General features: G+C 39.7%; 119 protein-coding genes (2 of these 119 cut by a window edge). 68 read left to right on the top strand and 51 right to left on the bottom strand.

The annotated features are described in order from the left end of the window. The 3 genes from G7B18_RS09580 to G7B18_RS09570 all read left to right on the top strand — a co-directional run. Window positions 1–1,094, top strand: the 3' portion of a protein-coding gene (locus G7B18_RS09580) for a DUF2264 domain-containing protein (protein WP_164109418.1). Its footprint begins 175 nt before the window's first position; 1,094 of the gene's 1,269 nt are visible here — the last part of the coding sequence; its start codon lies off the left edge, out of view; the stop codon is at window positions 1,092–1,094. Between the two features lie 73 nt (window positions 1,095–1,167). Beyond that, window positions 1,168–2,424, top strand: coding sequence for a glycoside hydrolase family 88 protein (locus G7B18_RS09575; protein ID WP_164109417.1), 1,257 nt, complete (start codon window positions 1,168–1,170; stop codon window positions 2,422–2,424). An 18-nt stretch (window positions 2,425–2,442) separates the two neighbouring features. Next, window positions 2,443–4,635 carry a polysaccharide lyase 8 family protein gene (locus G7B18_RS09570; RefSeq protein ID WP_164109415.1) on the top strand — a complete coding sequence of 731 codons (2,193 nt, stop codon included), beginning with the start codon at window positions 2,443–2,445 and terminating at the stop codon, window positions 4,633–4,635. An 810-nt stretch (window positions 4,636–5,445) separates the two neighbouring features. Here G7B18_RS09570 and G7B18_RS09565 read toward each other — a convergent pair. Continuing rightward, the gene (locus tag G7B18_RS09565) at window positions 5,446–6,354 is read right to left on the bottom strand and encodes a DUF3078 domain-containing protein (protein ID WP_240452820.1); all 909 of its coding nucleotides are present in this window, start codon (window positions 6,352–6,354) and stop codon (window positions 5,446–5,448) included. Window positions 6,355–6,647: 293 nt separating this feature from the next. Here G7B18_RS09565 and rplC point away from each other — a divergent pair, with 293 nt between their 5' ends. The 34 genes from rplC to G7B18_RS09395 all read left to right on the top strand — a co-directional run bounded on the left by rplC (window position 6,648) and on the right by G7B18_RS09395 (window position 26,770). Next, window positions 6,648–7,265, top strand: a complete 618-nt coding sequence (rplC, locus tag G7B18_RS09560; protein WP_079643261.1) for a 50S ribosomal protein L3 — start codon at window positions 6,648–6,650, stop codon at window positions 7,263–7,265. Between the two features lie 5 nt (window positions 7,266–7,270). Beyond that, the gene (rplD, locus tag G7B18_RS09555; protein WP_079643262.1) at window positions 7,271–7,900 is read left to right on the top strand and encodes a 50S ribosomal protein L4; all 630 of its coding nucleotides are present in this window, start codon (window positions 7,271–7,273) and stop codon (window positions 7,898–7,900) included. Between the two features lies 1 nt (window position 7,901). Further along, window positions 7,902–8,192, top strand: a complete 291-nt coding sequence (gene rplW, locus G7B18_RS09550; protein WP_164109413.1) for a 50S ribosomal protein L23 — start codon at window positions 7,902–7,904, stop codon at window positions 8,190–8,192. A 6-nt stretch (window positions 8,193–8,198) separates the two neighbouring features. Beyond that, window positions 8,199–9,026: a 50S ribosomal protein L2 gene (gene rplB, locus G7B18_RS09545; RefSeq protein WP_079643264.1), complete on the top strand. Its 828-nt coding sequence runs from the start codon at window positions 8,199–8,201 to the stop codon at window positions 9,024–9,026. Next, complete coding sequence (rpsS, locus tag G7B18_RS09540; RefSeq protein ID WP_021071214.1) at window positions 9,026–9,292, top strand: 30S ribosomal protein S19; 267 nt, start codon at window positions 9,026–9,028, stop codon at window positions 9,290–9,292. The genes rplB and rpsS overlap by 1 nt, the downstream gene beginning before the upstream one ends. 6 nt (window positions 9,293–9,298) lie before the next feature. Further along, window positions 9,299–9,730, top strand: a complete 432-nt coding sequence (rplV, locus tag G7B18_RS09535; RefSeq protein ID WP_079643265.1) for a 50S ribosomal protein L22 — start codon at window positions 9,299–9,301, stop codon at window positions 9,728–9,730. Between the two features lie 12 nt (window positions 9,731–9,742). Further along, window positions 9,743–10,555, top strand: coding sequence for a 30S ribosomal protein S3 (gene rpsC / locus G7B18_RS09530; RefSeq protein WP_079643266.1), 813 nt, complete (start codon window positions 9,743–9,745; stop codon window positions 10,553–10,555). A 57-nt stretch (window positions 10,556–10,612) separates the two neighbouring features. Next, window positions 10,613–11,035 (top strand): 50S ribosomal protein L16, encoded by a 423-nt coding sequence (gene rplP / locus G7B18_RS09525; protein WP_079643267.1) that lies wholly within the window; start codon window positions 10,613–10,615, stop codon window positions 11,033–11,035. Window positions 11,036–11,131: 96 nt separating this feature from the next. After that, entirely contained in the window at window positions 11,132–11,350 is a 219-nt protein-coding gene (gene rpmC, locus G7B18_RS09520; RefSeq protein ID WP_021071218.1) for a 50S ribosomal protein L29, read from the top strand. 13 nt (window positions 11,351–11,363) lie between these two features. Next, on the top strand, window positions 11,364–11,618 hold the full coding sequence (gene rpsQ, locus G7B18_RS09515) for a 30S ribosomal protein S17 (RefSeq protein WP_021071219.1): 255 nt from the start codon (window positions 11,364–11,366) through the stop codon (window positions 11,616–11,618). Window position 11,619: 1 nt separating this feature from the next. Then, complete coding sequence (gene rplN / locus G7B18_RS09510) at window positions 11,620–11,988, top strand: 50S ribosomal protein L14 (RefSeq protein ID WP_037498951.1); 369 nt, start codon at window positions 11,620–11,622, stop codon at window positions 11,986–11,988. A 2-nt stretch (window positions 11,989–11,990) separates the two neighbouring features. Further along, window positions 11,991–12,335, top strand: a complete 345-nt coding sequence (rplX, locus tag G7B18_RS09505) for a 50S ribosomal protein L24 (protein ID WP_164109408.1) — start codon at window positions 11,991–11,993, stop codon at window positions 12,333–12,335. Further along, window positions 12,335–12,904: a 50S ribosomal protein L5 gene (gene rplE / locus G7B18_RS09500; RefSeq protein WP_164109406.1), complete on the top strand. Its 570-nt coding sequence runs from the start codon at window positions 12,335–12,337 to the stop codon at window positions 12,902–12,904. Before rplX ends, rplE begins: the two co-directional genes overlap by 1 nt. After that, window positions 12,897–13,166 (top strand): 30S ribosomal protein S14, encoded by a 270-nt coding sequence (gene rpsN, locus G7B18_RS09495; RefSeq protein WP_079643270.1) that lies wholly within the window; start codon window positions 12,897–12,899, stop codon window positions 13,164–13,166. Before rplE ends, rpsN begins: the two co-directional genes overlap by 8 nt. Window positions 13,167–13,307: 141 nt before the next feature. Next, entirely contained in the window at window positions 13,308–13,709 is a 402-nt protein-coding gene (gene rpsH / locus G7B18_RS09490; protein WP_235049518.1) for a 30S ribosomal protein S8, read from the top strand. 23 nt (window positions 13,710–13,732) lie between these two features. Next, entirely contained in the window at window positions 13,733–14,287 is a 555-nt protein-coding gene (gene rplF, locus G7B18_RS09485) for a 50S ribosomal protein L6 (RefSeq protein WP_164109404.1), read from the top strand. A 5-nt stretch (window positions 14,288–14,292) separates the two neighbouring features. Next, complete coding sequence (rplR, locus tag G7B18_RS09480) at window positions 14,293–14,646, top strand: 50S ribosomal protein L18 (RefSeq protein ID WP_164109403.1); 354 nt, start codon at window positions 14,293–14,295, stop codon at window positions 14,644–14,646. Window positions 14,647–14,658: 12 nt separating this feature from the next. Further along, window positions 14,659–15,177, top strand: a complete 519-nt coding sequence (gene rpsE / locus G7B18_RS09475; RefSeq protein ID WP_079643273.1) for a 30S ribosomal protein S5 — start codon at window positions 14,659–14,661, stop codon at window positions 15,175–15,177. Between the two features lie 5 nt (window positions 15,178–15,182). Then, a complete protein-coding gene (gene rpmD / locus G7B18_RS09470) occupies window positions 15,183–15,362 on the top strand; it encodes a 50S ribosomal protein L30 (protein ID WP_021071227.1) in 180 nt (59 codons plus the stop codon). A 113-nt stretch (window positions 15,363–15,475) separates the two neighbouring features. Further along, on the top strand, window positions 15,476–15,922 hold the full coding sequence (gene rplO / locus G7B18_RS09465; protein ID WP_133585688.1) for a 50S ribosomal protein L15: 447 nt from the start codon (window positions 15,476–15,478) through the stop codon (window positions 15,920–15,922). A 3-nt stretch (window positions 15,923–15,925) separates the two neighbouring features. Then, a complete protein-coding gene (gene secY, locus G7B18_RS09460; RefSeq protein WP_164109400.1) occupies window positions 15,926–17,263 on the top strand; it encodes a preprotein translocase subunit SecY in 1,338 nt (445 codons plus the stop codon). 9 nt (window positions 17,264–17,272) lie between these two features. After that, on the top strand, window positions 17,273–18,055 hold the full coding sequence (gene map / locus G7B18_RS09455) for a type I methionyl aminopeptidase (protein ID WP_164109398.1): 783 nt from the start codon (window positions 17,273–17,275) through the stop codon (window positions 18,053–18,055). 76 nt (window positions 18,056–18,131) lie between these two features. Beyond that, window positions 18,132–18,350 (top strand): translation initiation factor IF-1, encoded by a 219-nt coding sequence (gene infA, locus G7B18_RS09450; protein WP_079643278.1) that lies wholly within the window; start codon window positions 18,132–18,134, stop codon window positions 18,348–18,350. Window positions 18,351–18,386: 36 nt separating this feature from the next. After that, a complete protein-coding gene (gene ykgO, locus G7B18_RS09445; RefSeq protein WP_021071232.1) occupies window positions 18,387–18,503 on the top strand; it encodes a type B 50S ribosomal protein L36 in 117 nt (38 codons plus the stop codon). 29 nt (window positions 18,504–18,532) lie between these two features. Then, a complete protein-coding gene (rpsM, locus tag G7B18_RS09440; RefSeq protein ID WP_021071233.1) occupies window positions 18,533–18,910 on the top strand; it encodes a 30S ribosomal protein S13 in 378 nt (125 codons plus the stop codon). Between the two features lie 10 nt (window positions 18,911–18,920). Further along, entirely contained in the window at window positions 18,921–19,310 is a 390-nt protein-coding gene (rpsK, locus tag G7B18_RS09435) for a 30S ribosomal protein S11 (protein WP_079643279.1), read from the top strand. 67 nt (window positions 19,311–19,377) lie between these two features. After that, window positions 19,378–19,986: a 30S ribosomal protein S4 gene (rpsD, locus tag G7B18_RS09430; protein ID WP_164122440.1), complete on the top strand. Its 609-nt coding sequence runs from the start codon at window positions 19,378–19,380 to the stop codon at window positions 19,984–19,986. Between the two features lie 88 nt (window positions 19,987–20,074). Next, window positions 20,075–21,067 (top strand): DNA-directed RNA polymerase subunit alpha, encoded by a 993-nt coding sequence (locus tag G7B18_RS09425; RefSeq protein ID WP_079643281.1) that lies wholly within the window; start codon window positions 20,075–20,077, stop codon window positions 21,065–21,067. Between the two features lie 125 nt (window positions 21,068–21,192). Next, on the top strand, window positions 21,193–21,720 hold the full coding sequence (gene rplQ, locus G7B18_RS09420; protein WP_079643282.1) for a 50S ribosomal protein L17: 528 nt from the start codon (window positions 21,193–21,195) through the stop codon (window positions 21,718–21,720). Between the two features lie 168 nt (window positions 21,721–21,888). After that, on the top strand, window positions 21,889–23,022 hold the full coding sequence (locus G7B18_RS09415; RefSeq protein WP_164122439.1) for an aspartate aminotransferase family protein: 1,134 nt from the start codon (window positions 21,889–21,891) through the stop codon (window positions 23,020–23,022). A 56-nt stretch (window positions 23,023–23,078) separates the two neighbouring features. Then, window positions 23,079–24,050, top strand: a complete 972-nt coding sequence (locus G7B18_RS09410; protein WP_164122437.1) for an acetylornithine carbamoyltransferase — start codon at window positions 23,079–23,081, stop codon at window positions 24,048–24,050. Between the two features lie 38 nt (window positions 24,051–24,088). Further along, entirely contained in the window at window positions 24,089–24,886 is a 798-nt protein-coding gene (argB, locus tag G7B18_RS09405) for an acetylglutamate kinase (protein WP_164109390.1), read from the top strand. A gap of 17 nt (window positions 24,887–24,903) precedes the next feature. Further along, window positions 24,904–25,704, top strand: coding sequence for a pyrroline-5-carboxylate reductase (gene proC / locus G7B18_RS09400; protein WP_164109388.1), 801 nt, complete (start codon window positions 24,904–24,906; stop codon window positions 25,702–25,704). Next, window positions 25,697–26,770 carry a M20 family metallo-hydrolase gene (locus G7B18_RS09395; RefSeq protein ID WP_164109386.1) on the top strand — a complete coding sequence of 358 codons (1,074 nt, stop codon included), beginning with the start codon at window positions 25,697–25,699 and terminating at the stop codon, window positions 26,768–26,770. Before proC ends, G7B18_RS09395 begins: the two co-directional genes overlap by 8 nt. Window positions 26,771–26,863: 93 nt before the next feature. Here the strand turns inward: G7B18_RS09395 and G7B18_RS09390 are convergent, their stop codons facing one another. The 4 genes from G7B18_RS09390 to G7B18_RS09375 are packed head-to-tail and all read right to left on the bottom strand — an operon-like array spanning window position 26,864 to window position 31,207. Continuing rightward, complete coding sequence (locus G7B18_RS09390; RefSeq protein ID WP_164109384.1) at window positions 26,864–28,333, bottom strand: glycine--tRNA ligase; 1,470 nt, start codon at window positions 28,331–28,333, stop codon at window positions 26,864–26,866. Between the two features lie 29 nt (window positions 28,334–28,362). After that, window positions 28,363–28,821 (bottom strand): thioredoxin-dependent thiol peroxidase, encoded by a 459-nt coding sequence (gene bcp, locus G7B18_RS09385; RefSeq protein ID WP_164109382.1) that lies wholly within the window; start codon window positions 28,819–28,821, stop codon window positions 28,363–28,365. Between the two features lie 42 nt (window positions 28,822–28,863). After that, the gene (locus tag G7B18_RS09380; protein ID WP_164122435.1) at window positions 28,864–30,591 is read right to left on the bottom strand and encodes a M23 family metallopeptidase; all 1,728 of its coding nucleotides are present in this window, start codon (window positions 30,589–30,591) and stop codon (window positions 28,864–28,866) included. A 4-nt stretch (window positions 30,592–30,595) separates the two neighbouring features. Next, window positions 30,596–31,207 (bottom strand): fumarylacetoacetate hydrolase family protein, encoded by a 612-nt coding sequence (locus G7B18_RS09375; protein ID WP_164109378.1) that lies wholly within the window; start codon window positions 31,205–31,207, stop codon window positions 30,596–30,598. 221 nt (window positions 31,208–31,428) lie between these two features. Here G7B18_RS09375 and G7B18_RS09370 point away from each other — a divergent pair, with 221 nt between their 5' ends. The 3 genes from G7B18_RS09370 (at window position 31,429) to G7B18_RS09360 (ending at window position 34,365) form a co-directional block, all read left to right on the top strand. Then, window positions 31,429–32,097: an HAD family hydrolase gene (locus G7B18_RS09370; protein ID WP_164109376.1), complete on the top strand. Its 669-nt coding sequence runs from the start codon at window positions 31,429–31,431 to the stop codon at window positions 32,095–32,097. Window positions 32,098–32,166: 69 nt separating this feature from the next. Beyond that, a complete protein-coding gene (locus G7B18_RS09365) occupies window positions 32,167–32,643 on the top strand; it encodes a gluconate 2-dehydrogenase subunit 3 family protein (RefSeq protein ID WP_164109373.1) in 477 nt (158 codons plus the stop codon). Window positions 32,644–32,649: 6 nt separating this feature from the next. After that, window positions 32,650–34,365 carry a GMC oxidoreductase gene (locus tag G7B18_RS09360; RefSeq protein WP_164109371.1) on the top strand — a complete coding sequence of 572 codons (1,716 nt, stop codon included), beginning with the start codon at window positions 32,650–32,652 and terminating at the stop codon, window positions 34,363–34,365. A 60-nt stretch (window positions 34,366–34,425) separates the two neighbouring features. On the opposite strand, the gene G7B18_RS09355 is transcribed toward G7B18_RS09360, so the two are convergent. From G7B18_RS09355 to G7B18_RS09335, 5 genes are all read right to left on the bottom strand, one after another. Beyond that, entirely contained in the window at window positions 34,426–36,237 is a 1,812-nt protein-coding gene (locus tag G7B18_RS09355; protein ID WP_164109369.1) for a M60 family metallopeptidase, read from the bottom strand. Window positions 36,238–36,597: 360 nt separating this feature from the next. Further along, complete coding sequence (gene nrdF, locus G7B18_RS09350) at window positions 36,598–37,584, bottom strand: class 1b ribonucleoside-diphosphate reductase subunit beta (protein WP_164109367.1); 987 nt, start codon at window positions 37,582–37,584, stop codon at window positions 36,598–36,600. 128 nt (window positions 37,585–37,712) lie between these two features. Further along, the gene (gene nrdE, locus G7B18_RS09345) at window positions 37,713–39,818 is read right to left on the bottom strand and encodes a class 1b ribonucleoside-diphosphate reductase subunit alpha (protein ID WP_164109365.1); all 2,106 of its coding nucleotides are present in this window, start codon (window positions 39,816–39,818) and stop codon (window positions 37,713–37,715) included. Next, complete coding sequence (nrdI, locus tag G7B18_RS09340; RefSeq protein ID WP_205600181.1) at window positions 39,778–40,185, bottom strand: class Ib ribonucleoside-diphosphate reductase assembly flavoprotein NrdI; 408 nt, start codon at window positions 40,183–40,185, stop codon at window positions 39,778–39,780. The genes nrdE and nrdI overlap by 41 nt, the downstream gene beginning before the upstream one ends. A 27-nt stretch (window positions 40,186–40,212) precedes the next feature. Then, window positions 40,213–40,449, bottom strand: coding sequence for a glutaredoxin family protein (locus G7B18_RS09335; RefSeq protein ID WP_079643298.1), 237 nt, complete (start codon window positions 40,447–40,449; stop codon window positions 40,213–40,215). A gap of 414 nt (window positions 40,450–40,863) precedes the next feature. Between G7B18_RS09335 and G7B18_RS09330 the strand changes: the two genes are divergently transcribed. After that, window positions 40,864–43,278 (top strand): prolyl oligopeptidase family serine peptidase, encoded by a 2,415-nt coding sequence (locus tag G7B18_RS09330; protein WP_164109363.1) that lies wholly within the window; start codon window positions 40,864–40,866, stop codon window positions 43,276–43,278. A 39-nt stretch (window positions 43,279–43,317) separates the two neighbouring features. On the opposite strand, the gene ilvA is transcribed toward G7B18_RS09330, so the two are convergent. From ilvA to G7B18_RS09230, 20 genes are all read right to left on the bottom strand, one after another. Beyond that, window positions 43,318–44,571: a threonine ammonia-lyase IlvA gene (gene ilvA / locus G7B18_RS09325; protein WP_164109361.1), complete on the bottom strand. Its 1,254-nt coding sequence runs from the start codon at window positions 44,569–44,571 to the stop codon at window positions 43,318–43,320. Then, window positions 44,561–45,244 carry a hypothetical protein gene (locus G7B18_RS09320; RefSeq protein ID WP_164122433.1) on the bottom strand — a complete coding sequence of 228 codons (684 nt, stop codon included), beginning with the start codon at window positions 45,242–45,244 and terminating at the stop codon, window positions 44,561–44,563. The genes ilvA and G7B18_RS09320 overlap by 11 nt, the downstream gene beginning before the upstream one ends. An 82-nt stretch (window positions 45,245–45,326) precedes the next feature. After that, a complete protein-coding gene (locus tag G7B18_RS09315; RefSeq protein ID WP_164109356.1) occupies window positions 45,327–46,481 on the bottom strand; it encodes a 2-isopropylmalate synthase in 1,155 nt (384 codons plus the stop codon). 97 nt (window positions 46,482–46,578) lie between these two features. Beyond that, window positions 46,579–47,652 carry a 3-isopropylmalate dehydrogenase gene (gene leuB / locus G7B18_RS09310; RefSeq protein ID WP_164109354.1) on the bottom strand — a complete coding sequence of 358 codons (1,074 nt, stop codon included), beginning with the start codon at window positions 47,650–47,652 and terminating at the stop codon, window positions 46,579–46,581. 21 nt (window positions 47,653–47,673) lie between these two features. Next, window positions 47,674–49,119, bottom strand: coding sequence for an ATP-binding cassette domain-containing protein (locus G7B18_RS09305; RefSeq protein ID WP_164122431.1), 1,446 nt, complete (start codon window positions 49,117–49,119; stop codon window positions 47,674–47,676). A gap of 7 nt (window positions 49,120–49,126) precedes the next feature. Further along, window positions 49,127–49,726, bottom strand: coding sequence for a 3-isopropylmalate dehydratase small subunit (gene leuD / locus G7B18_RS09300; protein WP_164109349.1), 600 nt, complete (start codon window positions 49,724–49,726; stop codon window positions 49,127–49,129). Continuing rightward, on the bottom strand, window positions 49,723–50,553 hold the full coding sequence (locus tag G7B18_RS09295) for a class I SAM-dependent methyltransferase (RefSeq protein ID WP_164109347.1): 831 nt from the start codon (window positions 50,551–50,553) through the stop codon (window positions 49,723–49,725). The genes leuD and G7B18_RS09295 overlap by 4 nt, the downstream gene beginning before the upstream one ends. A 22-nt stretch (window positions 50,554–50,575) precedes the next feature. After that, window positions 50,576–51,973 (bottom strand): 3-isopropylmalate dehydratase large subunit, encoded by a 1,398-nt coding sequence (gene leuC / locus G7B18_RS09290; RefSeq protein ID WP_164109345.1) that lies wholly within the window; start codon window positions 51,971–51,973, stop codon window positions 50,576–50,578. Between the two features lie 110 nt (window positions 51,974–52,083). Next, window positions 52,084–53,565: a ketol-acid reductoisomerase gene (ilvC, locus tag G7B18_RS09285; RefSeq protein ID WP_164109343.1), complete on the bottom strand. Its 1,482-nt coding sequence runs from the start codon at window positions 53,563–53,565 to the stop codon at window positions 52,084–52,086. 39 nt (window positions 53,566–53,604) lie between these two features. Further along, window positions 53,605–54,075: a DinB family protein gene (locus G7B18_RS09280; protein WP_164109341.1), complete on the bottom strand. Its 471-nt coding sequence runs from the start codon at window positions 54,073–54,075 to the stop codon at window positions 53,605–53,607. Window positions 54,076–54,187: 112 nt separating this feature from the next. Further along, entirely contained in the window at window positions 54,188–54,778 is a 591-nt protein-coding gene (gene ilvN / locus G7B18_RS09275; RefSeq protein ID WP_164109338.1) for an acetolactate synthase small subunit, read from the bottom strand. Between the two features lies 1 nt (window position 54,779). Then, entirely contained in the window at window positions 54,780–56,522 is a 1,743-nt protein-coding gene (ilvB, locus tag G7B18_RS09270) for a biosynthetic-type acetolactate synthase large subunit (RefSeq protein ID WP_164109336.1), read from the bottom strand. Between the two features lie 70 nt (window positions 56,523–56,592). Beyond that, window positions 56,593–58,293: a dihydroxy-acid dehydratase gene (gene ilvD, locus G7B18_RS09265; protein ID WP_164109334.1), complete on the bottom strand. Its 1,701-nt coding sequence runs from the start codon at window positions 58,291–58,293 to the stop codon at window positions 56,593–56,595. Beyond that, window positions 58,277–59,167, bottom strand: a complete 891-nt coding sequence (locus tag G7B18_RS09260) for a branched-chain amino acid transaminase (protein WP_164109332.1) — start codon at window positions 59,165–59,167, stop codon at window positions 58,277–58,279. The genes ilvD and G7B18_RS09260 overlap by 17 nt, the downstream gene beginning before the upstream one ends. Before the next feature lie 340 nt (window positions 59,168–59,507). Then, entirely contained in the window at window positions 59,508–59,759 is a 252-nt protein-coding gene (gene atpC / locus G7B18_RS09255) for an ATP synthase F1 subunit epsilon (protein WP_164109330.1), read from the bottom strand. A 108-nt stretch (window positions 59,760–59,867) separates the two neighbouring features. After that, complete coding sequence (gene atpD / locus G7B18_RS09250; RefSeq protein ID WP_079643312.1) at window positions 59,868–61,370, bottom strand: F0F1 ATP synthase subunit beta; 1,503 nt, start codon at window positions 61,368–61,370, stop codon at window positions 59,868–59,870. 136 nt (window positions 61,371–61,506) lie between these two features. Continuing rightward, a complete protein-coding gene (locus tag G7B18_RS09245; protein WP_164109328.1) occupies window positions 61,507–62,100 on the bottom strand; it encodes a hypothetical protein in 594 nt (197 codons plus the stop codon). A 227-nt stretch (window positions 62,101–62,327) separates the two neighbouring features. Then, window positions 62,328–62,906: a DUF4136 domain-containing protein gene (locus tag G7B18_RS09240; RefSeq protein ID WP_164109325.1), complete on the bottom strand. Its 579-nt coding sequence runs from the start codon at window positions 62,904–62,906 to the stop codon at window positions 62,328–62,330. Window positions 62,907–63,050: 144 nt separating this feature from the next. Then, window positions 63,051–64,691: an NAD+ synthase gene (locus G7B18_RS09235; RefSeq protein WP_164122429.1), complete on the bottom strand. Its 1,641-nt coding sequence runs from the start codon at window positions 64,689–64,691 to the stop codon at window positions 63,051–63,053. A 41-nt stretch (window positions 64,692–64,732) separates the two neighbouring features. Further along, window positions 64,733–65,395, bottom strand: coding sequence for a porin family protein (locus tag G7B18_RS09230; protein WP_164122427.1), 663 nt, complete (start codon window positions 65,393–65,395; stop codon window positions 64,733–64,735). Window positions 65,396–65,445: 50 nt separating this feature from the next. On the opposite strand from G7B18_RS09230, the gene G7B18_RS09225 reads away from it, so the two are divergent. After that, window positions 65,446–66,498, top strand: a complete 1,053-nt coding sequence (locus G7B18_RS09225) for a gliding motility lipoprotein GldB (protein ID WP_240452819.1) — start codon at window positions 65,446–65,448, stop codon at window positions 66,496–66,498. Between the two features lie 20 nt (window positions 66,499–66,518). Here G7B18_RS09225 and G7B18_RS09220 read toward each other — a convergent pair whose 3' ends face one another. From G7B18_RS09220 to panC, 8 genes are all read right to left on the bottom strand, one after another. Next, window positions 66,519–67,166 (bottom strand): DUF6266 family protein, encoded by a 648-nt coding sequence (locus G7B18_RS09220; protein ID WP_164122425.1) that lies wholly within the window; start codon window positions 67,164–67,166, stop codon window positions 66,519–66,521. Window positions 67,167–67,498: 332 nt separating this feature from the next. Beyond that, complete coding sequence (locus G7B18_RS09215; protein ID WP_164109316.1) at window positions 67,499–68,098, bottom strand: FKBP-type peptidyl-prolyl cis-trans isomerase; 600 nt, start codon at window positions 68,096–68,098, stop codon at window positions 67,499–67,501. 82 nt (window positions 68,099–68,180) lie between these two features. Further along, entirely contained in the window at window positions 68,181–68,864 is a 684-nt protein-coding gene (locus G7B18_RS09210) for an FKBP-type peptidyl-prolyl cis-trans isomerase (RefSeq protein WP_164109314.1), read from the bottom strand. Window positions 68,865–69,080: 216 nt separating this feature from the next. Then, a complete protein-coding gene (locus G7B18_RS19215) occupies window positions 69,081–69,566 on the bottom strand; it encodes a TlpA family protein disulfide reductase (RefSeq protein WP_164124244.1) in 486 nt (161 codons plus the stop codon). A gap of 20 nt (window positions 69,567–69,586) precedes the next feature. Next, complete coding sequence (locus G7B18_RS09200) at window positions 69,587–71,827, bottom strand: TonB-dependent receptor (protein ID WP_164122423.1); 2,241 nt, start codon at window positions 71,825–71,827, stop codon at window positions 69,587–69,589. Window positions 71,828–72,188: 361 nt separating this feature from the next. Continuing rightward, a complete protein-coding gene (locus G7B18_RS09195) occupies window positions 72,189–72,554 on the bottom strand; it encodes a hypothetical protein (RefSeq protein WP_240452817.1) in 366 nt (121 codons plus the stop codon). Window positions 72,555–72,560: 6 nt separating this feature from the next. Then, window positions 72,561–72,911 carry an aspartate 1-decarboxylase gene (gene panD / locus G7B18_RS09190; RefSeq protein ID WP_164109308.1) on the bottom strand — a complete coding sequence of 117 codons (351 nt, stop codon included), beginning with the start codon at window positions 72,909–72,911 and terminating at the stop codon, window positions 72,561–72,563. 60 nt (window positions 72,912–72,971) lie between these two features. After that, the gene (gene panC, locus G7B18_RS09185) at window positions 72,972–73,817 is read right to left on the bottom strand and encodes a pantoate--beta-alanine ligase (protein ID WP_164109306.1); all 846 of its coding nucleotides are present in this window, start codon (window positions 73,815–73,817) and stop codon (window positions 72,972–72,974) included. 147 nt (window positions 73,818–73,964) lie between these two features. Between panC and G7B18_RS09180 the strand changes: the two genes are divergently transcribed. After that, the gene (locus G7B18_RS09180; RefSeq protein ID WP_164109304.1) at window positions 73,965–74,795 is read left to right on the top strand and encodes a glycogen/starch synthase; all 831 of its coding nucleotides are present in this window, start codon (window positions 73,965–73,967) and stop codon (window positions 74,793–74,795) included. Between the two features lie 41 nt (window positions 74,796–74,836). Here G7B18_RS09180 and G7B18_RS09175 read toward each other — a convergent pair whose 3' ends face one another. Both G7B18_RS09175 and G7B18_RS09170 read right to left on the bottom strand, forming a co-directional pair. Beyond that, window positions 74,837–75,157 carry a DUF493 domain-containing protein gene (locus G7B18_RS09175; RefSeq protein ID WP_164109302.1) on the bottom strand — a complete coding sequence of 107 codons (321 nt, stop codon included), beginning with the start codon at window positions 75,155–75,157 and terminating at the stop codon, window positions 74,837–74,839. A gap of 131 nt (window positions 75,158–75,288) precedes the next feature. Continuing rightward, entirely contained in the window at window positions 75,289–77,550 is a 2,262-nt protein-coding gene (locus G7B18_RS09170) for a GH92 family glycosyl hydrolase (protein ID WP_164109300.1), read from the bottom strand. Window positions 77,551–77,657: 107 nt separating this feature from the next. On the opposite strand from G7B18_RS09170, the gene G7B18_RS09165 reads away from it, so the two are divergent. The 17 genes from G7B18_RS09165 to G7B18_RS09085 all read left to right on the top strand — a co-directional run bounded on the left by G7B18_RS09165 (window position 77,658) and on the right by G7B18_RS09085 (window position 96,221). Next, complete coding sequence (locus tag G7B18_RS09165) at window positions 77,658–78,644, top strand: LacI family DNA-binding transcriptional regulator (RefSeq protein ID WP_164109298.1); 987 nt, start codon at window positions 77,658–77,660, stop codon at window positions 78,642–78,644. Between the two features lie 465 nt (window positions 78,645–79,109). Further along, window positions 79,110–80,396 (top strand): cytochrome c3 family protein, encoded by a 1,287-nt coding sequence (locus tag G7B18_RS09160; protein ID WP_164109296.1) that lies wholly within the window; start codon window positions 79,110–79,112, stop codon window positions 80,394–80,396. A gap of 38 nt (window positions 80,397–80,434) precedes the next feature. Continuing rightward, window positions 80,435–83,440 carry a TAT-variant-translocated molybdopterin oxidoreductase gene (locus G7B18_RS09155; RefSeq protein ID WP_164122421.1) on the top strand — a complete coding sequence of 1,002 codons (3,006 nt, stop codon included), beginning with the start codon at window positions 80,435–80,437 and terminating at the stop codon, window positions 83,438–83,440. Between the two features lie 29 nt (window positions 83,441–83,469). After that, window positions 83,470–84,951 (top strand): NrfD/PsrC family molybdoenzyme membrane anchor subunit, encoded by a 1,482-nt coding sequence (gene nrfD, locus G7B18_RS09150; protein WP_164109292.1) that lies wholly within the window; start codon window positions 83,470–83,472, stop codon window positions 84,949–84,951. Between the two features lie 5 nt (window positions 84,952–84,956). Next, the gene (locus tag G7B18_RS09145; RefSeq protein ID WP_079643333.1) at window positions 84,957–85,493 is read left to right on the top strand and encodes a DUF3341 domain-containing protein; all 537 of its coding nucleotides are present in this window, start codon (window positions 84,957–84,959) and stop codon (window positions 85,491–85,493) included. Continuing rightward, window positions 85,486–86,121, top strand: coding sequence for a c-type cytochrome (locus G7B18_RS09140; protein WP_370659330.1), 636 nt, complete (start codon window positions 85,486–85,488; stop codon window positions 86,119–86,121). The genes G7B18_RS09145 and G7B18_RS09140 overlap by 8 nt, the downstream gene beginning before the upstream one ends. A gap of 19 nt (window positions 86,122–86,140) precedes the next feature. Further along, entirely contained in the window at window positions 86,141–87,376 is a 1,236-nt protein-coding gene (locus G7B18_RS09135; RefSeq protein ID WP_164109288.1) for a quinol:cytochrome C oxidoreductase, read from the top strand. Window positions 87,377–87,416: 40 nt separating this feature from the next. Then, window positions 87,417–88,736 (top strand): cytochrome c oxidase subunit II, encoded by a 1,320-nt coding sequence (locus tag G7B18_RS09130; RefSeq protein ID WP_164109286.1) that lies wholly within the window; start codon window positions 87,417–87,419, stop codon window positions 88,734–88,736. Between the two features lie 25 nt (window positions 88,737–88,761). Then, window positions 88,762–90,636, top strand: coding sequence for a cbb3-type cytochrome c oxidase subunit I (locus tag G7B18_RS09125; protein WP_205600180.1), 1,875 nt, complete (start codon window positions 88,762–88,764; stop codon window positions 90,634–90,636). Window positions 90,637–90,682: 46 nt separating this feature from the next. Further along, window positions 90,683–91,726 carry a COX15/CtaA family protein gene (locus G7B18_RS09120; RefSeq protein ID WP_164122417.1) on the top strand — a complete coding sequence of 348 codons (1,044 nt, stop codon included), beginning with the start codon at window positions 90,683–90,685 and terminating at the stop codon, window positions 91,724–91,726. Window positions 91,727–91,782: 56 nt separating this feature from the next. After that, window positions 91,783–92,691 (top strand): heme o synthase, encoded by a 909-nt coding sequence (gene cyoE / locus G7B18_RS09115; protein WP_164109282.1) that lies wholly within the window; start codon window positions 91,783–91,785, stop codon window positions 92,689–92,691. A gap of 2 nt (window positions 92,692–92,693) precedes the next feature. Next, window positions 92,694–93,278: a heme-copper oxidase subunit III gene (locus tag G7B18_RS09110; RefSeq protein ID WP_164109280.1), complete on the top strand. Its 585-nt coding sequence runs from the start codon at window positions 92,694–92,696 to the stop codon at window positions 93,276–93,278. Window positions 93,279–93,287: 9 nt separating this feature from the next. After that, the gene (locus G7B18_RS09105; protein ID WP_164109278.1) at window positions 93,288–94,025 is read left to right on the top strand and encodes a cytochrome c oxidase subunit 3; all 738 of its coding nucleotides are present in this window, start codon (window positions 93,288–93,290) and stop codon (window positions 94,023–94,025) included. A gap of 28 nt (window positions 94,026–94,053) precedes the next feature. Further along, the gene (locus G7B18_RS09100; protein ID WP_164109276.1) at window positions 94,054–94,431 is read left to right on the top strand and encodes a cytochrome C oxidase subunit IV family protein; all 378 of its coding nucleotides are present in this window, start codon (window positions 94,054–94,056) and stop codon (window positions 94,429–94,431) included. A 2-nt stretch (window positions 94,432–94,433) separates the two neighbouring features. Then, window positions 94,434–95,153 (top strand): SCO family protein, encoded by a 720-nt coding sequence (locus G7B18_RS09095; protein ID WP_164122415.1) that lies wholly within the window; start codon window positions 94,434–94,436, stop codon window positions 95,151–95,153. Window positions 95,154–95,155: 2 nt separating this feature from the next. Further along, window positions 95,156–95,698, top strand: coding sequence for a DUF420 domain-containing protein (locus G7B18_RS09090; protein ID WP_164109273.1), 543 nt, complete (start codon window positions 95,156–95,158; stop codon window positions 95,696–95,698). Between the two features lie 67 nt (window positions 95,699–95,765). Then, window positions 95,766–96,221, top strand: coding sequence for an ABC transporter ATPase (locus tag G7B18_RS09085; RefSeq protein WP_164109271.1), 456 nt, complete (start codon window positions 95,766–95,768; stop codon window positions 96,219–96,221). A gap of 36 nt (window positions 96,222–96,257) precedes the next feature. Here G7B18_RS09085 and pckA read toward each other — a convergent pair whose 3' ends face one another. The 3 genes from pckA to G7B18_RS09070 form a co-directional block, all read right to left on the bottom strand. Further along, window positions 96,258–97,871, bottom strand: coding sequence for a phosphoenolpyruvate carboxykinase (ATP) (gene pckA / locus G7B18_RS09080; RefSeq protein ID WP_164109269.1), 1,614 nt, complete (start codon window positions 97,869–97,871; stop codon window positions 96,258–96,260). A 240-nt stretch (window positions 97,872–98,111) separates the two neighbouring features. Continuing rightward, window positions 98,112–98,513 (bottom strand): DoxX family protein, encoded by a 402-nt coding sequence (locus G7B18_RS09075; protein WP_164109267.1) that lies wholly within the window; start codon window positions 98,511–98,513, stop codon window positions 98,112–98,114. Further along, complete coding sequence (locus G7B18_RS09070; RefSeq protein ID WP_164122413.1) at window positions 98,510–99,418, bottom strand: LD-carboxypeptidase; 909 nt, start codon at window positions 99,416–99,418, stop codon at window positions 98,510–98,512. Before G7B18_RS09070 ends, G7B18_RS09075 begins: the two co-directional genes overlap by 4 nt. 167 nt (window positions 99,419–99,585) lie before the next feature. Here G7B18_RS09070 and metG point away from each other — a divergent pair, with 167 nt between their 5' ends. After that, complete coding sequence (gene metG, locus G7B18_RS09065) at window positions 99,586–101,655, top strand: methionine--tRNA ligase (protein ID WP_164122411.1); 2,070 nt, start codon at window positions 99,586–99,588, stop codon at window positions 101,653–101,655. 31 nt (window positions 101,656–101,686) lie between these two features. Here metG and brnQ read toward each other — a convergent pair whose 3' ends face one another. From brnQ to G7B18_RS09040, 5 genes are all read right to left on the bottom strand, one after another. Continuing rightward, window positions 101,687–102,994, bottom strand: coding sequence for a branched-chain amino acid transport system II carrier protein (gene brnQ / locus G7B18_RS09060; protein ID WP_164109261.1), 1,308 nt, complete (start codon window positions 102,992–102,994; stop codon window positions 101,687–101,689). Window positions 102,995–102,996: 2 nt separating this feature from the next. Further along, window positions 102,997–103,842, bottom strand: coding sequence for a dihydropteroate synthase (gene folP / locus G7B18_RS09055; RefSeq protein WP_164109258.1), 846 nt, complete (start codon window positions 103,840–103,842; stop codon window positions 102,997–102,999). Between the two features lie 74 nt (window positions 103,843–103,916). Continuing rightward, window positions 103,917–104,318: a DUF4920 domain-containing protein gene (locus G7B18_RS09050; RefSeq protein ID WP_164109256.1), complete on the bottom strand. Its 402-nt coding sequence runs from the start codon at window positions 104,316–104,318 to the stop codon at window positions 103,917–103,919. A gap of 75 nt (window positions 104,319–104,393) precedes the next feature. Beyond that, window positions 104,394–104,975: an L-threonylcarbamoyladenylate synthase gene (locus G7B18_RS09045; protein WP_164109254.1), complete on the bottom strand. Its 582-nt coding sequence runs from the start codon at window positions 104,973–104,975 to the stop codon at window positions 104,394–104,396. 3 nt (window positions 104,976–104,978) lie between these two features. Then, window positions 104,979–105,794, bottom strand: coding sequence for a 2,3,4,5-tetrahydropyridine-2,6-dicarboxylate N-succinyltransferase (locus G7B18_RS09040; RefSeq protein WP_164109251.1), 816 nt, complete (start codon window positions 105,792–105,794; stop codon window positions 104,979–104,981). 228 nt (window positions 105,795–106,022) lie between these two features. Here G7B18_RS09040 and G7B18_RS09035 point away from each other — a divergent pair, with 228 nt between their 5' ends. Then, on the top strand, window positions 106,023–106,436 hold the full coding sequence (locus G7B18_RS09035) for an RNA-binding S4 domain-containing protein (protein ID WP_164110117.1): 414 nt from the start codon (window positions 106,023–106,025) through the stop codon (window positions 106,434–106,436). A gap of 37 nt (window positions 106,437–106,473) precedes the next feature. On the opposite strand, the gene G7B18_RS09030 is transcribed toward G7B18_RS09035, so the two are convergent. Then, complete coding sequence (locus G7B18_RS09030) at window positions 106,474–107,760, bottom strand: citrate synthase (protein WP_164122409.1); 1,287 nt, start codon at window positions 107,758–107,760, stop codon at window positions 106,474–106,476. A gap of 257 nt (window positions 107,761–108,017) precedes the next feature. On the opposite strand from G7B18_RS09030, the gene G7B18_RS09025 reads away from it, so the two are divergent. The 4 genes from G7B18_RS09025 to G7B18_RS09010 are packed head-to-tail and all read left to right on the top strand — an operon-like array spanning window position 108,018 to window position 111,071. Continuing rightward, on the top strand, window positions 108,018–108,386 hold the full coding sequence (locus G7B18_RS09025; protein WP_240452816.1) for a BlaI/MecI/CopY family transcriptional regulator: 369 nt from the start codon (window positions 108,018–108,020) through the stop codon (window positions 108,384–108,386). A gap of 4 nt (window positions 108,387–108,390) precedes the next feature. Beyond that, window positions 108,391–109,044 carry a hypothetical protein gene (locus G7B18_RS09020; RefSeq protein WP_164122407.1) on the top strand — a complete coding sequence of 218 codons (654 nt, stop codon included), beginning with the start codon at window positions 108,391–108,393 and terminating at the stop codon, window positions 109,042–109,044. 2 nt (window positions 109,045–109,046) lie between these two features. Further along, on the top strand, window positions 109,047–110,798 hold the full coding sequence (locus tag G7B18_RS09015; protein ID WP_164122405.1) for a TonB-dependent receptor plug domain-containing protein: 1,752 nt from the start codon (window positions 109,047–109,049) through the stop codon (window positions 110,796–110,798). Beyond that, entirely contained in the window at window positions 110,799–111,071 is a 273-nt protein-coding gene (locus tag G7B18_RS09010) for an energy transducer TonB (protein ID WP_164110113.1), read from the top strand. A 32-nt stretch (window positions 111,072–111,103) separates the two neighbouring features. Here the strand turns inward: G7B18_RS09010 and pth are convergent, their stop codons facing one another. Together pth and G7B18_RS09000 are read right to left on the bottom strand one after the other, a co-directional pair. Next, window positions 111,104–111,667, bottom strand: a complete 564-nt coding sequence (pth, locus tag G7B18_RS09005) for an aminoacyl-tRNA hydrolase (RefSeq protein ID WP_164109241.1) — start codon at window positions 111,665–111,667, stop codon at window positions 111,104–111,106. Window positions 111,668–111,764: 97 nt separating this feature from the next. Further along, the gene (locus G7B18_RS09000; RefSeq protein ID WP_164109239.1) at window positions 111,765–112,364 is read right to left on the bottom strand and encodes a 50S ribosomal protein L25/general stress protein Ctc; all 600 of its coding nucleotides are present in this window, start codon (window positions 112,362–112,364) and stop codon (window positions 111,765–111,767) included. Window positions 112,365–112,559: 195 nt separating this feature from the next. Between G7B18_RS09000 and G7B18_RS08995 the strand changes: the two genes are divergently transcribed. Then, window positions 112,560–113,825 carry a Gfo/Idh/MocA family oxidoreductase gene (locus G7B18_RS08995; RefSeq protein WP_164109237.1) on the top strand — a complete coding sequence of 422 codons (1,266 nt, stop codon included), beginning with the start codon at window positions 112,560–112,562 and terminating at the stop codon, window positions 113,823–113,825. Window positions 113,826–113,839: 14 nt separating this feature from the next. Next, window positions 113,840–115,343 carry the beginning of a family 16 glycoside hydrolase gene (locus G7B18_RS08990; protein WP_164109235.1) on the top strand. It continues 1,892 nt past the right edge of the window, so the window shows 1,504 of its 3,396 coding nt (coding positions 1–1,504); its start codon is at window positions 113,840–113,842; its stop codon lies beyond the right edge, outside the window.

The raw sequence follows: 115,343 nt of genomic DNA, 5'->3' as shown, positions 1-115,343 counted from the left end.
AGAATATAAGTAAGCAAGAGTTTCGCAAGAATATGCCGATGGAAGTCAGCCCTACTTTTGATAAGCGGGATTCTGGAGTAGGTTATTTGGAGGCATTCGGTCGGTTATTGGCAGGTATGGCTCCGTGGCTGGCATTGCCAGATGATAATTCCAAAGAAGGGGCTATTCGTAAAACATTTCGTGAGCAGGCGCTTTTGGGGATTCAATACGGGGTCGATCCCAATTCACCAGATTATTTTACCTGGCGGGGACCTTCGTCACAAACTCTTGTGGATGCAGCCCACCTTGCTCTCGCATTTTTAAGGGCACCAGATGCTTTGTGGAAGCCTCTTTCTGATCTTACCAAGAAACGGGTGATCGAGGAATTTAAATTATTAAGGAAGATTAAGCCAAATGAAAGTAATTGGCTGTTGTTTGCTGCAATGACAGAAACATTTCTTTATAGTGTAGGTGAAGAATGCGCACGTGAGAAGATCGATTATGCGATCAATAAATTTGACCAAGAATGGTATGTGGGCGATGGTTGGTACAGTGACGGAGCACGGTTTAGCTTTGATCACTACAATGGTTATGTGATCCATTGTATGCAGGTCGAATCGTTGCGGCACAATATTTCGGCGGGCGGGAAATACAAAGAAATGTATGACAGAGCCTATAAAAGGATGCAGCGCTACGCTCACCATTTAGAAAGGATGATTTCTCCAGAAGGTTATCCGCTTGTTGTCGGCCGTTCTTCAACCTATAGAAATGCCGCATTTCAACCGCTTGCAGCCGTGGTATTGGATAATAAATTGCCGGAAGATATCAGCAAGGGGCAGGTGCGTGCTGCGTTGACAGCCGTTTTGAAGCATATCTATACCGATAAGACCATTGGAAAATCAGGGTGGTTGACCATGGGTGTCGTTGGTGATCAACAGACGAACCTCGCTGATTATTATACTAATGCCGGATCGATGTATGTGGCTTCTTTGTCCTTCCTGCCATTAGGGCTTCCCGCCACGGACGAATTCTGGACTTGTAAATCGGAAAAATGGACCTCACAGAAGATATTTGCAGGAGAGGTTTTTCCGAAGGACTATTACGTAACTTATTAATAAACTTAAAAAAGATAGTACGGCTATGAATCTATATTTTTTGTAACATAGTCGTACAGGATAGGAGAACAAAATGTTTAGATTATTTACTTGTATTCTAGGTATAGGAGTATTAGCATCATGTGGTACTCAAAAACAAACTACCAACAAATTGACTTTGGAGAAGCAATTTGTTCAGGACGAATTGATGGATGCTGCAAAGCAGATTAAGTATTTAGCTTCCTCGGTGAAAGAAAGCGATATCCCTACCACATTTTCTAATGGTAAGCATGTAAACTGGGGTACAAGTTGGTGGTGCTCTGGTTTTTATCCAGGCACAGTGCTTTATTTGTATGAATATACCAAAGACCCAGAGTTGTTGAGCGAAGCCAAACGAAAACTGAAATATTTGGAAAAGGAAAAAAACAATACAACGACACACGATCTAGGCTTTATGTTGTACTGTAGTTTTGGGAATGCTCTTCGTATTACAGGAGATTCAACAGCGTACAAAAATATCTTGATCAAGGGTGCTGAGTCATTGTCTACCCGTTACAAAGATGTGACTAAGACCATCCGCTCCTGGGATGGAGGAAAGAATTGGGATGGTCAACCTTGGACATACCCTGTTATTATAGATAATATGATGAATCTCGAGTTTTTGACGCAAGCGTCGAAAATAAGTGGGAACAAGAAATTCTACGACATAGCGGTGACTCACGCGAACACAACGATAAAAAATCATTTTAGAAAAGATTATAGCTCTTATCACGTAGTCGATTATAACGACAAGACGGGAGGCATCATTGGTAAAAAGACGGCACAAGGAGCCTTTGATGAATCAGCTTGGTCAAGAGGACAATCTTGGGCTTTATACGGATACTTGACAATGTATCGTGATACGAATGATAAAAAATATTTAGAGTTGGCGCGTAATATAGCCCAGTTTTATATTAATCATCCTAATCTTCCTGGCGACTTGATACCTTATTGGGATATGGATCAAAATAAACTGACACAAGATAGTAAATATTATAGCCAGAGAGATTTGAGGGATGTATCTACGGCTTCAATAATGGCGTCTGCATTCTTGGAGTTATCATTATATGTAAATAAAAAAGAAAGTCATTTTTATATTGCTAAAGCAGAAAAGATGTTACAAAGTCTGTCTTCAAAACCTTACAAGGCCGATTATAAAGAAGCAGGAGGTTATATCTTAAAACATAGTGTGGGTTCTATCCCCCATAAGACAGAGGTCGATGTTCCCCTTACTTACGCGGATTATTATTACGTAGAGGCCTTGATTCGCTATATGCGCATGCTCGATGGGGAAGACGTCATCAAACAGTAAATTCAGATTTCAGCTTGCATGAAAAGAATTCCCCTTCTATTGCTTTTGATCGGGCTATTGGTAAGTTCGTTGTCTGTTTTAGGTGCTGTGTCTGTATTGAGTCAAGGACAGCTTATTATGATGAAGTCGTCTGAAAATCGCGAGACTGCGGTTTATGACAAAATCATGTATAATGTCCAGGAGATGCTCTATGCCGAAGCCGACAACTTGGAAACGATAAGCAGTAATGCTCGGCATTATTTAGATCAGATCCGTAAAGATGGCTCTTGGAGCGATTTAATCTATACCGGGGATGTAGCTACCACGCATTTGGATCGATTAAAGACTATGGTCTTGGCTTATACCCATAACAAAAGTTCAATGTATGGGGGTGGCGCATTGCATGTTGCTATTGTTGATGCGTTAGCTTACTGGTATATTCAGGAACCGGATCACAGCAATTGGTTTTATGATCAGATTGCTTATCCGCAACGCATAGGGGAGATTTTGATATTGTTGCGTAACGGTAAGGAAAAGGTACCTGCGGTCTTGGAGTTTAAAACTATTTCGCGGATGGAACAGGTGGGTGGAGCGCCCGATCAGCGCGGCTCTCCAGGCACAGGGGCTAATAAGATGAATATAGCGATGCATTGGATTTATAGAGCTTGTCTGACCAGAGATAAAGCTGTGTTGGATAAAGGGGTGCAGCAGGCTTTTTATCCTTTAGCTTTAACGGTAGGCGAAGGCCTGCAACGGGATTACTCTTATTTGCAACATGGCCAACAAGTATATATCGGCGGGTATGGTTGGGATATTGTCAACGTAGCGACAAGGGTTGCCTTGTATATAGCAGATACACCTTATGGTCAAGGTGAGGATAATTTTAATAATCTGAGTCTATTTTTACGACAGACTTATTTGCGGGTTATACGTGGGCAATACTTTATGTTCAATGCGTTTGGTCGCGGTATTTCTCGACCTAATGGCGACAATCAGTCGGGCTTTGTTACATTGCTCAAAAGGATGAAAGTAATCGATAAAGCCAATTACATTATCTACGACGAGGCTATAGCTCGCTTGAACAACAGCCAGCCGGCCAGCTACGGTGTGCCGTCTGCCCACACTCATTTTTACCGCGCAGATTATACGTTGCACAGTAAACCCAGATATACATTTGAGTTGCGTATGGTATCGACCCGCACTTTGCGCAATGAAAATGGTAATGGTGAAAATATAAAAGGATACTTTCTCGCAGATGGAGCGACATCCATAGCGGTGAAGGGAACGGAATATCATACTATTTTTCCGACCTGGGATTGGTCTATGATACCCGGTACCAGCACACGAAGGGGGACAATGATAACGCCACAGCAGTGGGGGACACCAGGTACGACTACATTTGTAGGCGGAGTCTCGGATACACTACATGGTATAAGTGTATATGATCAGGATAGTAATGATACGAGAGCAAAGAAGGCCTGGTTCTTTTTTGGGAAGGAAATCGTTTGTCTAGGTGCTGAGATTCATACGACTGCGGGAGCAGAAGAAGTCGTGACTACGCTCAATCAAAGTTTATTGCAGAGCGATGTAATTACTTCGGAGAAGGGGCTTATCTGCAAGTACGGCGGTAACAATATTGAGTTGACTAATGTTGATAATCTGGATTGGGTGCTGCACGGCGATATAGGTTATGTATTGCCCGATGGTGGCAAGGTCGGACTTACTGCCAAGCCCCAGACGGGGACTTGGTCTTCCATTAATAAAGGGGGATCGGTGGATAGTGTGACCAACGACGTTTTTACACTTTGGTTGAACCACGGTGTATCGCCAAGTAATGCCTGTTATGCGTATATCGTTGTGCCCGGGATTAAGGGGGAGGCTCAGATGAAAAGCTACGTGGGCAAAGGGAATATCGAGATACTGAAAAATGAAGCCACGATACAGGCAGTGAGGCATAAAGAGTCGGGTGTTTATGGATTTGTTTTTCACGATGCAGCTACGCATTTTACGAATGACACGATTCGTGTTGCGGTAAGCGATCCTTGTTTAATAATGGTTCAACCGCTAGCTAATGGAAAACTGAAATTGAATATTGCAGATCCGACTAAGGCGCTTTCACAACTTACTGTAAAAGTGCTTTGGCCAGGTTTAGCAGGTGACAAAGAGATAACTCTGCCTCTGCCTACTACAGCAGAGTCCGCAGGGAAATCGATTGTTTCTTTCCTAAATTAGGAGCTGTATAAGACTAGGGGGCCATAGTAAAAAAGGCTGCGGCGTACATGCTACGTCGCTTCATGCCTGTAGTAAATCTTAAAGTTGTACACCATTGTACCTTTGTTGTACAAGTATCTACTCCTGTTCCATAGCGTCTTGCTGTAGGAATAGCATTTTGACGTTTTATGTACCAAGTAACCCTTAGCTCTGTACGATTGATTCTTAATGTGTTACCGGTTTTTCACAAACTCATACAAGTAAAGGTTTAAGTCTATATAGCTTGTGCTTTCGCTACGTAACATGCGTTTAGAGAAACACAAATCAACCACAAACGATAACTAGTGCGCTTTATAGTTAATTGTGTGTGTCGCAAACTGTATACAGTTCCCTCCGTATTTATATGCGTACGGGACAAAGGAGGAGTAGTTTTTGGTCTATTTAGATCTTTTTATCAAGGAAGTGTGGTTTGTTGTCAATTTGCCACGTAGCGAGTGTATATTCTGGTCCGAGTACGGTAAATAGCTATGCTAGATTGCGACAAAATTGTAGCAGATTGATTTTTATTGTAGTCAGTTTCTCACATTCATGAATGACTTTATCTCACACTAGGACAAGAACACATTCATGTTACGTAGCATGGGTTTGCTATGTTGATCCAAATAGAGGTTGCAATCAAAAGGGAAGTAGTAAAGCAAAACGTTATTCCTTAAGCTATTGCAGCTAATTAAGTATAAGCGATAGCTACAAAATCAGAACAGCGCCTGAGAAATTGGGCGCTGTTCTGATTTTATAAAAACATAAGATATTTCTTTGTTCGTACTTATTATATTAAAACTTATAAGTAATACCAGCGCCTAAGATCTGTTTTACTTGAAGTCTAGCTCCAGTCCCAACTTCTACATTGTTTTCAAAAATTGGGATTTTCGTATTATCATCATAGACTAATTGGACACCCGCATTGACAGTGATGAATTTGTTAACCTTCATAAAAAGATTAGCCGTATAGTCGACATCAACATTTTGTGGTTTTTCCTTATAGTTCGAGTAAAGTTTAAATATGTTTTCAAACGATATATTTTCCATCAGATCTACTTTATAGTATGCATCTAAGGACGCACCGAATTCGAATCTCGATTTTTTGCCCTCCTCAAGACCATATGAGGTTTCGTCTATATCTTTGTTGGTCACAAAAACCAAACGTGCAGCAGCAGGAGAAACGTTTATTTTAAAGTTGTTCGATTCTTTAAATGCAATACCCGGACCAAAACTCAAGAAGGCTGGAGCAAATCCTGCAGACAAAAGTTTATCTGTACCATCGGTGTTGTACTTGTATCCTTTGGCAAACTGTGTATTAAAGTTTGTGAAGAAGGTATACAGTAATTTTTCACTGATTTGACGGCCAACTAAAGAACTGTAAACAAAGCGATCGTCATTCTTCCTCCAATCGGTTTCCTTTTGGAAAGTTTGACCGTAAGCTGCCAATACTTTATTATCCCAGCTCCATTTGTCTTTTTTGTAGTTGAGGTCGTAATTAAGTACAATATTTCCTGCAAACGAGTTTACTCCTCCGGCAGCCCAGTTCGAAAATGTACTTTGATTAATTAGAAAAGTGTTTTCGCCTTTGATTGTCCAGTTTTTTGTAGAGTCAGTTTGGGCCATTGCACAACTGAGGCTTAAAATCATTAGTGTTGTTGAAAGGAAAAAAGTTTTTTCATATGTGTATAATTTGATTTTCATCTGTTTAAATTATTTCATGATCCGCCAGCTGGCGAATCGGTTTGTCTTTCATAAAGTCTATTTTTTGTTAATAACAAAAATAGTTGAGTTTTGTTCGGTCTGTGACGGCAGGCATTCCCTTTTTTTAAAACGAAAGAAATAATAGGGGTCTGATCTTCAAAATAAAAAAAATAATACATTAACTATTTGATAGTTATAAAAAACTTTTTACCTTTGCAATCCCTTATTGGGGAAAGTATGTCTTGAGCGAAGCCCTACTGCTTCGATGGACTTTAATTAATTTAATATAAAAAATGTCAGGAATTATTGGTAAAAAAGTAGGAATGACCAGCCTGTTCAACGCTGATGGGAAGAATATCCCATGTACAGTAATCGAGGCTGGGCCGTGCGTGGTAACGCAGATACGTACGGTAGAGAAGGACGGTTATTCGGCAGTTCAGCTTGGCTATGATGATGCTAAGGAAAAGAACACGACGGCCCCTTTAAAAGGACACTTTGCAAAAGCAGGAGTGGCTCCTAAGCGTAAACTAGTTGAATTCAAAACTTTCGAGGATGAGAAGGGACTAGGAGACATCGTTGATGTAACTTTATTTGAAGAAGGAGAGTACGTAGATGTAGTCGGTACTTCTAAAGGTAAAGGTTTTCAAGGTGTAATGAAGCGTCATGGATTTGGTGGTGTAGGTGGTGCGACTCACGGTCAGCACAACAGATTGCGTGCCCCAGGTTCAATTGGTGCGGCTTCATGGCCTTCACGTGTATTCAAAGGAATGCGCATGGCAGGTCGTACAGGTGGTGACAGAGTGAAAGTTCAAAACTTACAGGTTTTGAAAGTTTACGCTGAGCAAAACCTAATCGTTGTTAGTGGTTCCATTCCAGGAGCTAAAGGTTCATATGTAATCGTAGACAAATAGTAGAGATGGAAGTTAACGTATTAAATTTATCAGGTAAAGAAACAGGTGCCAAGGTGCAACTTCCTGAATCGGTATTTGGTGTAACGCCAAACGACCATGCGATCTACTTAGATGTTAAGCAATACCTAGCGAATCAACGTCAAGGAACGCACAAGTCAAAACAACGTAATGAAATCGCGGGTTCTACGCGTAAATTACACAAACAAAAAGGTACTGGTGGTGCCCGTGCGGGTTCTATCAAATCTCCATTGTTTAATGGTGGTGGTCGTGTATTCGGTCCTCAACCTCGTGACTATAGCTTTAAATTGAATAAAAAATTGAAGCAACTAGCACGTAAATCAGCGTTGTCGTACAAAGCGCAAGAAAACAATGTTGTTGTTTTAGATGCAGTTAGTTTCGATACAATCAAAACTAAAAACTATGTGTCTTTAGTAAACGCATTAAATGTAGCTGACGAAAAAACACTTTTAGTGTTGCCAGCTTACGATAACAATGTTTATTTATCAAGCAGAAACTTGAAAAAAGCAAAAGTTGTAGTAGCTTCTGATTTAAATACATATGATGTATTAAATGCTACTAAATTATTGTTGACAGCAGATTCTGTTAAAACTTTGGAGGAAGCATTAGCTAAGTAATATGGAGATTATTAAAAAACCTATCTTAACTGAGAAAGCTTCATTGTTAACGGAAAAATTAAACCGTTATGCTTTCAAAGTAGATCATAGAGCAAACAAAATCCAGATTAAATCTGCTATCGAAGAGATGTTTGGTGTGACTGTAGTTGCAGTAAATACTTCTGTTGTAGCTGGAAAAGCAAAAAGCCGTTATACTAAAGCTGGCTTTGTATCTGGAAGAGCTCCTAAATATAAAAAGGCCGTCATTACAATTAAGGATGGTGAAACTATTGATTTTTACAGTGTTATATAAGTAAAGATGGCAGTTAAAAGATTCAAACCGGTTACCCCTGGTACTCGTTTCAGAGTAGGTGCTGACTATTCAGACGTTACAACTAACGTTCCTGAGAAATCATTAGTCGTAGGTATCAACAAGAAATCAGGTGGTCGTAATAAGTCCGGTAAAATGACTATGCGTTATCTCGGTGGGGGACATAAAAAAGTATACCGGATTATAGATTTCAAACGCGATAAAAAAGATATCCCTGCAACAGTAGCTACTATCGAGTACGACCCAAATCGTACAGCACGTATTGCTTTATTGCACTACGCAGATGGTGAAAAGCGTTACATTATTGCTCCAACAGGATTACAAGTTGGTCAAGTTATAGTAGCAGGCGAAAAAGTAGCCCCAGAAGTTGGTAATACATTACCATTAGCAAACATTCCATTGGGTTCTATCATCCACAACATCGAATTGAATCCTGGTCAAGGTGGTTCGATCGCTCGTTCGGCTGGTACGTATGCGCAATTGTCTGCTCGTGATGGTAAGTACGCTATTATCAAATTGCCTTCAGGTGAGACTCGTATGATCTTGTTGACTTGTGTTGCTACTATTGGTTCTGTTTCTAACGCAGAGCGTGCAAATCAAGTATTAGGTAAAGCAGGACGTAAGCGTCACTTAGGTCGTCGTCCTCGCGTTCGTGGTGTTGCTATGAACCCTGTCGATCACCCAATGGGTGGTGGTGAAGGCCGTACTTCCGGAGGTCACCCACGCTCACGTACAGGTGTGTTGGCTAAAGGTTACAAAACACGCTACAAGAAGAAAACATCGAATCGTTACATCATTGAAAGAAGGAAAAAATAATGGCTCGTTCAATTAAAAAAGGTCCTTATATCGATCACAACTTAGAAAGAAAAGTTCTTTCTCAGAATGAATCAAACAAAAAGTCAGTAATCAAAACCTGGTCTCGTAGATCAATGATTTCTCCTGATTTTGTTGGCCATACCTTCGCAGTGCACAACGGGAATAAATTTATCCCTGTTTATGTAACAGAAAATATGGTCGGTCATAAGCTTGGTGAATTTGCGCCTACGCGTACATTCAAAGGCCACGCAGAAAAGAAAAAATAATAGGTAATGGAAGCAACAAAAAAACTCAAAAAATCTGTCTTAATTAGACAGCGCAAAGAGCAGGAAAAAGCTCAAGTAGGAGGAGCTTCTACTGCCAAGTTATTGAATTGCCCTACTTCACCTCGTAAGATGCGTTTAGTAGTGGATCTTATCCGTGGCGAAAAAGTGGAGAACGCTCTTTATATTCTTAAGCATACAGGTAAAGAAGCTGCTGCTCGTGTTGAAAAATTGTTATTATCAGCAATTAAAAACTGGGAAGCTGCAAATGAAGGCTCTTCAGTAGCAGACAGCGCTTTGTTTGTGAAAGAAGTATCTGTAGGCGGTGGCCGTCAATTGAAAAGATTGCGTCCAGCTCCACAAGGTCGTGGATATAGAATCCGTAAGCGTTCTAACCATGTAACTTTGGTAGTAGATAGTTTAAATAAAGTTAACAACTAATTTATTATAAGAATGGGACAAAAAGCAAATCCAATAGGTAGCAGATTAGGTATCATCAAAGGATGGGACTCTAACTGGTTCGGCGGAAAAAACTATTCCGATAAATTAGTTGAGGACGAAAAAATCAGAAAGTACCTTTCTGTACGTATCGCTAAAGGCGGCGTAGCAAAAGTAGTTATCGAAAGAACTCTAAAGCGTGTTACGGTTACTATCCACACAGCACGTCCAGGAATCGTTATTGGTAAAGGTGGTCAAGAAGTTGACAAGATCAAAGAAGAGTTGAAAAAACTGACTAAAAAGGATGTTCAAATCAATATTTTCGAGATCAAACGCCCTGAGCTTGATGCTAAACTAGTAGCGGAAGGTGTAGCTAAGCAGTTAGAAGCACGTATTTCATTCCGTCGTGCAATGAAAACTTCTATCGCTTCTACTATGCGTATGGGAGCTGAGGGGATCAAGATCATGTGTTCAGGCCGTTTAGGTGGTGCTGAGATGGCACGTACGGAACAGTATAAAGAAGGAAGAACTCCTCTTCATACTTTACGTGCAGACATCGATTACGCATTAGCTGAAGCATTAACAACTTACGGAAAAATCGGTATCAAAGTATGGATCTGTAAAGGTGAAGTTTACGGTAAACGTGACTTATCTCCTAACATTGGTCAAACTTCGAACGTAAAAACTCGTGGTGGAAATGAAGGTGCTGCAGATCGTCGTGACAACCGTGGTGGTAATAACCGTGGTCCTCGTCGTGATAATAACAACAATCGTGGCGGAAACCGTGGCGGAAATAACCGCGGTGGAGCAGCAGCTAAAAGAGATTAATTAATAACAAGATTTAAAAGTGTCCCGTCGCTGACGGGACTTAAATAAAATACGAACATGTTACAGCCAAAAAGAACGAAGTTCAGAAAGATGCAGAAGGGCCGTATGAAAGGTAACGCTACGCGTGGTGCGGAGTTATCTTTTGGTTCTTTCGGTATCAAATCAATGGAAGAAGCATGGATCACCAGCCGTCAGATTGAGGCAGCTCGTATCGCCGTAACACGTTTCATGAAACGTGAAGGTCAAGTATGGATCCGTATCTTCCCTGATAAACCGGTTACTAAAAAGCCTGCAGAGGTACGTATGGGTAAAGGTAAAGGTGCTCCCGAGTATTGGGTAGCCGTAGTACGCCCAGGACGTATGTTATTCGAAGCTGAAGGTGTGCCTCTAGAGGTGGCAAAAGAAGCATTGCGTTTAGCAGCTCAAAAATTGCCGGTACAAACTAAGTTTGTTATACGTAGAGATTACGTTGAAGCATAAAAATCGTTGGTAATGTCAACCGTTTAAGCCTTGTGGCCGTTACCCACAAGGCTCAATATAAACATCGTTGAAAACCCAACACAACACTGAAAGAAAATGAAGAATTCAGAAATCGTAGAATTAACAACAGAAGCTTTAACAGCTAAACTCGTAGAAGAGAAAGCTGCTTTAAACAAGTTAAAATTTGCACACGCTGTTTCTGCTATTGAGAACCCTAACGTTCTTACTGCAGCTCGCAAAAATATCGCTCGTATCTCCACTGAGATTTCGAAACGTAAAAATGCAGCAAAATCTGAAACAGCCTCTGAGGCGTAAAATTTAAGTCGAAATGGAAAGAAATTTAAGAAAAACAAGAATCGGCTTAGTAGTTAGCGATAAGATGGACAAGTCTATCGTAGTAGCTGTAGAACGTAAAGTAAAACACCCTATCTACGGTAAGTTCGTTAAGAAAACTACTAAATTCAAAGCTCATGACGAAACAAATACCTGCGGTATCGGCGACACGGTATTAATTATGGAAACTCGTCCGCTGAGTAAAACAAAGAACTGGAGATTAGTTGAAATTTTAGAAAGAGCTAAATAACATGGTACAACAGGAATCAAGACTAAATGTAGCTGACAATAGCGGTGCTAAAGAAGTTTTAGTAATCCGTGTGTTGGGCGGTACGCGTAAGCGTTATGCATCAATCGGTGATAAAATTGTTGTTACCGTAAAAAGCGCTATCCCTTCAGGAAACGTTAAAAAAGGATCAGTATCTAAAGCTGTTGTCGTACGTACAAAAAAAGAAATCCGTCGTAAAGATGGTTCTTACATTCGTTTCGATGATAATGCGGCAGTATTGTTGAATAATAACGATGAACCACGTGGAACACGTATTTTCGGCCCAGTAGCTCGTGAATTACGTGAGAAGCAGTTTATGAAAATTGTATCACTAGCACCGGAGGTTTTATAATTATGGCTATTAAAAAAACAAAAACAACTCACAAAATCAAAATCAAAAAAGGTGATTTAGTGAAAGTTATCGCTGGTAACTCTAAAGGTGTTCAAGGAAAAGTATTGTCTATTTTAGTGGACGCTAATAGAGCTGTCGTTGAAGGCGCTAACATCGTTAAAAAACACACTAAACCAAGTGCAGCTAATCCTCAAGGTGGTATCATTGAGAAAGAAGCTGCTATCACTATCTCAAACTTAGCGTTGATCGACCCAAAAACTGGTAAGACTACTCGCGTAGGACGTAGAGTGAATGAAGATGGTAAAATAGTTCGTTACGCTAAAAAATCAGGGGAGGAAATTAAATAATGACTTACGTACCAAGATTAAAAGCAAAATATGCGGAAGAGATCCGCACTACGCTTAAAGAAAAATTCCAGTATAAGAGCGTTATGCAAGTTCCGAAGCTAGAGAAGATAGTAGTATCACAAGGTGTAGGAGCTGCTACAGCAGACAAGAAATTAATCGATAGCGCTATTGCTGAGTTATCAATGATAACTGGACAGCAAGCTGTTCCTACGAAATCGAAAAAAGATATATCAAACTTCAAACTTCGTAAAGGAATGCCTGTTGGTGCTCGCGTTACATTACGTGACAACAACATGTACGAATTCTTAGATCGTTTGATCGCTGTTTCTTTGCCACGTATCCGTGACTTCCGTGGAATCAATGATAAAGGATTTGACGGTAGAGGTAACTACAATTTAGGAGTAACAGAGCAGATCATCTTCCCTGAGATCAACATTGATAAAATCAACAAGATTACAGGTATGGATATCACTTTTGTGACTTCAGCTCAAAATGATATTGAAGCATTGGAGTTATTAAAACAATTCGGTTTACCATTCAAAAATCAAAACTCGAACAACAATGGCTAAGGAAGGATTAAAAGCACGCGAAGTAAAGCGTCAAAAATTGGTAGCTAAGTATGCAGCAAAACGTGCGGCTTTGAAAGAAGCTGGTGATTATGCTGGATTAGATAAATTACCAAAGAATGCTTCACCAGTTAGATTACACAATCGTTGTAAATTAACAGGACGTCCTAAAGGATATATGCGTCAGTTCGGCATCTCTCGTGTTACATTTCGCGAGATGGCTTTAGACGGAAAAATCCCGGGAGTTACAAAAGCTTCTTGGTAAGGTTTAAAAAAATACTTACTTTTGCCCGGATAAATCCTTTTTAAGGATTTATCGGGTTTTTTGTATTGCAAATTTTATTTACAGATAGTAGGTCGTCTCCCGAAAGTCGGGATTTGAAACCATTATCACAATTTATATTACATAATGAATACAGATCCAATAGCGGATTACCTTACACGAGTAAGGAATGCCATTAAGGCCAACCATAGGGTTGTTGAAATTCCTGCATCGAACCTTAAAAAAGAAATTACTAAAGTTCTTTTTGACAAAGGTTACATTGCTAATTACAAATTCGTAGAAGAAGGACCTCAGGGTTCTATCAAAATTGCGTTGAAGTATAACCCAATTAGCAAAGTACCGGCTATTCGCACATTGACACGTGTGAGTAAACCTGGTTTAAGAAAGTATGCAAGTGTTGAAAACATGCCTCGCGTTTTGAACGGTTTGGGTATTGCTGTCTTGTCAACTTCTAAAGGAGTAATGACAGATAAAGAAGCCCGCTTACAGAATGTTGGTGGTGAAGTTTTATGTTACGTTTATTAATCTAGGAAAAAACACACAAAGACATGTCAAGAATTGGAAAAGCACCTATCGCTATTCCTTCGGGAGTATCGATTTCTGTATCAGATAAGAATCTGGTAACAGTAAAAGGTCCTAAAGGTGAATTAACTCAGAAAGTAGATAGCGACATCTCTGTTAAGGAAGAAGATGGAAACATCGTCGTATCTCGCCCTACTGAGCAGAAAAAACACAAAGCATTACACGGGTTATACCGCGCATTAATCCAGAATATGGTTGTGGGTGTAACAGAAGGTTATAAAACTACACAAGAATTAGTCGGTGTTGGTTACCGTGCTTCAAGCAATGGTAACACATTGGAGTTGACTTTAGGTTTCTCTCACCCGATTGTTTTCGTATTGCCACAGGAAGTTAAAGTTACAACAACTGCTGAAAAGGGTAAAAACCCTACTATCACTTTGGAATCGACAGACAAACAATTAATCGGACAAATTGCTGCAAAAATCCGTGGCTTCCGTAAACCAGAACCGTACAAAGGTAAAGGTGTTAAGTTTGTAGGTGAAGTATTAAGAAGAAAAGCAGGTAAATCAGCTAAAAAATAATAACCATGGCAGGAATTAAAACATCTCGCAGAGAGCGAATTAAAAAAGGAATAAGAAAACACCTGACTGGATCTACTGAACGTCCTCGTTTGTCTGTTTTCAGATCGAATAAAGGTATTTATGCACAAGTTATCGATGATACTACAGGTAAAACTTTGGTGTCAGCTTCAAGCTTAGCAAAAGACTTTGTAGCTTCTGGAAATAAAGTAGAGCAATCTAAAGCTGTTGGTAAATTGGTAGCTGAGAAAGCTGTGGCAGCAGGTATTAGTAAAGTAGTTTTTGACCGTAATGGGTACTTATATCACGGCCGTGTGAAATCATTGGCAGAGGGTGCTCGCGAAGGCGGTTTAGACTTTTAATTGATAGAAAAAATGGCATTAAGCAATATTAAAAGAGTAAAATCAAGCGAGATTGAATTGAAAGATCGCTTAGTAAGCATCCAGCGTGTAGCGAAAGTAACTAAAGGTGGTCGTACTTTCAGTTTTTCTGCTATTGTAGTCGTTGGTGACGAAAACGGTATCGTTGGTTTCGGTTTAGGAAAAGCTAAAGAGGTAACTGAGGCTATCACTAAAGGTATCGATGATGCAAAGAAAAACTTGGTGAAAGTTCCAATTATTAAAGGAACTGTTCCTCATGAGCAATACGGTAAATTTTCAGGTGGTTCAGTATTGATTAAACCAGCTGTAGGTGGTACAGGAGTATTAGCAGGTGGCGCAATGCGTGCTGTATTAGAATCTGCTGGTATCAAAGACGTATTAGCAAAATCTTTAGGATCATCAAACCCGCACAACGTGGTAAAAGCAACAATTGATGCTTTAGCTAATATGCGTGATGCATATACAGTGGCTCAACACCGCGGTGTCGATTTAAATAAAGTATTTAACGGTTAATTATCATGGCAAAAATTAAAATCACCCAGATAAAGAGCGTTATCGACAGAAGCGAGCGCCAGAAGAAAACTATTGAGGCTTTAGGGTTGAAGAAAATCAACCACTCGGTAGAAGTAGAGGCTACACCGGCTATTATCGGTATGGTTCGTAAAGTGAACCACTTAGTGGCTATTGAGACTATCTAAAAACAGTACTATGGAAAGAATTTCGGTTCTTTCCATCAGTTGTTTATAATTTAATTGTTAATCGTTGTGACCTGTTTAGTGAAAGCGAAGGCACAACATAATCTTAGTTTAAAATGAACTTAAGTAATTTAAGACCAGCAGTTGGTTCAACAAAAAGCAGAAAACGTATAGGCCGTGGTCAAGGTTCTGGTCGTGGCGGCACATCTACGCGCGGTCACAAAGGTGCTGGATCTCGTTCTGGTCACTCTACAAAAATCGGTTTTGAAGGTGGTCAGATGCCTTTACAACGCCGTGTGCCTAAGTTTGGATTCAAAAATGCAAACCGTGTTGAATACAATGGTGTAAACTTAGATGTTCTACAAAGTTTAGTAGAAAAATACAACCTTACTGTAGTTGATTTCGATACATTGAAAGAGCATGGTTTAGTTTCTAAAAATGACTTAGTAAAAGTTTTAGGTCGTGGAGAATTTAGTGCTAAAGTCGAGGTTAAAGCACATGCATTTTCAGCTTCAGCTCAGAAAGCTATCGAAGCTGCAGGTGGTTCCATCGTAAAACTTTAATACATGAAGAAACTAATCACAACCTTAACCAATATATGGAAAATTGAAGATTTACGCAATCGTATCGTAAATACGTTGTTATTTCTTCTCATTTATCGTATTGGATGTCACGTGGTATTGCCAGGTGTTAATCCAGATGCATTAGCTACAGGGCAAAAAGAAGGTCTTCTTGGACTTTTAGATATGTTTGCTGGAGGTTCATTCTCTAGATCAGCTATCTTTGCTTTAGGCGTAATGCCTTATATTTCTGCATCAATCGTTGTACAATTATTGGGGATTGCTGTTCCTGCGTTTCAGAAAATGCAAAAAGAAGGTGAGTCTGGACGTAAAAAGATGACTCAGATAACTCGTTATTTGACATTAGCTATCACATTGGTGCAAGCTATCGCTTACGTTAAGACACAAATCGAACCGGCTGCAAAAACTATTGCAGACCCTATGTTCACTATTCTTGCTGCTATTGTTTTGACTGCAGGTACATTGTTTGTGATGTGGTTGGGTGAGAAAATCACCGATAAGGGTATTGGAAATGGTATTTCTTTAATCATTATGGCTGGTATTATCGCGCAGTTGCCAGGCGGTGCCGTGGCTGAGTGGGCTTCGAGAATGAGTCCTAGCGGTGGTGGTATCATCCCTATTTTGATCGAAGCTATTGCGCTATTCTTTATAGTGATCTTTACTATATTGATTGTTCAAGGAGTACGTAAAATACCAGTGCAGTACGCTAAAAAGATAGTTGGGAATAAGCAAGTGGGAGGTGTGCGCCAGTATATACCTTTAAAGGTAAATGCGGCTGGTGTTATGCCAATTATTTTCGCTCAGGCGATTATGTTTTTACCAATGTCCTTAGCACAGTTCTTCCCAAATCTTCAATCCGATTTCTTAACATCGTTGACGAATTTTACATCAGTGGCTTATAATGTGACGTTTGCAGTATTAATTATTGCCTTTACGTTCTTTTATACAGCTATCATGGTAAATCCTCAACAGATGTCTGAGGATATGAAGAAAAATGGAGGTTTTGTACCAGGGATTAAACCGGGATATGATACGAATTTGTTTATAGACAATGTAATCTCTCGTATCACTTTTCCAGGTGCGGTTTTTTTAGCAATCATTGCTATTATGCCAGCTATAGCTAGTGCCGCTGGTGTGAATAATCAATTCGCACATTTTTATGGAGGTACGTCACTTTTGATTTTGGTGGGTGTAGTATTGGATACCCTTCAGCAGATCGAGTCTCATCTATTGATGCGTCATTATGATGGTTTGATGAAAACAGGACGTGTTAAAGGACGTTCGGCTGTAGGTGTTGAAGGATATGATCAATCTGCTATTTAATATCTTTAGATGTCTAAAGTAATTTATAAAACAGAAGAACAAATTGAGCAAGTGCGAGAGTCTGCAAATGTACTCTCGCGCTTACTTGCTGAAATAGCCAAAGTTATCACTCCGGGGATTACTACATTATCCCTTGATAAATTAGCTTATGATTTTATTCACGATAATGGAGGTACTCCAGCTTTCTTGAATTATCATGGTTTTCCTTTTTCTTTATGTATTTCAGTTAATGATCAGATAGTACACGGTTTTCCAAGTGACTATGAGATTAAAGACGGGGACCTAGTTTCCGTAGACGGAGGTGTTAACTTAAACGGTTTCATTTCTGATTCTGCATATACATTTGGAGTGGGCGAAATTTCGCAGGAAGCTCAGCAATTGTTGGACGTTACTAAAGCATCCCTTTATAAAGGGGTAGAGCAGGCAGTTGCGGGTAAAAGAGTAGGAGATATTTCATCAGCGATTCAAGAATATGTTCAACCTTATAATTTTGGAATTGTAAGAGAGTTGGTAGGTCATGGCGTAGGATTACATTTACATGAAAAACCAGAAGTTCCAAATTACGGTAAGCGCGGTTCTGGACCAAAGTTGGAGCCTGGATTAGTGATCTGTATCGAACCAATGATAAATGCCGGTAAAGCTGGTGTTAAATTTTGGGACGATGGATGGACTGTCAGTACCATCGATGGCAAACTTTCTGCTCATTTTGAACAAATGGTAGCTATAAGAAAGGGAGAACCCGATGTGCTATTGAATTTTGATGAAGTAGAGAAAGTTTTGAATAAAAAGTAGTTAGCTTTCAATATTTTTATTTATCTTTGCACTCCTGTTGGTGCAGGCTATACAAACGTTAATTAGTAATTGATATATGGCTAAACAAGCCTCGATAGAACAAGACGGTGTTATCAAAGAAGCATTATCTAATGCGATGTTCAGGGTAGAGTTAGAAAATGGGCATGAAATTATTGCACACATTTCTGGTAAAATGCGTATGCATTACATTAAAATTCTACCTGGAGACAAAGTTAAATTGGAAATGTCTCCTTATGATTTAACTAAAGGAAGGATAACATATCGTTATAAATAAGGTATTGCTCTGTGAAGAGCTTAACAATTTAGTAAAATGAAAGTAAGAGCATCAGTAAAAAAACGTAGTGCGGATTGTAAGATCATCCGTCGTAAAGGAAAGATTTTTGTGATCAACAAAAAGAACCCTAAATTCAAACAACGTCAGGGATAATTAATTAACAAAATCGCTTAAAATATTATATGGCAAGGATATCAGGTATAGATTTACCTAAAAACAAAAGAGGCGTTATTGGCCTTACCTACATTTTTGGTATTGGTAGTGCGACTGCTGCATATATCTTAGATAAAGCAGGAATTAGTCAAGATGTAAAAGTTTCGGAATGGAATGATGATCAATTGGCTGCTATTCGTACGATTATCAATGATGAAATTAAAGTAGAAGGTGCTTTACGTTCAGAGGTTCAATTGAATATCAAACGTTTAATGGATATTGGTTGTTACCGAGGTTTACGTCACCGTAAGCATTTACCAGTTCGTGGTCAGCGTACTAAAAACAACTCACGTACTCGTAAAGGAAAACGTAAGACAGTTGCAAACAAGAAAAAAGCTACTAAATAACAAGTAAGAAATGGCTAAAAGTAAAAAAGTCACAAAAAAACGTATCGTTGTTATCGAGCCTGTAGGTCAAGCTCATATCAATGCTACTTTTAACAACATTATTATTACTTTGACTAATAATTCTGGTCAAACTATTTCATGGTCTTCAGCTGGTAAAATGGGCTTCAGAGGTTCTAAAAAGAATACTCCGTATGCAGCAGGTCAAGCAGCAAACGATTGTGGTAAAGTTGCACATGATTTAGGATTACGCAAAGTAGAGGTTTTCGTTAAAGGACCTGGTGCTGGACGTGAGTCTGCTATCCGTACGTTACAAACCGTAGGAATCGATGTAACAACTATCAAGGATATTACTCCACTTCCTCACAATGGTTGTCGTCCTCCAAAACGCAGAAGAGTTTAATAACAGTATTGTTTAAGATTAAGATTCATCAGCTTTAGGCTGGTAGATACTTCAAACAGAGAAAAAAATGGCAAGATATACAGGACCAAAGTCCAAAATTGCGCGTAAATTCAGAGAGCCAATTTTCGGCCCTGATAAGGCATTAGAAAAAAAGAATTATCCTCCTGGTCAACATGGACCATCAAAAAGAAGAGGAAAACAATCTGAATATGCTATTCAGTTGTTAGAGAAGCAAAAAGCTAAATATACTTACGGAGTTTTAGAACGTCAGTTTGCTAACTTATTTGTAAAAGCTGCTGCAAAGCAAGGTATTACAGGTGAAAACTTCTTGAAATTATTAGAAGCACGTTTAGATAACGTAGTATACCGTTTAGGTATCGCATCGACTCGCGCTGCTGCTCGTCAGTTAGTTTCGCACAAGCATATTACTGTTAACGGTAATGTCGTTAACATTCCATCATATAGCATTCGTCCAGGCGACGTCATCGCTGTTCGTGAGCGCTCACAAGCTTTAGAGGCTATCTCTAATTCTGTAGCAGGAAGAACAATCAACAAATACGGTTGGTTAGAGTGGGACGCAAAAGCATTAACAGGTAAGTTTTTGACTTATCCAGAGCGTGCTGACATTCCTGAGAATATCAAAGAGAACTTAATCGTAGAGTTATACTCTAAATAATAATTAATAACTATGCATAATTCCGATTCTCGGGATTATGCATCTGTTATTAAGATATACATTGTTGAAAAATATTAAAATATTATAAATGGCAATTTTAGCATTTCAAAGACCGGATAAAGTTATCATGCAAAAATCTACAGATTTTGATGGTACTTTCGAATTTCGTCCATTAGAGCCAGGTTTTGGTGTTACTATTGGTAATGCTTTACGCCGTATTTTATTGTCCTCTCTAGAAGGATATGCGATTACGTCGGTAAGATTTTCAGGCGTGTCACACGAATTCTCTACGATCAAAGGTGTAGCAGAAGACGTAACTGAGATCATCTTAAATTTGAAACAAGTTCGTTTTCAAAAGAGTGGTGAACAAGGCGACAGCGAGAAGATTTTTGTAGTTATCAATGGTCAAGAACAGTTTAAAGCAGGCGATATCACTAAGTTTTCTAACAACTTTACGGTATTGAATCCAGACTTCGTAATTTGTAACATGGAAAGCTCTGTAACTATTGAAGTAGAGTTGTCTGTTTCAAAGGGACGTGGTTACGTAAATGCGGAAGAGAATAAGGTAACTGATGGACCTGTAGGTTTAATCGCTATCGATTCTATTTACACTCCGATTAAGAATGTGAAATATACCATTGAAAATTACCGTGTAGAACAGAAAACTGACTACGAGAAATTGTTGTTAGATATATCTACAGACGGATCAATTCACCCAGAGGATGCTTTGAAAGAAGCTGCTCGTATTCTTATTCAGCACTTTATGTTGTTCTCTGATGAGAATATGCTGTTGGAGTCGCAAACGAAAGAGGAAACCAAAGTCGTTGACGAGGAGATCTTACATATGCGTAAGATTTTGAAAACAGAACTAGTAGACTTAGATCTTTCTGTGCGTGCATTGAACTGTTTAAAAGCGGCGGATATTCGCACATTAGCTGAGTTAGTTACTTACGACGTAGCTGATATGTTGAAATTCCGTAATTTCGGAAAGAAATCTTTAAGTGAAATTCAAGAATTGGTAAAATCAAAAGGTTTATCATTCGGAATGAACTTGTCTAAGTTTAAATTGGACGAAGAATAATAAATAAAAATAAAAGCGACCTGTTGCGTAATTCCTCGAACGAAGTGGATTAAGTAAGAGATTAGAACCTTCTCTTATTGACTTCATTTCTTTAAGAACGGTACGCACGAAAAAACACTAAGAAAATGAGACACGGAAAAAAAGTAAATCACTTAGGCCGCACTGACAGTCACCGTAAGGCGATGTTAGCTAATATGGCGACTTCATTAATCAAGCACAAGCGTATTACTACTACTTTAGCAAAAGCTAAAGCTTTACGTACTTATGTTGAGCCATTAATCACGAAATCTAAAAATGATACGACACACTCTCGTCGTACGGTATTTGCTTACTTGAAAGATAAGGACGCAGTAACTATTTTGTTCCGCGAAATATCTGAAAAAGTGGCAACACGCCCAGGTGGTTATACTCGTATTATTAAGTTAGAAAACCGTTTAGGTGATAATGCTGAGATGGCATTTGTTGAGTTGGTAGATTATAACGAAGTTTACGGCAAAGACGCTAAAGCTGAGAAGAAAACTACTCGTCGCCGCGGTGGTGCTAAGAAAAAAGCTGCTGAAGGTACAGAAACAGTAGAAGTTGTTGAAGAAGTAAAAGCTGAAGAAGCTGTTGCAACCGAAGAAGCTCCTGCTACAGAAGAGAAAAAAGACTAATTTTTTCTTTCTTTAGAAATATTAGGCCTATCATCAGCGATGATAGGCTTTTTTTGTAATCTTTTATAAAGCTAGTTATCACAGGTTTTTTCGTTTATTCATAGCGTATTAAGTGCGTCTTAGTTATATTTGTGCATAGTTTTGTTTACACTAATTATTATTTAATTGATGAATTTGTTTGATGTTTACCCCGTTAATCCTATTAACATCGTACGGGCCGCAGGATCCAAACTTTGGGATGCTGCAGGTAATGAGTATTTAGATTTGTATGGTGGCCATGCAGTGATATCTATAGGGCATACACATCCCCACTACGTTAAATCCATTACCGACCAGTTAAATAACATTGGTTTCTATTCTAATTCAATTGAGATCCCTATCCAGAAGCGGTTGGCTACACAACTTGGAGTAATATCCGGGAAAGAGGACTATTCACTTTTTTTGTGTAATTCCGGAGCGGAGGCAAATGAAAATGCGTTGAAATTAGCGTCTTTTCATACCAGAAGAAAGAAAGTTATAGCGTTTTCTAAAGCATTTCACGGTCGTACCTCACTAGCAGTGGCAGCAACAGATAATCCGGCTATAGTAGCGCCGGTGAATCAGACAGATAATGTAGTTTTTTTACCATTCAATGATGAGCAGGCATTGTCAGAGGCTTTTGAAGCCTACGGAAGCGATGTTGCAGCGGTAATTATTGAAGGAATACAAGGGGTAGGTGGGATACGAGAGGCATCTATTACGTTCCTTCGATTGATTCGCAGTCTTTGTGATCAATATGAAACCACTTTTATCGCAGATTCCGTACAGTGTGGTTATGGACGTACGGGATTATTTTATGCCCATGATTACGCTGGAGTTCAGGCAGATATTTATACGATGGCGAAGGGAATGGGAAATGGATTTCCTATAGGAGCAATCAGTATCGCGCCTCAGTTTAAGGCTTCCTATGGTTTATTGGGAACAACATTTGGAGGCAATCATTTGGCGTGCGCAGCGGCCGTGGCTGTGTTGGATGTGATGGAATCGGAAAGTTTGATTCAAAATGCAGGAAGTATCGGCGATTATTTGATTGCCGAATTGAAAAAGCTTGATAGGGTTCAAGAAGTAAGAGGACGGGGACTGATGATAGGTATAGATCTTCCTGAAGAGTTGGCACATGTGAAGAGGGATTTACTAACAATAAATGGTATATTTACTGGAGAGGCTAAACCGAATGTTATCCGTATTCTTCCGGCATTAAACATTGATAAAGCTATAGCTGATAGATTCTTGACAGCTTTAGACGAACGTTTAAAAGCTTAAGATACTATTATTTCAGACGATATATAGACTATTTGTCACAGATAACTTATAATAAGATGAAGAATTTTTTCTCCGTTGCAGATATCGATAATCTGAGTGATCTTGTAGAGGAGGCTCTGGCTATAAAGGCTAACCCAAATACCGAGGAATCTTTAGGTAAACATAAAGTTTTAGGTCTAGTGTTTTTAAATCCGAGTTTACGTACTAGACTTAGTACGCAAAAGGCCGCCATGAATTTAGGAATGAATGTGATGGTCATGAATATGGACAAGGACGGTTGGGCATTAGAAACACAAGACGGAGTCGTGATGAATGGTACGACAGTAGAACATATTCGCGAAGCTGCTGCTGTGATGGGCGAGTACTGTGATATTCTCGGTTTGCGTAGTTTCCCTTCCTTAAAAGATAGGGAAGCAGATTACAGTGAAGACTTGTTTAATAAGTTTATTAAGTTCTGTGGCGTACCTGTTGTTTCTTTGGAAAGTGCAACTAGGCACCCTTTACAAAGTCTAACTGATCTTATAACAATTACAGAGTATAAGAAGGTCGATAGACCTAAAGTGGTTTTGGCATGGGCTCCTCATGTAAAAGCCCTTCCTCAAGCTGTTCCTAATTCCTTTGCCGAATGGATGGGCAAAGCACAGGAACAAAACCTACTCGATTTTACTATCGCACACCCTCCTGGTTATGAACTGGCAGAGGAGTTTACAGCTGGAGTGACTATAACACATGACCTGAAAGATGCTTTATCTGACGCAGACTTTGTATATGTGAAGAATTGGTCCTCATACAAAGAGTATGGCGAGGTCTATCCAGTCTCGGAGAATTGGATGATGGATAATGAGAAGCTTAAGCAAACTAACGACGCCAAAGTTATGCATTGTCTACCTGTCCGTAGGGATTTGGAGTTATCGGCGGAGATTCTAGATGGCCCAAATTCATTAGTTATTAAAGAAGCTAGTAATAGGGTATGGGCTGCGCAGGTTGTTTTGAAGCGTATGCTAGAAAGACTCAATAAGAATATATAAAAGAAATCTCATTTTAGAGGTCAGTTAAAAGTTAAACTATGTCGAATAGTACATTGAATATTATTAAGGTAGGAGGCAACGTAATTGATGATGATATTCAATTAGAAGCATTTTTGGAAAAATTTGCAGCCATCCCCGGTAAGAAGATCTTGGTACATGGAGGAGGGAAAATTGCAACCCGTATCGCTGCTAAGCTGAATATCGAAGCGAAGATGGTTGACGGAAGAAGAGTTACCGATGAATCGATGCTTGATGTGGTCACGATGGTGTATGCTGGATTGACCAATAAGAAGATTGTCGCAAAATTGCAGAAGTATCAATGTGATGCTATTGGGTTGAGCGGTGCTGATGGAAATGTTATTAAATCAGTAAAACGCCCTGCGCGCGAAATTGATTATGGTTTTGTAGGTGATATTTTAGCCGATTCAGTGAATACCTTGGCCATTAAGAAATTTTTGGATGCGGGTTTCACCCCTGTTTTTTCAGCAATCACACACAACGGTGTTGGGCAGTTGTTAAATACAAATGCAGACACTATTGCTTCAGCGCTATCAACTTGTTTATCAAGATTGTATGAGACATCTTTGATTTATTGTTTTGAAAAAAATGGCGTTTTAGCCGATATCTCTGATGATAATTCGGTTATAGAAACCATAACGGCTAAGAAATTTGAAGATTATAAGCAAAAAGGAATTATTAGCGATGGAATGATTCCTAAGTTACAGAATGCTTTTGATGCAATAAATAAAGGTGTGAAATCTGTTTATATTGGGAATGCAGCCAACTTACATTTATTTCAACAGCAGAAGTTCGGTACCTGTCTAGTAAACAAGTAATCAACCTAATACACAATATGAGTAAGCTAACTATAATTGGATCCGGTAATATAGGTCTTTCTTTAGCAAAAGGATTGGTCAAATCGGAGTATTATCAACCGAATGAGATTGTCTTGACAAGACGTTCGCTCGCAGCCTTAGAAGAGGAGAAAGATCTTGGTTTTGAAATCAATATAGATAATAAAGTCGCTATTCAAAACTCCGAAATTGTCATATTGTGTGTCCTTCCGCAACAGATCCGTAAAGTGATGGAAGAAATTGCTAGTAGTTTGAAATTTGATCAACTTATAGTTTCCGTTGCCTCGGGAGTGTCGTGTCAGGATATTAAAGATATCTTAGGAGAAGACCGATTAGTGGTGAGGGCCATGCCAAATACAGCAATTGCAATTGGGCAATCGATGACTTGCATAGCCACCGATAATGCTCCCGATGATGCTGTTTCTAAAGTTGAGCGTATCTTTAATGCTGTAGGCTCTGTCGTGGTGATTAACGAGGACTTGATGACCTCGGCAACGGCATTATGTGCTTGTGGTATTGCTTTTTTTCTGCGCGCTATCCGCGCTGCTTCACAAGGAGGGGTAGAGATAGGTTTCCATGCCCATGATGCTCTGAAGATGGCTATACAGACAGCTAAGGGCGCTGCGGATTTGTTATTGCAGACGAATAGTCACCCTGAAAGTGAGATTGATAAAGTAACATCTCCAAAAGGCTGCACTATTGCGGGATTAAACGAGATGGAGCATAATGGGCTTAGTTCTGCTTTCATAAAGGGGATTAAGCTTTCAGCTTTAAAAGCAGGTGGTCTCTATAATGAATAGTAGTGTTACTTCGTTGATAGAAGATAGTCTTCAGTTACTATCAAATCTCGTTGCTACACCATCTTTTAGTAGAGAGGAAGATGCTACAGCAGATTTATTGGTAAAGTTCTTAGAAGAACACGGGGTCTGTAATGTGGAACGCATTGGAAATAACGTGATAGCTTATAATAAGTTTTTCCAAGTAGAGCGACCTACTATTTTGCTAAACTCACATCATGATACTGTAAAACCAAACTCGGGCTATACAAACGACCCATTTCTACCTGTAAGATCGGGTGGTAAGTTGTATGGATTAGGAAGTAACGACGCCGGTGGATGTTTGGTTTCCTTGATTGCTACTTTTCTCCATTTTTATGAGGTAAGGGAATTAAAATATAATCTGTGCTTAGTTGCTTCTGCTGAGGAAGAAATTTCTGGTAGCAATGGTATAGAACAGGTTTATCAGCATATTGTTCCCTGTGAGTTTGCAATTGTAGGAGAGCCTACCTTGCTAGATTTGGCAATTGCGGAAAAGGGATTAATGGTGTTGGATTGTGTGGCACAAGGACAGTCCGGCCATGCCGCACGTGAAGAAGGGGTTAACGCTATTTATAAAGCCGTCGAAGACATCCGTTGGTTTAATTCCTATCAATTTCCCAAGCAGTCAGAGTACCTTGGGCCAGTAAAGATGTCTGTAACTATGATCGAGGCTGGTACTCAGCATAATGTTGTCCCTTCATCCTGTAAATTTGTGGTCGACGTGCGTACGACTGATGTATATACTAATGAAGAAGTACTCAAACTTATCCGTGAACACGTTCAGTCTGAAGTAACGGCCAGATCGACTAGACTAAATCCGTCTACAATAGCGATAACTCACCCTATCGTTCAGGCTGGATTGAAATTTGGAAAGAAGTTGTATGGCAGTCCCACGATGAGCGACCAGGCACTTTTGCCAATATCTTCACTAAAAGTGGGACCAGGGGATTCCGCGCGTTCACATGCTGCAGATGAGTACATTTATGAGCATGAGGTTGTGGAAGGTATAGCATTTTATATTCAATTGTTGGACGAGATTATACGTTAATTGAGGGAAACCTCAAGCTGAGAGAAAAAAGAACCGCGCTATATCAAATAGATATAGCGCGGTTCTTTTTTTATAGAATTATTACGTATCCGATTATAGAAGTTGAGCCAATAAGTGGTTCCAACTTACTAAATCACCAATAATACTTCTTAATTGGTCAATAGCCACACGCTCTTGCTCCATAGTATCACGGTGACGTATTGTTACCGTATTATCTTCTAGCGTTTGGTGATCTACCGTAATACAGTAAGGCGTTCCGATAGCATCTTGACGACGGTAACGTTTACCGATAGCATCTTTCTCGTCATATTGCATATTGAAGTCCAATTTCAATCTGTTCATGATCTCCCTAGCCTTTTCTGGTAAGCCGTCTTTTTTTGTTAACGGGAAGATTGCGGCTTTAACAGGAGCAATTGCCGGATGGAATTTTAATACCACCCTAGAATCTTGTTTTTCCTCTGTGGACAAATCTTCGTGTACCAGCGAGTTTGCAAATACAGTCAAAAATAGGCGATCTAGTCCTACCGATGTTTCGACGACATAAGGGATATAGTTCTGATTTATTTCCGGATCAAAATATTGCATCTTTTTCTTGGAGAACTCTTGGTGTTGCTTTAGATCGAAGTCGGTACGAGAGTGGATACCCTCTACTTCTTTAAAGCCAAAAGGAAAATCGTACTCGATATCTACGGCGGCATTTGCATAGTGAGCCAACTTAACGTGGTCATGATAGCGGTATTTAGTCGGATCTGAACCGAGAGCTAAGTGCCATTTTAGGCGCGTCTCTTTCCACTTTTCATACCATTCTAATTCTGTGCCTGGACGCACGAAAAACTGAAGTTCCATCTGTTCAAATTCACGCATACGCATGATAAATTGACGTGCAATTACTTCATTACGGAAAGCTTTGCCAATCTGAGCTATACCAAATGGGACTTTCATTCTTCCTGTCTTTTGGACGTTTAGAAAGTTTACAAAAATACCTTGAGCAGTCTCAGGACGTAAATATACTTGTTCAGCACCATCAGCCATAGCTCCCATTTGGGTAGCAAACATCAAGTTGAATTGTCTGACGTCTGTCCAATTCTTAGTGCCTGAAATAGGGCATACGATGTTATGTTCTTCGATGATCGTCTTCAAACGAACTAAATCGTCTGCGTTTAAAGCATCATCCAGATCTTTTTGAAGCTGTGCTGCCTTATCCGACTTACCATCTTTTTCATAACGATCGATTTTATCTTCAATCAGTTGATCCGCGCGATAGCGTTTCTTCGAATCCTTATTGTCAATCATTGGGTCATTAAACCCATCTACGTGTCCCGATGCTTTCCAGATTGTAGGGTGCATGAATATAGCAGAGTCTATACCGACTATGTTTTCATTCAGTTGAACCATGGATTTCCACCAGTAAGTCTTTAGGTTGTTCTTTAGTTCTGAACCTAATTGACCATAATCGTAAACGGCGCTTAAGCCATCATATATTTCACTCGACTGGAATACAAAACCGTATTCTTTGGCATGCGATACTATATTTTTAAATAAATCGTCTGTTTGCTTGCTCATAAGGCGCAAATATATATAAAAGATTAAAACTAATACAAATCAAGAATCTGCTGGGAAGCATTCTTATTATCTACCTTCTTGATGATATGTTCTATATTCCCGTTTTCATCGATTACAAAAGTAGTTCTTGCAGTACCCATATACTTCTTGCCATACATGTTTTTCTCTACCCAAACACCATAGTCATTGACTATTTTTTGATTTTCATCAGCGAGAAGATTGAAGGGGAGTTCAAATTTAGTGATAAACTTTTGATGAGATTGTTCACTATCAATACTGATTCCCAATACTTCGAATCCTTTTTCCAACAATGATTGATAATTGTCCCTAAAGTTGCACGCTTCCGTTGTACAGCCCGGTGTATTATCTTTTGGATAAAAATATAAGATTACTTTTTTCCCAGCGAAGTCCGAAAGATTTACTAGATCTCCGTTTTGGTTTTTCGCTTGAATCGGCGGAGCTTGATCTCCAATTTTCAAATTTGACATATTCGGTTGAATTTATAGGGCAATCTCCTAATTTATGAAATCTTATTTAATAAAGCTAGCTTGGTAGACCTTTTGATTGTCTTTCCAATCCTTTACAATAAGCTTAAAAGTATGTGTCCCCTTAGTTAATGAAGGATCGAAGGTATGCCAAAGATGCCTGTTCTTCGAGTCGTACTCCATAAGTACCCATTTATCATCAATATAACCATCAAAGGATTGAATGCCCGATAGGTTATCGGCTATGGTAAAGTCTATTTTCCGTTGTGCAGAGACATTCTTTCCTGAGCTAAGGTTACGTGGTGTAATTACAGGAGCTATTGTGTCAACAACAATGTAAAAGCTACCGAAATTTCTTGTATTTACACTAACCCAACCGTTCTCAAAAGCCCCACCTTCAGCACCATTTTCGACAGAGGCTAACAATGCCTTCCCTTCGAGGTGAAGAGGGAGCGACGTCGGTTTTATGGCGAGGTTGTACGCTTGAAAAATAGGCGTCAAATTATTATGAATTTTATGTAGCTGTGAATAGGAATTTGCCGGAGCAGAAGCCGCAGAATATTCAAAATCCAAATCATCATAAAGTACCTTTTGTGGGATATTAACTTTAACATCTGACCTTTCAAAGGAATTTGTCTTGTCAAATTTTAACAGTTGCAAGCCTCGGAATTTATGGTCAGTAGTTCTGTTATTGATTTTATTATCAATTTTGAAATTCAACTCACTCGTATTTCCTGCCACATCTTTGACAATATATTTTACATCATATACTTTTTGTTCTTGCAGTTCTATTCCCCTTGTATTGGGCAATGTTTTGAATATTTCTATCGGGTTTCCCGGATCTTTAAAGCTCTTTTGAATTTTTACTTTTGTTTTTTTCCAGTGTGAGTAATCAATATAAGAATGAATTCCTCGCGAGGTATTAAAATCCAACTCTTCAAAAACGACTGTTGATACGGGTTTTTCATCAATCAAAAGTTCAATCGAATATACGCCATTTTGAAACCCTCCACTGCGATGTCTGTCTACCGTATTGATGCCTAGTCCAAAGCGGCCATTGACAGCGATTGGGCTAGCCTGCGCTAATGTATAAATGCCCGTCTGCGAAGCCTTTACACTTAATGATTTTCTAGGGGTGTGCTCGTTGAATAATGGTACGTTCAGGTCATACAGCATTATTCCGTTGATTATAGGCTTGAAATTATCTTTAAACTTTAATCCAAAGAGTTGAGGATTTAGAGGGTGCTGACTTTTGGTATCACGTATCTCAAAGTGGAGATGTGGCCCCCCAGAGCCACCAGAATTGCCTGCGTGGCCGATTAGCATTCCTCTGCTGACGACGACTTGGTTCCGATTTAATATTAAATCAACATCCAAGCGTTGCTGCTTATATTGTTCTGCGCGAATAATGTTAGTAAGTACCTCATTGAAATCATCCATATGCAAGTAAACGGTAGAATAACCATTAGGATGATCGATGTATACCGAGTTACCACCGCCTCCGATCTGAACCCGTACCCGTGATACATAGCCCTCTGCGGCGGCATGTAGTGGTAATCCTACACGCTGCTGTGTTCTATAATCGTCACCGGCGTGAAAGTGCGTCGAACGCAGCTCACCAAATGTGCCAGAAGCATCCATGGCGATTGTTAAAGGATTTCGGAAATATCCCTGCGGATAGTTGCGAGAAGTAATAATCTCCTTCTTTTGACCAATTGACAATGACGACAGCAACAGAAGTAGTAGTACTAAATAGCCTGTTTTTTTGCGCATCCTATTACTTGATATGTGTGGTAAACATTAATTTATCCGCTATAAAGCCTTCTAATTTATCGCCTATAGCAACAGGACCTACACCTACGGGCGTGCCCGTATAAATTAAGTCGCCTTTACGTAGCGTAATATATGCAGAGATAAAACTGATCAAACTATCGATATCAAATATCATGTCCGACGTATTTCCGGATTGGACAGTCTGTCCATTTTTTGTTAGCGAAAAGGGAATTGCGTTGATGTCCGTAAAATTCTCTTTAGGTATAAGTGGGCTTACTACTGCCGAATGGTCAAAGGCTTTGGCTAGTTCCCAAGGTAAGCCCTTGGTTTTAAGTTGACTTTGTAGGTCACGAGCTGTAAAGTCTATACCTAAACCAACAGCATCATAATATTTGTGGGCAAATTTTTTGGACACATGTTTTCCTTCATTACAGATACGCACTACGATCTCACACTCATAATGAATGTCTTTTGAGAACTCAGGAATATAAAAATCTTTATTGTCTTTAAGAACAGCGGTGTCAGGCTTTAGAAAGATGACGGGTTGATCTGGAACTGGATTATTTAATTCTTTCGCATGATTGACATAGTTACGGCCTACAGCTATTATTTTCATATGTATATAACTTGTTTTTTATCTATCATCCGCCCGCGGGCGGAGTCAGGGGTGTTTCAAGGGATGAAGGTTATATTTCCGATGTATTCAGCACGAGTGCATAAATAATAGGTGATATTTTACAAAACCTCCAAGAACAAACTTAACCAAAATTGCTTTTATATCCAATAAGATCATCATGCTTACATCCCAATTTCCAATCGATTTTATATCTTTAAGATATGACAAAGTTTAAAGGTGTACTTTTTGATTTAGATGGTACCTTAATTAATTCGGAGTATTATTATTTTTCCAATTGGCAGCCGATCCTATCCAGAAGTTTTGGTTTAGAAATAACCTTTGATGATTGGCTAACCTATTTTGCGGGACATACCTTGAGAAGGAATGTTGCCTTTCTTAGAGAGAATTGGGGTATAGAGACGGACGAAACATTTATGTGGACGGAGACAAGAGCGAGTTATGCCCAGTCAGATATGACCGTAATTCAATTGATGCCTTTTGCTAAAGAGATATTAGCGTATTTGAAGAAAGCCAAAATTCGCATAGGTCTAGTTACTTCTAGCTATGAGTCTACTGTTCAGACCGTTTTAGGACATCATAAGTTGTTGTCCCATTTCGATTTTTTTGTGACTCGAGAGAATGTTGAAAACCCGAAGCCTAATGCCGAACCTTATCTACAGGGAATAGACAGAATGGAGATGCCGGTATCGTCGATTTTAGCGATAGAAGATACGATCACGGGAGCAACATCAGCCAAAGCCGCAGGCTTGTATTGTATAGGTGTTAGTGCACATGCTGTTGAGCGTTCTCGTTTAGACAAAACCGTTGATCATTTGGTTACGAATCTGGGAGATGTGTTTGATTATGGAAGAAATACATCGTTTTTGTAATTTAAATCATTTTGCTAAAACGTTTTTTTAGAAAATAATCTTAAATTAGATTCCTGAATTATGAATGTAATGAACAGAAGAACAGCGTTAAAACAGCTTTTCATAGTCGCAGGAGGGCTGGTAATAGCTTCATCGTGTACACAAGGAGGAAAAGACGCTTCCATCGTGCTAGAGAACATCAAGTTGTCTGCGGCTGATGAATCACTTATTGGTGATTTGGTGGAGGCTATAATTCCTAAAACAGATACTCCGGGAGCGAAGGAACTAAACTTACACCTTTTTGTGATGAAAATGTTGGATGATTGTCACAGTCCAGAAGATCAACAGGCTTTTTTAGCGGGACTTAAACTTGCAAAGAAAGCTGGATTGAAGACAGATTCTGAACGATTGGCTTACTTGAAAGGGCTTGAAAAAGACGCTTTTTACGAAATTTTGAAAAAGCGTACAATACAAGGATATCTTAATTCAGAATATGTGATGAAGAATAAGTTGGTTTACGAATTGGTACCGGGACGTTATAACGGAGCCGTAAAAGTTAAGGCATAAAAAAGTATGGCAAATCTAAATATAGATTCGGAGAAAGATAGAACTTATGACGCTATTGTAATCGGTTCAGGGATTAGCGGTGGATGGTCTGCCAAAGAGCTTTGTGAACGCGGATTAAAAACTTTGGTTTTAGAACGAGGAAGAGACGTAAAACATATCAAAGATTATCCGACGACCAATATGTTCCCCTGGGAATTTGAGCATCGCAATGAGATGCCCTATCAAGTCAAACAAGATAATCCTATTGTGAGCAAGTGTTATGCATTTCACGAAGATGCAGCTCATTTTTTTGTTAAAGATCAAGAACACCCCTATATACAGGACAAACCGTTTGATTGGATCAGGGGCTATCAAGTAGGCGGTAAATCGCTTTTATGGGCGAGACAGACGCAACGCTGGTCCGATTTTGATTTTGATGGACCCGCTCGGGATGGGTTTGCTGTAGATTGGCCTATACGTTATGCCGATTTAAAGCAATGGTATGATCATGTAGAGCGTTTTGCGGGTATTGCTGGTGATCGAGATGGGTTAGCAGAGCTACCCGATGGTGAGTTTTTACCCGGCTATCCGTTAAATGTTGTTGAAAAGTATTTTAAACAAACGATCGAAGGCACGTATCCGGATCGAAAGGTCATATCAGCCCGTTGTGCTCATATATCCAAACCACAACCGATACATATCCAACAAGGAAGGACACAATGTCAAAATCGTACACTTTGCCAACGGGGCTGCCCATTCGGAGGTTATTTCAGTTCCAACTCGTCTACGTTGCCCTGGGCGGCTAAGACAGGAAATATGACATTAAGACCTGATTCCGTAGTTCATTCAATTTTATACGATGAGAGTAAAGGTAGAGCCATCGGTGTAAAGGTGATCGATCGTAACACAAAAGAAGAAATCGAGTTCTATGCCAAGGTTATTTTTGTGAATGCTGCTGCCATAAACACGAATTTGATACTTCTGAATTCTATATCGAATCGTTTTCCTAATGGACTTGGAAATGACAGTGAGACTTTAGGTAAATACGTTGCCTTTCACAATTATAGTGCACGTATGTATGCCGAATATGAAGGATTATTAGACTTCAAAACTGAGGGACGTAATCCTGCTGGGGGAGGTTATATGCCACGCTTCCGCAATCTACACAAGCAGGAGACTGATTATTTACGGGGATATGCTGCTGGATTTGGAGCATGGCGTTCTACGTCAGCAGATCAATCTGGACTGGGAAAGGATCTGAAGGCATCCTTGTTGAATCCGGAGCTTGGCAATTGGGGAGTAGGATCTCACATGATGGGAGAGACTATTCCAAAGGCTGCTAACTATGTAGCACTCGATACCGATAAAAAGGACAATTGGGGAATCCCGTTATTAAAAATTTCGATTGATTACGATGAGAATGATCATAAGATGAAAAAAGATTATCTCGACACGATGGAGGAAATGTTTAAGATAGCCGGTTTTACGAACATTCGTCGAGATGAAGCCCCACAAGCTCCTGGTCTAGATATTCACGAGATGGGTGGTGTACGTATGGGGCATGATGCCAAGACTTCGATGCTCAACAAATGGAATCAGATGCATGCAGTACCCAATGTGTTTGTGACAGACGGTGCCTGTATGACATCGACCTCTACGCAAAATCCTTCATTGACTTATATGGCATTTTCGGCACGATCGGTTGATTATGCCGTTACCGAGATGAAGAAGGGTAATTTTTAGCCCATCGTAATCAGCTTTTATAAAAAATAAGGGGCTGCACATAGTGCAGCCCCTTATTTTTTATAAAACATCTATACGTTGACCATTCCATCCCACAGCTTTGACCGATGTAAATCCATCCGGTATATGTACAGTGGTCTTACTTGCATCTTCCGACCCTGCACCACGGAATGCTACTTTAATTAAGGTTTCGTCTTTATACGTTTCGAAAGCTACTGCATTAGACCATTTCGTATTGTCAATTATTATTTTTCCCTGTTCCTTTTCGTATCCCACATGCTTACTACCTGCTACAGGTTGCTGTAGTCTGTATATATCTATACTGTTTGCCGTCAAGTAGTGCAATACAGGTGTACTTGGTTTAGGGTATTGCGCCGCATGGGACTTTATTTTAGTGATATCTTCCGTTGTTATTTTCATACGACCGACAGTGTAATCGTCTACGATTAGATCAATAGGAGTCAAAATTCCAGATTTCTCAAAGAAATCCGTTAAATCTAACTTGGCTACCTCGCAAGCATTTTTTACAAATTGCAGTTGATAGTAACTATCTTGTGTAGCATGTCGAACAGTGTCATCTATCGCTTTGACAAAGACATCCCCATAAAAATCCTTATTACCCCAAGCAAATCCTTCACCGACTTTAGCAAAGTAAAGTTGCAATTGCCACAATGGTACGAGTTTTACAAAATGATCTCCACCCCAATCGCGAGGTCTTTCTCGCTGCCAACGATCTGGACCCGCCTGTGTCAACCATTGTTGACCATGTACGAATGCCGACTCCATATAAGATGTGATTCTCCCTCCGACTTTCGCCTCATCATAATCTTTCAGTTTTTCCCGTTCTAATTTGGGTTCTTTTGGATTATACAGGTATTGGGTCCATACCGAATAGATATTATTGGTAACCTCTGTGGTACCTACCCATTTCATATTGGGGCGCACCTGATTGACATGTCCAAATTCATGAGCTACGCCCCAAGAATTTTTACGTAGCTTCGGTATATTGGCTACAGAGGACATGGTATTATCATGAAAGGCCGCACCAATACCATCTGCGTGCATGAAGCCTTTCCATATCACCCGGCCGAACATATGATTTCTTGGTTCTCTATGGTATTTTACTAACCCCATGATTTCATGCTGTATATTGATAATAGAGTCGTATAACTGCATTAAGCCGATGCCATTTTCCGGGTTTTCTTTTTTCAATGAACTTACGGCATAAGCAAGATGAACTTTGTGCCCAACTAAGTCTAGGATAGGTCCCTGGGCAGTATTGAGAAGTTGCTGATATTTCTTGTTATCGTCTTTACGGAGGTCAAATACACCATTAACCTTACCCGAAAGAATATGAATATCAATAGGGGTACCTGATTTGTTATCATTTCTGAAATACTCGATATAGGAATTTCCTTTATTCTGAATTATAAAGGTATTTATCCCTTCTTTCAGTTTATATTTACTTTGTTTGAAATGTTCATCATCCCAGTTGACCACGACCAGGTTAAGTACTTGTCCTTTGGTTTTTCCGACCCAGATCACAGCTTCTTCTTCTTCTGTGAAATAAATCCCAGTTGGGTTTTCGTATTGTGAGTATGAGCTGGTTTTTAATTGTTCAGCAAGAATTTTAGGCTCAAGGTAAGCGAGATACGTTTTGTGTCTATCTTTGAGGGGATAGGTTTTATCCAGCAGCTGTAATGCGGTATTTCTTAAGCTGGGTGAAGTGATCTGAGCTAGTTGGGCAGCTGTATTTCCTTTCTTTATGGCGGTAAAATTTTCCTTCGAAAAGAATTTGAGATCATTATCCGTTTGTGCGAAGCCTAGGAAAAGGCAAGTCGATAGTAGTAGTGATAATGCTATTTTTTTCATCTGTTTATATTTGCTTTTCATTTGTGATGAAGCTATCAGATTTATTCATCGAGAATATGTTTAAGCGGCATTCGTGATCTCACCTCGTTCGGTTATTCATTCCCTTGTGTGATTATTCATTCATTCATAGCTTGTTTCCTTAGCTGTATTCATGAACTCGTTTCACTCGTTTTGAATAAATCATGATGGTTTCATAATTAATGTTTCAGGTTTATTAATGAAGATACATATATAGTTCGAATACTTCGGACGGACAGATTATAGCAAACGATTGTGTAATACGTGTTTTACAAAGAATGCCAAAACAAAACCCCCTTTTCGTTTTCGAAAAGGGGGAGAATGACTGTGTCTGGGAATTAATTAAATATCGACTGTTGCATCCATTTCAAAATCTTCATGTTTTAGATGAACAATTTCCATAGACTTTTCGTAGTTCGTAGACTTTTTAGAGAAAAAGTCGTGTTGTGTCGTTTCTGTATTTAGACCGTTCAAAACTATTGGATTCACCTGCTTTACTTCAAAGATGGGATCAAATCCGAGATTCATCAATGCCTTATTGCCATTGTAGCGAACATATTCTTTTACCTCAGAGGTTAATCCTACCACAGTGTAGAGTTCTTCCGTGTACTTGATTTCGTTTTCATAAAGCTCGTTAAGAAGATTTAAGAAACGTTGTTTTACTTCTTCTTTATTAGGTAGTTTAGCAAACACTTCTTGTGCGATCAATCCTACAAATACACCGTGTATGGATTCATCTGCTACGATTTTTTTGATGATATCTGCCGATGCCACCATCTGTCCTTGACCACATAACCATAAAGGCAAGAAAAATCCAGAGTAGAATAAGAAAGATTCTAGAAGCACGGAAGAGGCTAATGCCATAAACAATTCCTCATCAGTGGGGTTTTGCTTATCTATACCGCGGTAATATTTGTCAATTGTATTAGCCTTAAACTGCAAAAACTTGTTTTGCGAAACCCAACCAAATACATCGTTAATCTCATTGGTTGTGGATACCGTAGTAAATATAGTAGAGTATGATTTAGCATGAATAGCTTCCATCATACACATATAGGATAGTACAGCCTTATTTTGGAGCGAGTCGATATGGTCTATAATTTTAGGCATACCCGTATGACTCTGTAATGTATCTAACAAAGTCAATCCACCTAATGCCTTTTTGTAACATTCTTTCATGTCCCAGCTTAGGCCCTTCCAGCTATCGATGTCTTTAGATGGAATATATTCGGTGTCAATCCAGAATTGTTTGATATTTTGCTCCCAAAACATCAGGGCATAATCGTTATCGGGAGTATTCCAGTTGACGGCTGTAAATTGTTTGTTCATGTCCTAATTAAAAAATAAAAATTATCAACGATGAGCTCGCTGAAGCTCGTTTAAAAAGTGAAAATCAGGAGAAGTCTTGTTCAAAAATTCTCCTGATTTAGTCTGTATTATTTCAAATCTGATGTCTATTAAGCTGAACAGGAGATACACTCTTCGATCGTTGATTTCCTTGTACGTGTGTAGTACAGGGATTTCAAGCCCAACTTATGTGCATAGATATAATATTTTGCCAGATCACGCGTACTATCTTTTGAGTTCGTGTGCAGGATCGTAGATACACCTTGGTCTATGTGACGTTGAATTACCGAGATCAACTTCAAAACCTTCATCTGATCCATGTCATATGCCGATTTGAAATAGAAGTAATTATCATTTGTCAAGTAAGGCATTGGATAGTATGTCGTACTGTCTCCGTATTCACGTACTTCGATAATGTCTACAATAGGCATCACAGAGGCAGTCGCATTCATGATATAAGACGTTGACTGATTTGGAGCTATTGCCAAACGGTAAGCATGGTAGATACCATGTTCAGCCACCTGCGCTTTAAGATTTTCCCAATCTTCAATTGTAGGAATGTGGATACCATCAAATAGTTCTTTAACCTTATCTGTTTTTGGAAGGTAATCTCTATTCAGATATTTGTCAAAGTATGTTCCGTCGGCATAAGCGGACTTTTCAAAACCTACAAATGTTCTACCACGTTCTTTCGCGATCTCCATAGAAGCCTCTAAGGAGTAATAATTCATTGTCATGAAGAATGTATTCGCAAAATCCAAAGCCTCATGTGACTCATACATAATGAAGCTCTTTGCTAAGAACCCATGTAAATTCATGGCACCTAAACCTACAGAATGTAATTCGCGGTTTGCTTTTGCAATAGACGGCACCATCTCAATATCTGTTACATCAGTAACTACAGTCAAAGCCCGCATTGCCGTTTTTACGGTTTCCTTAATACGTTTGTTATCCATTACGGTAGCGATGTTTAAAGAACCTAAGTTACACGATATACCGTAGCGGATAGTATCTTCTTTACCGTAGATATTGATATCAGACACTTCTGATATTTGCATAATTTCTGTACACAGATTGGAGAATTTTACTTTACCCAGACCATTCAGCGCATGCTCTTTGTTGGTGTTCTCTTTGAAGAATATGTATGGATAACCAGATTCTTTTTGCGTCTGTGCGATTTTCACCAACAAGTGGCGAGCATTTATTTTCTTTTTCTTGACGTTCGGATTGGTAATCAATTCATCGTACATCGCGTCCATATCCATTTCATCCAGGTATTGGCCATATTCCTGCATGACTGTATGCGGATAGATTAGATAGGCAGGCTCATCTTTTTCTGCCAGTTCCATGAATTTGTCTGGCACAATAATACCGATCGATAATGATTTGATACGGACTTTTTCGTCCACATTGATTTTCTTACAATCTAAGAACTCTTCGATATCCGAGTGGAATATATTAAGATATACAGCACCTGCGCCTGGACGTTGTCCCAATTGATTCGCATAAGAGAATGTATCTTCCATGATCTTCATAATTGGCAATACACCTCCTGCACGACCATCTACACCTTTGATAGCTTCACTACGACCGCGGATTTTGGATATATTAAATGATACACCTCCACCTATAGAAGACAATTTCATTGCCGAATCAACAGCATAACCGATACCGTTTAAATTGTCCCCGATTTCATCCAAGAAACAAGAGACCAATTCTCCAGAACGTTTTTTTCCAGCATTCAAGAACGTCGGGGTAGCAGGCTGATATTCTTGACTGATCATGATTTCGGCGTATTCAATAGCTTTCTGAAAGCCCTCTTCACGAGCTAGAAATAAAGAAACAGCCACAACACGATCTTCATAGCGCTCTAAGAACTTCTCACCCGAATCATCTCTCAAAGCATAGCTCTGAAAGAATTTGAAGGCAGCCATAAAGGATTCAAAGCGGAATTTCTTAGCATATACATAGTTGAATACCTGCTCCATTTCTTCGAATGTAAACCACTGATAGAAATTGATGTAGTAGTTATGCTCCACTAAATAATCTATTTTCTCTTTTAGGTTATAAAAGAAAACAGTATTCTTATTTACATATTCTAGGAAATAAGCGCGCACAGCCTCTTTATCTTTGTGAAGGCTATACTCGTCATCATGTTTGATCATGATTTCGTTATTAAGCAATATCCAGTTTTTTGCTACCTCGTTTGCTATCATAGTATTGATTCTTAATTATTTCTATAAATTGATTTATATCTTCCATTGTGCCCGATAGCTCAAATTTAAATGCTAGCGGGATATCATGCATTTCCGAAGCCTTGTCAGCCGCTACGGCGAAGTTTCTGCCCCAATTGCGATTCCCACTTGACGTCACAGAAAATAACTTGCTGCTGTTGTTCGTCAAAAACTCTTCCGTTAAAGGCGGAATCTTTCCAAAATTTGTCGTAAACGTAACTAAATGTCCAGATTCTTCGACAATCATGTCCTTTTGTATCTTGCTTGCCTGCCATCCTGTTATCTGTACCACTTTATCGATAAAGCGTTGTACGTTTCCAGTCTTGCTATCAAAATATAAATGTATCATAATCTTGGCTTTTTATGAATACCTTCCTTATTGAGCAATAGCTTCTTCTAGTTCTTGTGGCTTAAAACCTATAATTCGGTGTTTTATTTCTTCACCATCCAAAACAATTACAGTAGGAACCGTACGCACTTTAAACCTTACAGCTAATTCAGGGGAATCAAACGGATTAACTCTCTCGTACGAAATACCCTTGTTGTCTAAGTAAGTCGACACTTGATCGCATGGTACGCAATCGTTTTTCTCGAATTTGATGATTCTTGCCATGTTGTGTTAAGTTTGATTGTAAACTGTCCTCTTCATAGGGTGAATAGTTTACTAAAGTGTATAAAAAAACGCTGATTGCAGAGACAGTGACAGTCTCAACAAGAACAAATATCTAATATTTTCATTCGGAGCGTTAGTCATACTTTTCCACACTCTTCTAGCGAAGTCGTCCAAAATGCGCGTGGTAGCGGTGGGTTTTGGGTAAATACTTGAAAAACAAGACTTAATCTATGTTGATAACTTTAAAAAAGCTTTTGTCAACTTATTTCTATAACTTGAAAACAACTATTTTTTAAGTATTTTTAGTGTCAAAAAAAAGATATTCTTTGCTTGAATATGAAGAAGAATATGTATATTATATGTCGAATTTGTGCCTGTAAAATAAAACATAATAAATTTATAAACCAATACGCAATGAAGATAATTAACTTGTTTTTGTTTAATTTGATCGTACTATTCTTGGGATTAAGTCTGAGGGCGAGCGCACAAGAAAATATTACATTTCAACACCCCTCCTCAGAAATTATGGCACTTGCCGATTACGAGCGCCCACCCGGTATTAAATTGAGTCCAGACAAGATGTGGGTTCTATTTCTATATCGACCCACTTATAAGACGCTGGAAGAATTGGGACAAGAGGAGTTACGGTTGGCTGGATTAAGGATCAATGCTAAAGCCAGAATAGCAAGTACAGAGACTTACTTTAACAATCTCCGATTAAAATCTATAGATGTTGGTCAGGAATATGCGATAAAGGGATTGCCAGAAAATGCATTAATCGCCAATATTGAGTATTCCCCAGATAGTAAGTATGTTACTTTTACCAATACAAATGATAGCGGATTATCTTTATGGATTATTGATTTAACTACACAGACAGCTAAGCAATTGACAGCGTATGATCTGAACGCAGTGCTTGATGCACCCTACAAATGGATGCGTAATAGCGACCGTTTGTTAATCAGTAAACGACCTGTTGTGGCCAAAGATCTTATTGATCATAGTAAAGATCTGCCTACGGGTCCTGTGGTATCTACGAGCGATGGCAAGGTTTCTCAGTTGCGTACTTATCAGGATTTATTAAAAAATCCACAGGATGAGCAGGATTTTGAGACCCTTGCTACCTCTGAGCTATTTTGGTTGGACCTGACAGGTGCACAGGAAAAGTTTTTACCAGCAGGCATGTACACGCAAAGCTCTTTATCTCCTGATGGTAAGTATGTCCTTGTATCTTCGCTCAAAAAGCCCTTTTCTTACATAGTAGGGTATAGTTCATTTCCTCAGGAATCCTCCGTATATCATATTGATGGTACAATAATCAAAAAGGTAAATGAGACTCCATTGTTGGAAATAGTACCCAAAGGTTTTTCTTCGACGCGCGTAGGTAAGCGGTCAATGGCATGGCGACTTGACAAGGCCGCTACTTTGTTTTTTGTCGAGGCATTAGATGGAGGTGATGCAAATAAGCAAGCCGAGTTTAGAGACGAACTTTTTGTTTGGGATCTGCCTTTCGATCAAGAACCAAAATCATTAATGAAGCTACAGGATCGTTTTGCCGGGGTGATTTGGGGTAATGCTAATTACGCTTTAGTTTCTTCTCAATGGTACGACACTCGCAATGTCAAAACATTTTTGTTAAATCCGGTTTCAGGATATAACCAAGTGATTACCGATCGAAACAGTCAGGATGTCTATTCAAATCCTGGCAACGTCTTTCGGGATAAAAATGAGTTTGGTGTCTATACCATGTATATCAATAAAGACAAGGTTTATTTTATAGGCGACGGTTTTACAAAGGCAGGTGAGTTTCCGTTTATAGATGAGTTGAATCTAAAGTCGTTTAAGAAGAACCGGATGTATGTGGCAAAGGAGTCCGATCTACAGGAGCGCATAGCACAAGTTATCGATATTACAAAAGGAGAGATTTTAATCTCGTTACAGTCGGCTACGCAATATCCTAATTTTTACCGTAAGAATATCAAGACCGGTAAACAGATCGCGGTTACGAATATTGAAAATCCATTCAAATCTTTGGAAAAGGTACATAAGGAAGTTTTAAATTATACCCGGAATGACGGAGTTGCCTTGTCGGGAACGCTGTATCTCCCCGCTGATTATGATAAGAAAGAAAAGCTTCCATTATTGATTTGGGCTTATCCTCGTGAGTATAAAGACAAGAACACAGCAGGACAAAGTACTGCCAATCCTAAAGAGTTTACCTTTCCCGGGTATGGATCGTTTATCTATTGGGTCTCGAAAGGTTATGCGGTCCTAGATAACGCTGCTTTTCCGATAGTAGGGGAGGGTAATCAAGAGCCGAATGATACTTTTATAGCACAGCTTGTGGCCAATGCCGAGGCGGCTATAAATGCCGTAGATAAACTTGGTTATATTGACCGTAAGAAGGTAGCAGTAGGTGGACATTCGTACGGAGCGTTTATGACAGCTCACCTTTTATCTAATTCTAATCTTTTTGCAGCTGGTATTGCCCGTTCTGGAGCATACAACAGGACACTTACACCTTTTGGGTTTCAGAGCGAGCAAAGAAATTTTTGGGATAATCCGCAGCTTTATATGACAATGTCACCGTTTATGAGTGCTGATCGTATGAAAACACCAATGCTATTGGTACACGGCGCTGCCGACAACAACCCAGGGACATTTACCTTACAGACTGAGCGTTACTTTCAGGCACTGAAAAATTTAGGAGCACCGGTAAGGATGGTTATTTTGCCAAGAGAGTCCCATGGTTATGTTGCCAAAGAAAATATCTTTCATCTCCTATGGGAACAGGATCAATTTCTGGAGAAATACCTGAAAGCAAAGTAATATTTGATAACAAAGGCTGCCCTCGGGCAGCCTTTGTTATTAAACCAGATACTCGAAAAGAGTCTGATCTTTATTTATTTCTATAAAGTCGAATTTATAGGCTTTTAATCTTTCAATGAATGTCTTGTAATCATTCGGATCATTAAGCTCGATTCCAATTAATGCTGGGCCGCGTTCACGTTCTGTTTTTTTGATGTATTCAAAACGCGTGATATCATCTTTAGGACCTAACACTTCAGTCACGAGTAGGCGTAAAGCTCCAGGGCGTTGTGGGAAGCGAACGATAAAGTAATGTTTGAATCCTTCATATAATAAAGACATTTCCTTGATCTCACTCATCCGGTCAATGTCGTTGTTGCCGCCAGAGACGACACAGACCACTTTTTTACCTTTAATTTCTTCTTTGTGAAATTCCAGCGCAGCGATAGACAGTGCACCTGCTGGTTCGACGACAATGGCATCTTTATTATAGAGTTCCAGGATGGTAGTGCATACTTTACCTTCGGGAATAGATTTGATACTATCAAGAACCTGACTGCTGATTTCATAATTCAGAGTACCTACCTTTTTTACAGCAGCACCATCTACAAACTTGTTGATATGTTCCAGTTCAATGGGACCTCCATTTTGAATCGCAGCCTGCATCGAGGGAGCTCCTTCTGGTTCTACACCATATACTTTGGTATGAGGGGTATTCTTTTTGATGTGATATCCGACTCCGGAAGAGAGCCCACCACCACCAATAGGTAAGATGATCGCATCGAGATCAGGTAGATCTTCCAGGATTTCCACCGCTACAGTTCCCTGCCCTTCAATGATTTTAAGATCATCAAAAGGAGGTATAAAAGTCATGTTATGCACTTTGGTATATTCCAGAGCTCCCTTTTGACAATCGTCAAATGTATCGCCGACGAGAATGATTTCGATATTCCCATTTCCCCACATTTCCGTTTGTGTGATTTTTTGGCGTGGGGTAGGTCCCGGCATGAATATGACACCTTTAATATCTAGTCGTTTACAGGAGAAAGCAACCCCTTGAGCATGATTGCCTGCACTGGCACACACAACTCCGCGCGCACGTTCTTCATCGGTAAGACTGCTGATTTTATTGAATGCGCCACGCAATTTGTAGGATCGAACGACTTGAAGGTCTTCTCGTTTTAAGTAAATATCTGCACCATATTTTTCAGATAGATGCAAATTATATTGCAAGGGTGTGCGTATTACCACATCCTTTAAGCGGGCTTTCGCCTGCAGGCAATTTATAGGTAAGGTAGCTAAATCAAAGCTCATTGTTTTGTTGTCTAGTTTGTTTGGGGTGAAGTTTGTTTTCGATATAGTATTTAATTTGATTTCGAACCGTAAAGGTTATGGGATCATGATCTCTTTTTGAAAATAGAGGTATACTTTTGATATTGGAATTAATGCCGATATAATTTAATAATTTCTTATTTTGATCATAGAAGACGAATAAATAGGTAGGTTGTATTAGAAAAAGGCTAGGAGGGAAATCTCTTGTCCAACCTGTGGCGTATCCTGCTGAAAATTCGTTGTTGTTTTTATTCGTTTGTATAAATCCGAGATAGTCTTTATAATGTATTTCTGCAAATTTATAGGCATTCTCTGCATTAGCACTATTTAATAAAATATCCGATAGCTCTATTATGTTATTTTCATTTAATGTAATAGAATCTGAAGCCGTTTTAATCCAAGTATTGACTAACGTATCATATGAGAAAGGAAAGGGGACCTCTTTTGGTAAATTTTTAAGTGTAATGCAACTGTAGAGCTTTGTAAAGCTGCTGTTTACAAAAGGAGGTTTCGTTAATCTATCTTCATATTTAATATAAACCCGTTCAAGATATTCTTCTTCAAAATCAGTCAACTTTTTTCTTTCTTGTCCATAAGCTTGCGTCCTTATAATTATAAGTAGGTAAGAAAGAGCTATGGTAAGTTTTAAATTCATTTTAAATGAAGGTACTGTCTAAAAAATCAAACTTATCGTTGTTGGGTAACGATAGATCAACTTTTTTAGACAGTTTTTGTAATTATTTAATCAATGAAAGCAAGTCTTCGTCGTTGATGTCTTTTTTGGCATCTGCCAGCGTTAAAAAGCGTTCATATGTACTCGCAAGACTTTCTTTGTCTAGGTGATGACCTAGACGCTCTAGGTGATGCTTTAAGGCATGACGTCCCGAGCGTGCTGTTAAGATGATATCAGCTTCTTCTAGACCGACATCTTCCGGACGGATGATTTCATAGTTTTCACGATGCTTTAAGAAGCCATCCTGATGGATACCCGAGCTGTGTGCAAATGCATTTCGGCCCACAATAGCCTTATTCGGTTGGACAGGCATATTCATCATCTCCGAAACTTTTCTAGAAAGGGAGGTAAACATCTTACTGTTAATATTCGATGTCAACCCTCCGAATGTTTGGTTATGGACTTTTAAGATCATTGCAACTTCCTCCAGTGAAGTATTCCCTGCACGTTCGCCTATGCCGTTAATGGTACATTCAACTTGACGAGCGCCATTTTGGATAGCAGCAATAGAATTTGCCGTTGCTAGCCCAAGGTCATTATGACAATGTGCCGAGATAATAGCTTGATCAATGTTGCTCACATGTTCTGTTAGGTATTTAATCTTGGCCCCATATTGGTCTGGTAAGCAATAACCATTTGTATCGGGTATATTTACTACGGTAGCACCTGCTCTGATGACAGCCTCCACCATTTTCGCCAAAAATTCCAAATCAGCACGTCCGGCATCTTCCGCATAAAATTCTACATCTTCTACATAAGATTTAGCATGTTTTACAGCTGTAACAGCTCTTTCCAGGATTTCTTCTCGCGTACTATTGAATTTATACTTGATATGCATATCCGAAGAGCCTATCCCCGTATGGATACGTGGACGCTTAGCAAATTTTAAGGCTTCAGCGGCGACATCTATATCATTTTTATTGGCGCGGGTCAAAGCACAGATGATGACATCATTTACAGCTTTGGAAAGCTCTACCACCGATTGAAAATCTCCTGGGCTAGACACCGGAAATCCAGCCTCAATAATATCGACGCCTAGATTTTCTAGATCTTTCGCTATTTCGATTTTTTCCGTAGTGGTCAATTGACATCCTGGAACCTGCTCGCCATCACGTAATGTCGTGTCGAAGATGTATAAGTGATTAGGATCGTGTAACATAATTTTTTAATTTAAAAGTTAAAATCAAAAGCTAAAATCGCTTCCATAAGCGGTCCTTGAGCTTTTTTAATCGACTATGTTTATACTTTGGTTATTTCTACTTTAAAAATTCAAGTACTTTTTGTCCCATTTCGTTTGTTCCTAAGATCATATCTTTAGGCGTATTGTTGTTGGCAATGTCACCTGTTCTCCATCCCGCTTTCAAGGTATCTGCAACTGCTGATGTTACTGATTTCGCTTCTTCTTGTAAGCCAAATGCGATATCCAACATTAGAGCAGCCGAAAGAATAGAGGCCAATGGATTAGCTTTATTCTGACCGGCGATATCGTGAGCAGAGCCGTGTATAGGTTCAAAAAAACCTGTTCCGTCCCCAATAGATGCAGAAGCTAACATACCCATAGAACCAGCAATCTGTGACGCCTCATCCGTCAGGATATCGCCGAAGAGGTTTGCCGTAAGAACTACGTCAAATTTTTTCGGATTTTTAACTAGTTGCATCGCCGCATTGTCAATAAACATGTGTTCTGTCTCAACATCTGGATACTCAGCGGAGATTTCTTGAACGACTTCTCTCCAAAGACGAGACGTCTCTAGAACATTCGCTTTGTCCACCGAGCATAATTTTTTACTGCGTGTACGAGCCGCTTCGTAAGCTTTTCGTGCAATACGTTCCACCTCATAACGGTGATAATTCATTAAGTCGGACGCGAAGGTATTATCTTCATTACGCTTTTTTTCGCCGAAATAGACATCTCCAGTCAGTTCACGGAAGAATAAAATGTCCGTTCCACGTAACACTTCAGGCTTTAAACTTGAAGCATCCAATAGCTCATCAAATAGTAAGATGGGGCGTAAGTTGGCATACAAACCCAGTTCCTTACGTATTTTAAGGAGTCCTTGCTCTGGGCGTACCTTCGCTGAAGGATCATTGTCATATTTAGCATGTCCTATGGCGCCAAAAAGAATCGCATCAGAAGACTTTGCTTTTTCCAGCGTTTCGTCAGGAAGCGGATTGCCTGTAGCTTCGATGGCGGTATGTCCCATGATAGCTTCGTCAAAAACAAATTCATGATTATTTTTTTGAGCAATAGTTTCTAAGACTTGCTTTCCCCATGTAGTGACTTCTTGTCCAATTCCATCACCTGGAATAATTAGAATATTTTTCTTCATTATATTTTCTTTACGCTCGTTTTACAATATTGCGCTTTCTTTTTCTAAAGCGCTTTTTTGTTTTATATTATATGTTGTGGTCTTCACTTCTCCTCTTTCCAATACCAATTTATGATCAATACAGCTCGGTAACTGACTTTCGTAATGCCCTACATAAATAAGGGTTGTGCCGTGTTGAGCGAGCTCATCGACGACAGCATTAAAGTAACTTGTCTGCGCAGCATCTAACCCCTGACAGGGCTCATCCAATACCAGCAGTGGCGGATTCTTAATGATCGTACGGGCCAATAATGCTAGGCGCTGTTGACCGAGAGGGAGGTGTTGTAGTTTTTGATTTTTGAAAGCTGTCAATCCAAAGAATTCTAAGAGTTCTTCGATCTGTTGTCTCTCCTGAAATTTAACATCGATAAACCAACCGATGCTATCATAAAAGCCTGAGGCAAGTGTATGCCATACGGTGGCGTTTTGGTCAAAGTACCAGTGCATCTCCGGCGAGATGATACCGATTTTCTTTTTGATATCCCAGATACTTTCACCTGTACCCCGCCTTTGGCCAAAAAGATGAATGTCTAGCCCGTAAGACTGTGGATGATCCCCGTTGATCAGGCTCAATAGGGTGGATTTGCCCGACCCATTAGGCCCCTGCAAGAGCCATTTCTCACCTGTCTTTACCTCCCAGGATATATTCTTCAAAATTTCTTTTTCTCCATATCGGATAGAGACGTTATGGAGCTGGGCTATATAACGATAATCATGTTGAGGTGATGAAGCTAAGAATCCAGGGAAATTCATCACTTCTCTTTCTGGATTTTTGGACAATAGCTCGGGAGTATCCACCTGTTCTATTTTACCCTCTACGATATGAACAAAGCGATTTATAGCGCGTGGTAACTGCCTATCATTACTGATTAACATAAGCTGTACACCTACTTTAGCAAGATCGTCCAGCCAATTGTTCAGCGTGATTCGGGATTGCGCATCCAGTCCGGTATAAGGCTCATCGATAATCAATAATTCCGGCTTAGACCATAGCCCTTTGATAAGCTGAAGTTTCTTGTGTTCTCCGCTAGATAGCTCAATAAGCTGTGATTGCAACATGTCCTTAAACCCGAAATCCACAATTCGCTCCTGTATATCAGAGAGGTTGAGATTTTCTTTTTGGGCATGATGTTCCAGTTCAGCTAATACTGTTAAGGTATCATGTCCCTGATGTCTATTATAGCGTTGCTGATAATAGAAATTGCGGTCTCCCTCTAAATTGGTAAACTGGTACCAATTGGAAATGTATAATGCTTTTGCAGGATTAGCCGCTGCAAAAGCCTTCGCTAGCGTCGTCTTACCAGAGCCACTTTCGCCTCCTAAAAGATAATGTTCACCTTTGTTTAATACCCAAGTCAGATCATTCAATACTTTTTTATCTTGGTATTGAATAGTTAAATCTTGAATGTACACAAAAGGCTCTGTCATCTATCTCTTAATAAAAGGAAAAGGGTCTTGTTTGTTCAAATACTTCTACTTCTTTTGAGTGACTTAAAATGAAATCGATATCATCATAGCCATTTATTAAGCAGGATTTTTTGTAAGGGTTTATTTCAAACTCAAAGGTATCACCTGTAGCCAATAGCGTCACGGTTTGTTTTTCCAGATCCACCTCGATTTCAGTCGCAGGATCAGCGAATACTGTAGCGAATACTTTTTCTAAAAACTCTTCGGGTACAGTGATTGGCAATACACCATTGTTGAGGGCATTACCTTTGAAGATATCTGCAAAAAATGAGCTGATTACGACATTGAAGCCATAATCTTCTATAGCCCATGCGGCGTGTTCGCGCGAGGATCCGCAACCAAAGTTCTTTCCAGCAACCAGTACTTTGCCGGTAAAAGTGGGGTCATTTAATACGAAATCTGCCTTAGGCTGATCATTCCCATCAAATCGCCAATCCCGGAATAAGTTATTTCCGAAACCTTCACGTGTCGTTGCTTTCAAGAAACGAGCAGGAATGATTTGATCGGTATCAATATTTTCAATAGGTAATGGAACTACCTTTGAAGTTAGTTTTTCAAATTTTTTCATCTGTATATATTTAATACGGCTCTTACTTCTCTAAGTTTTAATGTCATACTTTGGGCTTCGTTGTCCGCCCAGTTATTGTAGTCCTCAATTGCTTCTAAACGATTCTCGTTGCTGAGGTACCCTTCATCGACCATCTGTCTTGAGCTGGCTAAATTGGACCAGATTTTGATTTTTGATTTGTGCGACGGAATGCTGCTCTCGTAATGTTCATCCGCATTGAAAACCTCTATCTGATCAAAGCCATGCTCTTCAAGGATATCTGCCATATCAAATCCGATCCTATTGTTCATCCCCGCATCTTTACGCCACATCAAGAACATATTATAGAAATTTTGCATGCTTTTGGGGATTTTTGGTGTCCAATCGATCATTTCATGATTATAATCAAGAATCGAAACTACGCCATTAGGCTTTAGCAGCGTCTTGATCTTATCAATGGCTTGTCCTATTGTCGAAATCCATTGAAAAGTTCGCGCTGATACAATTAAATCAAATTTTTCCTCCGAATCAAAATCAAGCACATCGCAATGGAGCAATTCTAAGTTTTGAACCTCGGCATATAAGTTCTGACCTTCCGTTATAAAGGATGCGGTATTGTCGATACCAACAACATAGCCAGTCGGACCAACACTATTAGCAATATCTCTGGTGATAGCTCCTGTTCCGCATCCGATATCTAGAACGCGGAGACCTGGCTTTAGGGCAGACATCAACGTACGATAATCTTGCCCCAAGGATCTTTGGTTAAAAATACTATTGGCAGACTGGGATTCCCGATGGATCACCTTATTTTGAGATACTTCTACTGTTTGGCAAATATGACACATTTCTTCTTCCGTCCTCCTCGATCTATATTAATTCTCTTACATCCACAACTTTTCCTGCAATAGCTGCCGCTGCTGCTGTCAATGGGCTCACCAACATCGTACGTGCATTAGGCCCTTGACGCCCTTCAAAGTTGCGGTTTGATGTTGATACACAGTATTTCCCTGCAGGGATTTTATCCTCATTCATACCCAGACATGCCGAACATCCCGGTTCACGCAATTGAAAACCAGCCGCTTCAAATATTTTATCAATACCTTCTGCTTTCGCTTGTGCTTCGACTTGTTTCGATCCCGGTACGATCCATACCTCCACGCTATCCGCTTTCTGTTTGCCTTTTATAAATTCCGCTACCTGACGTAAGTCTTCGATGCGAGAGTTTGTACAGCTACCTATAAACACGTAGTCCACCGGTTTATTCAAAACCTGCTCGCCATCATGAAAGCCCATATAATCAAGTGCTTTTTGGTACGAAGGACGTTCATTATCCGGTTGAGATACCGTAGTTGGAATTGTTTCAGTAACACCTATTCCCATTCCAGGGTTTGTACCATAGGTAATCATAGGTTGGATATCAGCCGCATCAAAAGTTAATACCGCATCAAAGTTCGCGTCTTCATCCGAATATAGGGTCGACCAGTAAGATACCGCTTTATCCCAATCCTCACCTTTTGGAGCAAATTCACGCCCCCTTATATAATCAAAAGTAGTTTGATCGGGAGCGATCAGACCACCTCGTGCACCCATCTCAATACTCATATTACACACTGTCATACGACCTTCCATGCTTAATGAGCGGATCGCAGAACCTGTAAATTCTACAAAGTAACCCGTACCACCGGCAGCAGTAGTTTTTGAAATGACATATAATATAATATCCTTGGCACTTACACCTTTACCCAGTTGTCCATTAATTTCGATTTTCATGGTCTTAGGTTTTTGCAACAGCAGGCATTGTGTAGCAAAAACCTGCTCTACCTGAGACGTACCTATACCAAACGCAATAGCACCAAAAGCACCATGTGTAGAGGTATGACTATCACCACATACCATGGTTTTTCCGGGTAGTGTGATGCCTAGTTCAGGCCCGATAACATGTACAATACCTTGATAAGGATGTCCTAATCCATATAATTCTATCCCAAATTCCTTACAGTTTTTGGTCAGCATATCCACCTGATAGCGTGATAATTCTTCTTTAATTGGCAGGTGTTGATTTAAAGTTGGGACATTGTGATCAGCCGTAGCCACGGTTTGTTTCGGACGAAACACTGGAAGGCCTCTCTTGCGTAACCCGTCAAATGCCTGAGGTGACGTCACCTCATGGATAAGATGGGTGTCTATATACAATATATCAGGGAACCCTTCTTGCTGCTTGACGACATGTGCATCCCAAATTTTTTCTACTAATGTTTTTCCCATTTTCTCTCTTTTTTGTTAAAGTTACGAAGGTTATGGGAGTTATGAAAGTGATGATACTTTCTTAATCCCATAACCTCTATAACTTTTGTAACCTTCCTAACTACCCTAATCTATATTGTTTTAATAGCTTTCATTGCAGTCATTGCTTTGCGCAATTCACGTCCTACTATCTCAACAGGATGGTTACGTAATACTTCATTGATTTGAACCAATCTCACATTATCTACAGCCGCATCTTTTCCACTGTTAAAATCTTTTCCGACTACATCTGTATCGATTTTTGCCATGAAGTCATTCAGTAATGGCTTACAAGCTTGGTCAAATAGGTAACAGCCATATTCTGCTGTATCCGAGATGACACGATTCATTTCAAATAATTTTTTACGAGCGATTGTATTCGCTATCAATGGTGTTTCGTGCAGGGATTCGTAGTATGCCGACTCTGGTTTGATACCCGCTTCAACCATCGTTTCAAAAGCCAACTCCACACCGGCCCTTACAAAAGCAACCATCAATAGGTAGTTGTCAAAGTACTCTTGCTCTGCAATTTTTACATCACCGGCAGGGGTTTTTTCAAAGGCAGTTTCTCCCGTTTCAGCTCTCCATTTCAATAGATTCGCATCGCCATTAGCCCAGTCTTCCATCATGGTCTTACTGAATTCGCCAGACATGATGTCATCTTGGTGCTTTTGGAATAGAGGACGCATTATGTCTTTCAATTCCTCAGAAAGCTCAAACGCTTTCACTTTTGCAGGATTACTCAAACGGTCCAACATACCGCTTACTCCACCATGCTTTAAAGCCTCAGTGATTACCTCTACACCATATTGTACCAGTTTAGAAGCATAACCAGCATCGATACCTTTTTCGATCATTTTATCGAAAGATAGGATAGAGCCTGTCTGTAATAAGCCACAAAGGATTGTCTGTTCGCCCATAAGATCAGATTTTACCTCAGCTACGAAAGAAGATTTTAATACACCTGCACGGTGTCCACCTGTACCTACACAGTAAGCTTTAGCTTCAGCCCATCCCTTGCCTTGTGGATCATTTTCAGGGTGTACAGCGATGAGTGTTGGCACCCCAAAACCTCTCAGGTATTCCGCGCGCACTTCCGAACCTGGACACTTAGGCGCCACCATGATGACAGTGATATCTTTACGGATCTGCATACCTTCTTCCACAATATTAAATCCATGTGAGTAAGAAAGTGTAGCGCCTTGTTTCATCAATGGCATTACTGTATTCACTACGGAAGTATGTTGTTTATCGGGAGTTAGATTGATGACAAGGTCTGCTGTCGGAATCAACTCTTCATAAGTACCTACAGTAAAATTATTATCTGTTGCATTTTTCCAAGAGTCTCTTTTTTGTTCAATAGCTTCTTTGCGTAAAGCGTAAGATACATCAAGTCCACTATCTCTAAGATTTAATCCTTGGTTTAAACCTTGTGCACCTGCACCTACGATAACGATTTTTTTACCTTTTAAAGCTTCCACACCGTCCGCAAACTCGGACGAATTCATGAATTCTGCAATACCCAATTGGTTCAATTGCTCTCTAAGAGGTAAGGTGTTGAAATAATTTGCCATTGTTTTTACTATTTAAAGTTTTTCTCTGTTTAGATTTAGTTATTTATTGTTGATTATTCGGTTTTGCGCTATCGCGTATCCATAATGTAGATTATCATGCCCCGCAGACAGTTGGATTATTTCCTCGATAGCGGACAACGTTTCTTTGTAGGTGTCAGTAGCGAATGGTATGATTTCCTTAAATACCCCCGCGTTGTAATCTTTTCTTATTTGCTCAATAGTCGTTATTGCTAACCTTTTTAAGTCGTCTACTTCTTCTTGCGTAACTGTATAAGTCGGCTTTGAGCCCTTAACATAGGACTTGAGGTATTTTACCATAGCGGTGTCCGTACTTACTCCGCTTCTTAAATAACATAAAGCCGGCGTGACTACGACGATATGGCCAAAATTCCAGATGATATTGTTGTTGAAACCCGTTGGTATCTCATTAAGTTGTTCTATGGTCAAACTGTCTATCAATTGAATGAAAGCCCTACGTGTCTGTATTATGAATTTAAATGTATTTTCCATGTTGTTGTTATCAAGTTACGTCGTTAAGAAGTTATGTAGTTACGAAGCTATGTAGTTATCGAGTTATAAGGTTGTAACCTTATAACCTCATAAGCCCTGTAACCTTGTAGTCTTACATCGTAAATACTTGATCCTGTTGGTCTAAGAATTCGTTCTCTACAATCTCTGGAGCAGGCTCTTCACGTTCAAACTGTTTTAGTTTCGTATGGAATCCCGCACTATCTTTGATAATTGCGATTCGCGCTCCTCTGACAAATTCGATTAAGCCGTATTTTGTTAGCTCTCGTGTTAGTCGATCGATTTCTTCTCGGTGACCAGCAGTCTCAAAGACGATATAATCCGGACGTATAACCACCACATTCGCGCCATATTGACGCAATAAGCGCTCTACGTAGACCTTCTCGTTCACGACATCTGCTGGCACCTTGTATAAAGCCTGCTCTTGCCAGATCAATTCCTCATTCGTATTGAAGTACGCTTTTAGGACTTCCACCTGTTTTTCAATCTGACGACACAGTTTGCGTACCACCTCTTCGCCTTCCGATATTAAGATGGTAAAGCGGTGGATACCTTCAACCTCTGAAGGAGAGGTGTTTAAGCTTTCTATATTGATTTTACGGCGAGAGAATATATTCGATATACGACCGATCATACCGATCGAATTCTCTGTATATATAGTGATGGTAAATTCTTGTTTTTCCATTTTATTTTAATCTTATTTCTGAGACACTCGTCCCTTGTGCAACCATGGGGAAAACATTATTCTCTTTGCCTACCATCACTTCCAATAAGTAGGAGCTATCGTGGTTTAACATCGTTTCCAATGCACCACGAAGGTCTTTGCGTTCAGAGATTCTATTTCCATCGATATAATATCCTTTTGCTACCGCGACGAAGTCAGGGCTTGTAATGTTGACAAAGGAGTAACGTTTGTCATTAAACAATTGTTGCCATTGGCGTACCATACCCAGAAACTGATTGTTCAGGATCAATATCTTTACTTTTGCTCCAAATTGCATGATCGTTCCCAGCTCCTGTAGTGTCATCTGAAAACCACCGTCACCAATAATAGCGATTACATCACGATCTGGTGCACCATACCAAGCTCCGATAGCGGCAGGTAGTCCGAACCCCATAGTTCCCAAACCGCCGGAGGTGACATTTGATTTAGATTGATTGAATTTCGCATAGCGGCAGGCAATCATTTGATGTTGACCGACATCGGTTGCTATGATAGCGTTACCACCTGTCAATTCGTTCAAAACATTGACGACTTCGCCCATGGTTAGTATGTCACCTTTCGGGTTTAGTTCATCTTGGATGACTTCTTTAATTTCCTCTTTCTCCAGCTCGCGAAATTGTTGTAACCATGCAGCATGGTCGCCTTTATTGATCAGTTCAGTCAATAGGGGTAATGTTTCCTTACAGTCGCCCCATACTGGAACAGTAGCTTTTACATTTTTGTCTATTTCAGCAGGATCTATATCCAAGTGCACGACTTTCGCTTGCTTGGCATACTTGTCCAGACGTCCTGTCACCCGGTCATCGAAGCGCATTCCAACAGCAATGATTACATCACACTCGTTGGTCATGACATTGGGTGCGTAATTACCATGCATGCCTAGCATCCCTACGTGTAGGGGATGGTCAGTTTCCAAGGCGCTTAATCCCATGACGGTAGTCGCGGAAGGAAAGCCTCCTTTTTCGATAAACGTCTTGAATTCCTGTTCGGCCTTTCCGAGTATGATTCCCTGTCCAAAAAGAACAAAAGGTTTCTTTGCTGCATTGATTACCTCGGCGGCTTGTTGTATATATTCTTTCCTTACGATAGGAGCAGGACGGTAAGAGCGGATATGAGTACATTTCTCATAACCTAAATAGTCGAATAGCTCTATTTGCGCATTTTTAGTAATATCAATTAAGACGGGACCTGGTCTTCCAGTGTTAGCTATATAAAAAGCTTTAGCTAGTGCTGTAGGGATTTCGGAAGCTTCTGTTACCTGATAGCTCCATTTGGTGACCGGAGAGGTAATGTTGATGACATCTGTTTCCTGAAAAGCGTCTGTACCTAATAGTGACGCAAATACCTGTCCTGTAATGCAGACGATAGGGTTACTATCAATCATAGCATCAGCCAATCCCGTGACCAGATTCGTTGCACCAGGACCACTTGTTGCAAAAGCTACACCTACACGTCCTGACGTACGTGCATACCCCTGTGCAGCATGAATTCCACCTTGTTCATGGCGTACCAAAATATGCTTCAATCGATCATTGTAATCATACAATGCATCATAAATCGGCATAATGGCGCCACCTGGATAGCCAAATACGGTATCCACACCTTCGTGGATTAAAGCCTCCAATACGGCTTGTGAGCCGGTCAATTGGGAGGCTTTCGCAGTGTTTTGGTTTTCCTTTGTTTCGGTTTTTTCCAGTGTACTCATTTTATTAGTTAGTATTTAGATTTTAGTATTGCCTATCAAGATGTCCGTATCGCAATACGCACATCTCTTTTTATAAATCCGTTACACAGCCTTGCGAAGCATTCGCTACTGTTTTAGCATATTTATACAAAACACCTTTACTCACTTTTAGAGGAGGCTGTTTCCATGCCGTACGGCGTTCTGTTATTATTTCATCCGAGACCTTTAGACTTATGGTGTTGTTCACCGCGTCGATTTCTATGGTGTCATCGTCTTGTACGAGTCCTATAAGACCTCCTTCGTATGCTTCAGGGGTAATATGTCCGACAACAAAACCGTGTGTCCCTCCAGAGAATCTGCCATCAGTAATCAATGCTACAGAATTACCAAGACCCGCGCCGATGATTAGTGCCGTTGGTTTGAGCATTTCCGGCATACCTGGAGCTCCTTTGGGGCCTTCGTTTTTAATGACAATCACATCACCTGGTTTAATGCGTCCCGAAGAAACACCGGCAACAAGGTCGTGTTCTCCATCAAAAACACGGGCAGGACCGACAAATTTTTCGCCTTCTTTGCCCGATATCTTAGCGACAGATCCTTGCTCAGCCAGATTGCCATATAATATCTGTAGATGCCCTGTTTGTTTGATCGGCTTGTTTAGTGGCTGTATGATCGGCTGTTCATAGTCTATGATCGATTTGACGCCTTCTAGATTCTCAGCAAGCGTTTTTCCAGTCACGGTCAAGCACTCACCGTGCAATAGCCCCTCATTCAACAAGTATTTTAAGACAGCAGGGACACCACCATAATTGTGTAGATCCTGCATTAAGTATTTCCCTGACGGTTTTAAGTCTGCTAATACAGGCGTCTCGTCTGACATACGTTGGAAGTCATCCGGTGTAATCTCTACACCTACGGCATGTCCCATGGCTATAAAGTGTAATACAGCATTTGTCGAACCACCTAAGATTACGATCGTACGGATAGCATTTTCGAAAGCTTTACGTGTCATGATATCCGAAGGCTTTATATCTCTTTCCAATAGAATACGGATATATTTCCCAGCTTCAAGACATTCTTTTTTCTTTTCTTCAGATACAGCTGGATTGGAAGACGAGTATGGTAAACTCATGCCCAGTGCCTCAATTGCCGACGCCATCGTGTTTGCTGTATACATACCACCGCATGCACCAGCACCGGGACAGGTATGGCGTATCACGCCGTCATAGTCTTCATCAGATATGGTACCTGCAACTTTCTTTCCCAAGGCTTCAAAAGCCGATACAATATTCAATTCTTCACCTTTATAATGGCCAGGAGCTATTGTCCCACCGTATACCATGATAGCTGGGCGGTTTAGTCTACCAATTGCCATGATAGCTCCAGGCATATTTTTATCGCAGCCAGGTATAGCTACTACGCCATCATAGTACTGTCCACCGCAGATTGTCTCAATACTGTCGGCGATAACATCTCTCGATACCAATGAATAACGCATACCATCGGTACCATTGCTCATCCCATCACTGACACCGATAGTACCAAATGTTAACCCCACAAGGTCATTGGCCCATATACCTTTTTTAACAATTTGTGCAAGGTCATTTAAATGCATGTTGCAGGTATTACCATCGTATCCCATACTGGCAATACCGACTTGAGCTTTGCTCATATCAGCATCAGTAAGGCCGATTCCGTACAACATCGCTTTGGCCGCTGGTTGTGTTTCGTCCTGCGTGAATATTCTACTGTACTTGTTTAATACTTTTTCGTTATCAGATGATGACTTCATAATTTTCTTGTTCTAAAACTAAGTTTTTATATTTTCTTTGGATAGATGAACCTATGCTATGTGCCCACTCTTCTTTATAGATGACATGGTCTACTTGTTTGATCCCGATAATTTCAGCAGCAGTTCCGCTTAGAAAGGCAGAGTCTGCGCCATATATATCCTGGATCGTTAATTTTTTTTCAATAATGTCAAATCCTAATTCTTTACAGATATTAATGACGGTCTTACGGGTGATTCCCGGAAATACATTCTCCAAAGGAGGGGTATATATCTTAAAATCTTTTTCTATAAAAATATTCTCGCTCGACGCTTGAGCTACAAATCCTTCTTGATCCAGTAACAGCGCTTCGTCAAAACCATGACGTAAAGCTTCGCTAGTAGCCAGTATCGAGTTTATATATTGTCCAGATGCCTTCGCTTCTATAGGAAAGGATTTTGGATTCGGACGTTCAATAGTAGAGATATTAACCCTAAGCAGATTCTGTCCTAGATAAGGTCCCCATTCCCAGGCTGCGATCATGATGTTAGCCTGTTGCGAAGGAGTGAGATGCATGTTTGATCCCGAAAAGACCAAGGGTCTAATGTATGCCGATCTTAGGTTGTTTGTCTCTAGCAGTTCATAGCTCTTTTCTATGAGCGTACGGTTGTCCCAGTTATAAGGCAATCTTATCGCCTCGCAGGATTTTCTTAAACGTTCGAAGTGCGCTTCTGCTTTAAATATACGGGTTCCATTGTGTGTGTTGTAAGCACGCAGCCCTTCAAAGGCACCATAACCGTAATGCAAGGATTGGCCAAACAGGTCAACTCCAGCTTGATTTGCTTTTACAAATTCGCCGTTAAGATAGACTAATGTACTTTGATTATAGTATTGCATACGCTTACCATTTATTCACTTCCTCAAGTTAGCTCGATTTAAAATTCTATACAATAGGCAAATAGAGTATTTTGAAAAAGTTTATTATTTTATTATGTTTTTATTTTTGTTTTTTTGAAATCTTGAATACTTGTTTTTGCAGAATTTTATTTTGTTTAATATGAACCATAATTAAAATCGGTTCATTTTTTGGGATTTATCATTTTTATAAAATTCTGCCAATTTCTTCCTAAAATCGCAAAATGACACATTATTTTTTTAAAATTGCTGGTTTATAAAGCAAAAAAAAAGCCCTTAAAACTTGAAGTCTTAAGGGCTTTTTTATTATCGTTCTGTTTCTTTATTCTTGCACAATTCCTTCCGCTAAAACGATGATATTGTTGTCCTTTACTTCAACCACACCGCCTTTAATAATAATGACGTGATTGACATTACTAATATCCTTAATAATGACTTTTCCGTCGTCTAGCGTAGACACAATAGCAGCATGGCCTTTCAAAATTTGAAAAGAACCTGCCGATCCCGGTACAGTGACAGCAGTCACGTCGCCTTCGTAAGCTAATTTGTCTGGAGTTATTATTGTTAATTTCATGCTTTGATAGTATTAAGTAGTTAGTACTTAGTATTTAGAATATATTTTTCTAATGGATAGTAAGACAAGATATCTAACTACTATATACTAAATACTATCTACTCTATATTAAACTGCTTCTGCTAATAATTTCTTACCTTTCTCGATAGCGTCTTCAATTGTACCTACCAAGTTGAAAGCTGCTTCTGGGTATTCATCTACTTCACCGTCAATGATCATGTTAAATCCTTTGATGGTGTCTTTGATATCTACTAGACAACCTTTTAAACCTGTAAATTGCTCTGCTACGTGGAATGGTTGCGATAAGAAACGTTGTACACGACGAGCACGGGTTACCGTTAATTTATCTTCTTCTGACAATTCATCCATACCCAAGATCGCAATAATATCTTGAAGTTCTTTATAACGTTGAAGAATTTCTTTTACGCGTTGAGCAGTGTTGTAGTGCTCATCACCTAAGACAGCAGGGGATAAGATACGTGAAGTTGAATCCAATGGATCCACCGCTGGGTAGATACCAAGCTCAGAAATTTTACGAGACAATACTGTAGTCGCATCCAAGTGAGCGAAAGTTGTCGCTGGAGCAGGGTCAGTTAAGTCATCGGCAGGTACGTATACGGCCTGTACGGAAGTGATTGATCCATTTTTAGTTGAAGTAATACGCTCTTGCATCAATCCCATCTCTGTCGCTAATGTAGGTTGGTAACCTACAGCTGAAGGCATACGACCTAATAAAGCAGATACCTCAGAACCAGCTTGTGTAAAACGGAAGATATTATCGATAAAGAATAAGACGTCACGTCCTTGACCTTCGCCATCACCATCGCGGAAGTACTCTGCAATAGTAAGACCTGATAATGCTACACGAGCACGCGCACCCGGAGGCTCATTCATTTGACCGAATACAAATGTACATTTAGAGTCTTTCATTAACTCTGAATCTACTGTATTTAAAGGCCATTCACCTTTTTCCATGCCTTCCATGAAATGCTCTCCGTATTTGATAATACCAGATTCCAACATTTCACGAAGTAAGTCATTTCCTTCACGTGTACGCTCTCCAACACCGGCAAATACGGAAAGACCACCGTGTCCTTTTGCGATATTGTTGATTAATTCTTGAATTAATACTGTTTTACCTACACCAGCACCACCGAATAATCCGATTTTACCACCTTTTGCATAAGGCTCTAAAAGGTCAATTACTTTGATACCTGTGAAAAGAACTTCTGACTCTGTAGAAAGATCGTCAAATTTAGGAGGAGTGTTGTGTATAGACCGTCCGTTTGTTTTGTCCAATTCAGGAAGGCCGTCAATCGGCGAACCGACTACGTTAAATACACGACCTTTGATCTCTTCACCAATAGGCATTTTGATCGGAGCACCCGTATCAACTACTTTCATGCCACGTACCAAACCTTCTGTTGCATCCATCGCAATCGTACGAACACGCTCTTCACCAAGGTGTTGTTGAACTTCTAAAACGACACGTTGTCCATTTTCTTTTTCAATGTACAATGCATCGTAAATCTTAGGAAGATTTTCATTGTCGGCAAAGTTGACGTCAACCACTGGGCCGATAATCTGCGCTATTTTACCAATATTGGGCATATTATAGGGACTAAAATTTATTAATCTATTTATAAACAGCTATTTTCATAGCTGTATTTTGGAATGCAAAAATAAGGTATATCTATTTAAAAGCAAAACATATAAAAAAATAAATAGGAAGTTTTTTTGAAGCTATTTACGAATCCCTTTTTAACTGCTCGTCCAGTAGTTGTCTTTTTAATAATTGCTCTTTTTCCATAGCCTTCTTTTTGTACTGTGCAAACTCATTTTGAGCCTCTTCAGCCGTTTTTTTATGTTCTACGGTGTCTACTTTGGCTTTACGGAAAGAAATAAGCATCGTAAAGAAGCCAATACCCAATACGGCAATGATTACCCATACTAAAGTGTGGTATGCGCCTTTGGCGAAATCTATTCCGAGAAAAGAGATGCTGTCTGTTTTTTGTTTTTCGGTTTGTAGTTCGGTTTGGACTGAACCCAACGAGTCTCTTAAGCCTTTTACCGTAGCGACTGACGAAGAAGAGTTGTTTTTAAGAGACGCGATTTCTTTTGTGTATTTAGAGATGGAGTCACTTACATTTTTCTGTATGATTTCTATATTAGATTTTCTTATTATTTTAAAATCAGCATCTTGAGATCTGGACTGAGCCAACAGAACTTGAAATTGTGTGGTTAGGTTTAAGTTAGACTGTAATTTTTGCTGTAAGGTCAATTGTGCGAAGCTGTGGGATACTAAGAATAGAAAAACTAAAGATAAAATAGACTTATGCATAGTTAGAAATAGATAAATGATGTTAAATACATCATAAATGTCCTAAATATAATGAAGGAATACAAGAAAAATTAAACTTTCATGATTCAATTGAATCATGAAAGTTCTTGATGGCCTTTGAAAACGGACACTTTCAGAATAAAAACAATAAATGAATAAAACCGTTAGATCGTAAAATAAAGTAACGATCTAACGGTTTTATTCATTTAACTATTATTCTGATATTATTATTTTAGTATCGGCAAAGGGTATTCTTTCATGATGCCGGAGACTACTTTAGGTAGTTCGTTTATTGCTTTTTCCGGTTCATTAACCTCTGACGTACCTCTAGCTTGCCAGATAACATTATTTGTTTTGCGATCGATGGCCTCAAAGATAATGTGACCGTATCTCACTCTTTCTTTAGCAACCGGATAAGAACCACCATAATAGCCGCCCCAGCCCCAGTATCCACCCCATCCCCAAGGGCCACCCCATCCCCAGCCTCCATAATAAGGGGTGCTGTATATCATTCTGCTTTTATTGTTGACAATGGCAATATAGCGGAACAAAATATCCGGGTTATCTTTCGAATAGGTTAGACCACGAGCTTCAATTTCTTTGTTGGCTGTAGTCATAATATTACCCTTTGCAATATCATTGTTGTAATAGTCTTTGGATAGGGAATCCAAAGGCGGTAACCAGCCATAAGTCTTGAATTGACTGAAGTCGAGATTTTGAACACGCGTTGTATGGTATTTGTGCGAAGAACAAGATGCAAACGCTAAAAGTACAAATGCTGTTATAAATAGTGCTAAATTTTTCATATTTGCTTAATTTGATTTTAACCTGCAATATGGAATATCCCAACGAAGTTTATTCGTGATATGACGGACCGTGCTACATGGATATTTCATAACCAAACCTAATTATATACGGTATGACTGCTTGGAATTCAAAAGGTTTAACGTTTAGAAAGAAAATTTTGCAACTAACGGCATTTGTCTCCCTGAACCAAAAGCTTTTGGGCTTACTCTCAATATGGGGGGGGCCTGAAATCGTTTGAACTCAGCGTTATTTACCAATTTCGTAACTCGCCTGACTAGCTGCTCTTCAAAACCTAAGTGTATGATTTCAGACCCGGATTTTTCCAGTTCAATCAATTGGTAGAGGATAGCGTCTAGTATGGCGTAATCCGGCAGTGAATCCGAATCTTTTTGATCAGGCCTCAGTTCGGCAGAGGGAGGTTTTACGATCGTATTGATAGGGATGATTTCCCGCTCTCTGTTGATATATTTAGCCAATTCATAAGCTTGAGTTTTATACACATCGCCAATTACACTTAATGACCCCGCCATGTCACCATATAGGGTGCCATAACCAACAGCTGCTTCGCTTTTGTTGGAGGTATTAAGAAGGATGTGACCAAACTTGTTGGAAATAGCCATTAATAAGGTGCCCCGGGTGCGGGCTTGTATATTCTCTTCTGTCGTGTCTGCCGATAAGCCCTTGAAGGCATCACTTAAAGTTTCTTCAAAAGATTGAGCGATCTCTTTTATGGGTAACACGAGGTGTTGACAACTTGTATTGTTTACCAGATCCAATGCATCTTTAAGAGAATGCTCGGTAGAATAGACCGAAGGCATTAATACGGCCAATACATTATCTGCACCTAAGGCTTCGACGGCTAGAGCTGCTACGATAGCAGAGTCTAATCCGCCCGATAGACCTAATACGGCTTTTTTAAACCCCGATTTGGAGAAATAGTCCTTCATACCCAAGATCAAAGCTTGATGTATACGGGCAGTTTCTGTTAGCTCTTCGGGTCTAAAATCAATATTAGGCTGTAGATCGCCCCTTTCTAAGGTAACATATTGCAGATCCTCTTCGAAGGCCTGGAGTTCAGCAATGATGGATGCACTTTTAGTCATAGCGAGTGAACGGCCGTCGAAAATGATATCCGTGTGAGCACCAACTTGATTGACATATATTAAAGGCGCATTAGCCTTCAAAGCATTTGCGCTCAGTACTGCTATGCGTTTTTCGTAATGTACGTATGAAAATGGAGACGCTGCAATATTAATGATGAGATCCGGCTTTTCCTGGGCCAATTCCAGCATCAGATCGCCTTTATAAGAATTGTCTTGGTCATTGTCCCATAAATCTTCACAAACAGTGAGTGCGATTTTGAGGTCAGATAGTTCAATACAGTGTAGATCGCGGTTTGGTTCAAAATACCGGTATTCATCAAATACATCGTAGTCCGGGAGTAAGGATTTTTTGTAGCTATTTTGTACTTTACCTTTAGACAGAACTACCGCTGCATTGGACAAGGCTTTTCCTTCTTCCCTGCCATTACGTATAGGAGCACCTATAATACAGTCGATAGTATCACAGCGCGTTGCGATCCGGGATAAGGACTGTTGACATTGATCCAGGAAAACAGCGTTACGCAGAAGATCTTTTGCCGGATAGCCCCCTATTGCCAGCTCAGCAAATACGATAAGATTTGCGTTTGCTTGTTTGGCCAGGTCAATGGCTTTAAGTATTTTTTCTTCGTTTTGTTCAAAATTACCAATATGATAATTAAGCTGGGCTAATGCTATCTTCATACCTGTTTTAACTTGTTTTCCGCTTTGTTAGATTCTTTTGTTTAAAAAAGCAAGCCTATATTTACTGCTGCATAAGATGATCTTGGCTTGCCGTCTTTTATAGCTCTCGTAAAGCCATTATTGAATGTCAAACCGGTCATAAATCCCATATCATTGCCCAGTCTCCATTCCGCACCGCCACCAATCTGAAGACCTAGGCGGAATAAATCTGCGCCGCTCATAGACCGTTTGTCATCACCCTCATACTTTTCTTTCGCCGATACTTTTACACCCGCCGTAAAACCAAACTGTCCATAGAATCTGCCGAGCTCATTTTCTGTGCTTTTTAGTTTGATTGTCAACGGTACTTCTACGTATTTCAGCGAAATGTCTTTATAGTCAGGGATAGCAAAGTCATTTTGATCAATATTTAGGAATACAGGCTCTGTGCGGCTGTTAATGGAGTTGATTAATAGCCCCGTAGAGAAATAGTAATTTTTTGCGAAACCAAGGTCGGCAATTAGACCGTAAGAAAAACCGAGTTTAGGACTAGACTCCTGATCGTTCTCGTAACGCAACCAGCCAAGATTCGGATTTACACTAAGACCTAAACGTATATTTTTTTCTCTACCGCTGTAGTAGCTCTGTGCGTAAGCTTCCTGTGCTGAAATAAAGATGCTACATATAAAAATGAAAGAAAAGAAAGCCTTTGTAATATGGACCATAGTTTTTAATTGTTATATAAATTATATTTTTGTGTTTTAAGTTGATAGCTATGTATCTGAAACTATTGCAAAAATATTCCTTTTTTTTAATTATTACTCTTTTCCACGTCACAATAAGTTCCTGTAGTCAGGAAGACGCCATAAAAAGGCCGGACGTCTCCAAGATAGATCTCGCTGTTAAGATCGAGCGCTTCGATCAGCGGTTTAATACATTGAAAGACCCGGATATCATGCTTAAAAATAAGGAATGGCAGCAAGAATATCCTTATTTCTATTCGGACTACCTGAATCAAATGCTAGAAGTAGGCGATCCGAAAGATAGTTTGATACTGGCGGATCATTTACGCGAAATCCTGAAGAAAAAAGATTTTATAGATCTGGCTTATGAAGTTGCGCACAAATTCCCGAATTTGGATAAGCAGGAAAAAGAATTGACGAAGGCATTCAAGTATATTAAGTATTATTTCCCCGCATATAAGATACCTCGGTTTATCGCTTTTATGGGAGGTTTCTCCTTTCAGACTCCGATTGGAGAAGATTATGTTGGAATAGGATTGGATATGTTTTTAGGTGCCGATTCCAAATTTTATCCAGCGTTGGTGCGTTCTATTCCACTGTATATGTCGCGACGGTTTACCCCCGAAAACATAACACCACGTGTGGTAGAGACCGTACTGCGTGAAGAAATCCTTCAGCAAGATAATGTCAATCAGAATACGTTGCAGCACATGCTGTACAACGGGAAGATATTGTATGCGATGGATGTGTTGTTGGAGGAGACTTCCGATGAGACAAAAATAGGCTATACGCCGGAGCAGCTTGCATGGACAAAGAAATATCAGCAAGATATCTGGGCCTGGTTTCTCCAAGAGGGGCTTTTGTACGATACGGATTACCTAAAGACGCAAAAATACTTTACGGACGCACCTTTCACTCCAGAGCTGGGCGAGAATAATGAATCAGCACCCAAGTTAGGTTCTTATATAGGCTGGATGATGGTACGCAAATATATGGAGCATCATCCCGAAATCGACCTTGCAGCGCTTTTCAAGGAGAAAGACGCACAAAAGATATTGGAGCAGTCTAAGTTTAAAGGTAAATAATAAGAGGACATTCTCAGCCGTTAAGCTGTAACTGTACCGACATAAATACTGTCTATTCTTTGATTGCTATGATCTGTTGCGACAAAGCCAAGGTGGATATGATAGAGCTTATCCTTGTCAGGAGAGGCTGGAATAATCATATCTTCTTGTCTATGTGTTAGATCTTTATTCAAAATATCGCCGCAGACATCAAGATTTGGATCTTCGGGTATAGCTATGAAAAGCGTACGAAAGAAGCCATCACCGTTAACTGTCTTTGGATCGTAATCCCAATGGCAACTTAGTATGCCATCTTCATAGGTTATTGTCGCTCCTGTCAATGGGGATCCAATTCCTTTACTGATGTGGAATAAGGAATGGTCGATGTAAAAACCATTGTCGTCAGACTTTACGGCATTGTTTAGAGTGTAGGACATTGCCGAGTTGAAGGCAGTCTGGTTCTTGCTATAATTGTGAAATCCAAGTCTTAATACCTCCGTAAGGTTACTTAAAAACTTTTGCGTGTAGCCAAATTTGCCTCGATTTTTTTTCTCATCTGTTGAGAGTTTACGTTTTTTATTGACTCGAGGTCTGCTACGGACACAATCTTTATCTTTCCATTTATAATATACGAGAGGCCCAACTTTCCCTCTAGCAGATCCCATAGGTCCATTTTCAGTTTTTCCCATCTTACTTTAAGTTTATTTAGTTGATACTAAATATACTAAATAATAGGGGACAAGTTAATATCTACTTATATTTTAAAACAAAATAAATCAGGATACTACATGTATGTAACAAGGAGATTATTCGTTTCTATCCGAATGAAGTCCGTATAATCTCCGTATAATGTTCGAATAAAATACCTATTATATAATAACTTGTACTCGAGTTGATACCTAGTTAATCCCTAGAGGGCTGTAGGGGGAGGTAGGGAGGAGGATGGTGAAAAGGTATACAAAATAAAAACACAGTGCCCAATTTTTGGGACACTGTGTTTTTATTATTATTTTAAATGCCTTTATTTATTGGGGTTATGATCTTTTATGCTGACCACTTCAATTTCAAAATATAAGGGTGAATTTGCGGGTATTGTACCCACGGAGCTATTACCATAGGCAAAATAAGAAGGGGTTATTATTCTTATTTTACTCCCTTTCTGTAGTCCCTTTAAAGTAAGGCCACCAATTTTATGTTCGCCTATGCTTTTTGGCATAAATGCATAGTACCAAGCAGAGATATAGTCCGTTGTTTTTCCTGACATTCCGGCTTCAGATGTATTACTATCAAAAACAGTTTCATTGGATATTAACTTGCCTGTATATCGAACCGTAATATCCGCAGGACGAACCATTTTCGTGTTATATCCGTTATAGACAGTGTCAATAACCTTGTATTCGTAGCTCCCTTCTTCCCCAGGGTTAATTACTTCAAACCAAATTCCTGTGGTGTCACTAGAAATGTTCATGTTGGGATATTTACTTTTAGCATATGTTGCTATTATACCCTTTTCTTCTTCAAATCTAGTGGCAGCATCAAAAGTGTCTTCATTTTTACTACAAGAGCTGATAAGTAGGATCAAGCCGAAAGCAGAGACTATGTTCGTTAATATTTTTTTCATTTATATATTTACGTGTTTTGGTTTTGTGATATAAAAAAGAGAAGACAATTGTCTTCTCCTTTAAATATAAGTCTTTTTTTACTTATTGAATACTTAATACTTCAAAGTCATAAACAAGTGGCGAATTTGCTGGGATTGCTTTATCTCCAGTTTGACCATTGCCTCTTGCTCCGTACGCCCAATATGAAGGTGTTACTACAATAATTCTACTTCCTTTTTTCAAACCATTTTTAGTTAGCCCACCAATAACTCTAGTATCCTGCTCGTTTACTCTGATATTATATGGGAAGAATGATAAATACCATGCGGTATTGATTACTTTCGAAGCATTAGTGCTAAAATCATACTCTCCACCACCTTCGTTTTCAACAAGAGTTCCATTTTCTAAAGTTGTACCATCTAATAATCTTGCTGTATATTTCAAGGTTACTTTTGGAGCAACAACTGGTAAACCGTAGCCAGAGGTGTTAATTTGGTATTTATATGCCTGCTCGTTCTCATCGCTTACAGCTGTGATTACTTTATACCACAATCCTCTTTTAATGGTTTTGCCTAAATAGTTGTAAGTAATCTTCAAACTATCCTCTTGAAAAGTTTCATCTATGTAATTCTCAATTATCGCTCTATCTTTGGTGAAAATAGAATCTATAGCTTTTTCTTGTTTTAAATTATCTGCATCATAGTCATAATCGTCTTTACTGTTACAAGAGGCAAACATCACAGTACCAACTGCAGCGAACAATACGGTCTTAAATAGATTTTTCATTGTATATAAATTGTTTTTTAGTGGCAATAATATACACCTGGTTTTAGCCTAGGGATATATACGTTTATAAATTTAATTGTTATTTAACGGTTAAAACGCTAAAATTAAATGAAGCGCTACATAATTTTGTTAAAATTAGTAAAATTTTAACAACTGCTTTAAAACTAGGCACTTTGTTTTCGTCTTATATCCCTTAAATCTATTTACTATTCCACTTTAGAGCAGTTCTTTTTCTAGGGTATATAATAACTCGTTTATCTGTTGTGGGCGTAGTACTCCGCCATGTCGAAAACGTACCTGGTAGTTTTTGTCCAATAGTACCCACGTTGGAAATGCCAGTTTATTGGGGCCATTTAACGTTACTGCTAGCTCATGGGTACCGACATGGGCACCGGTAGGTTTGAAGACGTATTCCTTTCCTTGAAATTGGATAGGATCTTTACTTTCCGCGTCAAATTCTACATAGTAGAATAGATGTTCCATTTGAAGGAACTTTTTGTTTTTGCGGATTTGTAGTTTTTGCATCTGGCAATATTGACACCATTCCGTAGAAAGTAAGACCAGGACTGGTTTAGCATCATGCGTTAATAGACTGTCGACATATGCAATGGATATCGGTTTTATTTGTGACAGGCTAGTGCCTGTCACAAATAAAACCGATATTAAAAGTAAAGCTCGTATGTGGGATAGATATTTCTCCATTAACAATTTACCATCAACCATTATTTAAATACATTATACCTTACGCCGAGGAAGCCGCGAATTCCCTGATTAGGCCCGTATACGTAGTTCGGGTCAAATGGAGGGAGGCTAGAGTCTTGAATGTCCTCAAATGGATCATGTGCCCGGGCGATTAAGAATGGTAGGCCTTTTGTTGGTGTCCAGTTCAATAGATTTTTTACGCCACCAAATACTTCGATACCATGTTTGAAGTGCTTTGTTAGCTGTATGTTCTGTATACTGAAAGCTTTAGACTGTTCTGGGCGTGGGTCGGTATAATCTGGTATGCCTACTAATACGGGTAAGTGCATAGGGCCTATTATGTTTCCTGTATAATCAATATTTAATCCAATCTGTTTAATGTTGTAGCCAATAGTCCATGTTCCCATATACTTTTCGGTGAGTTTCTGTACTTCACGTATGCCGTTCTCTTCGCTGTATACATCCATTATCGTACCGCCGATCATGGCTTTCAGTCCGCTGTGATGTGCCCAATCCAGGTTCAGAGATATTCCTTTGGAGATAGCGTGGCCATCTAAATTGGAATAGATAATCTGTTTTACGTTCGTGTCGTAGTCTGGGATAATTTTATTGGTAAAGTACGTGTAGAAGCCTGTCGCATCAATAGCGAAGACTGATCCGTTATCGGCATAGAACTTCTTTACATAGTTGACATTTGCATTCCATGACGTTTCCGGCTTTAGGTCACCATCGAAGACCACATCGCGTGCGCCAGTCAGGGCAGCATGATCTTCTGTAAATACATTGGCTACTCGATATCCATTACCACCGCCAATACGCAATACCTGACTTTTGTCTTTGGAATTCCATTTGTAATTGATCCGTGGAGACACAATGCTTCCATGTAGCGAGTTATAGTCGTAGCGTGCTCCGATTAGCAATTTGTGTTGCGGGTGTAGTGTGATTTCGTCCTGTAAAAATAAACCCGGTAAGTGCGTATGTGATACCTCGGCTGTAGCAGGCGTATTGTCGTCATAGTATGTGTACCGATAGGCAAGCCCTGTTAATAAATCATGATTCTTTAGGGTTTTATTCCAGGTCAGTTGACCGAAGAAAATCCGTTGATCCGCCATGTATGGTGTGGTGCCATAGTAGCTGTTTTGATTGTGACCATTGGCACTTATGGAGAGTGAAAAGTTTTCACTGCCTGGCAAGTCATAAATCCCCATTAGTTCCCATCGTTTGGTGTAGATACTTTCGGCATAGACTTCATTACCTCCACGGTATTTTTTGTTCCACTGCATCTCACCGCCCCAACGGTCTTCATACACGTAGCGACCCGCTACGGAGAATGTTTTATTGTCTTTGCGTGCGAAATTCCATTTGTTGAATATGGAGATTCGATCTTGTAGGGTTACATCCGTGAAGTTATCATTGTTTTTGTCGATCGGGTTGGAATAGTTAAAGTAGTTTACTCCCAATAGTGATTGGGCAGAGCCGACTTTAAACTTACCACCAAGGTCAAGGTTGTATTCCTGCCAGGTGGTTCCAAATGTTTCCAAGCTAAATAGGGGGGCGTTGGATGGAGCTTTTGTGATAACGTTAATTAGACCTCCAACAGCTTCACTGCCGTATAGCGTGGACGCCGGTCCCTTGACAACTTCAACGCGTTCGATCAGTGCTTGTGGAATACCATTTAATCCGTACACCGTTGATAGACCCGATACGATAGGCATACCATCGATAAGTACCATGGTATAAGGTCCTTCTAGGCCATTGATGTGGATATCTCCGGTGTTACATATGCTACAGTTGATCTGCGGACGTACACCGTTGATATTTTGAAGTGATTCGAAGATGGTCGGAGCTGGATTGGCCCGGAAGAACTTGGCGGTATACACCTCTACCGGGATCGGGCTGTCTAAGCGGGATACTTCTTTCAAGGTACCGGATACAACGACCTCATCCAGGTTGCGGTTGTCTTTTTCCAAGATAAAGATGTTTCCGTTTTTGTATGTTGATTTTTCAACAGTCTGCTGTACAGTCACATACCCTATTGCACGAATGGAGATTTTTGTTTTTGAAGTTGGTAATGGTAGCTCGAATTTACCATCAGATGCAGTTTTTGTTCCAGTGCTGCTTCCTTCAAAGCGCACTGTAGCATTTTCTAGCGGATTGCCGTCTGCATCGTGGACGTAACCGGCTATTTGTTGTGCATATACACTGAGTGTGTGGCATAGTATAAATACGGCCGTGACAAGGCCATAGTAAAATTTAGACATAATAATATCTTGTGCTTGATATTGGGTGCACGACAAAAACTCGATTTATAAACTATACCGTCATTCCGCTGTGTTCCGAATTTATTCGTGAATCGAATCGGAGAGCCTACTCGGAACATCGGAGGATCTACAAGCTATATCTTTAGACCCGTTCGACTCCACTGCATTCCGCTCAAGGTGACGTTTACTGTCATTAGCCTTCGATGTGTTTGTTTCAAAAACTCACCTCTGCAATGACATGTTTCTAGTAAAAACAGAAATTTGCCGTGTAACCTTTGATTAGTAATTTAATAAATTGAAAAATACAGATCTGCGAATCCGCAAATTTGCGAATCGACATATTTGCAAGTAATATTAATAACTAAACAAGTGCGGGCGGACCTCGGAGGTAGGTGTCGAGGTGTTCGGTAAAATGATAGGTTTTTGTGTAAGACGGGTAAGCTATATAGTCGAATTCCTGAAAGTAGGGCGCTTCGAATACCGTAAATACCGTCTCAATAAATGTCCCTTGAAAAACGACGTTAAGATATTGGATCTCCGCATCGTTCTTATGGTGGTGTTTGTCTTTTTTCTTGGTAAAGTTATAAGGGTGAATGTGTGTGATAATTTCACCCTTAGAAGTTACCTCTTTGTGCATAAACACTATTCCGCTGACGATAATGACAGACATCCACCCTGCAAGAAGGTAGGCGAATAGTCTGCGATATCTGGAAATAGTGTGTATCAAATTACTTTATTTTATCAGGCGATTGTGGTCGTCTGGAAATATCAATCTTGGTTCGTGTTTTTTTGCTTCTTCTCTTTCCATTGTCGCGTAGGAAACAATGATGACGATATCGCCCACTTGAACCAGTCTGGCAGCGGCGCCATTAAGGCATATGGTCCCAGATCCTCTTTGACCGGGGATGACATAAGTTTCTAAGCGAGCACCATTATTATTGTTGACTATCTGTACCTTCTCGTTGGCAATTATATCTGCTGCATCCATCAAGTCCTCGTCGATGGTGATGCTCCCCACATAATTCAGTTCGGCTTGTGTGACACGTGCCCTATGAATCTTCGACTTCATTACTTCAATCATCATAATACAAAATTAGCTTTTATCTTATTAAAAGTTGTCCTTTAAATTGTTATTTAATTGTTACTAGTTTAATAGCATGTTGTCTATAAGGCGTACACCTTCTACCCAGGCGACGACTAAGGCAACATATTTTTTAGATTGGTCTTTGGTGGTGGCTTCTTTCAAAGTTCGGGTCTCACATATGGCAAAATACTCCAATTTGACGTGTTCGTCTGTGGTCAACCTATCTTCGGCTTCCTGTTTCAAGGCGGTTAGTGTCTTGCTTTCAAAATCGACTTTAGTCTGTGCTAAGGTTTTGTAAAGAATTAAAGCCTCCTGTAGACCTTTATCGGAGAGACGTGCATTCCTGGAGCTCAGGGCCAGTCCATCACTACTGCGTATGGTCGGGCATATAATAAGTGAAATAGGAAGCTTTTTGAGATCAATCATGTGCTGTATGACCATCACCTGTTGAAAGTCCTTTTGTCCAAAGCATGCCACATCTGGTGACACGAGGTTAAATAGCTTGTGTACAATCTGTGTGACACCTTGGAAATGTCCAGGTCTTTGCGCGCCTTCCCATATTTTGTCCAGGTCTCCCAGATTTATTTCCCAACTTTCATTAGCTGAGGGATACATTTCTTCGACGGGGGGTAAGAAAAGGATGTCACATTGCTGCCTTTCCAACAATTGAATATCATTTGCAATCGGACGGGGATATTTCTCCAGATCCTGTGGGTCGTTAAACTGCGTGGGATTCACAAAGATACTACATACCACTACATCAGCAGCTTTTTGAGCTTCCTGTATCAGTGAAATATGGCCTTCGTGAAGGGCACCCATTGTGGGTACCAATGCAATCTTTTTACCAGCCTCTCGTAAAAGCTGTAGCTGGTGCTGAAGTTCGCTTTTTGTACTGTATATTTCCATAGCTGCTTGAGCAAAATAGGGGACAAAATTGCATAATATATTTGTAATTAGAAAGGTGTCTTTTTTAATGAATTGTAAAATTTGGATATTATTCGTATCTTTGTAGACCGATTTTACTGTTCAAATAAATAAAAAAAGCAATTGGAGATGGCAAAAACGAAAATATTGTTTGTTACCCACGAGATGTCGCCTTTCCTTGAAATAAGTAAAATTTCTGAAATAACTCGTCAATTACCACAAGCTATGCAGGAAAAAGGATTCGAAATACGCATCCTAATGCCGCGATTTGGTAATATTAACGAGCGCAGAAATCGTCTTCACGAGGTGATAAGGTTGTCGGGAATGAATATAGTGGTGGATAATAACGATAATCCATTAATCATTAAAGTGGCTTCTTTGCCTGCGGCACGTATGCAGGTGTATTTCTTGGATAATGAGGAATACTTCCAAAGAAAGAAGATTTTTAGGGATGAGAGTGGAAAGTTCTTTGATGATAACAATGAAAGGTCATTGTTTTTCTGCAAAGGTGCTCTGGAGACAGTCAAGAAATTGGGATGGTCCCCAGATGTAGTACACTGTCACGGATGGTTTACAGCTATGATACCAATGTATCTTAAAAAGGTGTACCATGATGATCCTACGTTTAAAGATGCAAAGGTTTTCTATTCGTTGTTTAACGAGGATAAGGATTTTGCAGCTACGGATAGTCTAGGTGCTAAGTATGCCGGGATGGCTGCGCAGGAAGATGTTTCGGAAGCAGATGCCGGAGTATACGGTTCTGGAAGTTATGCGGATGTTCATAAAGGAGCGTTAAGTTACACAGATGTCGTGGTGATGGCAGATGATAATCTGAATAATGATGTTCTTCAATTTGTTGAGGATCAAAAAATCAGGGTGTTTAAGCCAGAATCTGCTGAGGATTACGAAAACTTTGCAACACTGTACGAAGAATTTGCTTCGGAAGAAGTAGAAGCTTAAAGGATATAAAAAAGGCTGTCATATTGACAGCCTTTTTTGTATTATAACATAATCACTTTTTCAATGGACGATACTTTTTTGTAATAATCAATAACATCATCGGCACTGTTTACAAAAGTCTCAATCGTCAACGAGTTGTATTTTCCCGTCTTTGAATCTTTTACCTGTATTTTTGTACTAGGGTGTTCAAAGAGTTTTTCTATTGCTAGTTTGTTCTCTTCTGTGGCAGGTACAATAAATTTAAAGGTATATAATGTGGGGAATTGCTCGACATCAACCAATTTTTCTCTGAAACTGGTGTAGAAGTCTTTTCCATCATTTTCATTGATGTCCTTAATGTTTATGTTTCCCAAATCTTTCATGTAATAATTTCCTTTCTTTCGAATGGTAATTGCAATTACTATGCCTATGTTATTTTGACAGATTAGGGCTTATAGCTTACAGACTATGGCCGATAGCTTATAGCCATCAGCCATCTGCTATCGGCCAATAACTATGGTCTTGTTTCTTTTGCTTTTCCGAATTTTTTATTCGGTTTTGATCCCATTTCAAAGACAAGCTTGCCTCCTTTAATTAAATCGGTATGCAGGATATAGCTTTTCTCGTAAGGATTACCGTTCCATGTTACTTTTTGTATATAGGCATTGTCGATTCCTGCATTTGTTACGTTAATTTCAAACTGCTTGCCATTTGGTAGATTTATTTTCGCAGATTCCATCAGGGGTGAACCAAAAACATATTTGCCGTCCATAGGATTTGCGGGATAGATACCTACAGCTGAAAATACATACCAAGCGCTCATCTGTCCGGCATCATCATTCCCACATAGGCCATTGGGTAATTCTGTATAGTATTTAGTCATAGCTTTACGGACCAATTCTGCGCCTTTCCATTGTTGACCGGCATAGGCGTACAAATAAGGTACATGATGGTTGGGTTCGTTGCCTTGTGCATATTGACCGATCATTCCCGATATGTCTGGGGAAGCATCGTCTAGTACTTCTGGTAGCTGAACGAACTCATCCAATTTGTTGATGAATTTTTGATCACCACCGAATAGATTGATTAGGCCATGCGCATCCTGGGGGACTAGCCAGGTGTATTGCCATGCATTTCCTTCGCAATAGTCATTTTCTCTATGTTTGGCCATGAGTGGATCAAATGGTCTACGGAATTTTCCGTCAGCATGCCTTCCTACAAAGTGCCCCACTTCTTTGTCAAAGTACTTTTCGTAAAGTTTATAGCGTTTCTCAAAATAGGTGGCTTCATCTTTTTTATTTAAGAATTTTGCCATTTGATAGGCTCCGAAATCAGCGATAGCGTATTCTAATGCCCATGCGACAGATTCGTGATCCATGCTGTCCATTGGGATGTAGTTGAGATCTCTGACGAATTTTAAACCGTTGTCATACCCCATAGCTGTGGTTTTTACCGCTTCGAAAGCTAATTCCTGATCCTCCTTGTCAATGAGACCTTTCAATAGCGCGTCTGCTACGACGGGTATTGCAGGTAGTCCGACCATGGTGTTTGTCTCGTTTGCCCAAAGATGCCATACAGGAAGCTTACCCTGTTGCTGATAAATCTTGAGCATGGTTTTGATGTAATCCTTATTCTTTTTGTCTTCAAGGATGGTCATCAGTGGGTGTAGTCCGCGATAGGTGTCCCAAAGTGAAAATAAGGTATAATTGTTGAAGTTTTCACGACCATGGATCTGTTTGTCTGTGCCCATGTAATCGCCATTGGCATCATTAAATAGGGTTGGAGCGAAATAGGAGTGGTACAACGCGGTGTAAAATACTGTTTTCAGTTTTTCATCCGCTTGATAATCAATCTTGGATAATACCTCATTCCACTTCTTTTTTGCGTTCTTTTTTGCCTGTTCAAAGTTCCAGAATGGAATCTCTTGTTGAATATTGTCTAATGCATTGTTGAAACTTACAGGGGAAAGGCCAACTTTTAGCTCGACCGGACGGCTGGGGTCGATGTCTATCAAGGCTTTGATGTTTTCTCCTTTTACAACTAGTGATCCATTGATCGGGGTGTTGACATTGTAAAACGTGATGTTTTTTAGTGAAGTGGAAGCTTTTATGGCAAAATATACTTTTTGATCATTTGCCCAACCTCTTGAAAAGCGATAGCCAACGATTGTGCTGTCATTGACGAGTTTTAAATAGGTATCGGTGGGTGTATCCCAGCCCATACGAAAGCTGAGGTCTATCAATAAATGTGCATTGTCTTTGTTTTGGAATGTGTATCGGTGATAACCGACACGTTCGGAGCTGGTCATTTCGGCCAGTATGTTGTAGTCTTCTAGGAGGACACGGTAGTAGCCCGGGCTTACAGCTTCGTTTGCTTTGCTGATCTTGGATCCGTAACCTTGATCCATTTTACCGAAGGGGGCGGGCGACAGGTGTTTCTTGCCTGTCGCTGGAAGGATCAAGATATCGTTGAGATCTCCTATTCCAGTGCCGCTGAGGTGTGTGTGTGTAAAGCCTAAAACTTCTTCGCTTTTATAGTTATAACCGCTACACCAATCCCAACCGTTGAATTTGTCCCAGGTCTGAGCAATCTGACTGGGGCCGAGTTGAACGGCTCCAGATGGGACGTTAGCACCGACAAACACGTGTCCGTGATCTGCAGATCCGATATAAGGATTCACGTATTGTGTGTAATCTGTTTGTTGTGCTTTACCTTGTCCCAAGCATAAGAATACAATGGCGACAGCAAACCGGATTTTGTTTGATTTGTACGTCATGAGTTTAGTTTATGAATATGATCTTATTTTTGTGAAGATAAAACCTTTTAGCAAATAATTGGTTATTTGCTTGCTAAAATTTTGTAATATTTTAGTAGTTTAGGGAAATGAAGAAGCGTTTATCTATTTCCGATATTGCCAAGAACCTAGGTGTTTCTGTAACTACTGTTTCGTTTATCTTGAATGATAAAGCTAAAGAAAAGCGTATAAGCGAAGCATTGACCAAAAGGGTTTTGGATTACGTGAATAAAGTAGGGTATAAGCCAAATCAGTTGGCCAAAAGTTTGAGAACAGGAAAGTCTAAGACCTTGGGCCTTCTTGTAGAAGATATTTCGAATTCTTTTTTTGCTAATATCGCGGACCAAATCGAAAAGTTAGCTTACGACTTTGGTTATCATATTGTGTATTGTAGTATGAATAATGATGTGAATAGGGCAAAGGAGTTAATACAGTTGTTTTACGATAGGCAGATCGATGGTTTTATCATTGCTCCTACGGAAGGGTTGACCGAGGTGATTCAGAAATTACTAAAAAATAATGTTCCTGTTGTTTTATTCGATCGGCATTTGGAAGATTTAGAAACGAACTTTGTTATTTCGGAGAATCATAATGGAGCATATTTGGGTACGCGTTTTTTATTAGAAGAAAAGAGAGCTTCCAGAGTTGGTTTGGTGACTATAAATTCCAATCAGTTGCAAATGCGTGGCCGTATGGAAGGCTATATGGAAGCGGTGGATGCGATGGGCAAAGACATGCTGATCAAGAAAATAGTGCGGTCGCAGGTCGATGAAGATACAATTCTACAAATAAGGGACTTTATACAGGATAATAGACTGGATGGGGTTTTGTTTGCTACAAATTATTTAGCGCTTTCAGGGTTGAAAGCTATAAAGCGATATGACCTTGATATTACAAAGGTCGTATCGTTTGACGAAAATGCTGTTTTCTCCTTGGTTGAACCTGCTGTATCGGCGATTTCCCAAAATATTCACGAAATCGCTAGAAAAGTAGTTGATATCTTGATTAATGAAATTAACGGTAAAAATCAGGGGCTTGTGCAGGTGGTTGTCCCTTGCGAAATTATTGCGCGTTAATAGTTGTTCTCTCTTTGCGGGCAATTTCTGGTAAGGGATCTCTACAGTGTTAGGGGTCTTTTTTTTTGTAGATTGTAGAAGCGATCTTTAGGATATGACCTTTTTTTGTTTTTTATAGCTTACATAGGTTTTTCTTTAGGCACAGATATCAAGGTAGTTGTTTTAATTTTATCAATAAATGATTTTCGCTACGTTAAAGTGTTGGTCCTGTCACTTATTTTATAGATGATCCGTTTGCAAGTCTTTTTGTTGGAAGCATAGCTTTGTTTTTAGTATCGTGAGCTAAGTTTTCTTATTGCAGATGTAATTATTTAGAATGGTTTTAAATTGATATTTTGCGTCATTAAATTGTCAGGGATTGTTTATAAAGTCATACTTTTGTGCATTGTTTGGTAGGACTATGTGCTCCGGCAATAGAGTAAAGTAATTTTTATATTCATAAATAAATAGTATAAAGTGCTAAATATGAGAAATATCTCATCCGTATTGGGAAGACTTGCGAAGTCAATATCGATCAGTTTGGTATTGTTGTTTGCCGTTACAATGACATCCAACGCGCAGGATGCAAAAGAAGGAGCTGCGTTATTTAAGGCTAACTGTAGTTCTTGTCACAAAATTGATAAGAAATTTACAGGACCTGCATTGGCGGGTATGTCTGAACGGCATGATGAAGAGTGGTTGGTAAAATGGATTAAAAACTCTGGAGCGATGATCGCTGCTGGAGATCCAATGGCTAAGCAGATCTTTGAAGAGTTTAACAAGGTGCCTATGCCTGCGTTTACGCAGTTTTCTGATGATCAAATTAAAGGTATTATTGCCTTTGTTAAAGAGGAGGAAGCTCGTTTAGCTGCCGGACCTGCTGCTGGTGGTGCTGCTACCGGTGGTGCTGCTGCGAGTTCTGATGCTAATAATTTTATGATTATTGGTATGGCTGCTATTTTCTTGTTGGCTATCGGCGTGATTGTTATCTTAAGTCGTGTTACGAAGACACTGGAGAAGGTGATTGCAAACAACCAGGCGGCTGTAGAGGCGGCTCGTGTACGTAATGAGTCTGTTGAAGAGAGTGGCCGGGTTAAATTTGCTCAAAAATTTCTTAAGAACAAGAAGCTAGTTGGTTTTGCCGTACTGATGTTTGTTGGTTTATTGTCTGTTTTAGGATGGCAGGCAATGTGGAATGTGGGTGTGCATACGGGGTATAAGCCTGTTCAACCGATAAAATTCTCCCACCAAATACATGCTGGGGTGAATCAGATTGAGTGTCAATACTGTCATGGCGGTGCTTATAAATCAAAGAATGCCTCTATTCCTTCTGCAAATGTGTGTATGAACTGTCATAACACAATTACAGCGTCAGATCATTACAATGGAGAGACCTCTCCGGAGATATTGAAACTTTACCGTGCTGTAGATTGGGATCCAGATACACGTACGTATGGTGATAATCCACGTCCTATAGAATGGGTTAGAATTCATAACTTGCCTGATTTTGCTTATTTTAACCACTCGCAGCACGTTACTGTAGCTGGTTTGGAATGTCAGACTTGTCATGGTCCTATAGAGACTATGGAGGAGGTTTATCAGTACTCACCATTAACGATGAAGTGGTGTGTGGACTGTCATAAAACGACAGAAGTTAATGCTGATAATAAATACTATGATCAGTTGATCGAGGCACACGAGAAGTTGAAGAAAGGTGAAAAAATGACTGCAGCGATGATCGGTGGTCTAGAGTGTGGTAAGTGTCACTATTAATAATTAATTAGGGAAACGCAATCTTATATACAGCTTAAATGGATAGCAATAAAAAATATTGGAAAGGTTTAGAAGAGTTGAATCAGACACCAGCTTTCGTTGAAAATAACAGAGCGGAGTTTGCTGAACCTATTCCTGTAGAAGATGTATTAAATGAAGCAGGCTTAAGTACAAGAACTCCACGTCGTGATTTCTTGAAGGCTTTAGGTTTTGGTTTAGGAGCTGTTACGTTGGCAGCGTGTAACCGTACTCCGGTTCACAAGGCTGTTCCTTATGTAATCAAACCAGAGGAAATTACTCCAGGTATTCCAAACTATTATGCTTCTTCTTTTAATGGACAAAGTATTTTGGTTAGAACACGTGAGGGACGTCCTATTTCAGTAGAGGCAAATCCAAACGCGGTTGGTTTGAATCAAGGTACTGATGCAAACACGGTAGCATCTGTTCTTGATTTGTACGATATGTCCAAATTACAGAACCCTCAGCTAGGAGGTAAAGATGTAGAATGGTCTAAATTAGATAGTACTGTAATAGCGGCATTAACTAAAGCCGCTGCAGCTGGAAAACAAATTACGATCGTTTCAAATACAGTTAATTCGCCTTCAACATTAGCGTCTATCGCTAAGTTGACAGCGAAATACCCTACGACAAATCACGTTCAGGTAGACGCTATTTCTTACAGTGGTATCGTTGAAGCAAACAAAAGTTCATTTGGCAAAGCGGTAGTTCCGAGCTACAACTTTGGGAATGCACAAGTGGTAGTTTCTGTGGCTGCTGATTTCTTAGGATCTTGGTTGGCTGGAGAAGAACATACCCAAGATTATATTAAAAATCGTGACTACAAATCGTTGAAAAACGGTAAGATGTCGCGTCATATTCAATTTGAATCTGGTCTTTCTATGACAGGTTCAAATGCGGATGTGCGTATCGCTATTAAGCCATCGGAAGAGGGAGCTGTGTTAATCGCGTTGTTCAATGCGATTACTGGTCAGTCTTTAGCGGGTGGAACTGCGAATGCAAAAGCACAGACTGCTATCAAGTTAGCTGCTAAAGAATTAGTAAATGCTAAAGGATCAGCAGTTGTTGTCGCAGGATCTAACGATGTAAATGTACAGCAGTTGGTGAATGCAATCAATACGCAATTGGGCGCTTATGGCGCTATTATCGATTTAGATAATTACTCGAAACAACACCAAGGCTCTGATGCTTCTTTCCAGCAGTTCTTGACAGCTGCTAAAGCTGGACAGGTCGGTGTCGCATTCTTCTTGAACAGTAACCCTGTTTACGATTATTTCAAAGCGGATGATGTTAAAGCTGCTATCGCTAAGATCGACTTTACATTATCATTTGCGGATCGTTCTGATGAGACTGCTTCTACATTGAAAGCTATCGCTCCGACTCCTACTTATTTAGAGTCATGGGGTGATGCTTCTAGTAAAGAAGGATTATTTACAGTGATACAACCTACCATTAATCCAGTTTTCAACACAAGACAGGCCGAACAGAGTTTGTTAGTTTGGGCTGGAGAGACGATTAGTGTATATGACTTCGTAAAGCAAACTTGGGATGCTAGTATTTTAGCCGGTACGGGTAAATCTTGGAAGGATGTTTTGCAAACGGGATATATCTATAAAGGATCTAATCAAGGGTCGGCTTATTCAGCTAATGTAGATGTTAATGCGGTTGCTTCTGCTATCGTTGCTGACGCGAAGAAGATTGTTGGAGATGTAGAATTGAAGTTGTACGAGTCGACAGTAATGCGCGACGGTCGTTATGCAAACAACGCTTACTTGCAAGAGTTGCCTGATCCAGTTTCTAAAGTTACTTGGGACAACTACGCTGCTCTTAATCCAAAGTTTGCTGAGCAATTGGGCTTGGGCGAAAACGGTAAGGTGAAAGTTGAAGCAAACGGTTACAGCATAGAGTTACCAGTAGTGTTGCAACCTGGTCAAGCAATGGGTACGGTGTCTGTAGCATTAGGTTATGGTCGTACACAAGTTGGTAAAGCAGGTAATAATGTTGGACAGAATGCATATCCTTTTGCTTCTTTAGTAAATGGTACAGTACAGTTAGCCGCTAAAGCTACAGTTACTAAAGCTTCTGGTACGTACGAATTAGCTCAAACGCAAACACACCATACTATTGAAGGACGTAATATCGTTCGCGAAACTACATTTGCTAAATACTTAAAAGATCCAAATTCGGAGTCCGGACGTTTTTCAGATTCGCACAAGACATACGATTTGTGGAACAAATTTGAGCAGCCAGGTCACAAATGGGTGATGGCTATCGATTTGAACGCTTGTACAGGTTGTGGTTCATGTATTGTAGCTTGTAACGTAGAAAACAATATCCCTGTAGTAGGACGTGATGAGGTTCGCCGTCGTCGTGAAATGCACTGGTTACGCATCGACCGTTACTACACGATCGAAGATAACGGTACGAAGTATACAAAAGAGAAAGAAATTGCACACATAGAAGATTTCGAAAATGTAACGGTAGTACACCAACCAATGTTGTGTCAACACTGTGAGCATGCTCCATGTGAAACGGTATGTCCGGTATTGGCGACTGTCCACTCTTCGGAAGGGCTTAACCATATGGCTTACAACCGTTGTTTTGGAACACGTTACTGTGCAAATAACTGTCCATATAAAGTGCGTCGTTTTAACTGGTTTAATTACTGGAATGATTCACGTTTTGACAATTATTTGAACAATGAGTTTACGCAGCTGGTGTTGAATCCAGACGTTACGACACGTTCACGTGGGGTAATGGAGAAATGTTCCATGTGTATTCAACGTATTCAGGCTGGTAAGTTGCAGGCTAAGATGGAGAACCGCAAGTTGAAAGATGGGGATGTTAAAATGGCTTGTCAGGCGGCATGTTCTGCTAACGCTATCATCTTTGGAGATGCTAATGATCCAGAGTCTGAAGTTTCAAAAGCATTACGTAACGAGCGTGTTTACTACGTATTAGAGGAGATCAATGTTCAGCCGAACATCGGTTATATGACTAAGGTAAGAAATACATTTGAAGCATAATTTTATTCTATATCTGAAATAAAACAACTATGTCATCGCATAACGAATCAATATTAAGAGAACCATTAATGACCGGTAAGGGCATCACTTACGCACAAGTAACTGATGATATCCTATTGCCGGTTGAGAATAAACCAAACAAAGCTTGGTGGATTGGATTTATCGTAGCGGCTTTGGGAGCTATGTTATGGGTTGTGAGTGTTGGATACACGTTTTGGACGGGTATCGGTGCTTGGGGTCTAAACAAAACAGTAGGTTGGGCTTGGGATATCACCGACTTTGTATGGTGGGTAGGTATTGGTCACGCCGGAACGCTAATTTCAGCGGTATTATTAATTTTCCGCCAAAACTGGCGTAACTCTATCAACCGTTCAGCAGAGGCCATGACGATTTTCGCCGTAATCTGTGCTGCAACGTATGTCGTAGCTCACATGGGACGTCCTTGGTTGGCGTACTGGATTTTCCCACTTCCAAATCAGTTTGGGTCATTATGGGTTAACTTCAACTCGCCGCTTGTATGGGATGCCTTCGCGATTTCAACATACTTTACGGTATCATTAGTGTTTTGGTACTGTGGACTATTACCTGATATCGCATCGGTACGTGACCGTGCGCAAGGTGTAAGAAAGAAAGTATATTCTATTCTATCGTTTGGGTGGAATGGATCGGTAAAGTCTTGGCAAAGATTTGAGATTGTATCGCTAATCTTAGCGGGTATCTCTACACCGCTGGTGTTATCTGTACACACGATCGTATCCATGGACTTTGCAACATCAGTAATTCCAGGATGGCATACGACCATCTTTCCTCCTTATTTTGTGGCGGGAGCGATTTTCTCGGGGTTTGCGATGGTACAGACTTTATTACTTATTCTTCGTAAGGTAATGAACTTTGAGCATTATATCACAATGTTCCATATCGAAGCGATGAATAAGATTATCATGGTTACAGGTTCAATTGTTGGGATTGCTTATCTTACAGAGCTATTTATCGCTTGGTATTCTGGTTCGGAATATGAGATGTATGCTTTTGCAAACCGTGTGGCAGGGCCTTATGCTTGGGCATATTGGGCGATGATGACTTGTAATGTTATTTCTCCGCAATTGTTTTGGTTCAAGAAGATCCGTACAAGTATTCCAATTTCTTGGGTACTATCTATTATCGTAAATATTGGTATGTGGTTTGAGCGTTTTGTAATTATCGTTACATCATTGCACCGTGACTATCTACCATCTTCATGGGCGATGTTCTATCCTACATGGGTCGATGTGGGTATCTTTGTAGGGTCAATTGGTTTATTCTTTACCTTGTTCTTATTATTCTTAAGATTTTTACCAGGTATTGCGATTGCCGAAGTGAAGTTATTGTTGAAAAGCTCCAGTTTACAACATAAAACTAAGCTTGTTCAAGAAGGCGCTTTCCCTGACGATCAGGTTGAATTCTTTAAGGATTCTTTGAGAAAATACGATTCTGTTACAGAAGAAGAAATTAACGCATTACGTAAAAAATAATAGCAATGAGCAATACAAAATATATAGTAGGAAGTTTTGCGGATCCTGATGATATGATGCACGGGATTGATAAATTGCAAGCAAATAATGTCAGCATATACGATTGTTTTACACCTATGCCTATTCACGGTATTGAAGCCAAGCTGGGAGTGAAGCCTTCAAGATTACCAATAGCTGCATTTTGCTTCGGATGTTTGGGTACGATATTAGGTTTTAGCTTATTGTATTACACCATGTCTTACGATTGGCCGATGAATATCGGAGGAAAGCCTTCCATGCCATTACCTAACTTCGTGCCGGTCACTTTTGAGGTAACGATTTTATTATGTGCTTTGGGTATGGTTGCTACTTTCTTTTTCCGTAATCATTTATTTCCGGGTCGCGCACCTCGAGTTATGGATTTGAGAGCTACAGATGATCGTTTTATCATTGCCATAGATGCTAGAGATAATGCAGATCACGCTTTAATAGATAGTTTGTTGAAAGAAGCTGGAGCAGTTGAAGTTAAATACAATGAAAGAAAATATGTTAGTTATGAATAAGAAGAATTTTCTTAGCGCTGTATGTGTAGCGTTTGCTTTTGCAGCAGTAACTACTGCTTGTGGCGACGGTACAACGCGTAGCACCGGTATGGAATTTTCGCGTAATATGTATGATCCGATCGCTTATAATCCGGATCAGCCTAATAATAATTTTGAAAATAAACAGACAGCTCAAACTCCTCCTGCAGGAACTGATCCTATCGGATTTGAAAGATTTGGTGCTGACTACAAGAATACAATTGAGGATTATACCAAAGCTGGTCTTGAAGTAACTAATCCTTTGGCCGTGACCAGTGAAAATATCGCAGCAGGTGAGCATTTGTTTATAGCCAACTGTGCAGTATGTCATGGTAAGGAAGGAAAAGGAGATGGTGCTATCACCAAGGATCGGCAAGTTACAGATTCTAGAGGTACTAGAAAATTGGAGAATTTTCCTCCTCCGCCATCATACGCGAAGTCTTCTGGTGCAAACTCTTCTAGAGGAGGTTTGATGTCAGATCTTACGGCAGGAAAAATTTATCATACTATTTACTACGGTTTGAATACAATGGGATCTCATGCTTCTCAATTGAATCCAGAAGAACGTTGGAAAGTAGTTATGTACGTACAAGAATTACAAAAGAAATAACCTAACATCAATTTTATAAATGGGAACTCACAATCATCATCACGATTATAATTTCAGCGAGCAGTATACTTTTGCTGGCACGGCTAAGGTAGTTAGCTTAGTTGCTATCGTATTGGGTATAGCTGCCATCGCATTCGGTATGTTATCAAGTGAACATATTATTGTTGAGCGTACATATGCTAACCTATTGTTGATGGGGTATTACTTCACTTGTGTATGTGCAGCGGGTGCGTTTTTCGTCGCTCTTCAATTAGTAACACAATCTGCTTGGTCTGCAGGATTAATCCGTATCCCTCAGGCAATGGCTAGTATTCTTCCAATCGCATCCTTACTACTTCTAGTAATTGTTGCTTTAGGTTTATATACGCACAATCTTTACCATCACTGGCATGCCGACGGTCTTATGGATCCGAATAGCCCGAATTACGATGCGTTGGTAGCTGGTAAGGCTGCTTTCTTAAATGTACCAGGCTTTTTGATCCGTCAGATCTTGTTTATGGGTAGCTATAGTATCTTTGCGTTCATTCTTGCTAAGTTATCTTACAACGAAGACTTGCAGGGAGGATTGACATCCTACAAGAAAGGCTTTAAGCTTTCAGCGATTTTCTTAGTTGTTTTCGGATTTACAACACCAATTTGGTCTTTTGATACGATCATGTCTTTAGAAGCACACTGGTTTTCTACGATGTTCGGTTGGTATAACTTTGCAGCGATGTGGGTATCTGGTATATCTGTTATCACTGTAATATTGATTCTCTTGAAAAAGGGTGGATATATGTCTTGGGTTAACGAAAATCATTTACATGATTTGGGTAAACTGATGTTTGGTTTCTCTATCTTTTGGACTTATGTTTGGTTTGCACAGTTTATGTTGATCTGGTATTCGAATATCCCTGAGGAAACGGTTTATTTCTACAAGCGTTTTGAACCGGAATATAAACCATGGTTTTGGTTAAGTATTATCATTAACTTTGTTGCACCTTTATTGTTATTGGTAGATAGAGATGTAAAACGTAAGCAAAACATGATGTTATTTGTAGCTATATTGCTGTTATGTGGTCACTGGTTGGATTATTATATCATGATTATGCCAGGTACAGTGGAGACACAAAGAGGATTTGGTATCATTGAGATAGGTACAGCTATCGGTTTCTTTGGATTGTTTACTTTCTTAGTGCTTAATAAGATAAGCAAACATGCTTTGGCTCCTAAGCATCATCCGTTCTTAGACGAAAGTTTACATCATCAGATTTAATAGGACTAACGAGATCACGTTCAAACGTTTATTATAAGAAATGAATTTAAAAATAAATAACAGGTTCAAATCCATATTGGGTTTACTACTATTGATCAGCTTGTATTTTGTGGCTCCGGTTACGGCAGCACAAAGTGATTCTACTGTAGTGGATACTGTGGCGGCTGTTGCTACAACTGCGACGACTGACTCTGCAACTGTAGATTCTACTGCGGGAGCTGTTGTTGCCGATGCTAACGCAACTACGGTGTCTGCGACAGTTGCTGATGGTGCTGCGGCTGCTAAAGTAGCAGAAGTTAAAAAGATCGACCCTCAGGTCTATAAGAATTTTTTCTATTATTTGTTGCTATTTTTTGTAGCATGCACGATCATCGCTGTGATTGGAAAGATTCATTCGGTTTATGTACTGACACGTAAAATGAATGGTAAACACAATCCGTTGAGCAACAACAACTGGCAAGCTGCATTGTTGTTTTTGTTTTTGATTGTTTTCCTGGCAGGTGTTTACTACTCGTATGCTGTATGGGGGAGCTGGGCTTGGAGAGATGCTGTTACTGAACACGGTAAAGAGATCGACAAGATGTTCATTATCACTTTAGCCATTACGACTTTCGTTTTGGTAGTGACACATATCATTTTGTTGACATTTACCTATGTGTATAGAATGAGAGCTAAGCGTATGGCTTATTACTATCCACACAATGACGCTATCGAGCGTATTTGGACGATTGTTCCAGCTATCGTTTTGACTGTTTTGGTCTTGTTTGGTTTCTTCACGTGGAGATCTATCACTAATGTTCCGGAAGAGCTTCAGAAATCAGCTTTGCAAGTTGAGGTTTTAGGTGAGCAGTTCCAGTGGCATGTACGTTACCCAGGAACCGACGGTAAGATAGGAAAACGTAACTACAAGCTTACCACAGCTACTAACGGTTACGGTATCGATTTTAACGATAAGAACTCTTGGGACGATATTCGTGGTGGAGACATTGTTATTCCTGTTAATAAGTCAGTTCGTTTCCATATTATTTCGAAAGATATTATTCACTCCTTCTTTATTCCTGACTTCCGTGTTCAGATAAATGCTGTACCGGGTATGACGAATTATTTCCAGTTTACGCCTACTGTGACTACGGAGGAGATGCGTGACCGCATGAATGATCCAAAGTACGATTTTATTATGCTGTGTAATAAGATCTGTGGTTCTGGTCACTGGAATATGGCTAAGAAAGTAATAGTAGTTACTGAAGCTGAATATAAAGAATGGTTGAGCAAGCAAGAGAAGTACTTTACGGAGGATCTTCAAAAAGAGTTTGCTAACAACAGCCAAGTAGAAGGGGTTACAACAGCTTCTGTAAATTAATTGTAAAAAGAATTTATAATAGAATATGTCAAGTACAGTTATATCACACGACGCAGGTCATCATGAGGCACATGGTCATCACCATGAGACTTTCTTAACTAAATATATATTTAGTCAGGATCATAAGATGATTGCGAAGCAATTCTTGATCACGGGTATCATTATGGCAGTTTTTGCCATGTTATTGTCACTTTTGTTTCGGATTCAATTAGCATGGCCGGATAAGGATTTTCCGATCTTAGAAGTATTTTTGGGTAAATGGGCTGAAGGTGGTCGTATTAAGCCGGAGTTCTTTTTGTCATTGGTTACTATTCATGGTACAATGATGGTGTTTTTCGTATTGACAGCAGGTCTGTCTGGTACGTTTAGTAACCTTTTGATACCTTATCAATTGGGAGCTCGCGATATGGCGTCTCCATTTATGAATATGTTGTCATATTGGTTCTTTTTTGTAGCCTGTGTGATTATGATCGGATCTTTCTTCGTAGAAAGTGGTCCCGCATCGGCTGGTTGGACAATTTATCCCCCACTATCCGCTCTGCCTACTTCAATTTCTGGATCTGGACTAGGTATGACATTATGGTTAGCTAGTATGGTATTGTTTATCGCGTCTCAGGTAATGGGTGGTGTTAACTATATCAGTACTGTTTTGAATATGCGTACAAAAGGTATGGACCTATGGAGAATGCCATTGACTATTTGGTCTTTCTTCTTAACAGCGATTGTTGGTTTACTTTCATTCCCTGTGTTGGTTTCTGCGGTTGTATTGTTAATTTTCGACCGTTCTGCTGGAACATCTTTCTATTTATCAGACTTAGTAGTAGGAGGTCAGATCTTACCAAACGAGGGTGGTTCACCGATTTTGTTTCAACACTTGTTTTGGTTCTTAGGTCACCCTGAGGTATATATCGTTGTCATGCCTGCGTTGGGATTGACTTCGGAGGTTATTTCAACAAACTCGCGTAAGCCAATCTTTGGTTACCACGCGATGGTATACTCTCTAGTAGGTATTACAGTATTGTCGTTCATCGTTTGGGGACACCATATGTTTGTAACGGGTATGAATCCGTTCTTAGGAGGTGTGTTCATGATCACGACATTGATTATTGCGGTCCCGTCAGCGGTCAAAGCCTTTAATTACATGGCTACATTATGGCGAGGCAATATTCGCTTTACTCCTGCGATGATGTTTGCGATAGGTATGGTATCTTTCTTCATCTCTGGAGGTTTGACAGGTATTTTCTTGGGTAATGCAACGTTGGACATCAACTTACACGATACATATTTTGTAGTGGCTCACTTCCACTTGGTAATGGGATCTGCGTCTATCTTCGGGATGTTATGTGGGGTTTATCACTGGTATCCTAAGATGTTTGGACGAATGATGAACGAGAAATTGGGATACTTCCACTTCTGGTTGACATTTATCGGTGCTTACTTGGTATTCTTCCCGATGCATTTCATGGGGATAGATGGTGTGCCTCGTCGTTATTATGCATTTACAGAGTTTCCTTTCATGGAGAAATGGGTTTCTGTAAACGTATTGGTTACTTGGGCAGCTATTGTTGCTGGTTTAGGTCAGCTTGCATTCTTAATTAATTTCTTCGGATCTATTTGGAACGGTAAGAAGGCTACGCAGAACCCTTGGAACTCAAATACATTGGAGTGGACGACGCCTGTTGAACATATCCACGGTAACTGGCCGGGAGATATTCCTACCGTATACCGTTGGCCTTATGACTATTCGAAACCAGGTCATGATCAAGATTTTATACCTCAAAATGTGCCTTTTTCAGAGACTATGAGCTCTAACATGATGCATGATTTTGAAGGAGATGAAAATGCTGTTCGTATTCAAGAGCAGTGGAATAAGGAGAATAATAGAGTAGTAGAAGGATAGGTATATCCTTCCTTCCACTACTTTTCATTAGATAAAGTGTAGCTACATGTATCCAGCTGGAGAGAAGCGATTTGTTAAAATTAATAGATTCACGATATTTATTTTATTTGTCGTTATTACAGCTGGTGGGATAGTACGAAGTACCGGTTCCGGAATGGGATGCCCTGATTGGCCGAAGTGTTTTAATCGGATTATCCCACCTACGCATGTTTCTCAGTTGCCAGCAGGCTATGAGGAGCATTATATAGAAGGAAGAGCTAAAAAGAATGTTAGGTTTGCAAAGCTTGTTGAAGCTTTCGGCTTTAAAGAGTTGGCTGATAAGATTAGGCACGATGATTCCATCTTGAAGCATGAGGAATTCAATGCGGTGAAGACTTGGACAGAGTATTTGAATCGACTGGCTGGGGTGGTTGCTGGTTTTGCACTTCTTTTTTCTGCTGTTGCCGCTTTTACTTACATCAAGTCCAAGCCTTCCATTTTTGTATGGAGCGTTCTTAATCTTATTGCAGTAGTATTACAAGCTTGGTTGGGCTCTATAGTGGTTTCGACGAATTTGATGCCATGGATTATTACAGTACATATGTTGCTTGCTCTTATTATTGTAGCAATTAGCATATATACGTATTATATGGCTACAACTTTTAGAGATAAGACTATTTTGATCAATTATCCTTCATCTGGCCTTAAAGCATTGGCGATATTTTCTTTAGTCATTACTTTGGTTCAGGTGGTATACGGAACGGAAGTTCGGGAGGCGATAGATCATTTGAATTACCTGGGTAAGGAAAGATCTACCTGGATTGAATCTATTGGCGGTCTATATGATGTTCATCGGATTTTGGCTTACGTGACTTTGGGTATTACCGTTCTTTTTTTCTTTTTGGTGAAAAATAGGTTTAGCAAGCTCTCCATACAAAGTCGATACGCATGGATTGTTTTGATTCTCGTATTGATTCAGATGGCGTCAGGTATCACTTTAGCACGTTTTGCGGTACCTGCTTTTGCACAAACTACGCACTTAGTAATTGCTAGTTTGTTTTTTGGAGCGCAATATTATTTGATGCTTTTGATGACTAAGTTAAAAAGATAGTGAAAGTCTTTTCGGTTAGATTATTATATTTAGTGCACTGGGAGGTGATGAATTAAATGAGTACTTTTATTTCTGATTTTAACAAATTAGTCAAATTAAGATTAACGTTAACTGTTGTTTTTTCCGCATCTATTTCGTTTTTAATTGGTGCGAAACAGCAGGGTGAAGTAATGTGGTTCAATTGGTTGATGTTAACTATTGGTGGCTTCTTGGTTACGGGAGCAGCTAATGGATTTAACGAAATCATTGAGAAGGATATCGATAAGTTGATGAAACGCACAATGGATCGCCCTTTGCCTTCGGGTAGGATGACTACAGGCCAGGCATTGGTATTGAGCGTTTTTATGGGGATATTGGGTACGATGGTATTGGTGCAGTTGAATTTTATCGCTGGGCTACTATCTGTTTTTTCCATATTCCTATATGCTTTTGTATATACACCGTTGAAACAAAAATCGCCAATAGCAGTTTTTGTCGGTGCTATACCGGGAGCGCTACCACCCTTAATCGGCTATTATGCGGCTTTTAAATCCGCAGGATTTGGTTTGGCATATGCATCGGTTAGCGAGGCGGCGGTTGTAATAACGCCTTTGGTTTTGTTTGCGATTCAGTTTGTATGGCAGTACCCACATTTTTGGGCCATTGCTTGGGTTGCAGACGAAGACTATAAGAAGGCTGGTATTCGATTGCTACCGACCACAAAAAAGGACTCAACGTCAGCTGCGATGATTATGATATCGGCTTTATTGATGATTCCTGTTGGCTTTCTGCCGATGTATTACGGATTTGGAGGCCTTGCTTTTACGGCAGTCTCACTGATAGGAGGATTGGCCTTTACTTGGTACGGTTATCAACATTATATGTTACGTACGGATGCTTCGGCCAAGAAGGTGATGTATGTTTCCTTTTTGTATTTACCGCTGACGCAGCTGGTGCTTTTATTTGATTTTATTCCTTTTAATTAAAGATGGGAAATATAGCAATGGACTTAGAAGACTTAGAACAATCGCGAAAAGCCAAGAAGTTTAACCTTTGGTTGGGAATTATTGGTATGTTTATGATGTTCGCGGCCCTTTCTAGCGGATTTATAGTTTATACCGCTAGTGGCGTAGATAAGGGAATTAAAACTATTTTACCACAGGCTTTTATTTATAGTACATTAACTATTATTGTCAGTAGTATAACGTTGCATTTAGCGTATGCTGCTGCTAAAGTTGGGAATATCGGTAAACAGAAACTGTTGTTGCTGTTTACAGTTATTCTCGGTATCGTATTTTTTGTATTGCAGGTACAAGCTTGGAAGGTATTGACGTCGCAGGGTGTGTATTTTATTAACAATAACGCATCACAATCCTTCATCTACATCTTTACCGGATTACACCTTTTACATATTGTCGCAGGAATTTTCGTTTTGCTTCGTGCTTTATTAGGTGCGATTCGCGGTATTCCTCAAGGGGATAATGTGTTTCGAATGGATCTAGCTGCTGTTTTTTGGCATTTTCTAGATCTTTTATGGATTTATATATATGTTTTCTTACTTTTGAATCAATAATAGTAAACAATGAGTACAACTGTATCGCAATTGGATAAGGTTAAAGACGGACCATGGAATGGTGGTAAGTCACCTTGGAACTTAGAGTATGGAAAGATCATGATGTGGTTTTTCTTGGTGTCGGATGCCTTTACATTTTCAGCATTCCTAATTTATTATGGAGCTCAGAAATTCGCGCAGCCTACTTGGATTGATGCCGATAAGGTATTTCAATCTATCCCAGGAATAGCTGATTCTGGCCAACCATTGGTTTTCGTAGGTATCATGACTTTTATTTTGATTATGTCATCTGTTACTATGGTGTTAGCTGTAGAGGCAGGTCATCGGAACGCTAAGCAAGAGGTCGTGAAATGGATGTTGTGGACTATTTTGGGAGGTCTGATGTTCGTCGGCTGTCAAGCTTTGGAATGGTCTCACTTACATCACCAAGGATTTTGGTTTGGAAGAAACCCTGCTACAGGTATGACGGACCCTGCGTTGATTGCCGAAACGTTACGACCTTATTTTACGAATGATATTTCCTATACCGCGGCATTGCAGTTTGCAAACTTATTCTTTACGATTACTGGTTTTCACGGTTTTCACGTATCTATAGGTATCCTTTTGAATATTATTATTCTGTGTATGACATTGAATAATACCTTTGAAAGAAGAGGAACTTACCTGATGGTAGAAAAAGTAGGTCTTTATTGGCACTTTGTAGATTTAGTGTGGGTATTCGTATTTACATTCTTCTACTTAATCTAATTTTTAACTAAGAAATTTATCTAAAGAAATGGCACATAACGAACATATAGCTGGACATAATGCACACGAGCATGGGGAAGGCATGGATAAGAAGCGTATTTGGTCTGTATTTTTTGTCTTATTAGCGCTTACATGTTTAGAGTTCTTAATTGCATTGGGCTTTGTTCATCATTGGCAGATCATGCAAAAGGGAGCTTTAGTTAATACAATTTATATCGTCTTAACACTTGTAAAGGCTTATTATATTGTAGCATTCTTTATGCACTTGAAGTTTGAGAAGTCTGGTTTTATTGTAACCTGTTCTATCGTATTCCTTTTTATTATTTATTTTATTATCTTGCTTTTAGTAGAAGGAGATTATCTGTTACATCATCTTCAAGAGCATGCGCTTTTTCCAAATAAGTAGTAATGCAAAATAAAACGAGAAGAAAGAATATTTCGACTTTCATAATCCTGGCAATAGTACTCCTAGTGCCAGGATTTTTGTATATAGCGCTGAATAAAATAGGATCAAATACCTATTTGAAACTGCCCGTGTACGGTGAGAAGCATTTGTCTGGTAAGATGAACCGGAAGATGGGCCGAGAGATTCCGGATACGGTTTTTCATCAAATTAAGCCCATTTCTTTGTTGGATATCAAAGGAGATTCGGTTCACTTTTTAGCCGCCGATTCTTCCATAGCTGTCGTCCACACTTTTTATGCTACAGACAAAGGGTTGTCTGTAGCGATGTTACAGAACTTACGTAGCGTCGCCGAGCGCTTTAAAAATAATCATAAGGTAAAGTTTTATTCGATCTCTGTGGATACCGCAGACAGTTCCGTAGATTTGGAGAAGACATTGGCTCAGTTCAGGTCTGGTCTCGAAGCGAATTGGTTCGTACTTCGGGGAAGTGGTGATATCTTGGGGTATGTACGGGGAGAGTTGTTAAGCGATGCTTTGCAGAAGGCCAACGAAGCGCGAAAGTTTACGATTAGTAATCAGTATATATTAATAGATTCTCAACGTAGGATACGTGGATTTTACGATATTAACCTGAAATCTAATATCGAGCGTTTAGAAGATGAAATAAAAGTACAATTGGTGGAGGAAGCTCGGAATAATCCCTTAAAAGTAGAAAAGAAATAAGTATGGCAATGACAGAAGAAGAAAAAAAATACAAGGGATGGATTTGGACATTGTCCATAGTTATTCCTTTAGCTGTGGCGGCTTTATTTGGCGTAAATTTGCCTAAGTTGGGATATGATGTAAAACCATTATCATTTTTGCCACCTATTTATGCGACTATCAATGGCCTTACGGCGGTATTGTTGGTTTGGGCGGTATCGGCTGTTAAGCGACGTCAGTTAAAACTACACGAGAATTTGATAAAAATCTGTATGCTATGTTCGTCTCTATTTTTGTTGATGTACGTAGCTTATCATATGACTTCTGTATCGACTTCCTTTGGTGGTGAAGGAGCTATCCGGTATCTTTACTTTTTTATTTTAATCTCCCATATTGTTCTCTCTGTGGTGATCATTCCATTCGTGTTGTTCACGTTTGTACGAGGAATTGCCGGCGCATATGAGCGACACAAACGATTAGCACGTATTACCTATCCAATGTGGTTGTACGTTGCGGTAACCGGTGTGGTGGTATATTTGATGATATCTCCGTATTATGTGCATTAGGGCTAAGAGGTTATAAGGTTATAAAGTTACAGAGTTATAAGGTTAGAGGGTGATTAGTACTAAAAGAATGAATAGAGTTTGGATATATCAGGCGAATAGGTTTCTAACGGATGAAGAAGTTCGGTTTGTCGAAACAGCCTTGGCTGATTTTGTTTCATCTTGGACTGCACATGGATCGGCATTGGCTGGTACAGGTAGTCTCCGGTATAATCTTTTTTTAGTACTGGAGGTTAATGAGCAACTGGCAGGAGTTACGGGCTGTTCGATCGACAAGTCTGTACATTTCTTGAAGAAACTTGGTCAGGATATCAGTGTGGATTTTTTTGATCGCATGAAGGTTTCTTTTAGAGGAAATAACGGTGAGGTGATGTTGACAGATCGAGAAGAATTTGAGTCCTTGATTAAAAAGGGGGCTGTGACTGCCGATACTATTGTGTTTAATAATCTGATAAAAGATTCATTTGAGCTCGCTACGCAATGGGAGATTCCATTTAAAGAAAGTTGGCATAGCAAAGTCTTTTAAAAAAAAGCGCCCCTTGGGGCGCTTTTTTTTAAAAGATTATAAAGATGTTCTGGGCGAAGCGGAACGGATTTCTTCACTAGCTTCATCTTCATATTGTTTGAAGTTGTTGACGAAAAGCTGTGCAAGTGCTAGGGCCTGTTTGTCGTAAGCATCTGTATCTGTCCACGTCGTCCTAGGATTTAACACTTCTGGAGGAACACCAGGGCATGACTGTGGTTTAAGTAGACCAAAAACTACATGCGGTACGTATTCAACGTCGTCCAGATCACCACGCATTGCAGCGTTAATCATTGAACGTGTATATTTAAGGTTCATACGCTTGCCTACTCCATATTTTCCACCTGTCCATCCCGTATTGATAAGCCACACATTAACATCTGGGTTTTTTTCTAATTTTTCGCCTAAAAGCTCTGCATATTTTGTAGGATGAAGAGGTAAAAATACACGTCCGAAACAAGCAGAAAATGTTGTTTGCGGTTCGGTTATACCTACTTCAGTACCAGCTACTTTCGCGGTGTATCCTGATATAAAATGATACATAGCTTGTGCTTTCGTTAACTTCGATATCGGAGGAAGTATACCGAAAGCATCGCATGTCAAAAAGAATATATTTTTAGGTTTTCCACCTAAAGAAGGTTCTTTCGCATTAGGAATATAATCTATCGGGTATGCTGCACGGGTATTTTCGGTGACACTTGCGTCAGCAAAGTCTACGATGTTACTATCTTTGAAAAAGGAAATATTTTCCAACAATGTACCTGGTTTAATTGCGGCATAAATTTCCGGTTCTTTTTCTGGACTCAAATCGATACATTTTGCATAGCATCCACCTTCAAAATTGAAAACAGAGCTTTCTGCCCATCCATGTTCGTCATCACCAATAAGAGATCTATTTGCATCCGCTGATAGCGTAGTTTTACCTGTGCCACTTAACCCAAAAAATAAGGACACATCACCGTCTTTTCCTTCATTGGCCGAACAGTGCATCGGTAATACATTATATTGGTGTGGTAAGATGAAATTAAGAGCTGAGAAAATTCCTTTTTTCATTTCCCCTGTATACGCTGTGCCACCTATTAAAATAACTTTTTCGCTAAAATTTACAATTGTAAAGTTTGCTGATCTTGTGCCGTCTACTGCTGGATCTGCTTCAAACTCCGGTATTTGAAGAATAACCCATTCTTTTTCAAAAGTCGTTAATTCTGTTTCTGTAGGTCTGATGAAAAGATTATTACAGAACAGATTCGCCCAAGGCATCGTATTTACCACTGTTACATTTAATCTATATGTCGGGTCTGCTCCAGCATAACAATGTCTTATCCAAACCTCTTTTCCTGCTAGAAACGAACGCATCTTTTGATATAGATTATCAAAAATTTCTTTTGAAATTGCGATATTAATGTCGCCCCAGTCCACACTGTTTTCGGTAAGGCTGTCCTTTACAACAAATTTGTCTTTAGGTGATCTGCCGGTAAATTTGCCGGTATTTACGCAAAGAGCTCCTTTGTCATTTAATGTGCCCTGTCCTAGCTCTAGGGTTTGAGCAGTAAGCTTTTCGTTGCTTAAGTTCCAGTGTATTGTTCCTGCATTTAACCCAATTGAATTCAAATCGAATGAAGAACTCTTTGTCCCAAATTCACGTAGCTCCATTATTACCATAATTTTGTTTTACGAAGCTAAGGTAGGTACAATAGCAAAATGAAAATAAACAAAGTTTATTTTTGTAAAAAATGCTTATAATGACCGATATCTATCGTTTATTTTACTAATTTTTCAATAAATCTTATTTATTTAGTGATGAATAAACCTAACTTTTGAAATTTTTTAAATTTGGAAGTGTCTATTCTAATGAATAGATGGCTTAGTTTGGGCAAAATATGTTAATTGTTGTTACCTTTTGTCAACACTATATTTCCCTGGTCCCATAAGAAATAGTGCAATGAATACAGCCATAAGCTCGATAGCATGCGAGGCGACATTAAATCCATCACCAACGGTTAAATGCGAAATCGTAGCAATTAACATCGTAAAAGCTAATAAGATGCTATTGGGCCTAGTCCATAATCCGAGGGCAATGAATAAAGCGCCTAAACTCTCAACAATAGCAGCGCAGAATCCCCAAATAGCGGGAAAGAAGTCTATACCTAAATTGCCCATAGATAACCCTATCTTTTCCCATTTTTCTGCCCCACCCATTAATTTGGGTAATCCATGAAAGATCAACATCGTGAGACCTATCGTGACACGTATTAGCAGGAGGGCAATATCTTTTTTTGTGCTGACTGTGCTCATTTTCTATTTGGATAGGTAATTGCTATTTTTTCTCCTGTTACTGTTAGTTCTACTTCCTCGCCAAAAATTAGTGCCCTGTTGTCGTCTATATGTCCTGCAGGGCAGTTGAAAGCAACCGGATAATGAAATTCTTTAACCTTATCTATAATAATCTCTTCTATAGTCTGTCCAAAAGGAGGATCAGCGTCCTTGAGTGAAGTGAAGCTTCCTATAATAAGTCCTTTCAGTTTGTCCAGTTTTCCTGCCCTTTTCAGTGTCCATAGCATACGATCGATATTGTAATAGGATTCACCAACGTCTTCTAGGAATAGAATTTTGTCTTTGTAATCGACATCGGAAGCAGAGGCTAGTATGCTTTGTAAAATAGCTAAATTTCCTCCTGTTAATATGCCTCGACTGCGTCCGTCGCGATTATTCGGATTTGGTGTATTGTAGTGAAGATCTGGATTTTTTCCAAAGAGTGTGTTTTTTAAAGTCTGTAGCGATTCGGTACTGGCTTCTAAGAACGATTTCACCATCTGACCATGAATTGTGGGCAGCTGGAATTGTCGTTGGATATGACTGTGAATTACGGTAATGTCGCTAAAGCCAATGATCCATTTGGGTTTTTTCTTGAACGCTGAAAAGTCTAATTTATCAATCAAACGGACGGAGCCATACCCACCTCGTCCGGCAATAATGGCTTTGATATCTGGATTATCCAGAGCCTGTTGTAAATCCTGTGCTCGTAGTTCGTCGTTGCCAGCGAATTGATGGAACTGCGCTTCGGTGGAGGGGGCAATTTCAAGTTGAAGTCCCCAGTCGAGGAGTATATTATAGGCTGGTGTTAGGTCTCCGGAGATATAACTTGCTGGACATAATATGGCGATTTTATCTCCTTTTTTTAGATATGCTGGCGTATTCATCTTTGTTTTAAAAGCTTTTAGAGTCGTGTTTAATCCTATATCATAAAAGATAAGTATTTTTATGGGATAAATCTAAACGGGCTCTTATTTATTAAGCGCAAATTGAGTTATCTTTGTAAACAATGTTACCATTTAATTTTTAGTATTACCATTAAAAGTACAATATCTTGAGCAATTTATCTAAAAAACGTTATACCATCACCTCAGCGTTACCGTATGCCAATGGTCCTTTGCACATAGGACATTTGGCTGGAGCGTATATTCCTGGGGATATTTTTGTGCGCTTCTTACGATTGAATAATAAGGATGTGGTTTATGTCTGTGGTTCGGACGAACACGGGGCTGCGATCACCATTAAAGCTAAAAAGGAGGGGGTTACTCCTCGTGAGATAATTGATAAGTATAATCAACAGATAAAAGAGTCTTTCGAAGATTTTGGAATTTCTTTTGATATTTATCACCGTACATCGGAACCTATTCATCACGAATTATCCCAGGAGTTTTTCCTGAACCTTTATGAAAAGGGCGAATTTATTGAGAAGTTTTCGGAGCAGTATTACGATGAAGAATTTCATCAGTTTCTAGCGGATCGCTATATTACAGGTACCTGCCCGCATTGTCAGAATGAAGGTGCCTATGGGGATCAATGCGAGAAGTGTGGAACTTCTTTAAGTCCTACAGATCTGATTAATCCGAAATCTACTTTGAGTGGTAAAACACCAATTTTAAAGGAGACAAAGCATTGGTATTTACCATTGGATAAATATCAGCCTTGGTTGGAAAAATGGTTAATCGACGGTAAGAAAGATGTACTAAAGTCGAATGTCTTTGGTCAATGTCAATCTTGGTTGAAATCAGGCCTGCAGCCTCGATCTATGACACGTGACTTAGATTGGGGAGTCGATGTACCCTTGGAAGAGGCTACAGGAAAGAAATTGTACGTATGGTTGGATGCCCCGATAGGCTATATTTCGGCTACAAAGCAATGGGCTATAGATAATGGAAAAGATTGGGAGAGCTATTGGAAAAAGCAATCGAATCCAGAGGACGACGCGACATTGATTCACTTCATAGGTAAGGATAATATCGTATTTCACTGTATTATTTTTCCGGCCATATTGCATGCGCACGGAGAGTATATTTTGCCAGATAATGTGCCTGCAAATGAATTCTTGAATCTAGAAGGCGATAAGTTATCGACATCTCGTAATCATGCCGTATGGTTGCATGAATATTTGGAAGAATTTCCAGGGAAACAGGATGAATTACGTTATGTACTGACTTCTATATTGCCGGAGACTTCGGATAGCGAATTTACGTGGAAGGATTTTCAAGCACGTGTGAACAATGAGCTTGTTGCTATCCTTGGTAATTTTGTCAATCGGGTTATGGTGTTGTCGCACAAATATTTTGACGGAAAAGTGTTGAAAGGAAGTGCTTACAATGGAGTGGATAACGCTGTCTTTGATGAGTTGTCGAAATATCCGGCGTTGATAGAACAATCTTTGTCAAGCTATAGATTTAGAGAGGCATTAAGTCATTTCATGAATGCAGCCCGTTTAGGGAATAAGTATTTGGCAGATGAGGAGCCTTGGAAAGTGATCAAGATAGACGAAGAAAGGGTGAAAACCGTACTTAATGTGGCTACGCAGATCGTGGCAAATTTAGCGATCTTGGCACAGCCTTTTCTACCGAAGACAGCTACTCAACTTTTTGATATGTTACAGCTTTCTACGCGGGAATGGGATAAAGCAGGGACTTCAGATCTTATCACTGAGGGTCATGTTTTAGGTGAAGTACAATTGTTGTTTGATAAAATAACGGACGAACAGGTCGCATTTCAATTAGAGAAGTTGGCTGCTGCTAAAGCAAATAATACGAAAGCGGCCGTCAGTGTAGCTCCTGCAAAAACGAATATAAATTTCGATGATTTTATGAAATTGGATATCCGTGTGGGAACGATATTGGAAGCGGAGAAAGTTGCTAAAACAAAGAAATTATTGAAACTTAAGATTGATACAGGAATCGATCAACGTACGGTTGTATCGGGGATAGCTGAATTTTTCGCACCTGAAGATATTGTCGGTAGACAGGTTTCAATTCTGGTAAATCTAGAGCCTCGGGAGATTAAAGGAATCCAGTCTCAAGGAATGATATTAATGGCGGAAGATGCAGATGGAAGATTGGATTTTGTCAATCCACAAACGACCATTACAAACGGAAGTGTGGTGCGTTAAGAACTCGAATTTTTCAATCATAAAGACACTCTTAGCCTTTGCTAGGGGTGTCTTTTTTTGAATAGAATAAACTAGTTAGGTAACCTATTCCAAATCCGATAATTGAAGGTAATACCCAACCTAAATCCATTTCGAAAAAAGGAATGTTATTAAAAAAGGTAAGCTGTTCTTTTGACCAAATGCCCAATACGTTAAACAGATTCAGAAATGCAATTATCGCAGAGGCACTCAAGGCGCCAATGTAAGGCAGTTTAGACTTTACGAATCTCCCGAAAATAACGATGTAGAGAACGAGCGTGATAACGATAGGATAGACAAATGCCAATGGGGGGTATGCAAACCGTATGATATTATCTACACCTGTGATGGATAATGCTGCGGATACCAGACAGCAAGTTGTAACTAAGTTTTTGTAGCTTAATTTTCCATTTGTCAGTTGCGAGAAAAATGAACCTACGGCAGATGTTAACGCAATTGCAGTAGTCAGGCAGGCAAGCGCAATGCTAAAAGCTATTGCAATCATTCCATAATCGCCTAGATTGCTTTTTGCAATATGTATTAATAGAGCAGATCTGCTAATGCTTGTATTCGAAATATTGGAGGTCGAACCTAGATACAGTAAGCCTCCATAAATAAGGAACAAACAGATGGCAGAAAGGGCTCCTGATGCAATCACGACCTTACTTTTTTCGGAGGTCTGATGATATCCTTTTGTTTGAGCGGCAGTAATGATGATACCAGCAAATATGACTGATGCCAGTACATCGAGTGTCTGATATCCTTCGGTGAAGCCTAAGGCAAAGGCTTCAGAAGATGAAAGTGTTGTTGCAGAATAGGGGCCGAGTGGATTACTAATGCCTACACCTATCAGTAACAATAATAACAGCAGTAGTACCGGTGTCAGGAAGTTGCCTATAATATCAACAACTTTGGAAGGAACAATTGTTAGGGCCCAAGTGATGGAAAAAAAGAGAACAGCAGACCAAATCGGATTCAGTGTTGGAAATAGCGGTAAGAGACCAACTTCAAAAGTGGTAGCCGCAGTCCTTGGTATGGCAATAAGTGGCCCGATACATAGCATAATCACAGCCCCCAAGATCGGGGCTAATAGTGGATGTACCTTATTCCCTAAATCCTGAATTGAATTTCCAGATTGTACAATAGATAAAACCCCAAGAAAGGGAAGCAAAATCCCCGTGAGCCCGAAGGCTATGATTGTAATCCAGATGTGTGGGCCTATTTGTAGACCGATAAAGGGTGGAAGTAGCAAATTGCCCGCCCCGAAGAACATAGCAAATAACGCGAAGCCAATCGTAAGTATATCTTTATATCTCTTCAAGTCTATTGGTTGTAAAATAATTGGATGAGTTGTTTTGCTTCAAGAACATCGTGTACCCGTAATAGTTGTACTCCATTTCGGAGTAAAACTGTATTCAGTGCAGTTGTCGCTGAGAGTGATTCTTGGGGAGTTATTTCTAGCTTTTTATATATCATTGATTTTCTTGAAATTCCACCAAGTAGTGGAAGCCCCATGTAGTGTAATTCATCGATGCGATGCAATAGTTCGTAATTTTGAGCTATAGTCTTTGAAAAGCCAAAGCCAGGGTCTAGGATAAGGTCTCTGACGCCCAGTGATCTCAATTGGGCAATACGTTCGCCAAAATAGACGGCAATATCTTCAACGATGTCTCCATAGTCCGTGAGTTGTTGCATGGTTTCTGGAGTACCCCGCATGTGCATAAGGATGTAAGGAACCTGGAGCTTGGCTACAGTATTAAACATATCATCATCCAAATTTCCACCCGATATATCATTGATAATGTGTGCGCCGGCTTGAATAGCAGCCCGAGCTACCTCAGCACGAAACGTATCTATGGATAAAATGGTGTCCGGGAAATTGGTTGCAATATATTCAATGATCGGTAAGGCACGGTCTATCTCTTCTTGGATAGAGATGAGCGAGGCCCCCGGTCTAGAAGAGTAGGCTCCTATATCAAGTAGGTCGGCCCCCTGACTTATCAATTGCTCTGCTTTCTTTGATGCAGCCTCTAGCGTGTTGTGTTGACCGCCGTCAAAAAAAGAATCTGGTGTAACATTTAGAATTCCCATGATTAGGGGACTTTCGAACGTTACCAAAGTGCCATTGGCGTTAATAGAAGAGCATGGAGCGGTATGGAATGTTTGCATAAGGTTGAGAAGATTCCAAAAAAAGAAGGTGCTTCTGAAAAAGCGCCTTCTTTAATGATGGAAAAATGGATGATTTACTTGATAACGAGTACGCCATCGGCAATAAAGCTAATGTCCTGTTTAGGCTCTTTGATTTTTGCTTTGCCTTCAACCACTACGGTTTTACCGATAAGATCTTGTGGCACAAAGTAGCCATAATCTGTAAACCGAACAGTGATAGGTTCGGCCCCTTCGCGTTTTAAAGTCATGTAGCAGCCTTTTGATTTGCATACTTCTACAACCTGTGCTTCCACTTTTCCGGTATAGTTGCCTTTTTCTTTTAATGTCGTTTCTAAAGCTTTGACAGATATTGCATTTTTCTTTTCAATAGCCTTTCCATAGTTTACACCGGCTTTAGCAGGTTGGATTGACTGTTGCGCTGATACCATAGTCGTCATTGCGAATAGAAAGATAAAAATTGATGCTAACTTGTTCATATGTATAAAATTTGTTCTTTAAGTGTCATATGGAATATCCATGTAGCAATGGATAAATGGATATTTCATATTTTCTTATTTACGTAGGAATTCGAATTTGCCACTGGGATCTAGCTTCATAATAACAGAGGGTTGACCAGGGGTATTATCTTCTTGTCCAAATTTAACGATATAATCTACATTTTCCTTGATCAAGTTATCTATTTGGTCAAAGGTGGTTGCAGAAGGTTGTCCACTGATATTTGCTGATGTTGAAATAATGGGTTTTTTGAAACGTTGTAAAAGTTGTTGACAGAAGGGATGCGCTACGATACGAATTCCTATTGTACCATCTTGCGCGATGGCATTTGGAGCAAGGTTTTTGGCTCCTGAATAGATGATTGTGAGCGGTTTATCGAAGGTGTCCATTAGCTCGTAGGCTACTTCTGGAATTTCGCGGACGTAGCTTGCTAATTGGTTATCGTTATGTAATAGAATCAACATACTTTTGCTCAAATCTCTGCCTTTTAAAGCAAATACTTTTTCAACAGCATCTGGATTGGTCGCATCACAGCCTATACCCCAGATCGTGTCTGTGGGATACAAAATCAATCCTCCTTTTTTTAAGGTTTCTAAGGCTTGATTTATGTCTTCTTTGTCAACAAAAGGTCTGTTCATATCTTAAACAGCTACGTTGTGATCACGTAATGCATCGTTTAGAGATGTCTTTTTGTCTGTAGACTCTTTGCGTTTACCAATAATCAACGCACAAGGAACTTGATAGTCTCCTGCAGGGAATTTTTTGGTGTAGGATCCAGGGATTACTACCGACCGCGCTGGTACTCGACCTTTATACTCTATCGGTTCAGGACCGGATACATCTATGATTTTGGTTGATGCTGTTAATACAACATTGGCTCCTAGAACAGCTTCGGACTCTACATGAACACCTTCTACCACAATAACACGAGAACCAACGAATACATTGTCTTCTATAATGACAGGTGCAGCCTGTACGGGTTCTAGTACCCCACCGATACCGACTCCTCCGGATAGATGAACATGCTTTCCTATCTGCGCACAAGAACCAACGGTAGCCCAAGTGTCTACCATAGTGCCCTCGCCTACATAAGCGCCTATGTTAACATAGGAAGGCATCATAATAACTCCTTTAGCTAAATAGGCCCCATAACGTGCTGATGCTCCAGGTACAACACGTACGCCTAATTCTTTGTAGTTTGTTTTTAACTTCATCTTGTCGTGATAGACGAAAGGTTTGTTTTCGATCTCTTTCATCTCACGTATAGGGAAATATAGGATAACTGCTTTTTTAATCCAGTCATTTACGTGCCAACGGTCACCTACAGGTTCGGCGACACGTAGTTCGCCGTTATCCAGCTTCATGATGACAGTTTGTATGGCTTCAAAATATTCTTTAAATTCTAAAAGGTGTCTTTCTTCCCAAGCTTCTTCGACTAGTTTTTGCAAGTTTTGCATTTTTTACGGTGTTAGTTATGACTATTTTTTCAGTTACAAACTTAGAAAAAATGCTTTGTATTCACCCAATGACTAGCGTAATTATTCGCTAGGAATGATGGGATTGAGTCCGGATTGTAGGTTTTTTTTAATTTGCAATCTATCAATTTGGTGTACGATGTTGCTTACTGGCTTTACAGCAGTTCGAGGGAGATTTCTTTTTTGTTAGAAAAGCGGTATTTTTGTTTTATGGCAGGTGAAAATGAAAAACTACGTATTGATAAATATTTATGGGCTATTCGTCTATTTAAGACGCGTAGCCTAGCAACTGAGGCTTGTAAGGCTGGGCGTGTTAAATTGAATGGCGCCAATGTTAAGGCTTCTTATATTGTCAAAGTTGGGGAAACCTATAGCATTCAGAAGGGGATTGAGCGTAAGGTGATTTTGGTTACAGGATTGCTGGAACGAAGGGGTGATGCTAAAATTGCAGCTGCTCATTATTCCGATCAGACACCTCTTGAGGATACCTATGGATTTAAATCCACCTTTCATGCACCAGTCTTGAAGCGTGATCGCGGTGCTGGAAGACCAACAAAGCGTGATCGTCGAGAGATTGATGGGCTTCAAAGTAGCGAATGGTGGGAAGAGGCTGATAACAATTAAAAAAGGCAGAAACTTGAATTTCTGCCTTTTTTAATTGTTATCGTTTGTCGAGGTCTATATACTGACGGTCTGTCTCGCCTGTATAAACTTGTCTTGGACGTCCAATAGGTTCTTTATTATCACGCATTTCTTTCCATTGTGCGATCCATCCCGGAAGACGGCCTAAAGCAAATAATACCGTAAACATATCTGATTTAAATCCTAACGCGCGATAAATGATACCGGAATAAAAGTCAACGTTTGGATATAATTTTCTGTCAATAAAGTACTGATCGCTTAGTGCCGCCGCTTCCAGTCCTTTAGCAATATCTAAGACTGGATCTTTTACGCCTAGCTTCTCTAACACATCATCGGCAGCCTTTTTAATAATTTTGGCACGTGGGTCAAAGTTTTTGTACACCCGGTGGCCAAAGCCCATTAGACGGAAAGGGTCGTTTTTATCTTTTGCTTTTGCTAGGTATTTTTCTACATCACCGCCATCATTTTTGATGTCCTCTAACATCTCGATCACCGCTTGGTTAGCACCACCGTGAAGGGGACCCCATAAAGCATTGATACCTGCAGACACTGACGCGTATAAGTTCGCGTTGGATGATCCCACGATACGGACAGTGGATGTTGAACAGTTTTGTTCGTGGTCGGCATGAAGGATCAACAAAACTCGCATGGCGTCTAATACCGCCTCGTCAAATATTTTATCGCAATTTACCTCGCCAAAAATCATATTCATGAAGTTGTCGATGTATCCTAGATCTTTCTTTGGGTATACTACAGGATGGCCTAGTGATTTCTTTTGAATCCAAGATACGATAGTTGGCATTTTGCCCAGTAAGTTGATGATCGTCTTGTATTCTTCCGCTTCCGATTGATTCGGGTTTAGAGATTCTGGATAAAAAGCGGATAGTGCACCTACTAGACAGGATAGCTGTCCCATAGGGTGTGATTTTGACGGAAATCCAGCGAAAAACATTTTCATGTCTTCGTGTACCATCATCTGTTGTTTGATATCTGTCCTGAATTGCTCCAGTACCTCTTTAGAAGGAAGGTTTCCGAAAATTAATAAATAAGCAACCTCTAAAAAGGTGGATTTTTCTGCTAAATCTTCAATTTTGTAACCGCGGTACTTTAATATCCCTTTTTCACCATCTAAAAAGGTAATTGCACTTTTAGCTGCGCCTGTATTTTTGAATCCAGGATCTATGGTAATATATCCTGATTGATCTCTTAGTTTTGAAATATCAATAGCTTTTTCATTTTCAGTTCCTGTGATAACAGGAAATTCAAGTGTTTTGCCATTTAAAGTAAAGGATGCTGTTTCAGACATAATCAAAATTTTATGTGTATTCACAAAAATATAAAAATGAATGACAAAATAATCCATAGTTTAATTTTTAAATGACATTTATTGGTAAAAATTGCAAAATTTTCACTGATCCGGCTTTTGTTACATATCCAATTCAGTCATTTATTTATTTTTTATTATTAATAAGCTGCAGGGCCTACGCTTTATAAAAAAAACAAAAAAACATTGTAGTTGCTACGATTGTTTCGTAGAATTGCGTAGTAATAGTATTTAGTAATATGGAAATAGAGAAGTTAACCATTCAGGAAGAACAGGCTATGTTGTCAGTGTGGCAACTAAAAGGGGGCTTTATTAAGGAGATATTGGATAATATGAAAGGAGAGCCTGTGCCCTATACGACCTTGGCATCAACAATAAAAAATCTGGAAAGAAAGGGGTATGTAAAGCCCGTGCGTTATGCAAATGCGAAACGGTATGAACCGGTAATTTTGGAAGAGGAGTATAAAGGGAAGTATATGAGTTCTTTTGTTGGCGATTATTTTCGTAATTCCTATAAAGAAATGGTGTCTTTCTTTGTTAAAGAAGAAAAATTGTCGGAAGTAGAGTTAAAGGAGATCATGGATATGATTAAAAGCGGCAAATCGTAATGTTATGGCCCCAGTTAAGTTGTTGGTGATAATTGTCTTTTTAGGTGTAAATTCTGCCATCGCTGTCGAAGTAGACTCTTTGTTAAGTCGTGTTTATGAACGGATAGTAGTGGGGAAGTTTCAATATAAAATGGTGAGAGAGTTGGATTATGATATGGGAGCAGGTACTAGAGATTATACAAAACAGCAATGGCAGACAAAGCTTGTTTTTTTCAATAAGGATCTGTTTGGTTTTAACTTCGAAATCTTAGATGGGGACCGAATATTTTGTTTTGCCGACGAGGAGTACCAGGAGAAAAACTTGGCTGGGGTAATGGTAGAGGAGCGAAGTGGGAGCGAGGCCATATTAGAGTTACAGCGATTGAGTTCACTTTATAATTCATTAGTAACCTTACGCAATGTAATACCCTTACTTTTGGAGACAGATGATATAATCCGGGAAGTTAGAGAGGAAAAAGATGCATACGTATTCGTGTGCAACATAGGTAAAAGGAGAATCCAAAACTTGGGTGCTGCATTTGATAAAATGACGACGGAATATGACTTTGTATATCGTGTTTACGTGGATAAGGCATCGATGATCCCTTATCGCATTGTGCAGCGTTACGGGGATTCAGAAATCAGAACGACATTTGAAGGGATAACTGTGATAAATTAATTATGGAAAGTATATTGACATATATTCTGCAGGTCAACCTCTTGTTGGCTATCGTGTTTTTAGGCTACGTCTTGCTATTGAGGAAACTGACGTTTTACAGACTGAATAGAGTATATCTTTTTGTGGGAGGAGGCTATTCTTTATTTTATCCATTTTTGGCTATTCATAGTTGGTTTAAAGAAGATGTTGCTATACATCTTCCTTTGATGTTGGATTATGTAGAGTACTATCTACCGGAGCAGGATGTTTCGATTTTAACAGTTGGACATTTATTCTTGGCTGCTCTGGCAGTAGGAGCTGGTATCTTGCTGTTGAAGTTGAGCATGCAACTCATCAGCTTATTACGTATACATGTTTATTCTAAGCCCTCAAAGTGGCAGCATTATTTTTTTAGGAATGTGTTGTTTCCAATTGTTCCCTTTTCTTTTTTCAATAAAATATATATCCATCAGGATCAACATCAGGATCCTGAGCTGTTTGATATTTTCAAGCATGAAGATATTCATGTGAAAGGCCTTCACACGGTGGATATTCTTTTGTTTGAAATACTATTGATAGGATGTTGGTATAACCCCTTCGTATGGCTTATGCGCAAAGCTGTACGTCAAAATCTGGAATTCCTGACTGATCAACAGGTGCTGGATAAAGGAGTGGATCGACAGACCTATCAATATTCATTGCTGACGGTGACTAAGCAGGGAGCTACTGTGGCTATCGGTAATCAGTTTAATTTTAAAACCTTAAAAAAGCGTATTATGATGATGAACAAAAGACGCTCCGCCAAGATTGAGTTGAGTAAGTATGCTTTTCTATTGCCAATTGTGATTTTAGCTGGAGCTAGTTTTACGGTGAGCAATGCTGAAGGAAAAATTGAAGAATTGGTGGAAACAGTGCAAGCTATTCCGGTGGATGCGGTACTGCCGATATCTAAAACAGAACAGCTTGTCTCTGCTCAGGATACCTTGAAAGATGAAATTGTTGGGATCTCTTATAAGGCTGATACCCTACAGGTGGCAGCTAATGAAAAGGGATTTCCTATAGGAGGAACTAATGGGGATCAACTGTTTATACACGGTGATGTGAGATTTGGAGATGTATTGACTGTATTGGATGGAGTACCTGTGAAGAGTGAAGAGATGAAGAATTTAGCTCCCGATGATATAGAGAGTGTTACCGTGTTGAAGGATAAATCTGCAATGGCTTTGTACGGGGATAAGGGAAAGAACGGGGTTCTCTTAATTGTCAGCAAATCGGGTAAGGCGGCGAAAACAATGCAGGGGAAAGTCAGTGGAGTTAGGTTGGGAGCCGTTGACACCACAAAGTCTGGGCTCGGACGAGTTGTTATCCGTGGTGTTGGGGAGATGAATAAAGCTAATCCGTTATTTGTTATTGATGGTAGAGAAATGCCTGTGGATTTTGACTTATCAACTTTAGAGGCTAGCAGCATTCACAGTATCTCTGTGCTGAAAGATAAATCCGCTGAAAGTATTTACGGTACAAAGGGTAAGGAAGGTGTGGTAATTATCACCACTAAAATTGCGAATGAATTATCTCCACAAAAAGAAGGGGCGTTAAATAGAACATGGACCTTGTCTCGGAATGCGACTAAAGACGAACGGGGGGTATTCTACGGTCAGCAACAAAAGGTATACAAAGATGATATTAAAGAAGTTACTGTAATTGGTTTTGCTTCAAAGGATGCTAAAGGTAAACCGGTTGAGAAATTGGATACGCAACCAGAACCAGAAGGTTGAATAGATGCTTTTAGAAAATGGGTCGGTAATAATTTTACCTATCCTCAAGCAGCAATAGATGCACGCGTAAAGGGGACAATTTATGTGGTTTTTGTCGTTGAGAGCGACGGTTCATTAAGCAATATCAATGTGTCTCGGGACTTGGGATATGGTACAGGTGAAAATGCGGTCAATCTGATAAAAAGGGCTCCAAAGTGGAAGCCTGGGCTTAAGGATGGTGTGCCTGTAAGAGTAGAATATTCTTTCCCTATCCGGTTGGATCTGACTAAATGACAAAGAGAAGCCTGTTAACAGGCTTCTCTTTGTCATTTAGTATTGAGATTTGTCATTGTTAACTCTATCCCGATATGGACAAAACTGTGGACCATCTTGACTGCGTGCTCAATCAATGCGGGCAGCTCTTTTTGTTCTTCTTTGTCAAAAGGCCCCAAGACGTAATCAACCTGTCTACCTTTTGGGTAGTTGTCTCCTATGCCAAAACGTAACCTGGGGTAGGCTTGTCCTCCGCATAGGGCTTCAATGGACTTTAGTCCGTTATGTCCGGCGGCCGAGCCTTTTGGTTTTATACGTAGTGAACCAAAAGGGATAGCTAGGTCATCGACGATTACCAAGACATTCTGTATAGGTACTTTAAGTTGTTGCATCCAATAATTGACGGCTTTACCGCTGAGATTCATATAGGTAGTCGGTTTGATCAAATAGACATTGTGTCCTCGCTGCTTAAACTCCGTGTAGTAAGCGTGTTTTAACGTAGACCAGGACGAGCCTGCTTGGTTAGCCAACTCGTCTGCTACCATAAAACCAATATTGTGTCGGGTATCTGCATATTCCCGTCCGATGTTTCCTAGACCAACAATCAAATAGTTCATGGCTGTAAAAGTAAAAAGTAAAAAGTGAAAAGTAAAAAAAAGAGCACCGGAATCTCCGATGCTCTTTATAATAAATACTCAGTACTAAATACCGAAATTATTTCTTTTTGCCTCCTTGAGCTGCTTTCGCTGCTTCTTGCTCTGCTTGACGTAAAGCACGAGACATGATTACTGAAACGATTGTATCGTCTGAGTTGTTTAATACTTTAGCGTTCTCTAATGTTACTTGGCGCACGCGGAAAGATTTACCAACTTCTAGAGACTCCATAGGAACCTCGATCTCTTGTGGAAGATTGTTAGGTAATGCTTTAACACGAAGGTTACGTAATTTTTGAACTAATTTACCCCCCATTTTAACACCAGGAGAAGTTCCTGTTAATTTGATTGGGATGTTTACAGATACTTCTTTGTCATCGAATAACTCTAAAAAGTCAACGTGCGTAACTTGATCTGTTAATGGGTGGAATTGTGCTTCTTGAACGATAGCTCTTACTTTTTTACCGTCGATGTTCAATTCAACGAAAATAACATCAGCAGTGTAAAGAACTGGTTTCAAATCAGCTGCGGATACAGAAAGGTGAGTTTGTTCTTTTCCTCCATAAAGAACTGCAGGAACCTGTCCTTCGTAACGCAATCCTTTTGCATCTCTTTTCCCTACGCTCTCTCTAAGAGAACCGCTAATAGCAATTGATTTCATGTTGTTTAAAATATTAAAATATGAGGTGCAAAAGTAATGAAAAATTATGAGAACGCAATCCTTTTTGACTTTTTGTAAAAACCGTAATACATTAGCTGTTTTTTCTTTATTAAAAATTTTATGTATTTATATTTGAGTTGTTTAAAAAAAACAATTAACTTTAAATCTTGGGAACCTAAAATAATCATAATAAACATGGAAAAACAACATACTTCAAGACGTGATTTTATTAAAAAGTCATTGATTGGAGCCGCAGCATTCACTATTGTGCCACGGTTTGTATTGGGTAAGGGGTATTTGGCTCCGAGTGATCATCTGACTAAAGGTGTGATTGGTGTTGGGTCGATGGGGCGTGGACATTTCGGTTACGCAGGCACAAAAACAGTCGCCATATGTGATGTAGATACGAGACACTTGGCTCTAGCGCAGAAAGCATTGGGTGGAGGCGTAAAAGAACATCACGATTTTCGCGATTTGATTGCCAATCCAGAGGTAGATATTGTACATATCGCAACTCCTCCGCATTGGCATGGTTTAATGGCGTTGGAAGCTGCCCGATCGGGTAAGGATATTTGGTGTGAGAAGCCGATGACAAGAACCATAGGTGAGGGTAAAAAGGTTAAAGAGGCCATTGCTCAACACGGTAATATATTCCGTTTGAATACATGGTTCCGTTTTGATGCTAATTTTTACGGTATGAATGTACCTGTTAAAAAGATCAAGAAAGTTGTTGATACAGGTATGTTGGGATGGCCTTTGAAGGTTACTATAAGTAAGCATACAGGTTTTGATTGGAAGTTTTACTGGGTGGGTAAAGAAAACCTACCGGTTGAACAGGCTCCCAAAGAGTTGGATTATGAGATGTGGTTAGGACCAGCTCCATATAAGCCTTATAGCACACATCGGGTACATACGACTTTCCGGGGCTACTGGGATTATGATGGAGGGGGATTAGGTGATATGGGACAGCACTATTTGGATCCTGTACAGTATTTCTTAGGTAAGGATAATGAAAGCCCTGTTAAAATAGAAGTGGACGCGCCTCAGCAACATGCTGATGCAGTGGGTACTTGGCGTAAGATCACTTATACGTATGCGGATGGCTGTCAGATTATATTGGATGGAGAAGGAACAGAAGTAGGTAAGGCTTATATAGAAGGACCTAAAGGTAAGTTGTATAGAGGTTTTGTTTCTGATATTCCTGATTTGGAACGCAAATTGGCTCAATACCCGGATCCAGCCCCGCAAATGACAGATTTTGTCGAAGCCGTACGTACAAGACAAAAATTTGCCCTTAACGAAGAGAATGGTTACTATTCTTGTACGTTGGTAAATCTAGGCTTGGCTGCTTTGCGCCTTAATAGAACGTTGCATTATGATTCAGCTAAGCAAGAGTTTGTAAATGACGAAGCTGCTAACCGTTTGATCAATCAACCTATGAGAGGTCCTTGGACTTTTTAACCTGAAATAAACACATGAAAAAGATTTTTAATACTATATCTATATTGTTGTTGTTGCAGACAGCATCCTATGCACAACAGCCTGCTAACCGTACAACTGCTACCAAGATTGCAGATGTCCTGGCACAGCAACCTGCCGCAGAACAATCTAAGTTTTTGGCAGCGATGAAAGAATTGGAAGGGTTTAACTCGGATGATGTTGTTGCTTTGTTGCAAGGTTTGAAGCCTCAAGGCGGGAATAATGCATCTATCGAATACGCTACAAACTCTTACGCTTTCTACGTCATGCAACCCGGTAAGGATGCCCTGCGGGAGAAGTATGCGAAAGGTTTGTTGGGGGCGTTGGACAATTTGAAGGATCAAAATAACAAAGCTTTTGTATTTGAGTTGCTTAAGTTTTGTGGAAAAAATGAGTCTGTAGACAAGGTAGCCACTTATCTGAATGATGCTTATTTTGCTGAAAAAGCAGCGCGTGTGCTTAGCGCCATACATACACCAGAAGCTGCTGTGGCTTTGAATAAAGCTTTGGCGGGTAGTGTTACCGAACAAACGGCTACGGCTATAATAGGTGCGCTTGGTGAATTGCGGTCTAAAGATGCTGAAGAGCGAGTTATTGCATTGATCGGTCAGTATCAATCGGAGAATTTTCAACGAAATGCGTTGACAACATTGAGTAAAATCGGTGGGGAAAAGTCTTACGATACCTTCTATGGAAAAGCTAAATCAACAAATTATACTTTTGATAAGTCCAATGTTGCTGCATTGACACTGGAATATGCGAATGTGTTGGCGTATAATGGTAAGAAAGATTTAGCGTATAAGTTGGCTTCTGCTGTATTTGCTGAAGCGCAAGATCCTAAAGCTATTGGTGCACGTGTTGCAGCTTTGGAGCTAATGAGCCGTCTAGAGCCGGGTAAGCAGAAAAAAAATCTGTTGAAGTTGTCTACGGGTGAGAATGCTATTTTGCGAAATGTAGCATTGGGTCTTCTGGGATCAGATGCTACGGCATCGGATATTAAGAAGATTGCGTCATCGCTGACTAAATTGTCACCCGAGGCTCAAGAAAGTGTATTGAATTTTTTAACTAAAAAAGATGCAACAGCAGCTATTCCTGTGATCGAAAAGAGCCTAAAAGCTGTTAAAGATCCAGAATCTCGCATCGCTGCTTACAATACATTATCTGCTTTGAGTAAGGGTACAAATACTTCTTTTGTTATTAAACAGCTTGCAACAGCAAATGAAGCGGAGGTTAATACCTTAAAAACACTTTTGTTAACGGCTAAGGGAGCGAATACAGTTTCCGAAATCAATAAAGCGATTTCTGGCGCTGATGAAAAGACAAAATTGGCCTTGTTGGATGTGTTATCTAAGCGTTCCGATAAAAATTCTGCGAAGGAAGTGTTTGCGTTAATTGAACAGGGTAGTCCTGCTGTCCGATCAGCAGCATATAAAGCATTGCCTAATGTTGTTAACGATGCTGATTTTGAAGCTGTCGTTAATGTGTTGGGGAAAGCCGAGG

Origin of the sequence: Sphingobacterium sp. xlx-130, assembly GCF_011007405.1 — a bacterium.
Classification (GTDB): Bacteria; Bacteroidota; Bacteroidia; order Sphingobacteriales; family Sphingobacteriaceae; genus Sphingobacterium; species Sphingobacterium luzhongxinii.
Note: the sequence above shows the minus strand (reverse complement) of the source record. Positions and strands in the feature narration are given on the sequence as shown.

Bases quoted from the DNA above. Each gene is read 5' to 3' on its own strand.
- G7B18_RS09575 (WP_164109417.1), top strand. From the start codon at position 1,168: ATGTTTAGATTATTTACTTGTATTCTAGGTATAGGAGTATTAGCATCA.
- G7B18_RS09570 (WP_164109415.1), top strand. From the start codon at position 2,443: ATGAAAAGAATTCCCCTTCTATTGCTTTTGATCGGGCTATTGGTAAGT.
- G7B18_RS09565 (WP_240452820.1), bottom strand. From the start codon at position 6,354: ATGAAAATCAAATTATACACATATGAAAAAACTTTTTTCCTTTCAACA.
- rplC (WP_079643261.1), top strand. From the start codon at position 6,648: ATGTCAGGAATTATTGGTAAAAAAGTAGGAATGACCAGCCTGTTCAAC.
- rplD (WP_079643262.1), top strand. From the start codon at position 7,271: ATGGAAGTTAACGTATTAAATTTATCAGGTAAAGAAACAGGTGCCAAG.
- rplW (WP_164109413.1), top strand. From the start codon at position 7,902: ATGGAGATTATTAAAAAACCTATCTTAACTGAGAAAGCTTCATTGTTA.
- rplB (WP_079643264.1), top strand. From the start codon at position 8,199: ATGGCAGTTAAAAGATTCAAACCGGTTACCCCTGGTACTCGTTTCAGA.
- rpsS (WP_021071214.1), top strand. From the start codon at position 9,026: ATGGCTCGTTCAATTAAAAAAGGTCCTTATATCGATCACAACTTAGAA.
- rplV (WP_079643265.1), top strand. From the start codon at position 9,299: ATGGAAGCAACAAAAAAACTCAAAAAATCTGTCTTAATTAGACAGCGC.
- rpsC (WP_079643266.1), top strand. From the start codon at position 9,743: ATGGGACAAAAAGCAAATCCAATAGGTAGCAGATTAGGTATCATCAAA.
- rplP (WP_079643267.1), top strand. From the start codon at position 10,613: ATGTTACAGCCAAAAAGAACGAAGTTCAGAAAGATGCAGAAGGGCCGT.
- rpmC (WP_021071218.1), top strand. From the start codon at position 11,132: ATGAAGAATTCAGAAATCGTAGAATTAACAACAGAAGCTTTAACAGCT.
- rpsQ (WP_021071219.1), top strand. From the start codon at position 11,364: ATGGAAAGAAATTTAAGAAAAACAAGAATCGGCTTAGTAGTTAGCGAT.
- rplN (WP_037498951.1), top strand. From the start codon at position 11,620: ATGGTACAACAGGAATCAAGACTAAATGTAGCTGACAATAGCGGTGCT.
- rplX (WP_164109408.1), top strand. From the start codon at position 11,991: ATGGCTATTAAAAAAACAAAAACAACTCACAAAATCAAAATCAAAAAA.
- rplE (WP_164109406.1), top strand. From the start codon at position 12,335: ATGACTTACGTACCAAGATTAAAAGCAAAATATGCGGAAGAGATCCGC.
- rpsN (WP_079643270.1), top strand. From the start codon at position 12,897: ATGGCTAAGGAAGGATTAAAAGCACGCGAAGTAAAGCGTCAAAAATTG.
- rplF (WP_164109404.1), top strand. From the start codon at position 13,733: ATGTCAAGAATTGGAAAAGCACCTATCGCTATTCCTTCGGGAGTATCG.
- rplR (WP_164109403.1), top strand. From the start codon at position 14,293: ATGGCAGGAATTAAAACATCTCGCAGAGAGCGAATTAAAAAAGGAATA.
- rpsE (WP_079643273.1), top strand. From the start codon at position 14,659: ATGGCATTAAGCAATATTAAAAGAGTAAAATCAAGCGAGATTGAATTG.
- rpmD (WP_021071227.1), top strand. From the start codon at position 15,183: ATGGCAAAAATTAAAATCACCCAGATAAAGAGCGTTATCGACAGAAGC.
- rplO (WP_133585688.1), top strand. From the start codon at position 15,476: ATGAACTTAAGTAATTTAAGACCAGCAGTTGGTTCAACAAAAAGCAGA.
- secY (WP_164109400.1), top strand. From the start codon at position 15,926: ATGAAGAAACTAATCACAACCTTAACCAATATATGGAAAATTGAAGAT.
- map (WP_164109398.1), top strand. From the start codon at position 17,273: ATGTCTAAAGTAATTTATAAAACAGAAGAACAAATTGAGCAAGTGCGA.
- infA (WP_079643278.1), top strand. From the start codon at position 18,132: ATGGCTAAACAAGCCTCGATAGAACAAGACGGTGTTATCAAAGAAGCA.
- ykgO (WP_021071232.1), top strand. From the start codon at position 18,387: ATGAAAGTAAGAGCATCAGTAAAAAAACGTAGTGCGGATTGTAAGATC.
- rpsM (WP_021071233.1), top strand. From the start codon at position 18,533: ATGGCAAGGATATCAGGTATAGATTTACCTAAAAACAAAAGAGGCGTT.
- rpsK (WP_079643279.1), top strand. From the start codon at position 18,921: ATGGCTAAAAGTAAAAAAGTCACAAAAAAACGTATCGTTGTTATCGAG.
- rpsD (WP_164122440.1), top strand. From the start codon at position 19,378: ATGGCAAGATATACAGGACCAAAGTCCAAAATTGCGCGTAAATTCAGA.
- G7B18_RS09425 (WP_079643281.1), top strand. From the start codon at position 20,075: ATGGCAATTTTAGCATTTCAAAGACCGGATAAAGTTATCATGCAAAAA.
- rplQ (WP_079643282.1), top strand. From the start codon at position 21,193: ATGAGACACGGAAAAAAAGTAAATCACTTAGGCCGCACTGACAGTCAC.
- G7B18_RS09415 (WP_164122439.1), top strand. From the start codon at position 21,889: ATGAATTTGTTTGATGTTTACCCCGTTAATCCTATTAACATCGTACGG.
- G7B18_RS09410 (WP_164122437.1), top strand. From the start codon at position 23,079: ATGAAGAATTTTTTCTCCGTTGCAGATATCGATAATCTGAGTGATCTT.
- argB (WP_164109390.1), top strand. From the start codon at position 24,089: ATGTCGAATAGTACATTGAATATTATTAAGGTAGGAGGCAACGTAATT.
- proC (WP_164109388.1), top strand. From the start codon at position 24,904: ATGAGTAAGCTAACTATAATTGGATCCGGTAATATAGGTCTTTCTTTA.
- G7B18_RS09395 (WP_164109386.1), top strand. From the start codon at position 25,697: ATGAATAGTAGTGTTACTTCGTTGATAGAAGATAGTCTTCAGTTACTA.
- G7B18_RS09390 (WP_164109384.1), bottom strand. From the start codon at position 28,333: ATGAGCAAGCAAACAGACGATTTATTTAAAAATATAGTATCGCATGCC.
- bcp (WP_164109382.1), bottom strand. From the start codon at position 28,821: ATGTCAAATTTGAAAATTGGAGATCAAGCTCCGCCGATTCAAGCGAAA.
- G7B18_RS09380 (WP_164122435.1), bottom strand. From the start codon at position 30,591: ATGCGCAAAAAAACAGGCTATTTAGTACTACTACTTCTGTTGCTGTCG.
- G7B18_RS09375 (WP_164109378.1), bottom strand. From the start codon at position 31,207: ATGAAAATAATAGCTGTAGGCCGTAACTATGTCAATCATGCGAAAGAA.
- G7B18_RS09370 (WP_164109376.1), top strand. From the start codon at position 31,429: ATGACAAAGTTTAAAGGTGTACTTTTTGATTTAGATGGTACCTTAATT.
- G7B18_RS09365 (WP_164109373.1), top strand. From the start codon at position 32,167: ATGAACAGAAGAACAGCGTTAAAACAGCTTTTCATAGTCGCAGGAGGG.
- G7B18_RS09360 (WP_164109371.1), top strand. From the start codon at position 32,650: ATGGCAAATCTAAATATAGATTCGGAGAAAGATAGAACTTATGACGCT.
- G7B18_RS09355 (WP_164109369.1), bottom strand. From the start codon at position 36,237: ATGAAAAAAATAGCATTATCACTACTACTATCGACTTGCCTTTTCCTA.
- nrdF (WP_164109367.1), bottom strand. From the start codon at position 37,584: ATGAACAAACAATTTACAGCCGTCAACTGGAATACTCCCGATAACGAT.
- nrdE (WP_164109365.1), bottom strand. From the start codon at position 39,818: ATGATAGCAAACGAGGTAGCAAAAAACTGGATATTGCTTAATAACGAA.
- nrdI (WP_205600181.1), bottom strand. From the start codon at position 40,185: ATGATACATTTATATTTTGATAGCAAGACTGGAAACGTACAACGCTTT.
- G7B18_RS09335 (WP_079643298.1), bottom strand. From the start codon at position 40,449: ATGGCAAGAATCATCAAATTCGAGAAAAACGATTGCGTACCATGCGAT.
- G7B18_RS09330 (WP_164109363.1), top strand. From the start codon at position 40,864: ATGAAGATAATTAACTTGTTTTTGTTTAATTTGATCGTACTATTCTTG.
- ilvA (WP_164109361.1), bottom strand. From the start codon at position 44,571: ATGAGCTTTGATTTAGCTACCTTACCTATAAATTGCCTGCAGGCGAAA.
- G7B18_RS09320 (WP_164122433.1), bottom strand. From the start codon at position 45,244: ATGAATTTAAAACTTACCATAGCTCTTTCTTACCTACTTATAATTATA.
- G7B18_RS09315 (WP_164109356.1), bottom strand. From the start codon at position 46,481: ATGTTACACGATCCTAATCACTTATACATCTTCGACACGACATTACGT.
- leuB (WP_164109354.1), bottom strand. From the start codon at position 47,652: ATGAAGAAAAATATTCTAATTATTCCAGGTGATGGAATTGGACAAGAA.
- G7B18_RS09305 (WP_164122431.1), bottom strand. From the start codon at position 49,119: ATGACAGAGCCTTTTGTGTACATTCAAGATTTAACTATTCAATACCAA.
- leuD (WP_164109349.1), bottom strand. From the start codon at position 49,726: ATGAAAAAATTTGAAAAACTAACTTCAAAGGTAGTTCCATTACCTATT.
- G7B18_RS09295 (WP_164109347.1), bottom strand. From the start codon at position 50,553: ATGTGTCATATTTGCCAAACAGTAGAAGTATCTCAAAATAAGGTGATC.
- leuC (WP_164109345.1), bottom strand. From the start codon at position 51,973: ATGGGAAAAACATTAGTAGAAAAAATTTGGGATGCACATGTCGTCAAG.
- ilvC (WP_164109343.1), bottom strand. From the start codon at position 53,565: ATGGCAAATTATTTCAACACCTTACCTCTTAGAGAGCAATTGAACCAA.
- G7B18_RS09280 (WP_164109341.1), bottom strand. From the start codon at position 54,075: ATGGAAAATACATTTAAATTCATAATACAGACACGTAGGGCTTTCATT.
- ilvN (WP_164109338.1), bottom strand. From the start codon at position 54,778: ATGGAAAAACAAGAATTTACCATCACTATATATACAGAGAATTCGATC.
- ilvB (WP_164109336.1), bottom strand. From the start codon at position 56,522: ATGAGTACACTGGAAAAAACCGAAACAAAGGAAAACCAAAACACTGCG.
- ilvD (WP_164109334.1), bottom strand. From the start codon at position 58,293: ATGAAGTCATCATCTGATAACGAAAAAGTATTAAACAAGTACAGTAGA.
- G7B18_RS09260 (WP_164109332.1), bottom strand. From the start codon at position 59,167: ATGCAATACTATAATCAAAGTACATTAGTCTATCTTAACGGCGAATTT.
- atpC (WP_164109330.1), bottom strand. From the start codon at position 59,759: ATGAAATTAACAATAATAACTCCAGACAAATTAGCTTACGAAGGCGAC.
- atpD (WP_079643312.1), bottom strand. From the start codon at position 61,370: ATGCCCAATATTGGTAAAATAGCGCAGATTATCGGCCCAGTGGTTGAC.
- G7B18_RS09245 (WP_164109328.1), bottom strand. From the start codon at position 62,100: ATGCATAAGTCTATTTTATCTTTAGTTTTTCTATTCTTAGTATCCCAC.
- G7B18_RS09240 (WP_164109325.1), bottom strand. From the start codon at position 62,906: ATGAAAAATTTAGCACTATTTATAACAGCATTTGTACTTTTAGCGTTT.
- G7B18_RS09235 (WP_164122429.1), bottom strand. From the start codon at position 64,691: ATGAAGATAGCATTAGCCCAGCTTAATTATCATATTGGTAATTTTGAA.
- G7B18_RS09230 (WP_164122427.1), bottom strand. From the start codon at position 65,395: ATGGTCCATATTACAAAGGCTTTCTTTTCTTTCATTTTTATATGTAGC.
- G7B18_RS09225 (WP_240452819.1), top strand. From the start codon at position 65,446: ATGTATCTGAAACTATTGCAAAAATATTCCTTTTTTTTAATTATTACT.
- G7B18_RS09220 (WP_164122425.1), bottom strand. From the start codon at position 67,166: ATGGGAAAAACTGAAAATGGACCTATGGGATCTGCTAGAGGGAAAGTT.
- G7B18_RS09215 (WP_164109316.1), bottom strand. From the start codon at position 68,098: ATGAAAAAAATATTAACGAACATAGTCTCTGCTTTCGGCTTGATCCTA.
- G7B18_RS09210 (WP_164109314.1), bottom strand. From the start codon at position 68,864: ATGAAAAATCTATTTAAGACCGTATTGTTCGCTGCAGTTGGTACTGTG.
- G7B18_RS19215 (WP_164124244.1), bottom strand. From the start codon at position 69,566: ATGGAGAAATATCTATCCCACATACGAGCTTTACTTTTAATATCGGTT.
- G7B18_RS09200 (WP_164122423.1), bottom strand. From the start codon at position 71,827: ATGTCTAAATTTTACTATGGCCTTGTCACGGCCGTATTTATACTATGC.
- panD (WP_164109308.1), bottom strand. From the start codon at position 72,911: ATGATGATTGAAGTAATGAAGTCGAAGATTCATAGGGCACGTGTCACA.
- panC (WP_164109306.1), bottom strand. From the start codon at position 73,817: ATGGAAATATACAGTACAAAAAGCGAACTTCAGCACCAGCTACAGCTT.
- G7B18_RS09180 (WP_164109304.1), top strand. From the start codon at position 73,965: ATGGCAAAAACGAAAATATTGTTTGTTACCCACGAGATGTCGCCTTTC.
- G7B18_RS09175 (WP_164109302.1), bottom strand. From the start codon at position 75,157: ATGAAAGATTTGGGAAACATAAACATTAAGGACATCAATGAAAATGAT.
- G7B18_RS09170 (WP_164109300.1), bottom strand. From the start codon at position 77,550: ATGACGTACAAATCAAACAAAATCCGGTTTGCTGTCGCCATTGTATTC.
- G7B18_RS09165 (WP_164109298.1), top strand. From the start codon at position 77,658: ATGAAGAAGCGTTTATCTATTTCCGATATTGCCAAGAACCTAGGTGTT.
- G7B18_RS09160 (WP_164109296.1), top strand. From the start codon at position 79,110: ATGAGAAATATCTCATCCGTATTGGGAAGACTTGCGAAGTCAATATCG.
- G7B18_RS09155 (WP_164122421.1), top strand. From the start codon at position 80,435: ATGGATAGCAATAAAAAATATTGGAAAGGTTTAGAAGAGTTGAATCAG.
- nrfD (WP_164109292.1), top strand. From the start codon at position 83,470: ATGTCATCGCATAACGAATCAATATTAAGAGAACCATTAATGACCGGT.
- G7B18_RS09145 (WP_079643333.1), top strand. From the start codon at position 84,957: ATGAGCAATACAAAATATATAGTAGGAAGTTTTGCGGATCCTGATGAT.
- G7B18_RS09140 (WP_370659330.1), top strand. From the start codon at position 85,486: ATGAATAAGAAGAATTTTCTTAGCGCTGTATGTGTAGCGTTTGCTTTT.
- G7B18_RS09135 (WP_164109288.1), top strand. From the start codon at position 86,141: ATGGGAACTCACAATCATCATCACGATTATAATTTCAGCGAGCAGTAT.
- G7B18_RS09130 (WP_164109286.1), top strand. From the start codon at position 87,417: ATGAATTTAAAAATAAATAACAGGTTCAAATCCATATTGGGTTTACTA.
- G7B18_RS09125 (WP_205600180.1), top strand. From the start codon at position 88,762: ATGTCAAGTACAGTTATATCACACGACGCAGGTCATCATGAGGCACAT.
- G7B18_RS09120 (WP_164122417.1), top strand. From the start codon at position 90,683: ATGTATCCAGCTGGAGAGAAGCGATTTGTTAAAATTAATAGATTCACG.
- cyoE (WP_164109282.1), top strand. From the start codon at position 91,783: ATGAGTACTTTTATTTCTGATTTTAACAAATTAGTCAAATTAAGATTA.
- G7B18_RS09110 (WP_164109280.1), top strand. From the start codon at position 92,694: ATGGGAAATATAGCAATGGACTTAGAAGACTTAGAACAATCGCGAAAA.
- G7B18_RS09105 (WP_164109278.1), top strand. From the start codon at position 93,288: ATGAGTACAACTGTATCGCAATTGGATAAGGTTAAAGACGGACCATGG.
- G7B18_RS09100 (WP_164109276.1), top strand. From the start codon at position 94,054: ATGGCACATAACGAACATATAGCTGGACATAATGCACACGAGCATGGG.
- G7B18_RS09095 (WP_164122415.1), top strand. From the start codon at position 94,434: ATGCAAAATAAAACGAGAAGAAAGAATATTTCGACTTTCATAATCCTG.
- G7B18_RS09090 (WP_164109273.1), top strand. From the start codon at position 95,156: ATGGCAATGACAGAAGAAGAAAAAAAATACAAGGGATGGATTTGGACA.
- G7B18_RS09085 (WP_164109271.1), top strand. From the start codon at position 95,766: ATGAATAGAGTTTGGATATATCAGGCGAATAGGTTTCTAACGGATGAA.
- pckA (WP_164109269.1), bottom strand. From the start codon at position 97,871: ATGGAGCTACGTGAATTTGGGACAAAGAGTTCTTCATTCGATTTGAAT.
- G7B18_RS09075 (WP_164109267.1), bottom strand. From the start codon at position 98,513: ATGAGCACAGTCAGCACAAAAAAAGATATTGCCCTCCTGCTAATACGT.
- G7B18_RS09070 (WP_164122413.1), bottom strand. From the start codon at position 99,418: ATGAATACGCCAGCATATCTAAAAAAAGGAGATAAAATCGCCATATTA.
- folP (WP_164109258.1), bottom strand. From the start codon at position 103,842: ATGCAAACATTCCATACCGCTCCATGCTCTTCTATTAACGCCAATGGC.
- G7B18_RS09050 (WP_164109256.1), bottom strand. From the start codon at position 104,318: ATGAACAAGTTAGCATCAATTTTTATCTTTCTATTCGCAATGACGACT.
- G7B18_RS09045 (WP_164109254.1), bottom strand. From the start codon at position 104,975: ATGAACAGACCTTTTGTTGACAAAGAAGACATAAATCAAGCCTTAGAA.
- G7B18_RS09040 (WP_164109251.1), bottom strand. From the start codon at position 105,794: ATGCAAAACTTGCAAAAACTAGTCGAAGAAGCTTGGGAAGAAAGACAC.
- G7B18_RS09035 (WP_164110117.1), top strand. From the start codon at position 106,023: ATGGCAGGTGAAAATGAAAAACTACGTATTGATAAATATTTATGGGCT.
- G7B18_RS09030 (WP_164122409.1), bottom strand. From the start codon at position 107,760: ATGTCTGAAACAGCATCCTTTACTTTAAATGGCAAAACACTTGAATTT.
- G7B18_RS09025 (WP_240452816.1), top strand. From the start codon at position 108,018: ATGGAAATAGAGAAGTTAACCATTCAGGAAGAACAGGCTATGTTGTCA.
- G7B18_RS09020 (WP_164122407.1), top strand. From the start codon at position 108,391: ATGGCCCCAGTTAAGTTGTTGGTGATAATTGTCTTTTTAGGTGTAAAT.
- G7B18_RS09015 (WP_164122405.1), top strand. From the start codon at position 109,047: ATGGAAAGTATATTGACATATATTCTGCAGGTCAACCTCTTGTTGGCT.
- pth (WP_164109241.1), bottom strand. From the start codon at position 111,667: ATGAACTATTTGATTGTTGGTCTAGGAAACATCGGACGGGAATATGCA.
- G7B18_RS09000 (WP_164109239.1), bottom strand. From the start codon at position 112,364: ATGAAATCAATTGCTATTAGCGGTTCTCTTAGAGAGAGCGTAGGGAAA.
- G7B18_RS08995 (WP_164109237.1), top strand. From the start codon at position 112,560: ATGGAAAAACAACATACTTCAAGACGTGATTTTATTAAAAAGTCATTG.